Below are 115343 nucleotides of genomic sequence, written 5' to 3'. Positions count from 1 at the left end.
TGTTGTGCGCACAACCATTGTCATGCAAGACATGCGATGCATGAAGCGGCGTTTGGAGAGGAATGCCGCGTCACGCAAAGCCTGGCAGCACGGCATCAGCTAGTAGCGAGTACGCAGGAACTAAACGCAGGCAATCGGGGAGGCGCACATAAAGACTGCCACCAAAGCGGCACATAGAGACGACCACGCCGGAGAACCGAAGCAACCAGCGTGTGCCGCCCGACAAGTCGAGAGGTCGTTCAATGAAAGGCACACAATGGGCCGTGCTCGCCACGGCGAGGGTAATCGAGAGCGCACGCTTCACATGGATCGCGGTCGCTCAGCAGAATCGTCCGGTATCGGTGGGGAGTTTGCAGGGTGGCAACCCGCTCAATTTTCTGGCGCAAATTAACGCACCAGAGAAGGCGCCCGTGCCCGCCGACTAGAGTTTCTCCTCGCAAACGCGCGAAGCGCTTTCGCGTATCCTGCGCTGACCGCCGCGCGCGTTTGCCATAACGCCCCGCCACGCAACCCGGATCGAGGCGGTTTTACGCACACATACCGATAATCATCAGTGGAGGAAGACACATGTTTCAGTTCAACACCCGCGGCAATGCGTTCGCCGCTCGCGCGGCGCGTCGAATCGTGCTGGCCGGCGCGCTGCTTGGCGGCGTGATCGCCGCTCATGCACAATCGAATTCGCCCGTCGGCGTCTGGCAAACGATCGACGATCACAGCGGGCAGCCCAAGGCACTTGTGCAGATCAGCGAAGACGGTAGCGGCGGCCTAACCGGCAAGATCATCAAGGGACTGCGCGCGAACGACCAACCGGACCGCCGCTGCACGGCATGCACCGACTCACGCAAGGACCAGCTGATTCTGGGCATGACGATCATCGACGGCATGAAGCAGGCCGGCAGCGAATGGGACGGCGGACACATTCTCGACCCCGAGAACGGCAAGGTGTACCGCTGCAAGATCCACACCGAAGACGGCGGCCAGAAGTTGGTGGTGCGCGGTTATCTGGGCATTTCGCTGCTGGGCCGCTCGCAGACCTGGGTACGTCAGCAGTAATCCAAAAAGCTCACACGAGCGCTCAAAAACGCGAAGGCCGCCTTGCAACGAGGCGGCCTTCCGAGTATTTCATATGCGCATGAAACGCACAACGCGCCCTATTCGATCAGGCGCGATCAAGCCGTGTGCCGATACACCGACCGATAACTAAACGGCTGCGGCACGCCGGGCGTAGCCGGGCTGAACGGCGAATGGCGCGTGGTGGGCGGCAAACCGGGCATGCCTTCCTGAACGCGTGCAGCGGCTTTTTCGGCACGGCTCAGATGCTTGCGCATGCGCGATTCGATCGTGTCGCACAGCGCGATGCCCTCTTCGCCGAAAAGCTCGGCCATCACGCGCTTGAGAACCCCTTCGTCATGCCAGGCTTTAAAGCGGCGGTGGCAGGTTTGATAGGACGGATAGCGGCGGGGCATGGCCGACCACGTAGCGCCGCTATACATGACCCACAAAACGCCGTTGAGCACCGAACGGGTGTTGGCAAGCGGACGGCCGCGCATTTCCGAGCGCGGGCGCAGTTCTGGCAGCAGCGGCATCACGCGCTGCCATTCTTCCTCGGTAATATCGCGATGGGGGGTCATGGTCTACTCCTTTGTCAGAACCTGTCCTGACTAAAGATATCGACTTGACCTTGCGGCCCCTATCAGACGAGTCCGAATCTTGAAAAAGCGGATCCGCGCCTGTTTTTCCAATGCAGTAGCGCAATTTTCCGGGGCGACAGACCCCACTGCTTATGTAAGCGTCGTATCGACGATGCGGCGCGGCGTTTCCAGATACTCCTTCGACTGCATCTCGACGATGCGCGAAACCGTGCGCGTGAACTCGTTGGCCATCAGGCCTTCCACGTAGAGCTGCTCAGGCGGCACCGCTGCCGACATCAGCAGCTTCACCTTGTGGTCGTAGAACACGTCGATGAGCCAGGTGAAGCGGCGCGCTTCGGACTGCATGCGCGGCGTCATCTGCGGCACGTCAGAGAGAATCACGGCGTGAAAGCGGCTCGCGAGTTCCAGATAGTCGTTCTGCGAACGCGGGCCGCCGCACAGCGTGGCGAAATCGAACCACACAACACCATCCGCCTTGCGCAACGCCTTGAGTTCGCGCTTCTCAATGCGCAGCAGCGGGCTTTCGTCCGGCACGGCGGCAAGCTCCACGAACGAGTGGCGCAACGCCTTGTCCGCAGCCGCGCCGAGCGGCGTGTGGTAGACCTCGACCTGTGCAAGCGTGCGCTGGCGATAGTCGATGCCGGCATCGACATTCAGGACATCCAACTTTTCCTTGATGAGTTCGATGGCGGGCAGCATGCGGTCGCGATGCAGGCCATCGGGATAGAGCAAATCGGGATCGTAGTTGGACGTCATCACGAACTGCACGCCATTCTTGAACAGACCATCCAGAAGGCGATAAAGGATCATCGCGTCGGCGATGTCCGAGACGTGGAATTCGTCGAAGCAAATCAGGCGATAGCGCTTCGCGATGCGGCGCGCGAGTTCGTCGAGCGGATCGGCCTGGCCCTTGAGCTCTTCAAGCTCGCGGTGCACTTCGCGCATGAATTCATGAAAATGCAGGCGCGTCTTGCGTTGCAGCGGCGCGACCGCATAAAAGCTGTCCATCAAGAAACTCTTGCCGCGGCCTACGCCACCCCACATATAAACGCCGCGCGGCAGGTCCGGGTGGTTGATGAGCTTCCAGAACGCATTCGAGCGGCGTCCCTTGTAAGCGACCCACTCGTCGTAGCACCGCTGCAGCCGGTCGATGGCGGTGCGCTGGGCCACATCGGGTTTATAGCCCCGCTTCTGCAGTTCGTTTTCGTAGTATTCGGTGACGTTCATTTTTCTGGACCGCAAACAAAAAGAGGCGGGAGAGCCTGAGCCCACCCGCCTCTGTACTAATGCATGGTACTGCGAGGCAGAGTCCTGTCTCCTGGGAGAAGACCCGCTACCCTGCCCTTGCGCATTACATGTTCAGCGCGCGCTTGTCGGTGGCGAGCGCCGCTTCGCGCATGACTTCGGACAGCGACGGGTGCGGATGGCAGATGCGGCCGAGGTCTTCGGCGGCAGCCTTGAATTCCATCGCCACCACGGCTTCCGCGATCAGGTCCGATGCGTTCGCCGAGATGATGTGCACGCCAAGCAGCTCGTCGGTCTTCGCGTCGGCGATCATCTTCACAAAGCCGTCGGCCTTGTTGATGCCGAGCGCGCGGCCGTTCGCCATGAACGGGAACTGGCCCGTCTTGATGTCGCGGCCTTCGGCCTTGAGTTGCTGCTCCGTCTTGCCGACCCACGCGATTTCCGGCTCGGTGTAGATCACCCACGGAATGCAGTTGTAGTCGATGTGCGGCTTCTGGCCGTCGATGATCTCGGCCACCAGCACGCCTTCGTCTTCGGCCTTGTGCGCGAGCATCGGGCCGCGCACCACGTCGCCGATCGCGTACACGTTCGGCACGCTCGTCGCGCAGTGGTTGTCCACGTCGATGAAGCCGCGCTCGTTGGCCTTCAGGCCGATCGCTTCGAGACCGAGGTTGTCGGTGTTCGGCACGCGGCCAACCGACACGATCAGGCGGTCGGCTTCGAGCACTTGCGCGTTGCCGTCCTTGTCCGTGTAGTTGATCGTGACGTTCTTGTCGGTGGCCTTCACTTCGCCCACCTTCACGCCGACATGAATGTCGAGACCCTGCTTCTTGAAGAGCTTCGCGGCTTCCTTCGAAAGCGATTGATCGGCAGCGCCAAGGAATTCCGGCAGTGCTTCGAGGATCGTGACGTCCGCGCCGAGACGGCGCCACACCGAGCCGAGCTCCAGACCGATCACGCCTGCGCCGATCACGGCCAGCTTCTTCGGCACGGCGTCGAACGTAAGCGCGCCTTCGTTGTCGGCGATGATCTTGTTGTCGACCGGCATGCCCGGCAGATGGCGCGCCTTCGAGCCCGTCGCGATGATGACGTTCTTCGCCGTAACGACTTCGGTTTCGCCTTCGCCCGACACTTCGATCTGCACGCCGGCTTCATTCTTGCCGGTGAACTTGCCGTGGCCCTTGAGCCACGTGATCTTGTTCTTGCGGAACAGGAACTCGATGCCCTTGGTCATCTTCTCGACGATGCCGTCCTTGCGCTCGAGCATCTTCGCGACGTCGATCTTCACGTCGCCCACGCTGATGCCGTGATCGACGAGGTGATGCTGGGCGTTCTCGAACTCTTCCGACGAGGCGAGCAGCGCCTTCGACGGAATACAGCCCACGTTCAGGCAGGTCCCGCCGAGCTTCAGCGCGCCGGCCGGGTTCTTCCACTTTTCGATACACGCAACCGACTTGCCGAGCTGCGCGGCGCGGATCGCCGCGATATAGCCGCCGGGGCCGGCGCCGATCACGACGACGTCAAATTCTTTGGACATGGTCATCCTTTCGATACGTGAGCGCGGCGCGCGGACTCCGGTTTCCGAAATCCGCGCGCACGGCGCTCAGTGTGAGACTGGATGCGCGGGTGGACCTGAGCCCAGCCCCGCGCTACAACGCGTTTTACAGGTCGAGCAGCAGGCGGGCCGGATCTTCCAGCGCGTCCTTCATCGCGACCAGCGACAGCACGGCTTCGCGGCCGTCGATGATGCGGTGGTCGTACGACATCGCGAGGTAGTTCATCGGGCGGATCACGATCTGGCCGTTCTCCACCACCGCACGCTCCTTGGTGGCGTGCACGCCGAGGATCGCCGACTGCGGCGGGTTGATGATCGGGGTCGAGAGCATCGAGCCGAACACGCCGCCGTTCGAGATCGAGAACGTACCGCCCGTCATTTCCTCGATCGAGAGCTTGCCGTCCTTGGCCTTCTGGCCAAATTCAGCGATCTTCTTCTCGATGTCGGCGAGGCTCATCTGGTCTGCGTTGCGCAGGATGGGCACCACCAGACCGCGCGGCGAGCCGACAGCGATACCGATGTCGAAGTAGCCGTGGTAGACGATGTCGTTGCCGTCGATCGACGCGTTCACGAGCGGGAACTTCTTCAGCGCATGGACTGCCGCCTTCACGAAGAACGACATGAAGCCGAGCTTCACGCCGTGTTCCTTCTCGAACTTGTCCTTGTACTTGTTGCGCAGATCCATGACCGGCGCCATGTTCACTTCGTTGAACGTCGTGAGGATGGCGTTGGTTTGCTGCGACTCGAGCAGACGCTCGGCGATACGCGCACGCAGACGCGACATCGGCACGCGCTGTTCCGGGCGGTTGTTGAGCCAGTTGGCGGCCGATGCCGGCGCGTTGACTTGCGGCAGCGAGGGCTTTGCGGCAGCGGCGGGACGGGCAGCCGGCGCAGCGGCGGGAGCGGCCTTCGGCGCGCCCGCGCCGAGCACGTCCTGCTTCGTGATGCGGCCGTCACGGCCGGTGCCGGCGACATCGCCGCCCGAGAGGCCCTGCTCGGCCATCAGCTTCGACGCTGCGGGCGAGGCCACGGTGCTGCTGGCCGTCGAAGCGGCAGCGGCGGCAGCCGGTGCTGCTGCGGGAGCCGCGGCAGGTGCTGCAGCAGCGGCCGGAGCCGCAGCGGCGCCCGCCTTGGCTTCCGTGTCGATCTTCGCGATCACCAATTCGCTCGTGACGGTTGCGCCGTCACCCACCACGATCTCGGCCAGCACGCCGGCAGCCGGCGCGGGCACTTCGAGCACGACCTTATCGGTTTCGATCTCGATGAGGACTTCGTCCTGGGCAATAGCTTCGCCCGGCTTCTTCTTCCACTGCAGCATGGTGCCTTCGGAAACCGACTCCGAAAACTGGGGGACCTTGACTTCAACGATAGCCATGTGATTTTCCTGAATACTTGTCCGGGGACTTTCCCCGTATGACGAACCGGGTCGCGCACGTGAGCGCGGGAAAGCGCGTGATCCATAAATCGCGCTTTCCCGGTTCGATTCGCTCTATGTGTGCTTACTTCGCGAGCTGCGCGCCCTTCAGGCGGCCGAACGCACCTTCGATCAGCGACTTCTGCTGCTCGTAGTGCTTCGCGTAGTAGCCGACGGCCGGCGAGGCGGAAGCGGGACGGCCGCTGTACGCGAGCTTCATGCCTTCCTTCATGCCTTCCTTCAGGTGGTGCTCGATGTAGAACCACGGGCCCTGATTCTGCGGCTCGTCCTGCACCCAGACCACTTCGGTCGCGTTGTCGTACTTCTTCAGCTCGGCTTCGAACTGCTTGTGCGCGAACGGATAGAGCTGCTCGATACGGATGATCGCGACGTCGTTCGACTTCGATTCGCGGCGATGCGCGACGAGGTCGTAGTACACGCGGCCCGAGCACGCGACCACGCGCTTGACCTTCTTCGCGTCGATAGCCTCGTCCACTTCACCGATGACCGGCTGGAACGTGCCCTTCGCGAGCTCCGACAGGTCCGACACGGCTTCCTTGTGACGCAGCAGCGACTTCGGCGTGAAGATGATGAGCGGCTTGCGGAACAAGCGGATCATCTGGCGGCGCAGCACGTGGAAGATCTGTGCCGGCGTGGTCGGCTGAACGACCTGCATGTTGTGCTCGGCGCACATCTGCAGGAAACGCTCGATACGCGCCGACGAGTGCTCCGGACCCTGGCCTTCGTAGCCGTGCGGCAGCAGCATCGTGAGACCCGAGACGCGGCCCCACTTCACTTCGCCCGACGAGATGAACTGGTCGATCACGACTTGCGCTCCGTTCACGAAGTCGCCGAACTGGCCTTCCCACGCAACCAGCGTGTTCGGCTCAGCCGTCGAATAGCCGTACTCGAAGCCGAGCACCGCTTCTTCGGAGAGCACCGAGTCGATCACCGTGAAGCTTGCCTGGTTCTCGCCGATGTTCTGCAGCGGGATGTACGTGCCGTCGTTCCAGCGCTCGCGGTTCTGATCGTGCAGAACGGCGTGACGGTGGGTGAACGTGCCGCGGCCCGAGTCCTGGCCCGTGAGACGCACGGCGTAGCCCGAAGCGACCAGCGACGCGAACGCGAGGTGCTCGCCCATGCCCCAGTCGAGCTTCGCTTCGCCCTTGCCCATCGCGCGGCGGTCGTTAATGACGCGCTCGACCAGCGGGTGAACCTTGAAGTTCTCGGGGATCGTGGTGATGCGCTCGGCGAGACGCTTGAGTTCCGCGAGCGGCACGGCCGTGTCCGCTGCGTCGGTCCACTTGCGGTTCAGGAACGGCACCCAGTCCACCGCGTACTTGCTCTTGTAGTTCGAGAGCACCGGGTCGACCGTGTGGTGACCTTCGTCCATCGCGGCACGGTAGGCCTTGACGTAGTTGTCGCCGTCCTCGGCCGTGATCACGCCTTGCTGCACGAGCTTCTCGGCGTACAGCGCACGGGTGCCCGGGTGCTTCGCGATGGTCTTGTACATGAGCGGCTGCGTGACCGCCGGGGTGTCCTGCTCGTTGTGGCCGAGCTTGCGGAAGCAGATGATGTCGACCACGACATCCTTGTGGAACTGCGTGCGGAACTCGACCGCGAGCTGGATGGCCAGCACGACCGCTTCCGGATCGTCGCCGTTCACGTGCAGCACCGGCGCCTCGATCATCTTGACCACATCGGTACAGTAGAGCGTCGAACGCGCGTCGCGCGGGTCCGAGGTCGTGAAGCCGATCTGGTTGTTGATGACGATGTGCAGCGTGCCGTGCGTGCCGTAACCGCGCGTTTGCGCGAGGTTCAGCGTTTCCATCACGACGCCCTGGCCCGCGAAGGCCGCGTCGCCGTGGATCTGCACCGGCAGCACTTGCAGGCCGTCGGCGTCGCCGCGGCGATCCATACGCGCCTTGGCCGAACCTTCGACCACCGGGTTGACGATTTCGAGGTGCGACGGGTTGAACGCGAGCGACAGGTGCACCGGACCGCCTTCGGTCGCGATGTCCGACGAGAAGCCCTTGTGGTACTTCACGTCGCCGGCCGGCAGATCGTCGACGTGCTTGCCTTCGAATTCGGCGAACAGGTCCGACGGCATCTTGCCAAGCGTGTTCACGAGCACGTTCAGGCGGCCGCGGTGGGCCATGCCGATCACGATTTCTTGCACGCCCTTGGCGCCCGCGTGACGAACGACTTCATCCATCGCGGCGATGAAGGACTCGCCGCCTTCGAGCGAGAAGCGCTTCTGACCGACGTACTTGGTGTGCAGGAAGCGCTCGAGGCCTTCGGCGGCCGTGAGGCGCTGAAGGATGTGCTTCTTCTTGTCGTTGGAGAAATTGGGCGTCGAGCGAATCGACTCAAGACGCTCCTTCCACCAGCGCTTTTGCTCAGGATCGCTGATGTACATGTACTCGGCGCCGATCGTGCCGCAGTACGTGTCGCGCAACGCCTTGACGATCTCGCGCAGCGACGCACGCTCGAACCCGAAATACAGGTTCGTGGCGCTGAACGTCTCGTCCATGTCGGCTTCGGTGAAGTCGTAGAACGCGGGCTCGAGCTCGGGGATATTCGGGCGCTCGCGGCGCTTCAGCGGATCGAGGTTGGCCCATTGCGAGCCAAGGAATCGATAAGCACCGATGAGGGACTGAACGTAAACCTGCTTGCGTGCCGTGGCGAGGTCTTCGCCGCCTCCGCGCGGAATGAACGCGTTGGCCTTGGCGCGCTGGGCAAACGACTCGACGATCGGCCCATGGGCGATGTCGTTGTCCGTGGTGCCGCTCGACGACGGCACGTTTTGCAGTGCGTCGAAGTACTCGCGCCAGGTGTCCGGAACGGACGCAGGGTTGTCAAGATATGCTTCGTATAGCTCTTCGACATACGGAGCATTGCCGCCGAACAGATAGGAGTTCAGCTGAAATTGCTTCATCGTTTCCGACATTTACGCTCACCTTTCTTCGAGTTTCTCGAAAAATAGCGGGTTACTCAACCTTCCGCGCCACGGCCTGACCGTTTAGCGGATTGCGAATCAAGTCTGCTTGGAAGGACCTAAATCATGCATCCGCGGAGGATATCACATAAGTGATACTCGCCATAGATTGCAATGTGGCACGAACGCGCACGCAAACCCTTTGTAGACGGGCCTTTGCGGGATTCGCAACACACCCTTTACGCACTGCAACACAATTGTTACCAGACGCAAAAAAGCCGCCCACAAAGAGGCGGCTTTTCTGAGTTCCAGCTTGCATTGCAGTGCGCAAAATTCAATAACTGCGCTTACTCGGCACCGGCTTCGCGGCTTGCGCGGCGACGCTCGTGCTCCTTCAGATGGCGCTTGCGCAGACGAATCGACTGCGGCGTGACTTCCACGAGTTCGTCGTCGTCGATGAATTCCACTGCGTATTCGAGCGACATCTGGACCGGCGGCACGAGGCGCACGGCTTCGTCGGTACCCGAGGCGCGCACGTTGGTGAGCTGCTTGCCCTTGATCGGGTTCACGACGAGGTCGTTGTCGCGGCTATGGATGCCGATGATCATGCCTTCGTACAGCGCGTCGCCCGGCTTCACGAACATGCGGCCGCGGTCCTGCAGCTTCCACAGCGCGTAGGCAACGGCGGCGCCGTCGTCCTGCGAGATCAACACGCCGTTGCGGCGCTCGCCGAGCGTGCCTTCCTTGATCGGACCATAGGCGTCGAACACGTGGCTCATCAGGCCCGTGCCGCGCGTGAGCGTCATGAACTCGCCCTGGAAGCCAATCAGGCCACGGGCCGGAATGCGGTACTCGAGGCGCGTGCGGCCGCGGCTGTCTGAAGCCATGTCGAGCATTTCGCCCTTGCGGCGGCCCAGTTCCTCCATCACACCGCCCTGGTGGCCGTCTTCGACGTCCACAGTCAGCATTTCGTACGGTTCCTGCTTCACGCCGTCGACTTCGTGCAGCACCACGCGCGGACGCGACACGGCCAGCTCGTAGCCTTCGCGACGCATGTTTTCGATCAGGATCGTGAGGTGCAGTTCGCCACGGCCCGAGACTTCGAAGGTGGTTTCGTCGCCGGTGTCCTTCACGCGCAGCGCGACGTTGTGGTTCAGTTCCTTCGTAAGACGGTCGCGGATCTGGCGGCTCGTCACAAACTTGCCTTCCTTGCCCGCGAGCGGCGACGAGTTCACGAGGAAGTTCATCGTCAGCGTGGGCTCGTCCACCGTGATCATCGGCAGCGCTTCGGGCGTGTCAACCGCGCAGATCGTGGCGCCGATGCCGATGTCTTCAATGCCGTTGATCAGCACGATGTCGCCGGCTTCAGCCGATTCGACCTGCACGCGCTCGAGACCGCTGAACGACAGCACCTGGTTGATCTTGCGGTTCATCACGTCGCCATCCGGGCCGAAGCGCAGCGCCACCGGCTGACCCGGCTTGATACGGCCACGCTTGATGCGGCCCACGCCGATACGGCCAACGTAGGTCGAGTAGTCGAGCGAGGTGATCTGCAGCTGGAGCGGACCTTCCGGATCGGCGTCGCGCACCGGCACGTGTTCGAGAATCGCTTCGAACAGCGGGCGCATGTCGCCTTCGCGCGCATCGGCGGACAGCGATGCGTAGCCGTTCAGGCCCGAGGCGTAGACCACCGGGAAGTCGAGCTGCTCTTCGGTCGCGCCGAGCTTGTCGAACAGGTCGAAGGTCTGGTTGATCACCCAGTCGATGCGGGCGCCCGGACGGTCGATCTTGTTGACGACGACGATCGGCTTCAGGCCGAGCGCCAGCGCCTTCTTCGTGACGAAGCGCGTTTGCGGCATCGGGCCTTCCACGGCGTCGACGAGCAGCAGCACCGAGTCAACCATCGAGAGCACGCGCTCGACCTCACCGCCGAAGTCGGCGTGGCCCGGGGTGTCGACGATGTTGATGTGGGTGCCTTCGTACTCGACCGCGCAGTTCTTCGCGAGAATCGTGATCCCGCGCTCTTTTTCGATGTCGTTGGAGTCCATGACACGTTCGGCGACCTGCTGGTTGTCACGGAACGTGCCGGACTGGCGCAGCAGTTGGTCGACGAGCGTAGTCTTGCCATGGTCGACGTGGGCAATGATGGCGATGTTGCGAAGGGCGCGGGACATAGGAACCTGGGTACTCAGTTGGGTGCGGCGCATGAGCTCGAAGGCGGGCTCGCGCAACGGTTCTGCGCGCCCCCCCGACACTCGGATCGGGCATTGCGAGCAGGCGTTGTGAATGACGCACTTTTGGGAACCTGAAATTATAGCACGTGCGAATGACTTGATCATGCTCATACTCAGGACGGGTTGCGGCGCGCGGCCGGGCGCCTCGGCCGCAAACTCCCGCGAACGCACGTGTGACGGGCTTCGCCGGGCCTCCCCATGCACATCGAGACCCGATTAAAACCCTGCCCAGCAAAGGTTTCTCCGCCCTGCCACAATAAAACCTTGCCGCGTCAACTAACGACTCCTATAATCCGTGCCTGGTCAATCATTGCAGTCGCAGCAGAAACATGACGGATCCGACTCCCACGCCGCCCCCCGAAGTACGCGATTACGACTTCGGCGAAAGCGTTGGCTACCTCCTTTCGCGGGTGAAATCGACGATGTCGAACCTGATCACCCAGCGCACCGTCGCCGAGCTCGGCGTGACGAGTCAGCAAGCCAGCGTGCTGTTCATGGTGGCGAGCGGCAAGTGCGTGCTGGCGGCGGAACTCGCCCGCGAGTACGGCATCGACGCAAGCGCGGTGACGCGCCTCGTCGACCGGCTCGAAAAGCGCGGCCTCCTCAAGCGCGTGCGCAGTTCCGAAGACCGCCGCGCCGTGCGCCTTGCGCTCACGCCCGAGGGCGAAGCCATCGCGGCGCGCATGCCGGCCATCTTCACGAGCGTGACGGACATGCTCTCGCAGGGCTTTACGCCCGAGGAAGTCGGCTTCCTCAAGAGCATGTTGCGGCGGGTTCTTGCCAATAGCTGCGAAGCTATGCAGAACGCGGCACAGACCTCCCCACCCAATTCATGACAGAGCAAGTAAATTCGCGGCTGCAGCGCGGAAAAATAGCTGCAACGTCCAGCATTACTTCACTTTTTTCGACTCACGCCATGAGACGAGCAATGAAATCCGGTGTCCAGTTTGCCCAGTTTGCGCCAGCGCTCTCCTGCCGGGGCGCAATCGCCGCTGCGGTGGCGACGCTCGCGCTGGCGGGCTGTGCAAACTATTTCGGCGTCAAGAGCGACAAGACCATCGCGCAACCGCAGCAGTTCGAGAGCTCGCAGAGCATCCCGGCCGAAGGTGGCCAGTGGCCCACGCTCGACTGGGCGCAGCAGTTCGGCGACCCGCAGTTGCCCAAGCTCATCGACGAGGCGCTCGAAGGCAGCCCGACCATCGCGCAGGCACAGGCCCGCATCGCCAAGGCGTCTTCGTATATCGAGACGTCGAAGGCGGGGCTCTATCCGAAAGCCAACGCGAGCTATTCGTGGACCCGCGAGATCTTCACGGAAAACACGATCTTCCCGCCGCCCTACGGTGGCACCTGGTACAACGAGAACAACGCGCTCGCGAGCGCTTCGTGGGATCTGGACCTCTGGGGCAAGAACCGGCAGCGGCTCGCCCAGGCGGTGTCCGCCCAGCGCGCCGCCCAGGCCGACATGCAGCAGGCGCGCATCACGCTCGCTTCGTCGGTCGCCCGCACCTACAACCAGCTCGCACAGCTCTACGCGCTGCGCGACATCGCCGCGCGCGAGATCGACAACCGCAAGACCATCGGCACGATCACGAACGGCCGCGTGACGGCCGGCCTCGACACCAACGTCGAGCGACAGACCGCGAACGGCAACATCGCGACGAGCCAGGCAAACCTCACGCAAATCGACGGCCAGATCCAGAGCGTGCGCTACCAGTTGGGCGCGCTGCTCGGCAAGGGCCCTGACCGCGGCCTGCAGATCGCGCCGCCGGTGCTCAACCCGGCCGCCGACATGACCCTGCCCGGCAACTTGCCCGCCGACCTGCTGGCGCGCCGCCCGGACATCGTCGCCGCGCGCTGGCAGGTGGAAGCTGCGATGCACGACGTGAAGGAAGCCAAGGCCGAGTTCTATCCGGACGTGAACCTGAGTGCCGCGATCGGCCTCGACGCGTTCGGCTGGGGCCGCTTCCTGACTTTCTCCAGCCGCACGATGAACTTCGGCCCGGCCGTGCATCTGCCGATCTTCGACGCGGGCGCGCTGCGCGCGCAGTTGAAGGGCCGCTACGCCGATTTCGACCTCGATGTGGCGAACTACAACCAGACGCTCATCAACGCGCTCCAGCAAGTGGCCACGCAGGTTTCGTCGATCCGTTCGGCGGACCAGCAGCTCGTGGACGCGCAACGCGCGCTCGACGCCTCCACCAAGGCGTACCAGCTCGCCGTGATCCGCTACAAGGCCGGGCTCTCGGAGCAGCTCCAGGTGCTCAACGCCGACCAGAACCGCCTCGTCGCGGAGCAAACCGTCTCGAACCTCAAGATGCAGCGCCGCGATCAGCAGATGGCGCTCATCACAGCGCTCGGCGGCGGCTTCGACGCGCACGACGCGGGCCTCGTACCGCCGGTCGAGATCGGCAGTGACGCGAAGGGGCAAAGCGACGTGAACGGTGGACCGTGGAGCCGCACGTCCGTGCCAGCGCAAAGCGCCGCAGCCTCGGCAAGCGCGCCCGCCGCGAACTGAACACCCATAACTGAACGAACAGCACGCCAGAACCCGGAGATCCTTCCATGAGCACCCCCCAGCAACCGGCGGCCAATCCCCAGCCGAACGCGAACAACGGCAAGCGCAAGCGCATGATGACGCTGCTTGTGCTCGTGATCGTGATTGCAGCCATTGCCTACGGCCTCTACTACTTCCTCGTCGCGCGCTTCTCGGAGAGCACCGACGACGCCTACGTGAACGGCAACGTCGTGCAGATCACGCCGCAGGTAACGGGCACGGTGATCGCCGTGAACGCCGACGACACGCAAACGGTAAAGAGCGGCGACCCGCTCGTGCAGCTCGACCCCGCCGATTCACGCATCGCGCTGCAGCAGGCCGAGGCGAATCTCGGCCAGACGGTGCGCCAGGTGCGCGGCCTGTTCGCCGACGACAGCCAGTACCAGGCGCAAGTCGCCGTGCGTCAGGCCGACCTCTCGCGCGCCCAGGACGACCTGCACCGCCGCATGCAGGTCGCGCAGACGGGCGCCGTCTCGCAGGAAGAGATCTCGCACGCACGCGACACCGTGAAGAGCGCCCAAGCCGCGCTCGAAGCCGCGCAGCAGCAGCTCGCCGCGAACCGCGCGCTCACCGCGAACACGACCATCACCAATCATCCGAACGTGATGGCTTCCGCCGCCAAGGTACGCGACGCCTATCTCGCCAACGCGCGCAACACGCTGCCCGCACCGGTGACGGGCTACGTGGCGAAGCGCTCGGTGCAGGTGGGCCAGCGCGTCTCGCCGGGCACGCCGCTCATGTCGGTGGTGCCGCTGAACGCCGTGTGGGTGGACGCCAACTTCAAGGAAGTGCAACTCAAGCACATGCGCATCGGCCAGCCGGTCGAGATGACGGCGGACGTGTACGGTTCGTCGGTGGTCTATCACGGCAAGGTGGTGGGCTTCTCGGCGGGCACGGGCTCGGCCTTCTCGCTGCTGCCCGCGCAGAACGCCACGGGTAACTGGATCAAGGTGGTGCAGCGCCTGCCAGTGCGCGTCGCGCTCGATCCGGAAGAGCTCAAGCAGCACCCGCTGCGCATCGGCCTCTCGATGCAGGTGGACGTCAACATCAAGGACGAAACGGGCAGCCAGCTCGGCAACGCGCAGAACACGGTTTATCAGACCAGCGTGTTCGAGAAATACGGCGACGAAGCCGATGCCGAAATCGCCCGCATCATCGCGGAAAACGCAGGCCAGGGCACGGGGCAAAATGCCGGCAAGGCCCAGGTTTCGTCGACGGGGGCGGGCAATAGCGCCGCAAAGCCCGCGGCCAAGCTGATGTAAGCGCGCGGCCGCAACGACGTCAACTACAAAGCATTCAATGGCAGCACAACAACCCGTAGTCCATCCGCCGTTGCAGGGCGCGCAACTCGTGATCGGCACCATCGCGGTGTCGCTCGCGGTGTTCATGAACGTGCTGGACACGTCGATCGCGAACGTGTCGATCCCGACCATCTCGGGCGACCTTGGGGTCGCCTCCGATCAGGGCACGTGGGTCATCACCTCGTTCGCGGTCGCCAACGCGATCTCCATTCCGCTGACCGGCTGGCTCACCGACCGCATCGGCCAGGTGCGCCTGTTCATGGCGTCGATCATCCTGTTCGTGATCTCGTCGTGGATGTGCGGGCTTTCGCCCACGCTGCCCTTCCTGCTCGCCTCGCGCGTGCTACAAGGCGCCGTGGCGGGCCCGATGATCCCGCTCTCGCAAACGCTGCTGCTCGCGAGCTACCCGCGCGCGAAGGCACCCATCGCCCTTTCGATGTGGTCGATGACGACGCTGATCGCGCCCGTGGCCGGCCCGATTCTCGGCGGCTGGATCTCGGACAACATCTCGTGGCCGTGGATCTTCTATGTGAACATCCCGGTGGGCATCGTGGCCGCGCTCGCCACGTGGGCGATCTTTCGCAACCGCGATTCGGCCATCAAGAAGGCGCCCATCGACGGCGTGGGCCTTGGACTCCTGATCGTCTGGGTGGGCTCGCTGCAGATCATGCTCGACAAGGGCAAGGACCTCGACTGGTTCGCCTCCACGACCATCATCGTGCTCGCGCTCACTGCGGTCATCGCCTTCGCGTTCTTCGTGATATGGGAGCTGACCGCCGATCATCCCGTGGTCGACCTGTCGCTGTTCGCGCGGCGCAACTTCACGGGCGCGACGATCGCGCTTTCGGTGGGCTACGGCCTCTACTTCGGCAATCTCGTGCTGCTGCCGTTGTGGCTGCAAACCACGCTCGGCTACACCGCGACCGACGCGGGCCTCATCATGGCGCCCGTGGGCTTCTTCGCGATCATGCTCTCGCCGATCACGGGCCGTATCCTGCCGCGCACCGATCCGCGCTACATCGCCACGATGGCGTTCGTGGTGTTCGCGCTGTGCTTCTGGATGCGCTCGCAGTACACGACTGGCGTGGATACCTGGGCGCTCACGGTGCCCACCCTGATCCAGGGCATCGGCATGGCGGGGCTCTTCATTCCGCTCGTCTCGATCACGCTCTCGGGTTTGCCGGGCAATCGCATTCCGGCGGCCTCGGGGCTCTCGAACTTCGTGCGGATCATGTGCGGCGGCATCGGCACCTCGATCTTCGAGACCGCGTGGGACCATCGCACGACGTTCCACCACGCGCGCCTCACCGAGCAGGCCACGCCCACCAACCCGATCTTCAACCAGTCGATGCAGCAGATGCAGAACGCGTCCGGCCTCGATCCCTCGCAGGCGCACGGGCTGTTCGACCGCATGGTCTCGCAGCAGGCAGCGCAGCTCGGCGTGAACGACCTGTTCTGGATTTCCTCGATGATCTTCATCGTGCTGATCGCGCTGATCTGGGTCACACGTCCCGAGCGCACTGGCGGCGGCGATGCGGGCGCGGCGGCTTCGGCGGCGCATTGAGGGTTTCGACGCGCACGCTGATTTCAGTGCACGTGCTCTAGCCACTCCAGCGGCACCAACAAAAAACGGCACGTCCGGTTCAACCGGCGTGCCGTTTTTTCATTTCCTCACGCGCATTCTTGCGTTGCGCGCTGTGCGGCTCAACTCAAGCCGCGCCGCTCACCACCAGACGCTCCGGTGCGAGCACGCCGTTGGCCGCCTTCGCTACGCCCAGCAAGCGCCCTTCTTCCCCATACACGCGCACGCGATCGGCCGCTTCGCACGCCGCGCGGTCGAGCACGAGTTCGTTGAGCGGCAAGCGCTGGCCATGCGTGAAGCGGCGCGCCGCCTCGGCGTTCAGCGTCACGAGGGGGAACGTGGAAAGCAGCGCGTCCACGGGTTGCAGCCATGCGTCTCGCGCCGGCTCGTCAGCGGCCGTGAGCGCGTCCAGCGTCACCGCATGTTCGAGCGTGAGCGCGCCCACGCCGGTACGCCGCAACATCACGAGATGCGCGCCGCAGCCGAGCGCCTCGCCAATGTCCTCGGCGAGCGTGCGCACATACGTGCCTTTGCTGCACGTAACGCGAAAGGTCACGTCCGGCAGCGCGCAAGCGATCATCTCCAGCGAGAGAATCGTCACCTGGCGGCCTTCGCGCTCGACCGTCTGGCCGGCACGCGCGTATTCGTAGAGCGGCTTGCCGTCGCGCTTGAGCGCCGAGTACATCGGCGGCACCTGCACGATATCGCCGACGAACTTCGTCATCGCTTCACGCACGGCAGCCTCGTCGCAACGCACCTCACGCGTTTCGACGGCCTCGCCTTCGGCATCGCCCGTCGCCGTACGCACACCGAGGCGCATGGTGGCCTCATAGGTCTTGTCGGCCTCGAGCAAGTCCTGCGAGAACTTGGTCGCCTCGCCGAAGCACAGCGGCAACAAACCCGAAGCGAGCGGATCGAGCGTGCCCGTGTGACCCGCCTTCTTCACGCGATAGAGACGCTTGGCGCGAATCAGCGCGTCGTTGCTGGACAGGCCAATCGGCTTGTCCAGCAGAAGCACGCCATCGAGCAGGCGGCGCGGCACCTTGGGACGGGGCGCGCCTTGAGCATTCTTGGATGATGCAGTCATGCGTGGCAGCGTCAGTCGTCCTTCGCGCGCGTCGCGTTCGCCTCGTCGATGAGACGCGACATCTCGACACCCTTTTCGATCGACTGGTCGTAATGGAAATGCAGCGTCGGCACCGTGTGGATATGCAGGCGCTTGAACAGCTGGTTATGCAAATGACCCGCGGCGTGATTGAGCGCTTCCTGCGTGGTCTTCGGGTCGCCCGTCAGGGTCGTGAAGTAGACCTTCGCATGCGCGTAGTCGGGCGTGAGCTCCACGCTCTGGATCGTCACGAGACCCACGCGCGGATCCTTCACTTCGCGCATCAGCTCGGAGAGGTCGCGCTGGATCTGGTCGGCGATCTGCACGTTGCGATTCGGGGAAGTACGTTTTTTCGGCATGATGATTCCAAAAACAAAACGGGCGGGGCTGGCCAGCGCCTGCCCCGCCCGTTATCGGCTAGCGCCGCTGGATTACAGCGTACGCGCGACTTCGGTGATCTCGAACACTTCGAACTGATCGCCTTCGACGATGTCGTTGAAGTTCTTGATCGACATACCGCACTCGAAGCCTTGCTTGACTTCCTTGACGTCGTCCTTGAAGCGCTTGAGCGAGTCGAGTTCGCCGGTGTGGATGACCACGTTGTTGCGAATCACGCGCACCGACGACGAACGCTTGACGAAACCGTCCGTGATCATACAACCCGCGATCAGGCCGACCTTCGGCACGCGGATCACCTGACGCACCTCGGCCATACCCGTCACCGCCTCGCGCTTCTCCGGCGCGAGCATGCCGGACATCGCCGCCTTCACCTCATCCACTGCGTCATAGATGATGTTGTAGTAGCGGATGTCGATGCCGTTCGCCTCGGCCACCTTACGCGCCTGCGCATCCGCACGCGTATTGAAGCCAATGATGACTGCCTTCGAAGCCGTTGCCAGGTTGACGTCCGACTCGCTGATCGCACCGACCGCGCTGTGCACGATCTGCACGCGCACTTCGCTGGTCGACAGTTTGAGCAGCGATTGCACCAGCGCTTCCTGCGAGCCCTGCACGTCGGCCTTGACGATGAGCGGCAGGTTCTGCACTTCGCCTTCGGCCATCTGCTCGAGCATGTTCTCGAGCTTCGCGGCTTGCTGCTTCGCGAGCTTGACGTCGCGGAACTTGCCTTGACGGAACAGCGCGATTTCGCGCGCCTTGCGCTCGTCCGGCAGCACGATGACTTCTTCGCCTGCGCCCGGCACTTCCGAAAGACCCTGGATTTCGACCGGAATCGACGGACCCGCTTCCTTCGTGGGCTTGCCGGTTTCGTCGAGCATGGCGCGAACGCGACCGTAGGCGCTGCCCGCGAGCACGACGTCACCGCGATTGAGCGTACCCGACTGCACCAGAATAGTCGCAACCGGGCCCTTGCCCTTGTCGAGCTTCGCTTCGATCACGAGACCCTTGGCAGGAGCCACGACCGGCGCCGTGAGTTCCAGCACTTCGGCTTGCAGCAGCACGTTTTCGAGCAGCTCGTCGATGCCCGTGCCGGCCTTGGCCGACACCGCCACGAACGGCGAGTCGCCGCCGTACTCTTCCGGCACGACGCCTTCGGCCACGAGTTCCTGCTTCACGCGCTCGGGGTTCGCATCGGGCTTGTCGATCTTGTTGATCGCCACCACGAGCGGCACGCCGGCCGCCTTCGCGTGCGAGATCGCTTCCTTCGTTTGCGGCATCACGCCGTCGTCGGCCGCTACCACGAGAATCACGATGTCGGTTGCCTTCGCACCGCGTGCACGCATGGCCGTGAAGGCCTCGTGACCCGGCGTGTCGAGGAACGTGATCACGCCGCGCGGCGTTTCGACGTGGTAAGCGCCGATGTGCTGCGTAATGCCACCCGCTTCGCCCGCTGCGACCTTGGCGCGGCGGATGTAGTCGAGCAGCGAGGTCTTGCCGTGGTCGACGTGACCCATGACGGTGACGACCGGCGGACGCGGCAGTTGCTCGACGTCGGCGGCCTCCTGGCCTTCGACCAGCAGCGCTTCGGGATCGTCGAGCTTCGCGGCGACCGCACGGTGGCCGAGTTCCTCGACGATGATCATCGCCGTTTCCTGGTCGAGCATCTGGTTGATGGTGACCATCTGGCCCATCTTCATCATCACCTTGATGACTTCCGATGCCTTCACGGACATCTTGTGCGCGAGGTCGGCAACCGTGATGGTTTCCGGCACGTGCACTTCACGCACGATCGGCTCGGTCGGCGCCTGGAACGTCGAAGCGTTGTCCTGGTGACGGCCACGGCCCTTCGGGCCACCGCGCCAGCCGCGGTCCACGCCGCCCGACGAGTCGCCGCGCGTCTTGATCCCGCGACGCTTCGCGGCGTCGTCCTGCCAGCCGCCCTTGCCTGCGCCCGGCTTCTTGTTGCGGTCGCCCGCGCCGGCGCCCGGCGCGCTCGTGGAGGGCGCAGCCGCCGTGGCGGGCTTCTTCGCACCCGCACCACCTGCTGCCGGACGTGCCGCTGCGCCTTCCGGACGCGCAGGCTTGTGCAGCGTGCCCTTGGCCTCTGCGGGCTTGGGCGGCTCGACGGGCTTGGGCGGCTCGACCGCCTTCACCTGCGCCTTGCGCGGCGTGTTCATCATTTCGCGGATCGCGCGCGCTTCGGCTTCTGCAGCCGCGCGACGGCGAGCGATCTCGTCCTGTTCCTTCTGCGCCTTTTCGGCGGCCTCTCGTGCAGCGGCCTCGGCCTTCTGGGCCGCTTCGCGCTGCGCCGCGCGCTCGGCTGCGGCGCGCTGCTCGTCTTGCTGATCTTGTTGCTGCTTCACTTCTTTGGTCGCTTCGCTTTCTGCAGTGCGTTGCGCAGCCACGGCCTGCGCGGCCAGCTCGCGTGCGGCGGCATCGGCTGCCACCTTCTTCGACGCGGCTTCTTCCTCTGCGCGGCGGCGCTCAGCCTCGGCAGCCTCTTCGCGTGCGCGGCGCTCGGCCTCTTCGCGCGCGAGCAGCTCCTGACGCTCCTTGAGCTCCTGAGCCTGACGCTCGAGCAGCTCGGCCTCGCGGCGTGCTTCCTCTTCGCGGCGCTGCAGCTCCGCCTCTTCGGCGGCAGCGGCTGCGTCGACTGCATGATTCGATGCCTCCGCCTCACCGGCGGACTCGTCGCGGCGGACGAAAGTGCGCTTCTTGCGCACCTCGACCTGAATGGTGCGTGCCTTACCCGTCGAATCGGACTGCTTGATTTCCGACGTATGCCGTTTCGTCAGCGTGATCTTGCGCTTGTCGGCGTCGGTCGAACCGTGCGACTTGCGCAAGTGGTCGAGCAGACGCGCCTTGTCGGTTTCCGACAAGACATCGCTTTCGCTCGCTTTCTGGACGCCCGCCGCCTGCAGCTGCTCAAGCAGCACGCCTGCAGGCATTTTCAGTTCCGCGGCAAATTGGGCTACGTTGTTACTCGCCATTCATTCCTCTTAATGCAAGGACCGATTCCTTGCGGTTGACATCGTTTCATGCGGCCTTGGGCGCCTTGCATGCAAGGCCCCGCCGCGATAAGTTCAGTGGGTCATGGTCGCTTCCTGCTCGTCGCGCCCGGGTTCCATGCCTGTTGCCAGGCTTACTGGAACCAGTGCTCACGTGCCTTCATGATCAACGCCTTGGCGGCGTCCTCTTCCATTCCCGTCATTTCGACCAGCTCGTCCACGGCTAGCTCAGCGAGCTCGTCGCGGGTGTGAACCTCATGCTGCGCGAGTTTCGCGAGCAGGTCCGGGTCCATGCCGTCAAGACTCTTCAAGTCAAGCGCGGCGTTTTCCACCTTCTCCTCGTTCGCGATGGCCTGCGTAAGCAGTGCATCGCGAGCGCGGTTGCGCAGCTCGTGCACGGTGTCCTCGTCGAACGCCTCGATTTCCAGCATTTCGTTGAGCGGCACATAGGCGATCTCTTCGAGGCTCGTGAAACCCTCGTCGATCAGGATGTCGGCGACTTCCTCGTCCACATCGAGACGCGCCATGAACAGGTCGCGCAGCACCGTGCGCTCCTGGTTCTGCTTCTGCGCGGATTCGTCCGGCGTCATGATATTGATCTGCCAGCCGGTCAGCTCGCTGGCAAGACGCACGTTCTGGCCGCTACGGCCGATGGCCACTGCAAGCTCGCTCTCGTCGACCACGACGTCCATCGAATGCTTTTCTTCGTCGACGACGATCGACTGCACGGCAGCCGGCGCGAGCGCGCCGATCACGAACTGGGCGGGATCTTCCGACCATAGCACGATGTCGACGTTTTCGCCACCAAGCTCGTTGCGCACAGCCTGCACGCGCGAGCCGCGGATACCGACGCAGGTGCCGATCGGATCGATGCGCTTGTCATACGCCACCACACCGATCTTGGCGCGCACGCCAGGGTCGCGCGCCGCAGCCTTGATCTCGAGAAGGCCCTGCTCGATTTCCGGCACTTCCATCTCGAACAGCTTCATCAGAAACTCGGGCGCGGTACGCGAGAGTTCGATCTGCGGACCGCGTGCGGTGCGGTCGATCTTGCCGATCCAGGCGCGCACGCGGTCGCCCACGCGCAGGTTTTCTTTCGGAATCAGCTGGTCGCGGCGCAGAAGCGCTTCGACACGGCCCGATTCGACGATGAAATTACCCTTGTCCATGCGCTTGACCGTGCCGGTCATGATGCTTTCGCCGCGCTCGAGGAAGTCGTTCAGGATCTGCTCGCGCTCGGCGTCGCGCACCTTCTGCAGGATGACCTGCTTGGCGGCCTGCGCGCCGATGCGGCCGAACTCGACCGAAGGCACCGGCTGCTCGACGAACTCGTCGATCTGCGCTTCGGGGTTCTGCTCGCGCGCTTCGAACAGCAGGATTTCCTGGTCCGGCTCCTGCAGACCCGCTTCGTCCGGCACGACACGCCAGCGGCGATAAGTTTCGTGCTCGCCGCTTTCGCGGTCGATATGCACGCGGATATCCGCATCCTCGTCGAAGAGTTTCTTGGAGGCCGACGCAAGCGCCGCTTCAAGGGCGGCAAACACCACGTCCTTGTCGACATTCTTCTCGCGTGCCAGCGCATCCACCAGCATCAACACTTCGCGACTCATTGTTTGCGGCTCCTAAAGTCAACTTTGGGGACAAGGCGAGCTTTGTCGATGTCCGCGAGCGTAAAATCAAGCATCGCGGGACCCGCCTTCCCTTCGAATTCCAAACCAACGGTTTCGCCTTCCGGGGCATGCACGATGCCGCGGTACGTTTTCCGTCCGTCCAATGGCTTTTTCAACGTGATAACCGCCTCGCAGCCCGCGAAGCGTTCGAAGTCCGCCAGTTTCTTCAGCGGACGGTCGAGGCCGGGCGACGAGACTTCGAGGCGCTCGTAGTCGATGTTTTCGACCGTCAGAACGTGCTGCAGCTGACGCGTGACCTTCTCGCAGTCCTCGATCGCGATACCCGCGGGCTGATCGATGTAGATGGCCAGCATGCCGCGCCCGGTGCGCTCGAGGTCGACCAGCTCGTAACCGAGCCCGGTGACCGTGGTTTCAATCAGTTCCGTCAGTTGCACTATGCTGCTCCAGATGTTCGCGCAGCGAGCCGGCAACTTCCAGTGATACGGGATTCGCGGGCCGCGCGCCAGGTGAGCGCGCGCTCTTGCACCTACTTGCACACTGCCCCACGATGACGACCGCCCAAGGCTAGATCCTGCGCCGACGAAGCTTTTAGAGCATCCAGGATGCTTAAAAATACTCATTCGGAAGGACAAAAAAAAATGGGCGAAACGCCCATCTTCTCACTTAGCCAGGTGGTCGCACCTGGGGCGCAAATAAAAGCCGCACGCCCAGCGACTCCGAGATTGTAGCCCTTTTTTGGCTTTAACGCAAACTGGGCCACGCCTGTGGAGCCCTCGCGACCTTTGCATGGCGCGAGGGTTCACCACCCATCTCGATGCCCGCGTCAGTGCCCGCGTGTACGATTGCGCGGCGCGCCGCGCTGACCACCCGTGCGGTTGCCGCTGGACGCGCGATTGCCGTTCGCGTTGGCGTTACCGCCAGGTCCACGGCGATTGCCGCCGTTGCCAGCATTGCCGCTGGCATTGCCACCCGCGCGCTTGCCCGCCGCGCTGGGTGCGCGGTTGCCGTCGACCTCGCGCGTGCCAGGGCGGCCGTTGCCGCGACTACCGCCGCGATTGCCCCCTGCGCCGCCCGCGCCGCCGCCAAATCCGCCACCGAAGTTGCCCTGCGCGCTGCCGAATCCACCCTGCGCCGCGCCGCGCCGACCCTGGCCTTGACCCTGACGCGACTGGCGCGGCTGACCCATCGCGCCGTGCGAGCTCAGCACCGGCTCGCGGTTGATGAAGCCCATCGAGGTTTGCATCGGATCGGGCTGACGACGTTCCGGCTCCTTGCCGCGACCGCCCTTCTCCTCGGTCGGCGCCTTCAGGCCAACCGCCGCCATCAGGCTGCGCACCTGGTTGTCTTCGAGCTCTTCCCAGCGACCGCGCTTGAGGCCCTTGGGCAGCGCGATCGGGCCGTGACGCGTGCGAATCAGGCGGCTCACCATCAGACCAACCGCCTCGAACATACGGCGCACTTCGCGGTTGCGGCCTTCGGCCAGCGCGACGTGATACCAGTGATTCGTGCCCTCGCCGCCGCCGTCGCGGATGCGCAGGAAGTTCGCCGGACCGTCGTCGAGTTCGACGCCCTTGAGAAGCTTCTGACGATTGCCTTCGGCGAGCTCACCCACCACGCGCACCGCGTACTCGCGCTCCACGCTGTAGCGCGGATGCATGAAACGGTTCGCGAGATCGCCGGAGGTCGTCAGCATCAACAGGCCTTCAGTGTTGAAGTCGAGACGGCCCACGGCGAGCCACTTCGCCGTTTTCATCGACGGCAGACGATCGAACACCGTCGGACGGCCTTCCGGATCGGAGTGGCTCACGATTTCGCCGGTGGGCTTGTGATAGAGCAGCACGCGCGGCGGCTTGTTCGCCAGCTTGCGCCTGATCGGCTTGCCGTTGATGCGGACCTGGTCGGTCGGCAGAATGCGCTGGCCGATGTGTGCAGGCTCGCCGTTCACCGACACGCGCCCCGCGATGATCAGCTCTTCCATGTCCCGGCGCGAGCCCATGCCCGCGTCCGCCAGCACCTTGTGCAGCTTCGGCGCGTCGTCGTCCGGGCTCAGCACGCGCTTGTTGGCCTGCGGGACGCGGCCACGGCGCAGCATTGGCGCATGCACCCCGCTACCCTCGCCGTTATCGGCGTCGAAGGCCGGAGAGGTCACGTAGAGGAACAGGTCGTCCTGCGTATCCCCGGTCGCGGCGGCGGGCGTCTCGGCGCGGCCCTTGCCGCCCTTGTTGTTCTTGCCGCCCTTGCCTTCGCCGGCACCGCGCGCGCCCTGCTTGCCGGCTTGCGCGGGCTTTGCCTGTCCTGCGCCGGCGGCGTCGCGGCGGCCTTCACGCTGCCCTTCACGGTTGCCCTCGCGGCCACCCCGCTTCGCGCCGGCATCCTTGCGCGGCTTGCGCGCCTGCGCAGCGACGACGCCTTCCTGCGGCGCCTCCGTCACGACCGGCGCGGCAGCGTCCGACGTGGACTCGGCCGACGCCGCAGCGCCTTCGCCGGTCTTGGCCTTCGCGCCCGCGCGGCGGCGCGCGATCAGGCTGCGCGGGCCGCGGCGCAAACCTCGGCGGGGACGATCCTCGCCCCCGGCAACGCCCTCCGGAGCGACGTCGCCGTGGTCGGCACGCGTGTCGTCGTCGCGCGCAGAAGACGCGCGACGCGAGGATTCGGGCGCGTCGGTCGAATCGGTGTCGTGGATATCAGTCAAAACAACCTCGAAATGTCAGGTTGCGCGCCCACACGCAATAACTTGCGGGGGGCGCGTCAAAAATGTTTGTTGCGTCAGACGCCGCGTCGAGCGGCTTCGTCATCCGTCGTCGAGACGGGGTCGTCCTGTGCCGCGTCGCTGCGGCCCTGGTGTGCTTCTTCGGGCGCGCCGGCCGTGTGCCGGGCGGGCTCCGTTTCCTGCGCGTCGGCGCGGGATTCGCCATATCCGCCGTGTTCGTCGTGACGCCCGGCGTGTGCGGCATCCTGTGCGTCCGCATCGGCCATGCCCGGCGAAGGTGCGGGCGTTTCCTGCCCGGCATCCGCATCGACCGCCATCAGCGTCGGCGCTTCAGCGCTTTCCGGTGCGCCCGCGGCAACCAGTTGGGCCACTTCGCTGTCCGGGAATTCGATCGCGTGCTGAGCCAGCAATTGCTCGCCCAACTGGCTCGACGGATCGTCGAGCGGCGGCAGTTCCTCCAGCGACTTCAGCCCCAGGTCGTCCAGAAACTGACGCGTCGTGGCGTAAAGCGCCGGACGGCCCGGCACGTCCCGGTGGCCGATCACCTCGATCCAGTTGCGGTCCTCGAGCTGCTTGACGACCTGCGTGTTGACCGTCACCCCGCGAATTTCTTCGATATCGCCGCGCGTGACCGGTTGCCGGTACGCGATGATCGCGAGCGTTTCAAGCACGGCACGCGAATAGCGCGGCGGCTTCTCGGGATGCAAGCGGTCGAGGTAGGTGCGCATGGCCGGCTTGCTCTGAAAGCGCCAGCCGGACGCGAGGCCCACCAGTTCCACGCCGCGCCCGGACCATTCGCTGCGCAGGTCTTCGAGCAGATTACGGACGGTGTCGGCCGAAATGTCGTCGACAAACAGTTTGCGCAGATCGCCGATTTTCAGCGGCTCCTGCGTGCAGATCAATGCAGTCTCAAGGACGATTTTCGCCTCTTGGGTATTCATGCAGCCAGGTCAGACCCTAAGTAAGGTAAATCAGGTTCATGGAACCGGATCAGACAGACGAAAGACGATATGGAACTGGAGACGCGCTCGCCCGATTCTGATCGGTCATATTGATGGGAGCACGCACCGGGGGGCCGTTATACAACACATGCACAGGCAAAGTGCCAGACCCAGCCGGACGGAGCAGCGAAATTCCCGCAGGGAATCGCGTGACTGAGCGCCATCTTACGCAAAAACGCCGGGGGCGTAAAGACGGCGTCAGACTTGCTTTCGTCTGCTTGAATCCGCCCCGAATCCGCCCCGGCGGCGGACAATGCGCCTCGCATGACGCGTACCGCAACCCGTCGTCCCGGCGCGCCGTCCAGCACGCTCAGCGGCTCGCAAGATAGCGCGACAAGCGCTCGACGCCAGCGTCGAGCCGGGCCGGATCGCACGCGTAGCACCAGCGCACGAAGCCCTCGCCGCGGGAGCCGAATGCACTTCCCGGCGCGAGCCCGAGCCCTGCCTCGCGCACCAGCGCCTTGCATAGATCGAGGCTCTGTTGCGCACCCTCAAGCTTGAAAAACAGGTACATCGCACCGTGCGGGACTTTCACGTCGACGCCCGGCAAACCGGCGAGCGCCGCGGCGAGATGGTCGCGCGAAACGCGCAGATCGGCGACGAGCGAACGCGTGAACGCCTCGCCCTGCTCGACGGCAACCACGCCTGCCTGCTGCACAAACGACGGCGCGCACGACGTGTTGTATTCGACCAGCTTGCCGAGGTCGTCCATGAGTGCGCGCGGCGCGACCATCCAGCCCAGTCGCCAGCCCGTCATGAGCCACGCTTTCGAGAATGAATTGACACAAATCAATCGCTCGTCGCGCGACGCCAGATCGAGGAACGACGGCGCCGTGCGCTCACCTGCCGCACCGTAATAGAGCCGCTCGTAGACCTCGTCGGCGACGATCCAGATACCGTGACGGCGGCAATGCGCAAGAACGGCGCGCTGCTCGTCGCGCGTCATCACCCAGCCGGTCGGGTTGTTGGGCGAGTTGATCATGAGCAGCTTCGTGTCGGGCGTGAGCGCCTTCAACAGCCCCTCGAGATCGAGCGTCCAGCCTCGCTCGCCATAGCCGAGCGCGACTGTCTCGACGCTCGCGCCGAGAATCTTCGGAATCTCCACGAGATTGGGCCAAAGCGGCGTCACCGCGACCACGCGGTCACCCGCGCCCACCACGAGCTGCGCGGCGAGCATCAACGCATTCACGCCGGCGCTCGTCACCGCGACGCTTTCTATCGGCGTCGCGCCGTGCAGGTCGCTCACGTAGCGCGCGAGCGCTTCACGCAGCGGCGCGATGCCGAGATTGTGCGTATAGAACGTTTCTCCGCGCGCAAGCGCACCGGTGGCGGCCTCGCGGATGAACGCCGGCGTCACGCGATCGGATTCGCCGAACCAGAACGGCAGGACGTCGGCGACACCGAAACCCGCGTTCGCCACCTCGCGGATCTGCGACGAACGCAACGCCCTTACTGCGTCTCGCGCCGTGGCTTGGGCGCTGCCGCCGGTTCCGGCAACCGGCGCGGCAGGGGTATCGGGCAAGGAAATGGCAGACGAAGACAAATCGAGATCACTCATCGAAGCTTCCAGGGAGGCAGGCAGAGAATCAGGGAATTCGCGTTTGCGAACGGTCATCAGTGTAGCGCGCGCAACTGCAAGGCGAAGACGGTGCTACCCGCCCCATCAGACGCCGCGCCTCTCCTCGGGGCCGGCGTCCCGTTCGAGAATCAGCGCCCACACGGCCTCGGCGGCGGGCGAGAGCGAGCGGTCGCGCCGACGCACGAGCTCGACGGTGCGTTCGGCGCGCGGCACGAGCGAGCGAGCGATCAGCGACGAGCCCGCCGGCACCGGTAGTGCGAACTTCGGCAGCACGCTCACCCCCACCCCGGCCTCCACGAGGCCGAATGCCGTCGAGGGATGCCCCAGCTCCTGCACGACGCGCGCGCTCACGCCCTGCTCCCTGAGCACCGCATCGATCAGCGGGCGGCTGCCCGAAGCCTGGTCGAGCAACACGAGCGCTTCGCCATCGAGCGAGCGCCAGGCAACCTGCTCCTCGCGCGCAAGCGCATGGTCGCCGCGCACCACCACGCAGAAGGAATCGGTAGTCAGCAGCTCGGTTTCGAGATCCTCCGCCGCAAACGGCCCGATGACCACCCCGAAATCCACTTCGCCCGAGCGCACCTTGCGCAGCACGTCGCTCTGCGCATCGTCGCGCAGGCCGAGCGTCACATAGGGAAACTGCTGCCCGCACGCGGCGACGACCCCGGGCATCAGCCGGCACGCGACAGTCGGGCTCGCCGCCACGACAACGCGGCCACGCCGCTGCTCGCCGATCTCACGAATCTCGCGCAGCGCGTCATCCAGATCGCCGATCAGCCTTGGAATGCTCGCAATCAGATTGGCCCCGACATCGGTGAGCTGAACCTCGCGCGTGGTGCGATCGACGAGCTTCACGCCCATCTCCACTTCGAGTTCGCGCACGCAGCGACTGACCGCGGACTGCGTGAGCCCGATTTCGTCGCCCGCCCTGCTGAAGCTCTGCAAGCGCGCCACTTCGATGAACACTCGCAATTGCCGCAAGGTCACATTCATCCACCTACCTCATTAATTCTTATGTTTCATGCAATTTTATGACAGAAAGTAACCACGTTATCGCCGTAAATGTCCAGCCCTAAACGCTCAAAGTCGCTTGCGGACACTCTTACCGCAACGCAACAAGTCAGCGCAAACGCACGCCGGACGGGCCTTCCTGCACAAGATTGGTGATTGTCCCGATTTCCCGTTGATGCGTTTTCGAGTCTCATACGGCCCTGGCAAGCACCCGCGCGGGCTTGATACCACGCGGCTTCGAGACAAAAACGTGCGAGCTGGCACGCTTCTCGCTTTAAGGCACGTGCAGGATCGCAGGACGGTCCACGGCTTTTCGAGACTGGTCCGTCTAAAACGATTCCGCCTGGTACTCCGCCAGCCGGCCGGAAGTACATGAAGAGTGCGCAGCGCGGGGCAGCGCACCGAAGATAGCTTCGCTGAGGTGATACATGATGCTGTTCGACGATTTGAGAGACAACGAGTGGGCGCTGGTCGAGGTGTTGTTCTGCGCGGAACCCGCACGGAGCGAGCGGCGCGGACGGCCTCGCGTCGAAGCGCGTGCTGTGGTCAATGCAGTGCTCTGGGTGCTTTCGACGGGTGAAGGCTGGTCCAAGCTGCCGGGCCGCTACCCCTCGCCGCCCACCTGCCGACGCCGCTTCGACGAATGGCAAGCCGACGGCACGCTCGCCGAAATCGTGAAGCGTCTGGGCACGAGCGGCCGCGAAATCTCGCTGCGCGGACGCATTGGCGCGACGGCCACGAAACCGCCCGCGCCGCCGAGCCGCGACCGTCTGCGCGGCGCATTCTGGACTAACCCTGAGTCGTGGCGCGCGCCTGTCAAGATGGCTTGAGCCTGTGCGGCACAAGCACGAGATCAGCGCTTTTCTCGAACTTTCCCGCCGGGTGCTGCACAGCCCGGCATCGGACCTCCGCGGCGCACGCCGCGGCCCCCTTGTGTGACATCCCCAGCCGGCAAGCTCTGCCGGCTACCCTCGCACGCCTTTCGCGCGATGCGTCCACTGCAGTGTGCACTCGCCACCCGAGATTCGACATTGCGTCTTCGCGACCGCCTTGGCCCAGGCCGAACCTGGCCGAGCCGAACCTGGCCGTGCAACGCCGGGATCGATGTGCGCGAAACATCTAATTACTAATATTTACAGCGTGCTTTCGCAGGGAACATTAGCTTAGAGGCATGTCTATAAACGTCAACTACCCGTAACGACGGGAGGTCCCCATGAAATCCATGACTCTCCACGACCGGGGCTTCATGGTTTCGTTCTGCGCCTTGGCACTCCTTGCGCTTCTGTCACTTTCGCCCTCGCTCGCGTCCTGGCTGACACCTGACGCCACGGCCAAGCCACCGCGCACTGGCGCGCCGCATGTATCCATGGCGCGCACCGGCACGCATTCGTGGGGACTTGCCGAGAACCCTCGCGCCAATGCCTCGGCGCAAGCGGTTCCGCGCGGCAATCTGCGTGGCGACATCGCCGATAACGCGCGCCGCAGCGCAGCGCCTCGCCCGGATCGCCCGGACACGTCGCGCAACCCATAGCCGCACAGATCACGCATCCGGGCGTGATTCCCGCGTCGTCGATAACATCGTAAATATCGTCGTGAAGATGATGGAACCACCGCGCCCGAAGCCGGTCTACTCATTGCCATTAAGCACAGCGTGGCAGCAGTAATTCCGGTAAGCCCGTATCTTTCGATACGGGCTTTTTTTTGAAGTGCGTCTATCAGTCGGCCTGGCCGGCTTCGTCGGAAGACTGCACGACCGCATCGGCCACATAGTCGGCCATGCGCTGCTCGGTCCAGTTCAGGGAGCGTTCGTCACGGGAGAGACGCGCGAATTCGGCGCGGCCGCGCTCGGTCAGCACAGCGATATCGACCGGCGCGTGAAAGCCAGGGGCAGGAGCAACGGTGCGCTGCCTGACGGTGTCCATGAACCCCAGGTTGCGCAGGTATTGAAAGACTTCCGGGCGTCGCGCCCACGGGACCTGTCGATACTGAACCCGCCGCAACGCTTCGAGTACTGCTTCGTTGGAATACGTGGTCATCTCACTTCTTTCTTAAAATGCAGTCCTGCGGCCATCCCGCCTGCTGCGGCGCAATGCCGGCGAGGGCTGCAACGGCTGCACAATGCGCGGCCACGCGCCCTGCCGTACCCCAGCGCCGTGGCAAGGACTGCAGGTTATTCGGGGCCCCGAGAACATGTGGCGCCTTTGCGCTCGACACGAATCATCCCGAAAACAATACGGTACCTCATTCAACTTGATTCTATTCGGATTATTCGCGCTATTTTTTGCGCTGTTCATGCTGTGGCGTGGCGCGCGGCGGCCCATCGCGGTCATCGCCGTCATCCTTTTCTGGCTGCTCGGATCGGGGTGGCTGGCCAAACCGCTAGTCGATCTTGCCCAGCCCCCGAACTATCGCACTCCCTATGTTCCGGCAACGACACCCGCTTCCGCTTTCGGCGCACGCACGGCCATCGTCATGCTAGGCGGCGGCACAAACGAACGCGCCGACGGCACGCTCGTGCCCAAGCCCGACGTCTACGCGCGCATTGCGATGGCCGCCGCGCTGCAAGCACGCTGCCTCGCGGCCGGCGGCGTGTGCAAGGTGATCGTGAGCGGCGGCAACCCGCAGCATCACGCCGCCAGCGAAGCCGATACCTACGCCCCGTTGCTATTGCGAGCGGGTATCGCGAAAAGCGACCTCGTGCTGGAGAACCGCAGCCTCACGACCTGGGAGAACGCGCGCAACGTTGCGCCGATCGTGCACGCCCAGCGCGCGGATACGCTCTTCGTCGTAACCTCGGCTTACCACATGCCGCGCGCGATGCTGGATTTCCATCGCTTTCAAATGAATCCCGTGCCGGCGGTATCCGACGTGCGCCACGTGCGCACCGGCATGTGGCCGCGTCGAGCCAATCTGCGCGACACCGAAACGGCGTTGCACGAACTGATCGGCATTGCGCAGTTCCATGTGTACAGGATGCTCGGCTGGTTCTAGATCACACGCCCAAATGCACGGGCGATGACTAACACGCGACAAGATCCACCGGGATATGTAAAGATGTGTAACAGGCACGCGCACGCCTTATGCGATGTCATCTGGAACGAGTATTCGATCGTTAGAATGGCATGCCAATCCTGCTTGAGCAGGCACAGGCTGGGTCCATAAACCGCTCCTTCGGAGGTTAGTGATGAAAAAAGTGTCCCTCGCAGTCCTGATTTCGCTTTCCGCCCTCACGGGCGCTGCGTATGCGCAAACGGAAAATGGCGTCACCATGAGCACTGATCCGGCCAAGGCCGCCGACGTCGAGCAGCGTGCGCAAGATCTGCAGACGCGCCAGCAGGCTGCCGCGGAGGCACCGGCCCCGATGCCCGCAAAGCATCACAAGAAAGGCAGCAGCCATCACAAGGCTCCGGCCAAGGCTGCGCAGTAAAGTTTGCTCGTCTGCACTCGTGGCCGTGCAGGGCGGGCGCGGCGCGCATGCGCTCGTCACCGTTTTCACGGCCGACCTCGGTGAGCCTGCTCAACATTGCGGCGCCGTATTGCATAGCAACACCTGCACTGCGCCATGCCGAACAAGCCGATGCCAGTCCCCTGGCATCGGCTTTTTTCTTGTCCGTGCCTGACACCGAGGAGCCCGTGCACCCGCAAGTCGCCTCGCGCGGTATGCTAAAGTCGCGCACCCCGGAATCCACCACCTGTTTGTGCGCGACTCGCGCGGAGAAACATTCATGAGTAACATCCAGCTCGACATCGAATGGACTGAAGCGGCATCCCGCAAGATCGAAAAGCTGATGCCGCGCAGCAAAGACGGCGACGCCTTTCTTGCGCTGCCCCCCATCGAATGCCTGCCGATGGAAGGCGACGTCCTGTTCCTCGGCCCGCAGGGCAAGCAACAGCCGTTCATCGTCGCCGAACGCCAATATCACCACGAGGGCGATGCCGACTGGACCATCATCCTGATCCTCGATGTGCCCGGCACGGCTCACTAATTGCTCATCAGAGTAACGCATTGAGTGAGAATCGCGCGGCTCCCAAGCCGCGCAACGAGCCCGCCATCGAGCATCGGCCGCTCTCCCCCCGCAGCCCCACGACGCGGCTCGACAGCCTGGCAAGCATAATTTGCCGATACTCCGTACACTGGCGGTAAAGCGTACTGCCCAGGCACCGCTTTGCCTGGTGCAACCCGTCAGTGACTTCAATCAAGCGCCGTGAGGCGCGCTCCAGCGTCATGTCGAATACGCAGGCATCGCTCGCCACGCTGCTCAGGCACCTGGAACCGCATGACGGGCGCTTTCGGGCGCGCTGGCGCTCGACGCTGCTCGAAAGCGCTTTCCAACCTGTGCTCTCGATCACGCATCAACGCGTGGTCGGCTACGAAGCGTTGTTACGCATCGTCGGCGCCGAGCACGCCAGCACCGGACCCACCGCACTATTCGCGCGCGCGACGCCTGAAGCCGCGCGCGAACTCGACGAACTCGCGCGTTGCCTCCATCTCGCCAACTTCACCGCACAGGGTGTCGCTTCGGGCTGGCTCTTTCTGAACTCGCTGCCGCGCCCCACGCCCGGCGACTGGCCAACGCAAGCCGCCATCGACGCGCTATGCCGCCACTTCGCGTTCCCGCACGAGCGCGTGGTGATCGAAGTGCTCGAGCAGCGCGCCGGCGACGAACCGGCATCGTTTCTGGAAGCCCGCCCGCCGCCGGGCGGACGCGACTTTCTCGTGGCGCTCGACGACTTTGGCTCGGGGTTTTCGAACTTCGACCGCGTCTGGCGCTACCGTCCCGACATCGTCAAGCTCGACCGCTCGCTCGTGCAGCGCGCAGCCAACGGCGAGAGCCATGTTTCGTTCATCGCCAGTCTCGTTTCGATCCTTCATCATGCGGGCGCGATGGTGCTTGCCGAAGGTGTCGAAACCGAAAACGAACTGATGGTGTTGATGGAGGCGGACATCGATCTCGTGCAGGGCTTCTGGTTCGGTCAGCCGCATGCTGTGGTGCGTGAGGCCAGCGCCGCTGCGCCCGCGCTCGCGCAAACGATGTGGCAGCGCTTCGCCGACTATCAGCGCCACAGCCAGTTGCACGAGCAGGTCGATCTTGGCGAGGTTACGCGCGTCATGCTGCACGGAGCGCGCGTGCTGACTGCGGGAGGTACGCTCGAAGCGGCAGCGACGGCGATTTTCGAGCACGCCGGTGCGCTGCGCGTCTTCGCGGCAAATGACCAGGGCGAGCAGCATGCGCCGTCGATCGCCGCGCCGGGCCTCGGGCCGCCCGCCCGGCTCGCGCCGCTCTATCCCGACATCCACAGCAACTGGTCGCGCCGCGAATACTTCCGGCGCGCGCTTGCCGCACCCGGACGCGTGACCGTGATGGGCCCACACTACTCGCTTCATGATGGCGCGCTGTGCTACACCGCCGCCATTGCGCTCGACTACGCGGGCGAGACACACGTGTTGTGCGCCGATTTCCCGCCGGCTCTGACCCTGCGCGAACCGCCGCCGGACCCAGCACAGGCTTGAGCGCACGGCGCGGTCACATCAGCCACCTCCGTCACCTCAGTCGCTTCATTCGAGCACGCGGCGCCGCCCCGCTTTCACTTCTCCCTTGCGCATCTTGCTATCGAGGCGGCGCAGCTTCGACGCACGCGTGGGCCGGGTGGCCACGCGCGCCTTTCTCATCACGCTCACGCTGTCGATCAGCGCCTCGAGACGCTCAAGCGCGGCGGCGCGATTCTGCTCCTGCGTGCGGTATTCCTGAGACTTGATGACGACCACGCCCTCGTGCGAGATACGCCGATCGGCGAGTGCGAGCAGGCGCATCTTGAGCACCTCGGGCAGCGACGATGCGCGAATGTCGAAGCGCAGATGAATCGCACTCGACACCTTGTTGACGTTCTGCCCGCCCGCACCCTGAGCGCGAACGGCAAAAAGCTCGACTTCGTGTAGCGGAACAGGCGGACGGGCAATCATGATGGACGAAAAATGCAGGAGTAAGGCGGCCGGGTTGTGACTGGTTGGGCCAAGATTCGCAGTGTCGCATAAGGCGGCACGTGGAGATGCATGACGACGTGCGGCGCCCGACTTGCAGCAAGACCCGCGAGCGCGACCCCGGCCACCGAAGCTCGGGCACACGATATGCATACGCGCGTATCATGGGCCATCGCAGGCCGTTTGCCGATAGCCTGCCCTCGGCTCATACTTTCTTCATCCCTTTCTGGAGCGCACCTCGCATGAAGCTGCGTCCAGCATTCGTTGCCGAACTGGCCGTCAACCTGTTGCTGCCGTGGGTCGCCTACCGACTCGCCCAACCGCACTGGGGCGAGTTCGGCGGCCTCATCGCCTCGGCCATTCCGCCGCTTGCCTGGAGCATCGTCGAACTCGTGCGCTTCCGGCGCGTCGACGCGCTTTCGGCAGTCATCCTGCTCGGCATCGTGCTCTCGCTCGTCGCCATGGCGTTCGGCGGCAGCACACGCATGCTGCTGATGCGCGAAAGCTTCGCCTCGGGCGCGATCGGCGCCGCGTTTCTGTTCTCGCTGCTGGCAAAGCGCCCGCTGGTGTTCTACCTGGCGCGCGCCACGGTTGCGCGCGAAACGGGCGATGGCCCCGCGCGGCTCGAACTGCTGTGGAACGAAAACCGCGGTTTCGTGAGCGCCATGCGTCTGCTCACCGTCGTCTGGGGCGCCGGACTCATGGCCGATGCCGCCCTGCGCACGTACCTCGCCGCCACCTGGCCGATCGAGCGCGTCCTGATCGTCTTGCCGATAATCGGCTATGGCATATTCAGCGCGCTGCTCGCCTGGACCTTCTGGTATCGCACGCGCATGCGGCGCATCCGCGGCACGCGCGGGCTGCTCGGCGACGCCTCCACGCTGGGCGCGGATTGACTGACGCGCAGCCCGCCCGCACGGGCCGCCCCGCCGCAATACAGAGACGGACAGATCGCGCCCGAAATCATTTAAACTCAGCGCCACAGTCCGCGGCGCACCGTCCGCACCCGAACACCTCCGGCAGTCGATGCGCTACTCCGTAGAAATCAGGAAGTTCCTTTACAGCCAGTATTTCTACGGCGGCCTGCGCATCGCAGTCGGCATCTCGCTTCCGGCCATCCTGTGCCTGTTCGTGTTCGACAAGAGCGATCTCGGTTTCACGATCTCGACCGGCGCGCTCGGCGCCTGCGTCGTCGACATGCCGGGCCCGCTCAAATACAAGCGCAACGAGATGCTCGCGTGCAGCGCGATCGGCTTTCTCTCCGCGTATGCAACCGGACTCGCCACCTTCAGCCCGATCGCGCTGTGGGCCACCGTCGTGCCGCTCACCTTCGCGCTCTCGCTGATCGTCGTCTACGGCAACCGCTGGCCGCAGATCAGCTTCGCCACGCTGTTCATGATGGTGATGACGCTCGAAGACCATTTCACGCCGCACCAGGCGCTCGTCAACGCGTCGTGGATCCTGCTGGGCGGCCTCTGGTACACGGGCTGGTCCACACTCGTGAGCCGTCTGATGCTCGATCGCATCGAACAGCAGGCGATCGCCGAAAGCGTGTTCGCATGCGCCGACTATCTGCTTGCGCGCGCGCAGTTCTTCGACCTCGACAACGATCTCGACGAGTGCTACCGCAACCTCGTCGCCAAGCAGATTGCCGCGGTCGAACGCCAGGACGCCGCGCGCGACATCGTCCTGCGCAACCTGCCCAAGCTCAAGAGCGGCAAGATCGACGCGCGCCGCGCGATGCACTTCAACCTGTTCATCAATACGGTCGACCTGCACGAGTTGTTCGTGGGCGCGCACACCGACTACCCGCTCGTTCGCAACACCTTCGGCGGCTCCGATCTGCTGGCGTTCTACCGCGACCTGATCCGCAAGGCCGCCGCCGATCTCGAAGATATCGGCCTCGCCACGCTGCAAAACGAGGCACCGCGCGCGGCCATCAACGTGAAAGCCGAGTTGCGCGCAATCGAATATGAACTCGAGTTGCTCAAGAAGCGCGATCTGCCCGCGACGGACCCCGAGGTCTACGCGGCGGTCTCGGCCTCGTTCCGTCGCATCTGGAGCGCGACGCGCCTGATCGACCGGATGCGCCGCGACCTCGCGAACGACACGCCGCCGACCGAGACAGAGCTGCGCATCGACGAGGCGCTCGAGCGCTTCGTGACGAGCCGGCGCGTGCCCTTCCTGCAGATCTTCTCGAATCTCACGATGGCCTCGCCGAGCTTTCGCCACGCGCTGCGCGTGACGATCGCCGTGGCCGTGGGCTTCTGGCTCGGGCGCCTGTTGCCGCTCACGAACGCCTACTGGATCGTGATGACGAGCATCATCATTCTCAAGCCCGGCTATTCGCTCACGCGCCAGCGCAACGCGCAGCGTATCGTCGGCACGCTGATCGGCTGCGCGGCGAGCATCGCGCTCATCCTGCTCGTGAAGCAGCCGCTCGTGCTGCTCGTCTCGATGTTCGCGGCGATGGTGATGAGCTACAGCCTGCTGCTCTTCAACTACACGGCGAGCGTGGTGTTCACCTCGGCCTACGTGCTGCTGATGTTTCATCTGCTTGCGCCGGGGAACATGCGCATCATCGGCGAGCGCGCGATCGACACCGTCGTGGGCTGCATGATCGCCGTCGGCGCGAGCCATCTGTTCCCCTACTGGGAATACCGACTGATGGGCAAGCTCGTGAACGACATGATCGCGGCGACGCGCAGCTATCTGGAAGCGAGCTGGTGGTGGAGTGGACGCACGCGCGGCGCGCAGCCGGCGTTTGCGGGAGCGGCACCGACCGCCGAAGCGGCGCCACGCGGGCCGGCCTTCGCGGCGGTATCGAGCGGTGCGCCGATGGTGAACACTGTGACCCAGAACACGCCTCGCGACCTGGCGCAGGCCGCCGGCGAGCAAGCCGACGTTGTGGTCGAAGCCGCAACCGAAGAAGCCGCAACGAAACCGCCGCCATCGGCCTCGGCTGGCGCCGCCGTCCCCGCGCTCGCACGCGACTTCCGCTACCGGCTCGCACGCAAGAACGTGCATGTGGCGTTCGCCAATCTCGGCCAGGCATTCCAGCGCATGATGCTCGAGCCAAAGTCGGCGCAGAAGTTCGTTCCCGAACTCAACGACCTGCTCGTGCGCGGTCACGTGCTGGCCTCGCAGATCACGGCCACGGCGCCGCTGTTGCGCGACACAGCGAAGGCCGGGCCGGGCACCCAACTCGATGCGCTAGAACACGCGCTCAACTGCGTGCGCGAGAACCTGGTGGCCGCCGAAGCCGGCACGCCGATCCCCGACGATCAAATCGAAATCACGAAGCGCATGACGCGCGAACTCGACACGATGGTGGTGGAAACGGAGCGCTCGCCCGGCCTGGCGAGCGAATTCGCGCAGGACGTGAAGCTGCTCGCGCATCACTGCAAGCAGATGCTTGCGGCGTCCTGGATTCTTCGCAAGGACGCAAGCGTGATCCGGCTTCCGGAAGAATGAAAACGGCAGCGACAACTCATGTCGCTGCCGCATCGAATATCGCCGGCGCTCACCAGCGGCGCGCCGGGCAATGCATCACTGCGCCGTGCTGGCTGCCGGCGGCGCGGCGGCGCTCGCGGGAGCACTCGTCGTCTGCGCGCCAACGCTCTCCTCGTACTCGTGCTTGCCGCGCAGCGCATTGAAGAGCACGGTACCGATCACGATCACCACCACCACCACTATCATCACGCCAACGCCAAAGGTGGGATTCTTCTTGCGCGGTTCGTTCATGGATCGTGTCCTGCCTGGGAGATAAAAAAGGAAACGCGCATTCTACGCCGCCCTGCCTTGCAGAGGGCTTGCGGGAGAAATTACAGCGCGCTCAGGAAGGCATCAAGGAAGGCACTCAGACGCCGCGCACCGGCAGCGCCGTCGAATACTTGATCTGCTCCATCGCAAAGCTGGAGCTCACGTCGAAAAGCGCCACGGCGCGAATCAACTGCTTGTAGACGCGGTCGTAATCGTCGATATCGGAGACCACCACGCGCAACAGATAGTCGGTTTCGCCGCTCATGCGATACGCCTCGACGATCTCGGGAATCTCCTGCACCGCGCGCGTGAAAGCCTGTGCCCACGCCTCAGTGTGCTGGTTGGTGCGCACGGCGACGAACACCGTCGTGCCCACGCCCAGCTTCTTCGGATCGCACAGCGCCACCTGGGCGCGAATGACACCGGTTTCCTTGAGCCGCTGCACCCGCTTCCAGCACGGAGTCTGCGAAAGATTCACGCGCTGGGCCAGCTCCGCGACCGGCATGGTCGCATCCTGCTGCAATAGCTCCACCAGCTTTCTGTCGATGACATCCATTCCCCACCTCCCCGTAAGATAGAAATTTCTTCTATCTTACGCCGCAGAGACGATAAAGAATGGAAACTCTTTCTAGACGCCGGGGGCTATAACTCTTACATCGAGAACGACGACAAGAGACCCGCCATGAACGCCCCATCCGAACCCTTCCTGCTTCAAGCGATGCGCGCCTCCGGCATGGTCAACGCGGCTGGCGCGGCTGAACACGAGGCTGCCGTGGCGCGCCTGTGCGCCGCGCTCGATGCGGCTTTCGACGTTTGTCGCGCTTCGGGTGAGCCTGGCACGCCCGCCGATCCCGACCCATCGCGCAGCGGCGCGTTCGCACGCGGTGTACGCGCCGCGCTGGCCGCGGCGCTGGCCGACCCGGCGCTCGTCACGGCCGCGCAGCGCGAAGGCAGCGCCGAGAAGTATCGGCGCCATCTGATCGCGGCCGATCCGCTCGGGCGTTATGCCGTCGCCTCGCTCGTCTGGCAACCGGGACAGGCGAGCCCGATCCACGCGCATCACACGTGGTGCGGCTACGCGGTGCTCGAAGGCACCTTGACCGAAAAGCTCTATGCCTGGGACGAGGTGCGCCAAGGCGCGGACGTGGTGCGTGCGCACCCGCGCGCGGCGGGCGCCATCAGCTTTGGCGGACGCGGTCGCGCAAACATTCACCGGCTCTCGAACGAAAGCGCCAGCACGTGCGTTTCACTACACGTGTATGGCGTATCGGGAGAACAGTTCGCCACCCACGTGAACGATATCGTGCCGCTCCTGGCCGCCGAAACCCATACGCAGGACGCCACAGTTCTGGCCCACGCCGTATAGCCGGTTCACACTCACAGGCAAACCGCCTCAATCCCTGCCGTCAGTTGTGCCCCGTCCCGCCACCCGTGGTCGGAATCTGCGGCGGCGCCCCCTCGGTCCCCGCCGTGGGCGGCGGCGCCGGGCGCGGGTCATGCGAGGCATCGCGCGTCGCCCCGCTGGCCAACGTGTCCGCGTGCGTGTGCGCGGCATTCCCGAGATCCTCCGCGCGCATCGCATCGCCCCCGCTGCGCGACGACATATGCACCTGCATTTGCGGCACGGGAATCTGGATGCCAGCCTCGTCCATGTGACGCTTCAGACGCGCATTGAACGCGCGCGTCACGCTCCACTGCTGTAGCGGACGCGTCTTGATCTGCCCTTTCACGACCATCCAGTTCGGATCGAAACGGTCGAGGCCAAAGACCTCCACGGGGCCGAGAATCTCGCGCCGGTAACGGAAGTCGGCGACGAGCTCCGCACCCGTCTCGCGGATGATGCGCGTGACCGTATCGAGATCGACCGAAAACGGCACGCGCACTTCGAACACCGCGAAGGCGAAGTCGCGCGAGAGATTCTTCACGATCTTGATCTGCGAAAAAGGAATCGCGTGAATCGCGCCCTGCCCGTCGCGCAGGCGCACCGTGCGAATCGACAGATGCTCGACCGTGCCTGCATGGCCGTTGTCGAGATCGATCCAGTCGCCCACCGAGATAGTCTCTTCGATGATGATGAAGAGGCCCGTGATGAGATCGGTCACGAGCGACTGCGCGCCAAAGCCGATCGCCAGACCGATCACGCCCGCCCCCGCCAGCAGCGGTGTGACGTTGATGCCGAGATTCGCGGCAATGACGATGCCCGCAATCGAAAGAGTCATCACGAGCAGCGCGTTGCGCACGAGCGGCAACATGGTGCGCGCGCGCGTGCTGGGCGCGCGGCCCTTGGTGCGCGGCCCGCTCGGATTGAGCGCTTCGAGGATCGAAGTGTCGAGCACGATCCACACGAGCCATGCGAGAAACACCGTCACGAGAATTGCGAAGATGGCATGCGCGATGCCACGCGCGGCGACGCTCGCCTCGATGATCGCCGCAAGCGATATGTCCCAGAGACGCGCGCACGATTCGAAGTACGCGAGCCACACGAACAGCACGAGCAGCGTGCCCGCGAAGCGCAGGAGGCGGCGCAGGTACGGCGAGCGGCGCCGCACGCGAGAGAGATCGGGGCGCGTGATGCGCATGATCACAGCCGAGAGGAAGAACGCGAGCACGAGCAGCAGCGCCGTGACCACGGAGATCTGCAGCACGTTCTCGCTGCTGCTGAAGCCGCCGAGCGTCGCGACGATAGACGCGGCCGAGAGCAGCAGCATCGGCAGTTGCCAGAGCGTGGCGAGCACGTCTAAAACTTCGGTGAGCGCCTTGTGATCCTGGCGCAGCGTATAGCTGCGGTTGCGGATGAGATGCGCGACCGGACGCCGGAACGCGATCGCGAACACAGCCGTGAGCACCGCGGCCGTCATGTTGGAGATGATCGAAACGAGCGCCGCGAGACTCACGCCGAGCTGGTGCGCGACTTCGAAGTTGGTGGCGGCATCGCCGAGCGCGGCGAGCAAGCCGATCGCAAACAGCAGCCGCCGCGAATCGCGGATCAGCACGTGCACGGCCGCGCGCCGATGCCCCGCGCCGAACAGCGAAAACATGATGAGGCAGATGGCCGAGAACAACGCGCCGGCGACGATGGCATAGGCAATCACGACGCCTATCGTGCGCCCGAGCGCCTGCGGCATCGCCCGCTCGAACACAAGCGCGACAACAAACGCGCCGATCCAGGGCGCAACCTTGTGCAGCACGAAGACGATCAATTCGAGCGTAGTCGAATTGGGTCGCAAGCCCGTATGAACCGAAAAGCGCCGCATGAGCCGCCGCTCGAGCCAGCGCAGCACGGCAGCGCACACACCCCAGCCCGCCAGCATCGCGAACATGTCGAAAACGATGCGCGCCGGGCTCTCACCCTCGCCGCCCGAAGCAAGCGTATAAAACTCCGCGCCCGCCGCGCTGAAACGGCCGGCCCAGTAGTGTACGGGGGTGCGTCCGCGCCGCGCGTCGGATTCGACCGAGGCAAGACCGGAGGCAATTGCGCCAAGCAGGCCCGAGGTGGCCGCAGTGGCGCCCGAGGCCGGCACGGGCGCGGGCGCGACGCTCTGGGAAACGTTGCGCAGCTTCTTGAGTTGGGCGACGAGCGCATTGCGCTGGCGATCGTTATCGAGCGTGGCGATCACGCTGTCCAGCGACTGGGTGAACTCGGCCTGGCTAGCCGGCGATGGCGCGGAGGCGGCCTGCGCCGCCGAGGCGCCCGATGCGCTCGCGGGCGCACCGGTGATGAGACTTTGCAGGGCGGGCAGCACCGGCACGGCCGTGGCCACGGGCCCTGCCGCCAGCGCCAGCGTGGGCAAACCCGCAGCGAGGCAAAGCGCAAGCCACATGCATAGCGCACAGGCGTGACGCCAAAGCCAATGCATGCGATGCATCGCGGGGAAAGCGAGCGACGCGGACGGCAACGCGCCCGCATCGTCCCGTCCAGAACGTGAAGTCATGACGAAGGGGCAAGATCAGAACGCTCCAGTGTAGCCGCAGTCGGCAAGCGCACGCGCCATGTATGCGTAAAAACGCGCAGGAGCGCGGCGCAGCCCTGAGCCTCGCCCCGGCGCCGTTCAATACGCCACGGTTGCAATCTCGCGGATGAAGCGGCCCTGCTCCAGTTCGTCGACGAACGCGATGGCATAGTCCTCGGCGGAGATGCGGCTTTCGCCGCGCGCGTCGGCGATCAAGGCGCCGGCGCCCGTGCGAAACGTGCCGGTGCGCTCGCCCGGCGCGATCATCGCGGCAGGCGCGAAGAAGGTCCAGTCCAGATCCGTCACCGTGCGGTAATAGTCCAGCGCGACGCGGTGTGCCAGCGCGATCGGCTTATAGGCGTCGGGGAAGCCTGCGGTATCGACCAGTTGCACACCCGGTGCGACTTCGAGCGAGCCCGCGCCGCCCACCACCACGAGGCGCGTAAGACCTGCGGCACGCGTCCCTTCGACGAGCGCGCGGCTTGCCGTCTGGAGATCGTCGAGCTGGCTCATGGGCGGTGCGTAGGCGCTCGCGACCACGTCATGGCCACGCACCGCTGCCGCTACATTCGCGGCGTCGAGCAGATCGGCTTTCGCGGCGTGGACGTTCGGCCCCGCTGCGACGCGCTCGGGCTGGCGCACCAGCGCACTCACCTGATGGCCGCGCCGCGCCGCTTCCGCCGCGATGCGCGAACCGACCATGCCCGTAGCGCCGAACAGCGCGATCTTCAGTGACTTGCTCATTTCCCAACTCCTGTATGAAATATATATGTAACTATAATAGTTACAGTTAAGGACCCAAAAAACGGGGCAACGCCCCGTCAGGCCAAGCATCCGCATTTAATAACACGCGGTTTTCACGCCGCCGCTTTCTTCACTTCCCGCGTACGCGTTCGAGCTTGCGCTCGTTGCGCTCCATGTCCTCAACGACATCGGCTAGCGTGCGCCTGGCGAGCGACGCCTCCATGGCGCGCTGCGCGTCGTCGATAACGCCGCGCAGCGTGTCCTGGATGTGCCGCCCCACCATGCAAGCCGGATTGGGCTCTTCGCGATGCATGGCAAAGAGCTGGGCGTCGTCGACCGCGCGGTAGATCTCCAGCAGCGTGATCGTGCGCGGCTCGCGCGCCAGCAGCGCCCCACCGCCCGCGCCAAGCTGCGATGCGCTGAGCCCCGCATTGGCAAGCATCGTCAGGAGACGCCGGATCAGCGCGGGGTTCGTGTTCACACTGCCCGCGATGATCTCCGAGGACAGCGGCGCGCCCTCCTGTAACGCCAGAAGTGCGAGCACATGGACGGCAAACGCAAAACGGCTACTCGTATTCACAACGCGTATTCACAACAAACCGGCCGCTGAAAACACGGCGAGATAAAGTGTAACCATCATAATTACATTAATTTCGCCCGTCAACCGCGAACACCGCTCATTGGTTCGCGCCTGATGCCGCCGTGCCGGTCGCTGAAGCGCTGCTCGCAGCCCAGCGTTGCAGCGAGGTCCCCGCCATCGACAGCCCGGAGCCGGTGGCCGCGGCCGCATTGCCGAGCATCGCGTGGGCGGCGCTCGCCGCCGCCTGCCACTGCCCGCGCGCCTGCGAGGCCATCGCGTCGGCCGAGGCGCTTGCGCCCGAGGCAATCGATGCGGACGTTCCCTCGCCCTGCGACTGAAGCTGCTCGCGAGTTTGCGCCTGTGTTTGCGAAGCCACCTGACCGAGCTTGCGCTGCGCGGCGTCAAGCTGCTGGTTCACGTAGCTGGCCGCCTTATCCAGCGTCTGGGCCGCTTGCGCGCTGGCCTGGCTGGCCGCGAGTTGAGCGGCCTGCTGCGCGGCATCGGCGGATTTCTTGCTCAGATCGGCCACCGTTGGATTTTGCTTGTCGCAGCCGGCAGCGAGCGCCACGCACAGGAGCACGGGCACGATGCCCAGCCGTTTTAAAACCTTCTTCGAAGACATGGTCACCCTGAAAAAAACACCGCACGTAGCGGCTTGCAAAGATGAAAACGCGGCAATGATACGCTGCCGCGCCGCACGACCTCTTCTGCGACCAGCGAAAACCCCGCACGCTCGAACACGGGACGCGCGAGCGCGCTGGCGTCGGTGTCGAGCGTGCTCGCCCGCGCCTCGCGCGCCAGCGCCTCCATGCGCGCGATGAGCGCGGAGGCGAGGCCGCGCCGCGTCCAGCCCGGCGCGACGTAGAGCATCTCCACGTGGTCGGCGGGAAAGAGCTGGCCGAACGCGACCGGCTTGCCCACGTGTTCGGCGACGAGCGTCACGCCACGCGCGAGGCGGGCGTCGAAGGCATCGAGGTCGTCGGCTGCCGCTGCCCAAGCCGTGCGCTGGGCGGCGTCATAGTGCGGCGCGGTCAGCGTCAGGACGGCATCGCGAAAGAGCGTGGCGAGCGGCGCCGCGTCGTCGCGCGCCACGTAGCCACGCCAGACGACGGCGTCGCGTTGAGTATCGGGATCGGGATCGGCCGCGGTGGCCTTCGTAAAATCGTCAAGCATGCTGAAATAGACTGTGTGGACACCCGTTGCGTTCCACCGTGCCCCAACGCAGCGGGCCACAGCAACCGCAACCCTCATGGAGCCTGGCGATGGCAGTCAAGAAGATCCTTTTTCTCACGGGCGATTTTGCCGAAGACTATGAAACGATGGTGCCCTTCCAGGCGCTGCAAGCCGTCGGTCACAAGGTCGATGCCGTGTGCCCCGGCAAGAAGGCCGGCGAGCGCATCAAGACCGCGATTCACGACTTCGAGGGCGACCAGACCTATACCGAAAAGCCGGGCCATCAGTTCGCGCTGAACGCCAGCTTCGACGAGATCGATCCGCAGCACTACGACGCGCTCGCCATTGCGGGAGGCCGCGCGCCCGAGTATCTGCGTTTGGACCCGCAGGTGATCGCGATCGTGCAGCACTTCGCGCAAGCCAACAAGCCCGTGGCCGCCATCTGCCATGCGGCGCAACTGCTCGCCGCCGCCGAGGTCATTCGCGGCAAACGCATCTCGGCCTATCCGGCCTGCGCGCCCGAAGTGCGTCTCGCGGGCGGCGAATATGCCGATATCGCCATCGACAGCGCCGTGACCGATGCTCCGTTCGTCACCGCGCCGGCCTGGCCCGCGCATCCCGAATGGCTGCGTCAATTTCTCGCGTTGCTCGGTACGCGTATCGAGCCCTGAAGCGTGAGTCCCGCGCCGCCGTGCGTGGACGGCGCGGTTTCACCGTCTTGAGCACCCTTAGGCACTCAAATCGCAGCCCCCCGGTCCGCGGTCCGAATATCTGACAATCTTTAACGCAAACGCGTGAAGATTAAGACGGATCCGATGCCAGCCTCGCCCCGCCTTTCCGACAATATCGCTTTGATTGCAGGAATGTACGGCGATGGATCTGACGGATTGGGTGGTTCTACTGGCGATTGCCTTGATCGCAATCTCGTTCTTTTGCACGCGCGCGGGCCAGCGCAGAACCTCGGCCGAACGCGCGCGCCACGCACGCGGCACGCGCATGCTGATTCAGGCGGCCATCGCGCTATGGGGTGCGCTGTTCATGCTCGAACGCACGCTGGTCTCTCCAGGCAGCCTGCCTGTCGCGCACCTGAATCCTCACACCGCGCTGGCCGTTGTGCTTGCGCTGGCCGGCGCGGGCTGCCTCTGGTCGATTCGCGGTCGCAGCCTCCTCAAGCCGCGGCGCATTTTCGCCTGCTGATCCGGGCTCCCCTCATGCCCTACACACCCGCCAGCGGCCCATCCACGGCAGGGACGCTGGCCACGGCCGCGCTGCCCGCTACGCCCGTGTCGCAAGTGGAAACCGGCGCTGACACGGACCCCGAGGGCGCCGCGCTATCGGCCGCGCCTTCGCCGTACCGCCCGCGCGTGCGCTCATGCGCGGCCACGAGCGCCGCGGCGACGCCCGGCGCCGGCGGCACGACCGCAAGCGCGTCGGGCAGCGAAAGATAGAACGTCGTCCCCTCGCCTTCGACCGATTCCACCCAGATGCGCCCGCCGTGCCGCTCGACCATGCGGCGCACGAGCGCGAGCCCGATGCCCTCGCCGGGCGCGACGTTGCCGTGCATGCGCTGGAAGGCCTGAAACAAGCGCGGTCGCGCCACTTCGGGAATGCCCATGCCGTTGTCGCGCACATAGAAAATCTGCAGCGACTCCACCCCCGGCGGCGCGTCCGCCGTGCCGACCTCGACGCGCCCCTCACGGGCAGGATCGAGATAATTGAGCGCATTGCCGATCAGATTCGCGAACACCTGCTCGAGCGCGGTCGGGTCCCCCCATACCGGAGGCAGTCCACGCACGCTCACCTGGGCGTTACGCGCGCGCACCGAGGCATGCATCGCGTCGACCACGCGCTGCACCAGTTCCTGCACATTGACGCGCTGACGCCGATACTCCACGCGCCCCACGCGCGCTAGCCGCAAGAGCGCGTCGATGATATGCGAGGCGCGCAACACCGCCGTCTGCAGATAGCGCAGCGCTTCGCCGATGTCCTCGTTGATGATCCGCTCGATGCGCGCCCGCGCTTCAGGCCCAAGCGAGGAGCGCGCCACGCGCTCGCGCAAGTCTTCACACGCGTGAGTGAGCTCGCGCGAAAAACCTTGCAGGTTCACGAGCGGCGCGCGCAAGTCATGCGACACGCTGTGAATGAACATCTCGTTTTCCTGAGTCTGCTGGCGCAGATCCTCGTTGATGCGCGCGAGTTGCTCGGCGCGGCGCGCAAGGTCGGCCTGGAAGCCGAGCCGCAGCCGTTCCGCCTCCACGAGCTGCTGGCTGATCTGATGCAGTGTGAGATCGAGCTCCGCGATTTCGTCGTTGCCGGTCGCCAGCGGCGCGAGCGGCTCATTGCCCGCGAGCCGGCTCGCGTTGTCGGACAGCGCATCGAGCCGCCCGCGCACGCCGCGCGTGAAGACCCAGACAGCCACCGCCACGAGCATGATCGAGCCAATCACCGCGGTCATCACGAGCGACTGCTGCTGCGCGCGCGCCTGCTCGGCGTCGGTGATGCGCATCACGTCGAGGCGGCGCTCCTCGGTCTGAAACGCGGTGACCTGGGTGCGCACGCGGTCAAGCGCATCGGAGTCCGCGTCGGTGCGAAAGCGTTCGACCAGGTCGGCGCGGCGTCCCGAATGCAGTAGATCCTGAATGCGGTCCGACCACTGGCGATAGTTCTGCACCGTCTGGCGGATCCGCTGGGCGCGCTCGACCTGGGACGGATTGTCGGCGACAAGTTCCGCGAGCCGGTCGATGCGGCGATCGATGTCCATCCACAACGCCACCGGGGTCGAGAAGCGCGCGTCGCCCGCGGCCACCGCGCCACGCAGCCGCACCGATTCAATCAGCACCGGCTCCAGCACCCGACCCGCCTGCGCGAGCACGGCCTGGCTGTGCTGGCCCGAAAGCTCGGCGATTTCCGCATCGGCCTCGGCTTTCACGATGGCCGACAGCAGCGTCAACTCGAAGACGGCCGGGATCGCGATCAGCAACAGCCCTTTAGTGGTGAGGCGCATGGGGTGGCGGTTCGGGAAGTCCGGACGGCTAAGGGTTTGGTTCGATCATTATTATGTCGGCGTTTGCCCGCCGATGTGCGCTCAACGTGCGCGCAATGTGCGGTCCACCGAATATTTTCGAATCACCAACGATTCGCTTTATAAAGAAAGGCAAATCGAATAATTCGCCCCGAACTGGAGCGCCGCCTCACCAGTTTGGCGCGCAGGCACTGCGATTGTGCCGATTCGTGCTCCACCACCCCGCACCCACAGCGTGCGCACGCTTTTCGTGCGCGCGATCACGGAGCATGGAAGGCCGCTCCGGTGCACGCGCGCACCGTTAAATGGCTTGCCGCCTCACGGCGCTCACCAGTTTGGCGCAAAGCTGGCCCGCATCTTGCTGTTTGTGCCTCTATTTATGCGCCCACTCAGGGCAAGGGCAGAACTTCACGATGGACAATCTCAAGACCGGCACCGACACGCTGTTTCTGCTGCTGGGCGCCGCCATGGTGCTCGCCATGCATGCGGGTTTCGCGTTTCTCGAACTCGGCACCGTGCGCAAGAAGAACCAGGTCAACGCACTCGTGAAGATCCTCGTCGATTTTTCAGTCTCGACGATCGCGTACTTCTTCATCGGCTACACCATCGCCTACGGCGTGCAGTTCTTCTCGCACGCCGACGTGCTCGCCGAGCACAACGGCTATCAACTCGTGCGCTTTTTCTTCCTGCTCACCTTTGCGGCGGCGATTCCGGCCATCGTCTCGGGGGGCATCGCCGAGCGCTCGAAGTTCAATCCGCAACTGTTCGCGACCTTCGTGATCGTCGGCTTTATTTACCCGTGCTTCGAAGGCATGGTGTGGAACAACCGCCTGCACTTCGAGGATGCGATCACGCATGTGTTCGGCGTGCCGTTCCATGACTTTGCCGGCTCGGTGGTCGTGCACGCGTTCGGCGGCTGGGTCGCGCTGCCCGCCGTGCTGCTGCTCGGACCGCGCCACGGCCGCTATTCGCGCGACGGCCGTATTGCCGCGCATCCGCCCTCGAACATTCCGTTTCTCGCGCTCGGCGCGTGGGTGCTCGCGGTGGGCTGGTTCGGCTTCAACGTGATGAGCGCGCAGACCATCGACAAGATCAGCGGCCTCGTGGCCGTGAACTCGCTGATGGCGATGGTGGGTGGCACGCTTGCCGCGTGGCTCGCGGGCCGCAACGACCCGGGCTTCACCTATAACGGGCCGCTCGCGGGCCTCGTGGCCGTGTGCGCGGGCTCGGACCTGATGCATCCGCTCGGCGCGCTCGCGACGGGCGCCGTCGCCGGCGTGCTGTTCGTCTACATGTTCACCTGCGTGCAGAACCGCTGGCGCATCGACGACGTGCTCGGCGTGTGGCCGCTGCACGGCCTGTGCGGCGCGTGGGGCGGCATTGCGGCGGGCATCTTCGGCACACGCGCACTGGGCGGGATCGGCGGCGTTTCGCTGGGTGCGCAGATCGTCGGGACGATTGCCGGCATTGTGATCGCTTCGCTCGGTGGTGTGGTGGTCTACGGTGCGCTGCGTGCAACCGTGGGCCTGCGCGTCGATCAGGAGGGCGAATACAACGGCGCCGATCTGTCGATCCACAAGATCAGCGCGACGCCGGAGCGCGAAACGGTGTTCTAACGCGGCGGTGCGCTTGTGCCAGATAGAATCCGGCACAAGCGCACCGCACCCGAAGATCACCGCATGAAGCTCACTGTCGTCACCTATGGAACCGAAGGCGATACCCGTCCGCTCGCCGCGCTCTGCCGCTCGCTCATGGACGCCGGCCACGACACGCACCTGCTCGCCGACCGCGCGACGCTAGGCTCGGCTGAAGCGCTCGGCGTTCCGGCGTCGGCGCTCTCGGGCGACATCCGCGCGGCGCTCATGCCGGGCGCGACACTGGGCTCGGTGGTAAGCGGCCGTACGAGCTTCGACGCCACGGCCAAAGCGCTCGCCTCGATCGCGAACGCCAGCACGCGCGCGTGGATGCAAGAAGTCGCCGACGCTTCGGCCCGAAGCGATGCCATCATCGTCTCGGGGCTGGCCGCGTTCGTCGGGCTCTCGGTAGCCGAATACCGGCGCGTGCCGGTGCTGGGCGCCAGTCTCATTCCGCTCACGCCCACGCGGGACTTCGCCTCGCCGTTCCTGCCGCCGTCCAAAGTGCCGCGCTGGCTCAACCGCATCAGCCAACGGCTCGTGAACAGCCTGCTGTGGCGCGCGTTCCGGCGCGCAACCAACGCGGCGCGCGCCGAAGTCTGCGGGCTCGCGCCGCGCGGCGGCGTATGGACCGACCACCCGATGCTCTATGGCGTCTCGCCGAATCTGCTGCCGCGCCCGCGCGACTGGCCCGCGAACGCCACAGTCTGCGGTCAATGGCGTCAGGCTTCGGGCGACTGGACCCCGCCCGCTGCGCTCACGCGCTTTCTGGATGCGGGCGAAGCGCCGCTGTACATCGGCTTTGGCAGCATGGCCGGCTTCGACCGCGATCAGTTCGTGACAACGCTAATTGAAGCCGCGGAAGGACGCCGCGTGCTGTTCTACCCTGGCTGGAGCGGCGTGGACACCACGCGGTTGCCGGAGAATTTTTGCGTGATCGGCGAGACGCCGCATGACTGGCTCTTCGCCCGCACAAGCGCGGTCGTCCATCACGGCGGCTCGGGCACGACGCATTCGGCTTGCCGGGCCGGCGTGCCGTCGGTGGTGGTGCCGTTCGCGGGCGATCAGGCCTTCTGGGCGCACCGGCTCGCCGCGCTGGGCGTGGCGCCGGCCGCCGTCAATGGAAGACGCTTGCGCGCGAGTGCCTTGAAACAAGCCATCGCGTTCGCGCAACGCAACGAGGTCAAGGCGCGCGCTGCCGAGCTCGGCAGGCGCATGGCGCAAGAGGATGGCCTGGGCGTCGCGGTAAGCGAGGTGGAGCGGTTGCTCACGCGCTAGTTCGAAAACAAGTGCACCGCAACGCTGCGCAAGAACCCGTCAAGGCGTCCCGTGCCCCTTCGCCGCCAGATCCTCGATCATGTCGATATTGTGCTGGACCTGCGCCGCGGTTTGCGGATTCGCCACAGCCTTCAAACGCGTCCAATAGACAACCGCCTGGCCGTAGTCGCGCCGATCGAGCGCGGCGGACCCTGCGAGCGCCAGCGCTTTTGGGTTGGCCGGGTCCGCTGCGAGCGCAGCCTGAATGCTTTGCATCGCCTCGCCGTTCAAATCTCCGCCGCGAAGCGTCGCGAGTTCGTCTGCGTAGTCCGCGAGCAGCCCCGGATCGGCAGGCGTCAAGGCCAGCGCGCGGCGATACGCAGCGACGGCATCCGACGTGCGATCCAGCGCGGCGTATGAGCGCGCCAGCATGGCCCAGCCCTTGGCATCGTCCGGTTGTTCGCTCAACCGCACCGCGAGCCGGCTCACGACATATTCGAGCGAACCTTGCGTGCCCATATGGCTATCGGCTTGCTTGCCGCTGGTGCCTTCGATCGCCGCTGCAACGGGATTGCCGATGCGCATGTACAGCACGAGCGCCCCTGCCGGCAGCAGCGCCACGAGCAGCGCCGCGACCGCGGCGCGCGTGACGTTGCTCATCGGCCGTTCACCGGCCGATGGCGCAATCCGGTCGCTGGCGTCATCGACGAGTTGCCGCTCCAGCTCGCGCTTCGCCTGCGCCTGATGCTCCGCGGGAACGAGGCCCGCCGCGCATTCGTGCTTGAGCTCGGCCATTCCCGAGCGGTAGATCGCCACGGCCATCGTCTCGGTGCTCGACCGCGAATCCGCGCCACGCCAAAGCGGCACGAGCACGCACGCGAGCGCGATCGCCATCATCGCCGCGAGGATCAGCCAGAAAGGAATCATGACGCCGCGCCCTCCTCCTCATGCCCGCGCAGGGACGCGACGCGCGCGCGTTCGCCGGCGTCGAGCGCTGCGGCACTCAGGCCGCGCCGATGCACGATACTGCGCCACATCGCCCATGCCCCCGCCGCCAGCACGATGAACGGTCCGAGCCAGAGCGCCCAGGTGACGGGCTTCAGCGGCGGCCGGTACAGGACGAAGTCTCCGTAGCGGCGCACCATATAGGCCTTGATCTGCTCGTCGGTCGCACCGCTGCGAACCTGGTCGCGAATCTGTGTGCGCAGGTCGGCTGCGAGTTCGGCATTCGAGTCGGCGAGGCTCTGGTTCTGGCACACGACACAGCGAAAACTCTCGTCGAGCCGCCGCAAGCGCGCGTCGGCGTCGACTTCGCCCGCCGCTATTGCGATGGTGCTCGCATGCGCCACCATCAGCGCAATTCCGAGCCGGGCGGCCCAGGCGCGCATAGGTCGATTCATGGCGCGCCCTCGCTCTGCAACTTGCGCACGAGCGGCAAGATCTCGCCATCGATCCGCGCGCGCGTGAGCGGACCGGCCTCGCGATAGCGCACGACTCCGGCGCGGTCGACCACAAAGGTCTCCGGCACGCCATACACGCCAAAGTCGATCGCGGTTTGCCCGGTGCGGTCGACGATCGACGAGGTATAGGGATCGCCCGCATCCGCGAGCCATTGCAGCGCGTTCTGGCGGTCGTCCTTGTAGTTCAGCCCCAACACCGGCGCGATGTGCTGGCGCGCCAGATCGACCAGCAGTGGATGTTCGTCGCGGCACGATTCGCACCACGACGCCCACACGTTCATGATCCAGACCTGCCCGCGCAAGTGCTGGGTCGACAGGCGTTGTGCGGGCTCGTGGAGTCTCGGCAAATCGAATTCCGGCGCGGGCTTGCCGATCAACGCCGAAGGCAGCCGGCGCGGATCGTGCCGCAACCCGGCCGTCAGCAGCGCCAGCAACGCCGCGAGCACGATCAGCGGGATCAGGAAGCGCTTCATCGGCCCGCCTCGCCCGCCGGTCCCGCGCGCTTCGCGACCGCCGGCACATCGTGCATCGCCATGCCGGCGGGCCGCTCCGCCCGCTGCGTACGGCGATGGGCAACCAGGCGGTAGCGCCGGTCGGTTGCGGCGAGCAGTCCACCGAGCGCCATCAGCAGACAGCCGCCCCAGATCCAGCGCACGAACGGCTTGATCTGGATGCGAACCGACCACGCATTCGCACCAACCGGCTGATCGAGCGCGACGTAAAGATCGCGCAGCACACCGTGATCGATGGCCGCCTCGGTGATCGGCGTGTTCTGGACCGCGAACACCCGCTTCTCGGGAAAGAGCGTCGCAACCGGTTGACCATCCTTGCTAGCCAGCAGCGTCGCACGCGTGGCCTGATAGTTAGGACCCGAAACCGTCTGCACGCCATCGTAGCGGAAGTCATAGCCGTTCACCGAAACGCTCTCGCCGGGGCGCAGCAGCACGTCGCGCTCGGTCTCATAGCCCTTGACCAACGTGACGCCGACGATGAAAACGCCCACGCCCGCATGCGCGAGCCACATGCCCCAAGTCGCGCGCGGCACACTGCGCAAGCGGGCGACGAGCGATCCTTGCAGGCCGCGCAGGCGCTCGCGCACGCTCACGGCCACACTCGTCAGGGTCCAGGCGGCCAGCAGCACGCCGAGGCTCACGAGCGGACGCCAGCTTCCCAGCAACAACGGCAACACGATGGCTGTGAGCACGCTCACGAGCGCGGCCCAGCGCAGCCGCACGGCAAGCTCCGGCACGCGCGCGGACTTCCAGCGCGCGAGCGGTCCAAGGCCCATCAGGAAAATGGCGGGCGTCATGATCGGCACGAACACGCTGTCGAAATACGGCGCGCCCACCGAGAGCTTGTCCGCCCCCAGCGCGTCGAGCAGCATCGGATAGAGCGTGCCCAGCAGCACCGATCCCGCCGCCACCATCAAGAGCAGATTGTTCGATAGCAGCAAGGCCTCGCGCGAGACCGGCTCGAAACCCGCGCCCAGCCCGATTTGCGGCGCGCGCCACGCGAACAGCATGAGCGCCCCGCCGGTCGTCAACGCCAGCAACGCGAGGACGAAGATGCCGCGCGCGGGATCCGAGGCGAACGCATGCACGGACGTGACCACGCCCGAACGCACGAGGAAAGTACCGAGCAGGCTCAGCGAAAACGCGCAGATCGCCAGCAACGCGGTCCAGCTGCGAAAGCTCCCGCGCTTTTCGGTGACCACCAGCGAATGCATCAGCGCGGTGCCGGCGAGCCACGGCATGAACGATGCGTTCTCGACCGGGTCCCAGGCCCACCATCCGCCCCAGCCGAGCACGTAGTAGGACCAGCCGCTGCCGAGCGCGATGCCGAGCGTGAGGAACATCCATGCGGCTGTCGTCCATGGCCTCGACCAGCGCGCCCATGCCGAGTCGAGCCGCCCCGCCAGCAACGCCGCAATCGAAAACGCGAACGCAACGGAAAAGCCGACGTAGCCCATATAGAGAATCGGCGGATGCATGACCATGCCGGGATCCTGCAGCAGCGCGTTGAGATCGCGGCCGTCCATGGCGGGCGGCATCAGGCGCGCGAACGGATTCGAGGTGAGCAGCAGGAACGACAGAAAGCCTACGGCGATCCAGCTCATGACGCCGAGCACGCGCGCCACCTGCTCCATCGGCAGTTGACGGCTGAAACAGCTCACCGCGACCATCCAGAGCGTCAGCAGCAGCACCCAGAGCAGCAGCGAGCCCTCGTGGCCGCCCCAGACCGCCGCCAGCCGATACATGGCGGGCAGCGTCGAATTGGAATTCTCCACGACATAGACGACCGAAAAATCGTTGCTCCAGAACGACCACATGAGCGTGCCGAAAGCGAGCGCGACGAAGGCGAATTGCGCGCGCGCGGCGGGCCACGCGATGCGCATCCAGCCGGCAATGCCCAACTGCGCGCCAAGCAAAGGCAGCACGCCCGTGATCAACGCGAGCATCAGCGCGAGAATCAATGCGAAGTGACCGATCTCGGGAATCATCGCTGGACTCCCCCATCGGACACGCCTGCCGCGACCCGCACGGCGGCAGGTTTCGTCGCGGGTTGTGCGCCGGGTTGTGCGCTGGGTTGTGCACTGCCAGCAGCCTGCCGCAGCGCGCTGCTCACCTCGGGCGGCATGTACTTCTCGTCGTGCTTCGCGAGCACTTCGTCGGCGTGGAACTGGCCATCGTCGCCGAGTCGGCCCTGCGCGACGACGCCGCTGCCCTCGCGAAAGAGATCGGGCAGCGCGCCGCGATAAACCACCCGTACCGACGACGCCGTGTCGCTCACGGTGAAGTGCACGGTCAGCCCGTCGGCATCGCGCCTGAGCGAATGGCGCTCGACCAACCCGCCGAGCCTGAAGCGATGCGCGAGCGGCGCCTCGTGCGAGGCAACCTGGCTTGGCGTCACGAAGAACATCATGTTGCTGCGCAGCGCGTTGAGCACGAGTGCGCACGCAAGCCCGGCGCTGACGACTCCGGCGGCAAGCAATCCGAAACGACGATACCGTGCTTTCACCGGCCCTCCGCAGAGCGGTCGCCGTGCGAGCGCGCCTGGCCGCGTACGATCCACGCCTCGACGCCCAGCAGTCCGAAGGTCACGACGAGCACCGCCACGAGATACGGCGTATGCGCGAGCATCGACATCACGCTGATCAGAGCATTCATGCCGGACGCTCCTCGATATGGATCTGCCATGACGACACGCGCTCGCGCGTACGCATGATGACGCGCACGCGCGCGAGCACAACGGCGATCGTGTAGCACCAGAAGCCCGCGGTCATCACGAGCAGGCCCCAAACCATCGACGCGCTCATCGCGACGCCGCTGCCGAAGCCGAGCGACGGCCCCTGATGCAGCGTGTACCACCACTGCACCGAAAAGAAGATCACCGGGATATTCACCACGCCGATCAACGCGAGCACGGCACACGCCCGGTCGGCGCGGCGTGTGTCGTCGATGGCCGCGTGCAGCGTCATGAAGCCCGCATAGAGGAAGAGCAGGATCAGCTCGGAGGTGAGCCGCGCATCCCAGACCCACCACGTGCCCCACGCGGGCTTGCCCCAGAACGCGCCCGAGACGAGCGCAATGAACGTGAACAGCGCGCCGGTGGGTGCGAGCGCCTGCGCCATCATGGCCGAGAGCCGCGCGTTCAGGATCAGATCGAGCGCACAGTACGCGGCCATCACGAGATAGATGAACATCGACATCCACGCTGCGGGAACGTGCACGAACATGATGCGGTAGACATTGCCCTGGAGGGCATCGGCGGGGGCGATCGCTAGCCCGATCACGAGCCCCACGCACACCAGCAGCACGGCGGCCACGCCGAACCCCGGCACGAGCCGCTTCGCGAGACCATCGAAAGCCGATGGCGAGGCGTACCGGAACCAGTTCACACGCTTCATCTGCATCACTCCATGGCAATGCGCAATGCCGCCGCGCTCGCCCACGGGCAAAGCCACGCGCCCACGCACAACGCAGCGCCGAGCAACGAAAAGCTCGCTTGCATGCGCCCCGGCACCCCGGCCAGATCCGCCGCGCTCACGCCGAAAATCAGCACGGGGACGTAAAGCGGCAACACCAGCAGGGCCAGCACCACGCCGCCGCCGCGCACCCCCAACGTCAGCGCCGCCCCCATCGAACCGATCAAGCTCAGGAGCGGCGTTCCGAGCAGCAAGGTGCCCATCAGGTAAAGCGTCGCGCGCCAGTCCAGTGCGTACTGAAGCGCGACGACCGGCACCAGCAGTACGAGCGCCAGCCCACTCGTCAACCAGTGCGCGACGATCTTGCCGAACACGATAGCGGGCAACGGCAGCGGCGACAGCAGCATCTGCTCGAGCGCGCCGCTCGCGTAATCGCTGCCGAACAATTGCCCCGCCGACAACATCGCCGCGAATAGGGCCGTCACCCACAGCACGCCGGGCGCGATCATCTGCAGCGTTTTCGCTTCGGTGCCGATGGCGAGTGGAAAGAGGCTCGATGCAACGATGAAAAACATCAGCGCGCCCAGTGTGACGCTGCGTCTGCGCCAGCTCAGCATCAACTCGCGGCGGATGATGCCGGGCATCACTTCAAGCATCCGCTGCTCCGCTCGAGATAGAGATGACGCGTACGGCCGGCACCGCTTTCCAGCGGCCGGTGCGTCGTCAACGCGACGATGCCGCCCGCGCGCAGGTGCGTATCGATGCAGGTAGCGAACCAGTCGGTTGCGGACGCATCGAGAGCGTCGCCGGGTTCATCGAGCAGCCACAGCGGCTTGCGGCCGAGCATCAGGCGCATCAGCGCGACGCGGCGGCGCTGGCCCTGCGAAAGGCGACTCAGGCGCGTATGCCGCAGCGCGTACAGCCCGGCCTGCTCGAGCACTTCGTTCTCGCGCGAGACCGAATCACTCGCGCTGCTGGCGTCACCATCGGACACATCGGCCGTGCCGAGCAACGCCGCGAAGCGGATGTTCTCCAGCACGGTGAGGTCGTCGCTGACGCCATTGGCATGCCCGACATACGCAAGCTCGCTGCGGAACCGGCGCGGCGCGCGGCGCACATCGTCGCCGCGCCAGCAAACCCGGCCCTTCGCAAGCGGCAACAAACCCGCGAGCGCCCCGAGCAGCGTCGTCTTCCCGCTGCCGTTCGCGCCGTGGATCTGCAGCGCCCACCCAGGCTCGATGCTGAGGTCGATGCCGCTTACGATCGTCCGGCCGCCGCGCTCGACGGCAAGCTGTTCAATGGAATACATGGCTAGAAGTCGTAGTCGTTCGGGTTCAACCGGGTCCTCCATTTCCGGGTGCGTCGGGAGGAAGGCTCACTGCTTTTTCTCACTGCCTCCCAGTGCGCCGTCCTGCGCCGCCTCGGCCATGTTCGGCAGGTGGTGCGCAATACCCTTGTGACAGTCGATGCAGGTCTTTTCTCCCGTTTCCAGGAAGCGCGTGTGGGCCTCCTGAGCGCGCGGACTCTGGCGCGTGAGATCCATGTATTCGAACGAGTGGCAGTTGCGACATTCGAGCGAATTATTCGCCTTGAAGCGCGCCCATTCGTGCTCGGCAAGTTCGAGCCGCTTGGCCTCGAACTTCTCGCGCGTGTCCACCACACCGAAAATCTTCGCCCACACTTCCTTGGAGGCCTGCATCTTGCGCGCGATCTTGTCGGTCCAGTCGTGCGGCACGTGGCAGTCGGAGCACTTCGCGTGCACGCCCGTGCGGTTGCTGTAGTGAATCGTCGTTTTCAACTCGGCGTAGGTGTTGTCGCGCATCTCATGACAGCCGACACAAAACGCTTCCGTGTTGGTCAACTCCATCGCCGTATTGAAAGCTCCCCAGAAGACGACGCCCGCAATGAAACCGCCCAGCGTCAGAAAGCCCAGGCTGAAAAACGCACTCGGCCGCGTGATCGCCCTCCAGTAGCGTCGGAACAAGTCGCGCATGTGAGCCCCCTATTTCTTCGCTTTCTGCGGTGCGCCCTGCGTCTTGACGTCTTCGAGACCAGCAAATGTGTTCGCGACCAGCGGCTTGGCGTCCACCTGTGGGACATGGCATTGCGTGCAGAAATACCGGCGCGGAGCGAGATGTCCGAGCGTTTCGCCGTCACGGTTCGTATAGTGCGAGATGCCGACCGGCACCGCACCGCTCTCGGCCGCGCGACTGCCGGCGTGGCAGGCCAGACATTTGTTCGCATTCCTGTCGAGCTGATAGCCGTCGATCTTGTGCGGAATCGTCGGCGGCTGCTGCGCGTAAGCACGCCCGCGAATGACGTCCTTGTTTTCCGTCTGCAACATCGCGGGCGGAGTCGCCTCCTCGTTCAGGGGCGTCGTGCCGCGCAGCGCGTCATAAAAAGGCTGGCCGGGAACGGTAGGTTGCTGCGCCACGGCCGCCAGTGCCACGACCGAGGCAATGATGAGCGCAATCCAGTTTCGCATGGCGGGCTCCGTTTAGACCCTGACGATCTTGACCGCGCACTTCTTGAAGTCGGTCTGCAAAGAAATCGGATCGGTCGCATCGAGCGTGACCTTGTTGATCAACTGGCTCGAGTCGAACCACGGGACGAACACGAGTCCGCGCGGCGGCCGGTCGCGCCCGCGTGTTTCGATACGCGTGAGAATGTAACCCCGTCTCGACATCACCTTGACCTCGGTGCCACGGCGCACGCCCATTGCCTTCGCGTCGTCCGGATGCATGAAGCACACCGCATTGGGAAACGCGCGATACAGCTCCGGCACCCGCCGCGTCATCGATCCTGAATGCCAGTGCTCGAGCACGCGCCCGGTGACCAGCCAGAACGGAAACTCCTTGTCCGGCGCCTCGGCGGCCGGTTCGTACGGCAGCGCGAAAATCACGGCGCGGCCATCGGGGTTGCCGTAGAACTGCCATCCGGTTCCCGCCTTGACATAGGGATCCGTACCTTCCTTATAGCGCCAGCGCGTTTCCTTGCCGTTGACCACCGGCCAGCGCAGACCGCGCGCCTTGTGGTAGTCGTCGAACGGCGCGAGATCGTGGCCGTGACCACGGCCAAAGCTCGCGTACTCCTCGAACAAGCCCTTCTGGATGTAGAAACCGAACGCCTTGGCCTCGTCATTTCGGTAACCGGCGTCGGCATCCTTGAGCGGGAACTTGTCGACCTGCCCATTGCGATAGAGGACGTCGTAGAGCGTCTTGCCTTTATATTCGGGTTTCTTCGCGAGCAGGTCCGCGGGCCAGACCTCTTCGACTTTGAAGCGCTTCGAAAACTCCACCAGTTGCCACAAGTCCGAGCGCGCCTCGCCGGGCGCCGCCACCAGTTGATGCCAGAACTGCGTGCGCCGCTCAGCGTTGCCGTACGCCCCCTCCTTCTCTACCCACATGGCCGTCGGCAGTATCAGGTCCGCGGCAACGGCCGTGACGGTGGGATACGCGTCGGAGACCACGATGAAGTTCGCGGGGTTGCGATAGCCCGGCAGCCCCTCCTCGTTCAGGTTCGCGGCGGCCTGCATGTTGTTGTTGACCTGCACCCAGTACACGTTGAGCTTGCCATCGCGCAGCATGCGGTTCTGTAGCACCGCGTGGTAGCCGGGTTTCTCGGGAATCGTGCCGGCGGGCAACTCCCAGATGCGCTCCGCCGTTTCCCGATGCTTCGGGTTGGTCACGACCATGTCGGCCGGCAAACGATGCGAGAACGTGCCCACCTCGCGCGCGGTGCCGCACGCGGACGGCTGCCCCGTGAGCGAAAACGGACTGTTGCCGGGCGTCGAGATCTTGCCGGTCAGCAGATGCAGGTTGTAGACCATGTTGTTGGCCCACACCCCGCGCGTATGCTGGTTGAAACCCATGGTCCAGAACGACACGACCTTGATGTTGGGATCGGCGTAAAGCTGCGCGAGCTGGTCGAGCTTCGCTTTCGACACGCCCGAAATCTTGGTCACGTATGCAGCGTCGTACTTCGAGACGAACTTCGCGAATTCGTCGTAGGTGATGGGCTTCGACCCGCCTGGATCCTTGGCATTCTGCGCCGCTTTCTGCAACGGATGATCGGGGCGCAGCCCGTAGCCGATGTCGGCGTTGCCCTGCTTGAACACCGTGTGTTTGTCGACGAAGGCGCGATTGACCTTGCCGTTCTTGATGATGTAGTTCGCGATGTAGTTGAGCACCGCGAGGTCGCCCTGCGGCGTGAACACGATCGTTTCGTCAGCCAGCTCGCACGAGCGGTGCTCGAAGGTCGAGAGCACCACGACCTTGGTCTTCGGCGCGCTGAGGCGGCGCGACGTCACCCGGGTCCACAGCACCGGGTGCATCTCGGCCATGTTCGACCCCCACAGGACGAACGCGTCGGTCTGCTCGATATCGTCGTAGCAGCCCATCGGCTCGTCCATCCCGAACGTACGCATGAAGCCCTGAACCGCGGAAGCCATGCAGTGCCGCGCATTCGGATCGAGGTTGTTGCTGCGAAAGCCGGCCTTCATCAGCTTGACCGCCGCATACCCTTCCCAGACGGTCCACTGGCCGGAGCCGAACATGCCCACCGCCGTCGGCCCCTTGTCCTTGAGCACGCGCTTCCACTGCGCAGCCATCTCGTCGAAGGCGCGATCCCAGGAGACCGGCGCGAACTCGCCATTCTTGTCGTACTTGCCATCTTTCATGCGCAGCAGCGGCGTCGTCAGGCGGTCCTGCCCGTACATGATCTTCGAGAGGAAATAGCCCTTCACGCAGTTCAGTCCGCGGTTGACCTCCGCCTGCGGATCGGCGAGCGTGGCGACCACCTTGTCATTCTTTACGCCGACCTGCACGCCACAACCGGTGCCGCAGAAACGGCAAGGCGCCTTGGACCACTTGAGGTCGTCGTCCGCCGCCAGCACAGCACCGCCTGGCAAGGTGACGCCTGCAGCCGCGGCGGCCGCTGAAGCCGCGGTTTGTTTGATGAATTCGCGACGGGTCAGCTTCATCGACAAACTCCCCTATTCCGGCGATTCGATGTTCTCGTGATGCTGATAGACGAGCGCGGAGGCATGGACCCCCGGCAAGGCATTGATTGCGCTGAGCTGCTCTTCGATCGCCAGCGAGTGCGCGCCCTCAAGCGTGACGACCATGCGGCCGTCCGGCGTCGCGACGTGAACCTGTGCGCCGGGAAGCATGCCGAGGCTTTGGGAGATGCTCTCGCATCGATCGCTTTGCGCGTATATAACGACCCCTGCTACATGAAACTCGTTGGATGTGACCTTTTCGCAGGTTGCACTTCGAGTTTCGACGGACATGGCAGTGCCGCCCTCAGGGTAATATTCGTTTTGGATAACTAATAGTCAGTGTGGCGGCCCGCCGATCAGCATCTGGTAAAACCACACCGCGAATCCGTATGCAGCGATGATCGCTACCGTGAGCACAGGGACCATGACGACAGTCAGGAACAGGAAGCTGCGCAGCTCCTCTGATTTTCGCACCGGGTCTATATCGCTCATTCGGAATGACCTCTTGGAGTCGTACGCGAGCTATTCAAATGGTGCACGGACAATGTATATATTTTTGATAAATAATTACAAGATAGTCAAGAATAAATTTGGCTTCCTGATTAGTTTGCTAACGACCTTCGCAGCGTTCGTGAACAACGAACCGGGCGAAAAAAAAAAGCGCCACGTGCGAACGTGACGCTTTGAAAAGTTCTAGCCATTCCGAGGGCCGTGCTAGAACCTGAGAGACGGTATTCGAACGCTGACCGGGCTGCCGCATTTATGCAAAATGCATACTCCGAGATACTTAAAAACCCCGCAAGACTTGCGGGGTTCTCGGCGTGCTTCGAGGCCTTCGAGGTCATGTCGAAAGTGCGCTCGATTTTTTATCCAGATGCTGACCAAGTCAAGCAAAATCTCGCCAGTATACGTGACCAGTCAAATATTTCTCTTCAATTCCCACTCAATTGATATAACCCCAATTTTTGCATACCATTTCGGCAATGGCTTCCCACCACGCCCGGGGCGAGCTGTAACCGCCGTAATGTATCGAAAGATACGGTGCTGGACTGTAACTGAGCCAGCAACGTAGCATCATGCTTTTTGGCTGCATCGGTCAGCCATCAAGGCGCCGTGGGCGGAGAACGGCCCATCGGCTTGCCTCCCGACAAGCACCTGACATCGAGCTTGCGCGCGTCTCGCGTAGCATCGCGTCATGCGTGCCCCATGCGCGATTCATGCACGACTACCGCGCGCGCCCGGCCAATCCGCTCAACCGACAAGCACGTCACCGATTTTGTTACCGACCTGACCGATGGATAAAGAAGAACAGCGCCCGGATTCCCCTCGTCGAAACACTCCGTCCTCCCCTGCCCCATCGGGCGGCCCGGCGCCGCGCACGCGCCGCGGCAAGCTGATCGCGCTCGCTATCGTGCTGGTTGTCGCCGCCATCGGGCTACTGCGCTGGCAGCCGTGGAACAAGAATCCGAACGGCGCCGCCAGCCCCGCCGCCGCGAGCGGCGCTCGCATGCGCCATGGCGGTCCGGGTGCAATGGCGAACCAGCCGCAGCCGGTCAGCGTCGCAACCGCGAAATCCGGCGACATGCCCATCGTCATTACGGCGCTCGGCACGGTCACGCCGCTCGCCTCCGTCACGGTGCGCACGCAACTTTCCGGCACGCTGCAAAGCGTGAACTTCGAGGAAGGCCAGATGGTGAAGAAGGGCGACGTGCTCGCGCAGATCGACCCGCGCCCCTACCAGATCTCGCTCGACAATGCCGAAGGCCAACTCGCGCGCGATCAGGCGCTGCTCGCCACCGCCCGCCTCGACCTCAAGCGCTACCAGACCCTGCTCGCCCAGGACTCGATCGCAAGCCAGCAGGTGGACACGCAGAGCTCGCTCGTGAAGCAGTACGAGGGCACCGTCAAGTCGGATCAGGCCAACATCGACACCTACAAGCTCGACCTCACCTACGCGCGCATCACCGCGCCGGTTTCCGGGCGCGTGGGCCTGCGCCAGGTCGACCCGGGCAACTACGTGACGCCCGGCGACACCAACGGCATCGTCGTGCTCACGCAGTTGCAGCCGATCAGCGTGATCTTCACGACCTCGGAGGACAATCTGCCGTCCATCCTGAAGCAGATGCGCGCGGGCACCAAAATGTCCGTCTCGGCCTATGACCGCAGCAACACCACGCTGCTCGAAAGCGGCTTCCTGCAAACCCTCGACAACCAGATCGACACCACGACCGGTACCGTGAAGCTGCGCGCGAGCTTCGCCAACGGCGACGGCTCGCTGTTCCCGAATCAGTTCGTCAATGCGCGGCTGCTCGTCGACACGATCCATAACGCGGTGATCGTGCCCACCTCCGCGGTGCTCAACGGCTCGCAGGGTACGTATGTCTATGTGGTGAAGCCCGACAGCACCGTCACGGTGCGGCTCGTGAAGGTCGGCCCGGTGGACGCCGAGCGCACCAGCATCGCCTCGGGCCTCGCCGTGGGCGAGCGCATCGTGACCGACGGCTCGGACCGCCTGCGCGAAGGCTCGAAGATCACCGTCCCGGCCGCACGGCCGAAGGATGCTTCGGGCGCTGCGGGTGCCTCAGGTGCAAGGAGCGGCGGTGCATCGTGGGCCGGCGCGGCATCCGGCGCATCAGGTGCATCGGGCGCACACCGCGGCCATCGCCCCAAGACTCCTGACGCTTCGGGCCAGTAAGCCGCATGAATCCATCCCGCGCCTTTATTCTGCGTCCGGTCGGCACGGCGCTGCTGATGGCGGCGATCATGCTGGTCGGCCTCGTCGCGCTGCGTTTTCTGCCGCTTTCCGCCCTGCCCACGGTCGATTACCCGACCATCCAGGTGCAGACCTTCTATCCGGGCGCGAGCCCGGAAGTGATGACCTCCTCGGTCACCGCGCCGCTCGAGCGCCAGTTCGGCCAGATGCCGTCGCTCAACCAGATGTCGTCGCGAAGCTCGGCGGGCTCCTCGGTCATCACGCTGCAGTTCAGCCTCGACCTGCCGCTCGACGTCGCCGAGCAGGAGGTGCAGGCGGCTATCAACGCGGCGGGCAACCTGCTGCCGTCGGACCTGCCCGCGCCGCCGATCTACGCCAAGGTCAACCCCGCCGACGCGCCGATCCTCACGCTCGCGATTACCTCGAAGACGCTGCCGCTCACGCAGGTCCAGGACCTCGCCGACACGCGCCTCGCGCAAAAGATCTCGCAGGTTGCGGGCGTGGGCCTCGTGAGCGTCACGGGCGGCCAGCGCCCGGCCGTGCGCATCCAGGCGAATCCGCGCGCGCTAGCGGCCTACGGCCTGAATCTCGACGACCTGCGCACGACCATCTCGAACCTGAACGTCAACACGCCCAAGGGCAGCTTCGACGGCCCCACGCGCGCGTACACGATCGACGCGAACGACCAGTTGACCGACGCCGAAGCGTATAAAGACGCCGTGATCGCCTACCGCAACGGCCGCCCGGTGATGCTCACCGATGTCGCGACCATCGTGCAGGGCGCGGAGAACACCAAGCTCGGCGCGTGGGTGGACAGCACGCCCGCGATCATCCTGAACGTGCAGCGCCAGCCGGGCGCCAACGTGATCGAGGTGGTGGACAGCGTCAAGAAGATCCTGCCGCAGTTGCAGGAGGCGTTGCCCGCCTCGCTCGACGTGCAGATCGTCACCGACCGCACCACCACGATCCGCGCCTCGGTGCGCGACGTGCAGTTCGAGCTGCTGATGTCGGTGGTGCTGGTGGTGCTGGTGATGTACCTGTTCCTCGCCAACATCTACGCGACCATCATCCCGAGCCTTTCGGTGCCGCTCTCGCTGATCGGCACGCTCGCGGTCATGTACCTGTGCGGCTTCTCGCTCGACAACCTTTCGCTGATGGCGCTCACCATCGCGACCGGCTTCGTGGTGGACGACGCCATCGTCATGATCGAGAACATCGCGCGCTACGTGGAGGACGGCGAATCGCCGCTCGAAGCGGCGCTCAAGGGTTCGAAGCAGATCGGCTTCACCATCATCTCGCTCACGGTTTCGCTGATCGCAGTGCTGATTCCGCTGCTCTTCATGGGCGACGTCGTGGGCCGGCTCTTTCACGAGTTCGCGATCACGCTCGCCGTGACCATCGTAATCTCGGCCGTGGTCTCGCTCACGCTCGTGCCGATGATGTGCGCGAAGATGCTGCGCCACACGCCGCCGCCCGAAAGCCACCGCTTCGAAGCGCGCATGCACGCGTTCTTCGAGTACGTGATCGCGCGCTATGGCGTCGCGCTCGAATGGGTGCTCGCGCGCCAGCGGCTCACCATGATCGTGTTCTTCGCCACGCTGGTGCTCACCGGCATCCTCTACGTGGTGGTGCCCAAGGGCTTCTTCCCCGTGCAGGACACCGGCGTGATCCAGGCGATCACGCAGGCGCCGCAGGCGGTCTCGTACGCGTCGATGGCCGAGCGCCAGCAAGCGCTCGCCGCCGAGATCCTCAAGAACGAGAACGTGGAGAGCCTCACCTCGTTCATCGGCGTGGACGGCACCAACATCACGCTCAATAACGGGCGCATGCTCATCAACCTGAAACCGCGCGACGACCGCAGCGAAACGGCGAGCGAGATCATCCGCGACCTCCAGCAGTCGGTGTCGCACATCACGGGCGCGTCGCTTTACATGCAGCCGGTGCAGGACCTCACGATCGACTCCACGGTGAGCCCGACGCAATACCAGTTCATGCTCACGACGCCCAACATCCAGGACTTCACCACCTGGGTGCCCAAGCTCGTGCACCGGCTGGAGCAGTTGCCCCAACTCGCCGATGTCGCGACCGACCTGCAGGACCAGGGCCAATCGGTGTTCATCGAGATCGACCGCGCCAGCGCCGCGCGCTACGGCATCACGCCGGCAACCGTCGACAACGCGCTCTACGACGCCTACGGCCAGCGCATCATCTCGACGATCTTCACGCAGTCGAACCAGTACCGCGTGATTCTCGAAGCCGATCCCGTGATGCAGCACTACACGGATTCGCTGAACTCGATCTACCTGCCCTCCTCGACCTCGACCTCGGGCCAGGTGCCGCTCTCGGCCATCGCGAAGTTCCACGAGCGGCCCGCGCCGCTGCTGGTCTCGCACCTCTCGCAGTTCCCGGCCACCACCATCTCGTTCAACCTCGCGCCCGGCGCGTCGCTGGGCGCGGCGGTCAAGGCGATCCAGCAGGCCGAGCAGGAAATCGGCCTGCCGGGCTCGTTCCAGACGCGCTTCCAGGGCGCGGCGCTCGCGTTCCAGGCCTCGCTCTCGAACGAGCTGTTCCTGATCCTCGCGGCCATCGTGACGATGTATATCGTGCTGGGCGTGCTCTACGAGAGCTTCGTGCATCCGATCACGATTCTGTCGACGCTGCCTTCGGCCGGCATTGGCGCGCTGCTCGCGCTGATCATGACCGGGCACGACCTCGACATCATCGGCATCATCGGCATCGTGCTGTTGATCGGCATCGTGAAGAAGAACGCGATCATGATGATCGACTTCGCGCTCGACGCCGAGCGCAACGAAGGCAAGCCGCCGCGCGAAGCGATCTATCAGGCCTGTCTGCTGCGCTTCCGCCCGATCATGATGACCACGCTTGCAGCGCTGCTGGGCGCGCTGCCGCTGATGCTCGGCACGGGCGCGGGCTCGGAACTGCGCCGGCCGCTCGGCATCGCCATCGCGGGCGGGCTGATCGTGAGCCAGGCGCTCACGCTCTTTACCACGCCCGTGATCTACCTGGCGTTCGACCGGCTCGCGACGCGCATGCACCGGCGCTTCGGCGGCGGCTCGCGCCCGGCGTCACCCAAGCCACCCAAGCCACCCACGCCGCCCGCGCCTTCGTCACCGCCGGAGCACTGACGCGATGAATCTCTCGCGCCCGTTCATCAACCGCCCCGTCGCCACCACGCTGCTCGCGCTCGGCATCGCGCTCGCTGGGCTCTTCGCATTCGCGAAGCTGCCCGTCGCGCCCCTGCCGCAAGTGGACTTTCCCACCATCTCTGTGCAGGCGACGCTGCCGGGCGCAAGCCCGGAAACCGTGGCCACCAGCGTGGCGAGCCCGCTGGAGCGGCACCTGGGCTCGATCGCCGACGTCTCCGAGATGACCTCGCAGAGCTCGGTGGGCAGCACGCGCATCACGCTGCAATTCGGCCTGAACCGCGACATCGACGGCGCCGCGCGCGACGTGCAGGCCGCCATCAACGCCGCGCGCGCCGACCTGCCCTCGAGCCTCCGGCAGAACCCGACCTATCACAAGGTCAACCCCGCCGACGCGCCCATCCTGATCCTCGCGCTCACCTCGCCCACGCTCAGCGCGGGCCAGCTCTACGACTCGGCGGCCACGGTGCTGCAGCAATCGCTCTCGCAGGTGGACGGCGTGGGCGAAGTCGACGTGAGCGGCTCGGCCAACCCGGCCGTGCGCGTGGAGCTGGAGCCGCACGCCCTGTTTCACTACGGCATCGGCCTCGAAGACGTGCGCGCGGCGTTGGCCTCGGCCAACGCGAACAGCCCGAAGGGCGACATCGAGTTCGGCCCCAAGCGCTACCAGCTCTACACCAACGACCAGGCGAGCAAGGCGAGCCAATACAAGGACCTCGTGATCGCCTACCGCAACGGCGCGGGCGTGAAGCTCTCCGACGTGGGCGAAGTGGTCGATTCGGTCGAGGACCTGCGCAACCTCGGCCTCGCCAACGGCAAGCGCTCGGTGCTCGTGATCCTCTACCGCCAGCCCGGCGCGAACATCATCGAAACCGTGGACCGCGTGATCGCGATGCTGCCGCAACTGAAGGCATCGTTGCCCGCCGACGTCGAGGTGATCCCCGCCTCGGACCGCTCGGTCACGATCCGCGCCTCGCTCAAGGACACCGAGCACACGCTCATGATCGCGGTGGCGCTCGTCGTGATGGTGGTGTTCCTGTTCCTGCGCAACTGGCGCGCGACGCTGATCCCGAGCGTGGCGGTGCCCATCTCGATCATCGGCACCTTCGCGGCCATGTACCTGATGGGCTTCTCGCTCGACAACCTCTCGCTGATGGCGCTCACCATCGCGACCGGCTTCGTGGTGGACGACGCCATCGTGGTGCTGGAGAACATCTCGCGCCACATCGAGAACGGCGTGCCACGCAGACGGGCAGCCCTGCTCGGCGCGCGCGAGGTGGGCTTCACGGTGCTCTCGATCAGCGTCTCGCTGGTGGCCGTGTTCCTGCCCATCCTGCTGATGGGCGGCATCGTCGGGCGCCTGTTCCGCGAGTTCGCGCTCACGCTCTCGCTCGCGATCGGCGTGTCGCTCGTGGTGTCGCTCACGCTCACGCCGATGATGTGCTCGCGACTGCTCGAACAGCCGCACGAGAAGAAAGAGGAAGGCCGCTTCGGCCAATGGCTGGAGCGCGGCTTCACGCGCCTGCACCGCGGCTACGAGCACACGCTCGGCTGGGCGCTCGCACATCCGCGCCTGATTCTCATGACGCTCGTGGCCACCATCGCGCTGAATGTCGTGCTCTACGTGTATATCGCCAAGGGCTTCTTCCCGCAGCAGGACACGGGACGCCTCGTGGGCGGCATCCAGGCCGACCAGTCCACCTCGTTCCAGGCGATGAAGGTGAAGTTCGCCGAGATGATGAAGATCGTCGGCGAGAATCCCGCTGTCGACCAGGTGGTGGGCTTCACGGGCGGGCGCGCGACCAACTCGGGCTTCATGTTCGTCTCGCTCAAGCCCAAAAGCGAGCGCAAGCTTTCCGCGGATCAAGTCATCGCGCAGTTGCGCGAGCCGCTCTCGCACGTGGCGGGCGCGCGCACCTTCCTGCAGAGCGTGCAGGACATCCGCGTGGGCGGGCGACAGTCGAACGCGCAGTATCAGTTCACGCTGCTCGCCGACAACACCGCCGACCTCTACAAGTGGGCGCCGAAGCTCACCGAGGCGCTGCAAGCGCGCCCCGAACTCGCCGACGTGAACTCGGACCAGCAGCAAGGCGGCCTCGAATCGATGATCACCATCGACCGCGCGACCGCCGCGCGTCTGAACATCAAGCCCGCGCAGATCGACAACACGCTCTACGACGCCTTCGGCCAGCGCCAGGTCTCGACCATCTACAACCCGCTCAACCAGTATCACGTGGTGATGGAGGTCGCGCCCAAGTACTGGCAAAGTCCCGACATGCTCAACGAGATCTGGGTGAGCACCTCGGGCGGCAGCGCGAGCGGCGCGCAGAGCACCAATGCGACGGCGGGCACGGTCACCGGATCGACTACGTCAAGCACATCGAGTGCATCGACGGGCGGCACGGGCGCGACTTCGGCTTCGAGCGCCGCAGCCATCGCCGCCGACTCCGCGCGCAATCTCGCGATCAACTCGATCGCGGCGAGCGGCAAGTCGAGCGCGTCCTCGGGCGCGGCCGTCTCCACGGCGAAGGAAACGATGATCCCGCTCTCGGCGATCGCCTCGTTCGGGCCGGGCACGACGCCGCTCTCGGTCAATCACCAGAGCCAGTTCGTGGCCTCGACGATCTCGTTCAACCTGCCGCCGGGCAAGTCGCTCTCGGACGCCACCCGGGTCGTCTACGACACGATGGCCGAGATCGGCATGCCGCCGACCATCCACGGCAGCTTCCAGGGCACCGCGCAGGCGTTCCAGCAGTCGCTGGACAACCAGCCGCTGCTGATTCTGGCGGCGCTCGCGGCGGTGTATATCGTGCTGGGCATTCTCTACGAGAGCTACATCCACCCGCTCACGATTCTCTCGACGCTGCCTTCGGCGGGCGTGGGCGCGCTGCTCGCGCTGCTGCTGTTCAAGACCGAGTTCAGCATCATTGCGCTGATCGGCGTGATTTTGCTGATCGGCATCGTGAAGAAGAACGCGATCATGATGGTGGACTTCGCGATCGATGCGTCGCGCCAGGGTCTGAGTTCGCGCGACGCGATCTATCAGGCCTGCCTGCTGCGCTTCAGGCCGATCATGATGACGACCTGCGCGGCGCTGCTGGGCGCGCTGCCGCTCGCGTTCGGGCGCGGCGAAGGCGCGGAGCTGCGCGCGCCGCTCGGCATCTCGATCGTGGGCGGGCTGATCGTGAGCCAGGCGCTCACGCTCTATACGACGCCGGTGGTGTATCTGTACATGGACCGCTTGCGCGTGTGGTGGGATGCGAAGCGCGGGCGCGTGGAGCCGCCGCCGCGGGTGCTGGAGTGATGAGCTAGAAGCTGGATGGGTGGGGCCGCTGGTGGGACTTTGGCGGCCCCGTTCCTGGGCTTCAGCCGCCGGCACACCGCTTCAATGCTGCTCATGCCCAGGTGCATCCGAGCGCGAAGTACGGACCACGAGCCCATCGGGCGAAAAATGGGCATTGAACATGCCATCTCCAGCCACGCCGCCTTCGGCCCAGTGCCAGCTCCACACTTCCTCGTGGCTTAGCGCGTACTTCGCAATCGTGGCGGGTTTGCCGAGCAGGCGGCGCACCTCGTCTTGCGTCATGCCGGGCACGACCTGCGCGATATTGCCCGCCGTGAGCGCCTGGGTCATCGCGACCAGCTTGCCGTCAGCGTCGAAGTCGAGCATCCACGTGGTCAGGCCGTTCGGGCCTCGCGGGTATTCGAGGCGCTGCGCGCCGTCGTCGTCCTCCCACACCATCTCCGGCTTGCCCGCCTGACTACGCACGTCCTCAACCGTCGAGACGCCGATTTTCAGCCCGCCGAACGCCATCGAGTCCGGTTTGACGGCGTTCACGGCATCGGCGACTTTCTGCTGGTCGCAGGCGGTCAAGAATGCGGCGCTCGTGGCCGCGAACGCGAGTGCTGCACAAAAGCTGCGAAAAAAGCTGTGACGCATGAGCATTTCCGGTGTGTTCAGACGAGCAGCGTTCGACCCCGCACTGCGCTTCAAAGTTTCTGCGCAATCGCCAGCGAAAAAATGCGCGCCCAGCGCTTCGCCTCGCGCTCGCTCGGCATCGGCAGGGACCAGAGCGGCCGGCCCGCGTCGGCCACGCGAAGCTCGACCTGCCAGCCGCTCGCGTCGCGCGCGGGCTGCGCGCCTTGCAGGTCCGCGAAGATGTACGCGCCGCGCGCCTCGCCGAGCTTGACTTCGCACAACCGCTTGCCGGCCGCGAGCCGTGCCTCTCCCCATGCGCCCGCGACGCGATGGGTCCAGTCGCCCTCGCCGCGCAGGTTCGGCGCCACTTCGCGGCGGCGCCGCAGCCAGTTTGCCAGCAACGTGGCGAGCGCAGCCACAACCACCACCGACACACCGATCGCGACGTCGGCGCCCATACGCGCGGCCACGGCCTGGAACGACCACACCGCGCCATAGACAAGCGCCGCAACTGCGAAAAGGAGAACAAGAATAGGCATGCGAAGACGGGATCCGCAGGCGCACATGGGCTGCGGGTGCCATGCGGGCGCCAATCCGGAAAAAAGAAAAGCTGCACGATACCAGCGTGCGACAAGCACGGCCCCGGCGCGATGGCCGGGGTTTGCCGCATCGCAAGCGCGATGTTCGAACGGCAGCACGCGGCACAGGACGTGCTACGCGCCGCCGGCGTTGTGATTATTGTTGCGGATGCTGCGCGGCCCACTCCTTCACGGCGCGCAACGTATTCTCCACGTGCTTGTCGGGCGACAGGCTCGTGTATTCGTAGATGATCTTGCCGTCCGGCGCGATCACGTAGGAAACCCGGTTGGCCATGGCGGCGTGCATCGGCATCGATGCGTCGTAGGACTTGATGATCTTCGAATCCTCGTCGGCAGCAACAGGGAACTTGCTGCGGCACTCGCTCACCGAGAACTTCTTGAGCGTGTCGATGTTGTCGTGCGAAACGCCAATCACGGTCGCGCCGTACTGCTTGTAGTGGTCGACGGCTTCGGCGAAATCATGGGCCTCGATCGTGCAGCCCTTGGTAAACGCCGCCGGATAGAAGTACAGCACCACCGGCCCTTTCTTGAGTTCGGCGGCAAGCGAGTAGGCATAGGTCTTGCCGCCCAGTGACGCCTGCGTTGTGAAATCGGGCGCGGAGTCGCCCGGCTTGAGCGTCGCCTGCGCGCTCAGGGTAAAGAACGCGAGTCCGGCGCACACGAGCGCCGCGGCCCCCGCCGCGAAATACCTCGGTTTCATGTCGGATGTCCTCGTATGGCTTCGATTGCGTCGCCGGTTGCCGGGCCAGCGCGGCAACCCGAACACGGGCGGCGAGGCATGGCGAAATGGTCTGCGGCGCGCCTGCCTGGGTCGGCCGCGTCCGGCGACGGCCCTATTGGAACATACTCCGCCCGCGCGCGCAGGGTGCGGCGCGCGCCGGCGGCGCCTCTCGCGGCGATGTCGGCGCGCGGCCGTTTTCCCCCGGCGGCTAAAGATTTCGCCATGGGAGTCGATATCTCGGTCTGATGGGCACGTCAAGCGGCGCGCCCGGCTCGACCCGCCACTCGTATACAGGTTGCCAGCTACACACATGGAAGCGAACAGGATTACCGCGCCCCTCCCGGGGTGGCTGCGCACGGTCGTGGACCGCCTGCGGCCACGCACCGGGCGCACAGGCGAGCAGGACGAGGCCCGTTGCCGCGCCCTGCTCGCCTGTGCGGATGGCGTGGAGGGTGCGGAGGGTGCGGATGGTTCGCCTAGCCACCCGGCCGCCGCGGCGGCCACCGACGGCACGGCCCTTGCGCGCGCCACACAACACGACGACGCCAGGTCCGACGCCTTCTCGCGCGCGTTCGAGCAGACCGCCGCGACCGTGGATTTCCTCGTGCACGTTGACCGCAACCTGCGCTTTCTCTACGTTTCCGACGCAAGCCTGCGTTTTGCCGGCTATCACCGCGAGTTCCTGCTGGGCGCGTCGCTGCACGACCTCGTCGCGCCCGGCGATCTCGCGCGGCTCGACACGCTCTTCGCCCGCGCACTGGCGAGCGGCGCGGTCGAAAAAGACACGATCGATCTCGTGAAGGCGCTCACCTACCCGCTCGCCGTCGAGCTGCGCGTGCAGCGCGCCGCCTATGCGGGCGTGGACGGTTATTCTGTGGCGGGCTTCGACGTCTCGGACTGGCAGCGCGTGCAGATGCGTCTCACCCACGCGCTCCACCACGATCCGCTCACCGGCCTGCCGAACCAGGCGGCGCTCGAGCCCGAGCTAGAACGCGCGCTGGCCGAGGCCGACCGTCACGGCACGCCGATCGCCCTGCTGCTGCTCGATCTCGACGACTATCAGCGCGTGAACCGCGCGCTAGGCTACGACGCCGGCGACGAGTTGCTGCGCGAAACCGCGCGCCGCCTCGTACATCTGACCCAGCAAGGCGAGTTCATCGCGCGCACGGGCAGCGACGAATTCGCCATTCTGATCACGCCGCCCGCCGACATCCGCCACGCCGCCGAAACCCTCGCGCGCCGCCTGCTCACGTCGATCCTGCAACCGTACTCGTTTCGCGACCAGCCGGTGCATCTCGCGGCGAGCATCGGCATTGCGTTTTATCCCGAGCAGCACGCCGATTGCGGCGGGAGCAACGAAAGCGATATGCAGCCGGACAGCCCCTCGCTGATCCGCCGCGCCGACCAGGCGCTGCAACAGGCCAAGGGCGCGGGCGGCAACACGCTGATGCTGCACGTGGCCGACCACGACCCGACCGATACGCAGCGGCTCAAGCTCGAATCGGATCTCCACGACGGCGTGCGCAACGGCGAGTTCTCGCTGGCGTTCCAGCCCATCACGAGCAGCGTCACGCGCGGCGTGGTCGGGGTCGAGGCGTTGATGCGCTGGCAACATCCCTTGCACGGCCATGTCGCGCCATCGACGTTTATCCCGCTTGCGGAGTCGGTCGGCCTGATTAATTATCTTGGCAACTGGGTTTTGAAAGCGGCCTGCATGCAACTGACGCAATGGGACGAGCAAGGCTTTGCCTTGCAGTACGTCGCGGTCAACGTGTCGCCGCAGCAGTTCCGCAATCCGCGCTTCAAGGAAAGCGTCGAAGAGGCGCTGCGGCTCACGGGCATCGATCCGCGCCGGCTCGTCTTCGAGATCACCGAAAGCGTGCTGATGCACGACCCGCAGCACGCGGTCGCGCTGCTCGAGGAGCTCACGGCGCTCGGCATCCGCTTCGCGGTGGACGACTTCGGCACGGGCTATTCGAGTCTCGCGTATTTGCAGCGCTTCCCGCTTTCAAAGCTGAAGATCGACCGCAGCTTCGTCGTGAACCTGCTCACCTCGCGCAACGATCAGGCGATCGTCAATGCCGTGGTGGGCCTCGCGCGCACGCTCGAGCTCGAGCTCGTGGCCGAAGGCGTCGAGACCGAGGCGCAGCGCGAGCTGCTCACGAAGATGGGCTGCGACCATATCCAGGGATGGCTCGTCTGCAAGGCATTGCCTTCGGAAGAGCTCTCGCAGCGGTTCGAGTCACGCACCTTGCACCTCCACGACGTGCATTGAGCATGGCACCGATACACGCAGGGCATCAGCGAAATTGACATGGTTCAGATGGTAAAGGCAGTCCTGCTCGACCGACTCTGGGCTCGTATGAACGAGCGCGGCGACTTCCCCATACTGTCGCAATCGCTGCGCTCGACCGTGGCCGCCATGACCAACGACGACTACGACTTCACCGAGCTCGTGAAAGTCGTGCTCTCGGACTTCGCGCTCACGCAGAAGGTGCTACGTCTGGCCAACTCCGCCATGTACATGGCGTTCGGCGGCAACATCACGACCGTCACGCGCGCGCTGATGGTGCTTGGCATGGACGCGGTCGGCCATCTCGTGGTGGGCCTGAAGATCGTCGATCACTTCCATCACAGCGCGCCGCGCCGCATCGACGCCAAGCTCGAACTGAACCGCACGATGCTCTCGGGGTGCGTCGCGCGCAAGCTCACCGAGCGCGGCGACCTGCGCGCCGGCGAAGAAGCCGTGGTCTGCACGCTGATGCGCCAGGTGGGCAAGCTCCTCGTGGTGTTCTATCTCGAACCCGAGTGGGACCAGATCCGCCGCGAATGCGACCAGGGCACGGCCGAGGACGATGCCTGCATCGACGTGCTGGGCGTGACCTTCGCCGAGATCGGCCAGGACGTGGCCACGCGCTGGCGCCTGCCCGAAGCGATCCGCGAAGGCATGGGCGAATACGATCCGGCCGGCAACGAGCCGCGCCAGGTGCAATGGCTGCGCGCCATCACGAACTATTCAACCGAAGTCGCACGCGTGCTGACCATCGCGGGCCTCACCGACGAAGCACGCGAGGAACACATCGCCGAACTCGCGCAGCACTATGGCCGCGCGCTCAACACCGACCCGGAAACGCTCGTGCAGATGAGCCTCGCGCTCGCCCGCGAGGAAGCCGACGACGGCGTGATGCGCGAGATCGTCGAGTTGCGCGCGAACGCCGACGCCATTGCGCGCGAGGCGCTCGATCCCGAGGCGCGCATCTCCGCAGGCGTGGAAGATCTACGTGCGCTGCCGCCTGGGAGCCCGCTCCAGACGGCGCTCACGCTCGCCACCGAAACCGTGCTGGCCGGTCTCGGCTTCGCGCGCACGATCGTGTTCGTGCGGCGCGGCGCGAACATGTTCGAGGCCCAGCGCGGCTTCGGTCCGCAGGTCGAAGGGCATCTGGACACACTCTCGTTCAGCGCGGCGTTCCAGCCCGACGTGTTCCATCTCGCGATTGCGAACTCGGTGGGCATCTTCATCGAAAATGCGCGCGATCCGAAGATGCTCTCGCGTCTGCCCGCGTGGTACCGCGCGCGCCTCGACGACGCGCGCGCATTCGTGCTGCTGCCGGTGGCCCACCCCGGCGAACCGCCGGTGGCCCTGCTCTATGGCGACTGGCTGCTGAGCCAGGAGCCGCGGCGGATTTTGCCGAAGGAAATGAGCGCGTTGAACGAACTCGCGCACGAGCTTGCGCGGTTTTTCTCGGCTAGTCCGGCGAAAGCGCGGGTGTAGGCGCAGGTGTAGATGCAGTTGTAGATGCAGGCGGGCTCGCCTGCACCTCAATCCTCAATCCTCGATGCGCTCCAGCCCCTTGGCCTCGGCGTTGTGCTCGGCCGTGCCGGCCCACGCCGCCGCCTCGAACGCAAGCGCCGCCAGCGCGCCCGCGTCGAGCGGCGCGAGCGTAGCGCACAACGCATCGACAGCTACCCAGTCGGCGCGCTCCAGCGCCTCGCTCACGTCGAGCAACCGACCCAGCACGCCCTCGCGGCGCGCGATGGCCGCGCGGATCGGCCGGGCGAGCCTGAGCACTTCGAGCGTCTGATCGAGTGGGCCGCCGAACACGGCGTCGACGAACGAAAACACCCCGACCAGAAACGCCGCGTCTTCCTCGGCGGGCCCGGCTTCGGGCAGCCTCGCGGCGGCCAGTTCCATGAAGCGCGCGCGCGCGGCGGCCAGTTGCAAAAGCGGGTCGTCTTCCAGCGCGATCTTGCGGCCGTCCGCGTACAGCAACAATTGCGTCCAGCGCGTGATGCGATTGGTGCCCGTTGCGTTGATCGCCTCGCGCAACGTGCTCACCTTGCGCCCGAGACTGAAGCTGCCCGAATTCGCGAGCCGCATCAGATGCATCACCAGCACGGGATTGAGCTTCAGTTCCGCTTCGAGCTGCGTCACGGTGGGCTCCGAGGCCAACAGTTGCAGCAGGCCCAGCAACGCCTGGCGGGGCGCGCTCGCCCGCCGCGCCCCGCCGCCCTGCGGCTTCGCGAAGTAATAGCCCTGGAAGCGGTCGAAACCCAGCGCGTGAGCGCGCTCGGCTTCGGCGGGCGTATCGATGGCGAGCGCCACGAGGATCTTGCCCGCTGCCTTGAGCACGCTCGCGAACTTCGGCAGCAGTGCAGGCGCGATGCCGCGCGGATCGAGCTTGACCGCGTCCGCAAGGGGCAGCAGCTTCGCGAACGACTCGTCGGCCTGCGTGACGTGGTCGAGCGCGAAGCGATAGCGTTTGCCGTGCAGCTTGGCGAGCCGCGCGAGCAGTTCGGGATCGGCGCCGATGCCGGACGGCAATTCCAGCATCACGCGATCGGCGGGCAGGCGCAGCAGCACGTCGTCGAACAGTAGCTCGCGCGTTACGTCGAGCCACGCCGGATGGCCGGTCAGCGCCGCGCGCAAAGTGGGCGTGCTGAATGCGTCGATTAACGCCTTGTTTTGCGCTGCGTGGCCATCGGGCGACGGCGCTTGCGCGAAGTCATCGTGCGCCACCACGCGCGACACCATCTCGAACGCGCAAAGCACACCATCACGATCGAGCACAGGCTTGCGCGCGAAATAGGCGTGACAGGAATGGGTCGATGAATCTGCCGGTGTATCTGTCGTTCGATGGCTATCTTCGACGCCCGACATGCGCAGCCGGTCTGAGGCACTGAAGCTCATGGGTCCCCCGCGAAACGCCGCACTGTGCACGGCACCTGGTCGTATGGTCTCTTGCGATTTGTTCTTGCTTGTTCTTGCGACCCGCTCACGCGCGGCCAGCGAGGCCACGGCGGCGTTTTCTTTCTTGAGGGATTTTATCCTGGCCCCATACAACGCGCATATGAAGCCCGAAGCCGGATGAAATAAAAATGGTTCATCGAGAACGGCCGGGCGACCGATCAGATGATGGCCTGCAAGCCCTTGTCGGCAATAGCGTTGAGCAGCTTGAGCGCCGGCCCGGTAGGGTGGGTTTGGCCTTGCTCCCATTTGCGCACGGTAGAAGCCGTCGTGTGCAAGTGGAGCGCGAATACTGGCTGACTGAATTTCAGGTCTTCACGCAGGCGTCTGATGTCGGCGGCACTGAATTCACGCACCGGGGGTGGGCAGATCGCGTCGAACTCGCGCATCGTGACTTTGTCGATCGCGCCCGCTTCATACAGCGCGGCCAGGTCGTCGCGCAGAGATTCAATTATCTTGCTCACAGTGCACCTCCAATACGTCAAGCGTATGAAGCGCGAATCCGGGAAAAATTGAAAAATTACCACCTCGTCAACTGCCAGTAAGTCGCGACGATGCGGTCATGCAGGGAAGGCGGCAAAGCTACCATGTCTCCATCATCACCACCGCCCGAGAACATCAGGTAATTTGCGACCCAAAGTATCTCGGGGTCCGGGGCGTGAAGCGTTCGCCGCGCGAGCATTTTCCCCGTGGCGGCGTCGTATAGCCGGCCCACATATTTCGGGTTGTCACCGTGGTCCCAATCCAGCGTACATTCTTCAGCGACGTAACGTTCATCAGGGGACTTACTGCGCGCACAGTCATAGGCCATGGAGTCTGAGCGGTGCGTTACCCAGTAGTAGACGAGTGCGAGAGCAACGATCGCAATTGCCGATTTTTTCATAACTTGATCCGTATCGGTACACGAAGTTGGCAGCGTTTTCGATCAGAAAAGACCATGAAATCGCCTCCTCTTTGATGCTTGATCGCCCAAGCCCGGAAATCTTTGTTATGCACAGGGTAATAAATATTGCCCTTGACCCTCACGTTGCCACGTGCGACTGGATACGGCACGTAAAGGGACCAAATATTGAGCTGCTGGATAAGACCGTGGTACGGCACCACAATCACCCCTTTGGTGCTCCAATGTCCAAGATACTGTGACACACTGCCCGCCTCGTCCGTAAAGTCATAGCTATCCTTGACGTACACATAGACACTCGATATGACGGCTTCTCGTGTGACGTAGTCAATTTTGACGTCTGCCGGTGCGGCGTAGAGGTTAAAGGAGCCTAGTGCACCCGTAAGATCGTCTGGTATGCCATTTCTGTGAAACTGAGACTCCATGAATTCGTCAATTTTCTGTGCAAGCGAGCTTCCAACATTCACACGTTGAAAGTGAAAATATCGATGGAGAATCGGCATGTTGTTTTTGCAGATATCCCATATTTTCATGGGCACGATGAAATCCCTATATGGAACCAACCTTTCCCTAAGTACGCTGATAGCAGCCTGATTATAAATTCTATTTTTTATCAGTTCGTTATATTGTTCTTTCGCACGCTCGAACTTTAGAATCCAACTCATTTTAACCGTCGTAATGTCGTACATAGTCGACGGATAAGGTTCGCCATCCTGATTTCTCTCCGCCTTGAGGTCCTCACCAGTCGGCGCATAATTCAGCTCGCCCGCAAACCAACGCGTCATGAGCTGCGCAGCAACGGGCATGGCCTCGCGTCTCATTGCGTCCGGTATCTCCTGAATATCGAACGGCGGAACTTTAATGACTTCCTTCTGTGGTGAGGATTGCGCTTTGGCGGGCTTGGGCGCAGGTGGTGGCGCCTTGTCCATTGAAATGCCCGGGACAGAAATACGCTGAACGTCCACCGGTTTGCAACCGTCACACTTGCTCCACTTCGAACCCCAAATCGATGTTTTGTAGTATGGGATTTCGCCATCAATGAGATACATGACTGTCTTCTCTCGTGTTCAGATCCTCACGATGCTATACACAGGATGGCGCAACTCATCTCATTAATTTCACAGGCCAAGGAAGACAAAAAAAAGCCGGCGAGGCAAAGCCTCGCCGGCATTCACATAAAACCCGCTAACGCAGCGCGTTTTACTTGAGCACGACCTTCACGTCGAAATACTTCGCAGCGATGCGGTCAATCGTGCCGTCGGCCTTGAGCTCCTTGAGCGCGCCATTGAGCGCGGCCTTCAGCGCTGCGTCGTTCTTGCGCACGCCGTAGCCCACGCCCTCACCCAGCAGCTTCGCGTCGTCGACCTTCGGTCCCGCGAATGCGAAGCCCGCGCCCTGCGGCTTGTTCAAGAAGCCCTTCGACGCAGCTTCGGCGTCCTGGAACGCGGCGTCCAGACGGCCCGAGGCGAGATCGGCATAGATCTGGTCCTGGGTCTGATACGGCACGACGTCGACGCCGGCGGGCGACCACTTGGCCTTCGCGTAGGTTTCCTGGATCGTGCCCTGGAGCACGCCCACGTGCTTGCCCTTGAGCGACTCCGGCGTGGGCAGCAGCGGGCTGCCCTTCTTCGCGATCATCTGGTTGGGAATCGCATAGATCGGATCGGTGAAATCGATCGCCTGGCGGCGCTGATCCGTGATCGTCATGTCCGAGTTGATGGCGTTGAACTTGCGCGCCTGCAGCGCCGGAATCAGGCCGTCGAACGAGTTCTCCACCCACACGCACTTGACCTTGAGCTTCGCGCAAACGGCGTTGCCCACGTCGATGTCGAAGCCCTGCAGTTCGCCGCTCGGCGACTTCGATTCGAACGGCGCATACGACGCCTCGACGCCGAAGCGGATTTCCTTGAGGTCGGCGGCATGGGCTGCGCCCGCGGCCATCGTGAAGGCCGCGCACAGCGTGAAGGTGGCCAGCTTGTTCCAGTTCCAATTCATGTTCATCGGTGTCTCTTTCCAGTCGAAATGCAGCGCGCTTCAAAGGTCATGGGGCGCGCTTCGGCGCAGGATCGCCGCGCCAACAAAGCGGTTCAAACCGACGCGTCGTCTATGACGCGTCGCAGCAACCGCGAGGCCGGGATTGTACCGCGCCCGGCGCAGCCGGTCGGAAAACCCCGCCTGGCGGGGGTTTCGCGCGATTCATGTGAGCGAAGCGAGGGTTTCGGCAGTCGTGTCCACCACGAGCAGGCCCGCGCGCAAGCCGGGCTTCACGGTGGGATTCGGAAACACGATGCGCTCTTCGTCGCGCGCGACGACGTAGCGATACGCGCCGTCCTCCGCGAGCACTGTGCCGCGCGCGAACGGCGTGAAGTTCGCCACGTCGGCGGCCACGTGCAGCGCGAACGCGTCGCTCTGCTTCGTGATCTGGCCGATCACCGTGAACACGCGCGGCATCGGCGCATCCTCGGCCGCCTGCGCGCCCGAAACGAGTCTGCGCACGGCCGCGTCGGCCTGCGCGAAGCGCGTGAGATCGTTCTGCCCGAACGGCCGCACCTTGCCGAGTTCGAGCGTGCACGCGACGGCGCCGCAAGCATCGGCGGTAAACGCCGAGTACGTCACGCCCTTCTCCGTGTGGATCAGAACCGCGGCAATGTTCGCGTCGGCGAGCCAGTCGAACATCGCGCGCGTGGGCGCATCGCCGGTATAAGGTAGCAGTGCGAACTGCTCAAACGCCGAGGCACGGATCGCCGTGTGAAGGTCGAGATGCCAGCGCACGCCGGGAACCTCGGACGCTTCGGCGAAAAAGCGCTGCGCCGCCGTTTCTAGTGCAACGGCGCGCGGCGCCTCGCGGCTTTGCGGCACGCGTGCATGGCGGCCGCTGAAGAGGCGGTTGAGGTCGTCGTCTTCGTAGCGCGTGCCGGCGCGCATCGCGGCCACGTTGCCGAGCACGACCAGCAGACGGCACGCGAGCGCGAGATGCCCCGCCGCCAGATCAGTCACCATCCGCGAAAGCAGCTCGATGGGCGCGGTTTCGTCGCCATGCACGCCTGCGGAGAGCAGCACGCTCTTGAGCGGCTCACCGCGCACGCCGCCGGTGTGCACCGGCTCGAGTTGCAGCACGCCTTCGTCGAGCCATTGCCAGCGCACCGCGCCATACGCGCAGGTGCCCTGTGCCTCGGACTCGCTTGCAGGCCGAACGCCTGCCAGCGTCGCGGCGAGAAAATCGCCGAGGCAGTCGGGCGTGGCCGCGCCCGCCGGGTGCGGCCGGACCGGCTCAGCGCTGGAAGTCATAGAGCGACCCCAGGCCGAGAATCTGCGTGAGTTCGTCGAGCGCGGTGCGCGACTCCACCAGCAGCGCCGGATCGGTGAGATCCTGGGGCGCGAGGCGGTCGCGATAGTGCTTCTCGATCCACGCGTCGAGCCGGCCGAACAGCGCATCGTTCATCCACACGCCAGGCGCCACCGCAGCGCGCTCGGCCTCGCTCAGCACCACGCGCAGGCGCAGGCACGCGGGGCCGCCGCCGTTCTTCATGCTCTCGCGCAGGTCGAACACGAGCACCTCGTCGATGGGGCCGCTGTTCGCGGCCAGCTCGTCGAGATAGATCGCCACGCGCGGATTCTCGCGGCATTCCTGCGGCACGACGAGAATCTGCTTGCCGTCCGCGCGGCTCAAAAGCTGGCTGTTGAACAGATACGACGAGACCGCGTCGGCCACGCTCACTTGCGCGTCGGGCACTTCGATCACGTCGAACGGCGCGCCGTGCGCCCCGAGCTTGCGGCGCAGTTCGTCGTAGACGTTCTTCTGGTCGACGAATGCCAGCTCGTGGCAAAACAGCGTGCTGCGGTTGCCCACGGCAATCACGTCGTTATGGAACACACCGGCGTCGATCACCTCGGGGCGCTGCTGCGCGAACACCGTGGTCTCGTCGGTGAGGCCATGGCGCTGCGCGATCGCGCGGCTCGCCTCGAAGGTCTGGCGCGCCGGGAAACGCTTGGGCTCCGGCCCGCGCCGGTACTCGCTGCGGCCATAAACGAAGAACTCCACGCCGCGCTCGCCGTACTGCGCGCAAAAGCGCGTGTGGTTCGCCGCGCCTTCGTCGCCGAGCGCGGGCGTGCCCGGCAGCGCGTCGTGCACCACGAAGTGCGATGGGTCCGCGAAGATCGTGCCGAGCGTGCGGCGCGTGGATTCGTGCTCGATCGCGCGATGCAGCTTGCTGCACAGGTTCGCGGGCGTGAAATGCACGCGCCGCTCGGGCGTGTCCGCCGAAGGGCTCACGGTGGCCGCGTTCGCGGTCCACATGGCCGAAGCCGAACTCGCTGCCGCGAGCAGTTCGGGCGCGTCCTTCGCGGCGCGCGCGATGGCGTCGGCGTCCTTGCCCGTGAAGCCCAGCTCGCGCAACAGGCGCATCGAGGGGCGCTCCTGCGGCGGCAGCACGCCCTGCGCGAAGCCGAGGTCGGCGAGGCGCTTCATCTTGCGCAGGCCCTGCTGCGCGGCGGCGCGCGGGTTCGCCACCGACTTCTCGTTGTTCTGCGAGGCGACGTTGCCGAACGACAGCCCGGCGTAGTTGTGCGTGGGACCGACGAGTCCGTCGAAGTTGGCCTCCAGGGTCCCCGTGAGTGCCGTATTGAGTTGGGTCATCGTCGATCCTCAGAATTGAAGGCCCGGCGAGACGCTCGCGGGCATGGTCAGCTGTGCGCTCTCGACCGAGGCCATCGGCCAGGCGCAGTAGTCGGCGGCGTAGAACGCGCTAGGCCGGTGGTTGCCCGAGCGGCCCGGGCCGCCGAAGGGCGCGCCGCTCGACGCGCCGTTGGTGGGCCGGTTCCAGTTCACGATGCCCGCGCGGATCTCGCGCGAGAAGCGCTGCCAGAGCGCGGCATCGTCGGCGAGCAGGCCCGCCGAGAGGCCATAGGCCGTGTTGTTGGCTTGCGCGATGGCGTCGTCGAAACCGGCGTAGCGGATGATTTGCGCGAGCGGCCCGAAGTGTTCTTCGTCGGGCAGATCGGCCACATTCGTCACGTCGAGAATGCCGGGCGTGACGAAGCCGAGCGCCGGATCGCGCTGCTCCATGCGCAGCAGCGCCTTCGCGCCGCGTTCGAGCAGTTGGGTTTGCGCGTCGATCAGCTTGGCCGCCGCGCGCGCCGAGATCACAGCGCCCATGAACGGCTGCGGCTCGGCGTTGTATTCGCCCACCGCGATGCGCGAAGACACTTCCACAAAGCGCTCGATGAAGCGATCGCCGAACGCGCCGGTCGGCACGAGGATGCGGCGCGCGCAGGTGCAGCGCTGCCCCGCCGAGAGAAACGCCGACTGGATCGCGTGATGCACGGCGGCATCGATGTCTTCCACGGGCGCGACGACGAGCGGATTGTTGCCGCCCATCTCCAGCGCGAGCACGATCTCGGGGCGGCCGCCGAACTGGCGGTGCAGCAGCGTGCCGGTATCCGAACTGCCCGTGAAGAACAGCCCGTCGATCTGGCGATGGTTCGCCAGCGCGATGCCGGTGTCGCGCTCGCCCTGCACGAGATTGATCACGCCGGCGGGCAGTCCGGCTTCATGCCAGATCTCGACCGTTGCGCGCGCAACGTCAGGCGCGAGCTCAGAAGGCTTGAACACGACCGCGTTGCCCGCGATCAGCGCCGGCACGATATGCCCGTTGGGCAGATGGCCGGGGAAGTTGTACGGACCGAATACGGCCACCACGCCATGCGGACGATGGCGCAGCACGGCCACGCCGTCGGCCATGTCGCTGCGCTTTTCGCCGGTGCGCTCGCCGTAGGCCGTGATCGAGATCGCGACCTTGGCGGCCATCGAAGCGGCCTCGGTGCGCGCTTCCCACAGCGGCTTGCCGGTCTCGCGGCCGATGGCCTGCGCGAGTTGTTCCTTGCGCTCGGTGACGAGCGCCGCGAAACGCTTGACGATCTCGCAGCGCGTCTCGAACGGCGTCTGCGACCACTCGACGAATGCGCGGCGCGCGGCGCTCACGGCGCGGTCCACGTCCTCGGCGCTCGCGGCGTTGCCGCGCCAGACGGTCTCGCCCGTGCCCGGATTACGCGAAACGAATGCGGGGCCGCTAGCCGCGCACCACTGTCCATCGATGAAAAGCTCGTTCATGGTCATCCTTAACTTTCTAGCGTGGCTTTAACAGGCCCCGCTCTTAACCTTGTTTCGCCTTGTGCGCCGCGCCCAGCACGCGCACTGGATCGCCCTCTGCTACGTTCAGCGCCGCCGCTTCCTGCGCGCTCAGCGTGAACGCGCCGTCGTGCACGACACCCGGGGCAAAGCCCACGCGGAAGTCGGTCAACGAGGTGTTCGACACGAGCGAGCGCACGCCCTCTTCCGCTACCTGCGCGGTGCCGATGCGTACCGGCACCACCACGCTCTCGCGCACCGTGCGCAAGTCGGCTGTATGGCATTCGAGCACGGGGCCCGCGTCGAAGATGTCGACGTGATTCTCGTAGCGCAGCCCTTCGGCTTCGAGCATGCGGCGCGCCGGCACCGTGTCCGCGTGCGTGAGGCCCACGCAGGCCTGCGCCTCCTCGGGCAGCAGTTCGACGTACACCGGAAAGCGCGGCATCAGCTCGGCGAGAAACGCCTTGCGGCCGTGCGAACTCAGATAATCGGCGGCGTTGAAGTCGATTTGATAGAAGTGCGAACCGACCGCGCGCCAGAACGGCGAGGTGCCTTCCGCGTCGAAGTGGCCGCGCAACTCGGCGCACAGACGCTCAGGAAAGCGCTCGCGGAACTGCGCGATGAACATGAAGCGCGAACGCGACAGCAGGCCGCCCATGCCGCCCGTGCGATAGCGCGGCGAGAGGAACAGCGAGCACACTTCGGCATAGCCCGTGAGGTCGTGTGAGATGTTGAGCGCGCGCATGCGCGTCCAGATGCCGAGGTCCTGGCTCGCGTGCACGACCGTGCTCACGCGATAGTTATAAAACGGCTGCTGCAGGCCCACTGCGGTTTCGATCCCGCACACGCCGGCCACGTCGCCGGTCGCGGTGTCTTCCATCACGAAGAAGTAGCCCGCCTCGCTCTGTGCCGCCTCGCCCGCCAGCGTGCGGCGCGTGCGCTCGATGCGCGCCGCGAGCGCTTCGCGGTCGGGCTTGAAGGTGGTGAGGCCGGGGCCGGTTTCCTGGGCAAGCGCGACGAGCGCGTCCACATCGCCCGTCTGCACGACGCGTACCACGATCATTGCGCTTCTCCAGTCGATTGTTCCATCGAGTCGTCTTCGTTGTGGCGGTACAGCGGTGCGCAGCGCACCGCCTCGCCATCCTGCACGTTGAGCGCCGCGCGCGTGGCCGCGTCGAGCGGCGCGGCAGCCGGCGCATGCACGCCATGACCCGCGCGCCCCGGCGCTTGCGCCGCTTCTGGCAAGGTCGCCAGCGCGCAGCGAAACTCGCCGCCATGCTGGCTCGCGACCAGATACTTCGCGCCCGGTGCCGCGCCGGCGCTCTCGCGCACCGTGCGCGACTCATTGCCCTCGACCGACGACGTGCGGTCCATCTGCGCGGTCATCACCGGACCCGCGTCGAAGATATCGACATAGCGGTCCGTCTCGAAGCCCTCTTCCAGATGGATCTCGTAAGCGAGCAAGGCGCTCGGGTCCGGCTCGCCCAGCACGCGCTGCGCGGCCTCGGGCAACAGCGGCACGTAAAGCGGATACGCGGGCATCACTTCGGCGATGAAGGTGCGGCTGCGGCCGCCCGAAACCATTTCGATGTCCTTGAAATCGCGCCCGAAGAACTTGCGCCCCACCGCCTCCCAGAACGGCGAGACACCTGCGTCGTCGGTCACGCCGAGCAGCAGTGAAAACACCTCGGGCGTGAAGCGGCGCCGGTTCATCGCGATGTACATCATGCGTGCACGCGACATCAGATGCGCGGCCGCATCGCCACGCAGTGCGGGCTCGATATAAAAGCCCGCGAGCCGGCTCTTGCCCGTGAGTTCGTGCGACATGGTGAGCGCGTGAATCTTGCGGTTCACGTGCAGCTCGCGCGAGGCGTGAATCAGCGCGTCGTTGCGAAATGCGTAGAACGGCTCCGAATAGCCCGCCGCCGCGACGATGCTGGAGGTGCCGACGAGCCTGCCCGTGGCCGAATCCTCGAGCACGAAGAGATAGAACTCCTCGCCGGGGAAGTCCACCTGGGCGCGAAACGAGTCCTCGGACAGCGCGATGCGCGCTTCCAGCGCCGCGCGGTCGTGCGGCAGCGAGTGCAGCACGGGCTGCGCGGTGCGGGCCATGTGGGCGATCGCATCGAGATCGGAGAGCCTTGCGGGGCGAACGAATAGCATCGTCGGTCCTGTGGTCAATGAGGCGCGGCCCGCGTTCAGCGCGCGCCGATCACGTCTTCAAAGGCCTTCTCGAGGCGCGCGAAGCCCTCGTTCAGGTCCGCCTCGGGAATGATGAGCGACGGCGCGAAGCGCAGCACATCGGGGCCGGCGATCAGCATCATCACGCCACGGTTCGCAGCCGCGGCGTTGAAATCCTTTGCACGGCCAGTGAAGCGCGCGTTCAGCTCAGCGCCGATCAGGAGACCCTTGCCGCGCACTTCCTTGAACATGTCGAAGCGTTCGTTCAGTTGCGCGAGCTTCGCGCGAATCGCTTCGCCGCGTGCGCGCACGCCGGCGAGCAGCGCCGGATCGCTCACGAGCTCGACCACCTTGTCGGCAATCGCCGCACCGAGCGGGTTGCCGCCGTACGTCGTGCCGTGCACGCCCACCTTGAAGTGCGCCGCGATGGCTTCGGTCGTGAGCATCGCGCCAATCGGGAAGCCGTTGCCGAGCGCCTTGGCCGTGGTGAGGATATCCGGCGTCACGCCCGTGTCCTGGTACGCGTAGAAGGTGCCAGTGCGGCCCACGCCCGTTTGCACTTCGTCGAAAATCAGCAGCGCGTTGTGCGCATCGCACGCCTCGCGCAGCGCTTTCAGGAAGGCCGGATCGGCGGGAATCACGCCGCCCTCGCCCTGCACCGGCTCGACGATCACAGCGCAGGTTTGCGCACCGATCGCGCGCTTCGCGGCTTCGATATCGTTGTACGGCAGATGCACGATGCCCTGGGGCACGGGGCCGAAGCCTTCCGAATACTTGGGCTGGCCGCCCACGCTCACCGTGAAGAAAGTGCGGCCATGGAACGACTGCGTGAACGAGATGATCTCGGCCTTCTGCTCGCCATGACGGTCGAACGCCACGCGGCGCGCGAGCTTGAGCGCGGCCTCGTTGGCTTCGGCGCCCGAGTTGGCGAAGAACGCGCGATCAGCGAACGTGAGCGCTTCGAGCTTCTTCGCGAGGCGCAGCACCGGCTCGTTGGTGTAACCGTTGCCGATGTGCCAGAGCTTGCTGCCCTGCTCCTGCAGCACGCGCAGCAGGTCGGGGTTGGCGTGGCCCAGCGAGGTCACGGCGATGCCGCATGCGAAATCGATATAGTCGCGGCCTTCGGTGTCCCACACGCGCGAGCCTTCGCCACGGTCGGGAACGAACGGCGCGGGCGAAAAGCACGGCACCATCACTTCGTCGAAGGTCTTGCGGCTCACGGTCTGGTCGTTCATGGCGAATCCTCTTGGGCTCAAATTGGGTTTCAGGCTGGGGGCGGCGTGCGTGTGTTGCGGCGCAACGCCCTTTGCCTCAGTAGCTCTGCCTGGGATGGGACTAAGTGCTCTGCACCAAGTCCCATCGACACAAAAGCAGTGTAGGCAACTACGCCGCAATCGTCTTGCGTAACCGCGACGTGTTTTTTCGTCGTCGCCCGAATGCGGGCTCGATCAGGTGTAATCAGGTGCGATCGTTCGAAATCAGTCGCGCTCCGGCGGCTCCACGAGCGCGCCCGCGCGCGGCTCCTGCGCCGCCGCCCCGGCCGCGCCGCCGTGCTGGCGCTCGATCCAGTTGCGGCGATCCTCGCGCGGCGTCACGCCGAAGCGCTCGCGATAGGCATTGGAAAAATGCGCCGCCGACGAAAACCCGCATGCCAGGCTGATCTGCACCACCGACTTGCTGGTGCGCTGCAACTGCGAGCGCGCCTTCGCGAGACGCAGGCCCAGGTAGTACTTCGACGGCATCGCATTGAGGTACTGCCGGAACAGGCGCTCCAGCTGACGGCGCGAGACGCCCACGTGGCCGGCGATCTCGTCGGTCGTGAGCGGATCCTCGATGTTCGCCTCCATCAGCATGAGCGCATCGTTCAGGCGCGGATGGCGCTCGCCAGGCGCGGTCACGAACGGAATGCGCTGGCGCTCGTCGCCGCTCCTCAGGGTGCTGGCGCCGAGCGCATCGGCGATGCGGTCCACGAGTTCGGGGCCGTGCTCGCGGCCGATCATCGCGAGCATGAAATCGAGCGTCGCCTGGCCGCCCGAGCAGGTCGCGCGGTCGCGGTCGATTTCGTAAATGTGCTGCGTGACGATAGTGCGCTCGAACTGCTCGGAGAACTGCTGATAGGTCTCCCAGTTCACCGCAACGCGATAGTTCTGCAACTGCCCCGCCATCGCGAGCCACCAGATGCCGTGGTGGATGCCGGTCACGAGCGGCGTGCGCTGCCCCACGCGCGCGAGGCTCGCGAGAAACAGGCGATAGTCGGCGAACTGCTGAAAGCGCTCGGTCACGACGATGAGCCAGTCGCACGCCACGGCGTCGCCGAACGCGCAATCGGCGGGCCATTGCGCGCCGCCCGCGAGCGGCACGGGCCGGCCGTTCCACGAGCACATTTGCCAGCGGTAGAGCGCGCGGCCGTCGATTTCATTGGCGAGGTTCAGCGCGTCGACGACAGGGCCGACGCTCGACATCGAGACCGGCGGCAAAGCGACGATCGCGACCTGGGTAGTGCGGGACGCCGCTTGTGACACGTCCTGGCGCCCCGCTTACTTGAGGCTGCCCGAGAGGAACTGGCGCAGCCGCTCGCTCCTCGGATTGCCGAGCACATCGGCGGGCGCGCCCTCTTCCTCGGTGCGGCCCTGGTGCAGAAACATCACATGATTGGAGACGTTGCGCGCGAACCCCATCTCGTGCGTGACGACGATCATCGTGCGGCCTTCCTCGGCGAGCTTCTGCATCACCTTGAGCACTTCGCCCACCAGCTCGGGGTCGAGCGCGGAGGTAGGCTCGTCGAACAGCATCACGTCGGGGTTCATCGCGAGCGCGCGTGCAATCGCGACGCGCTGCTGCTGGCCGCCCGAGAGATGCGAGGGATATTGCTTTTCCACGCGCGGCGCGAGGCCGACCTTCTCCAGATACGCACGCGCACGCTCCTCGGCTTCCTTGCGCGGCACGCCGAGCACGTGCATGGGCGCCTCGATCACATTCTCGATCACGTTCATGTGCGACCAGAGATTGAAGTGCTGGAACACCATCGCGAGCTTGGTGCGGATGCGCTGGAGCTGCTTGTGATCGGCCACCTCGAGGTCGCCGTTGCGGCCCGCTTTGGTGCGCACGGTTTCGCCGTCCACCACGATCTCGCCCGCGTTCGGCTTCTCGAGGAAATTAATGCAGCGCAGGAACGTGCTCTTGCCCGAGCCGCTCGCGCCGATGATGCTGATCACGTCGCCTTTCTTCGCGTCGAGCGAGACGCCCTTGAGCACCTCGTTGTCGCCGTAGCGCTTGTGGATGTCGCGCGCAATCAGCTTGCTATCCGATGAAGATTGCGCTGAAGTTTTCGTTTGGGTTTGCGGCGTGCGCGAAGTCGTTTGCATCGTCTGAACCAAGGTGGTCTCCCAAAAATTATCGCGTACGCACGGCAAGGTAGCCGAGCCAGCGCTTCTCTGCACGGCGGAACGCAGCCACCAGCATGAACGATACCGCACAGTAGATCAGCGCCGCGAGCCCGAACGACTCGAACGAACGGTAAGTGGCCGAGTTGGCGTCGCGCGCGACCTTGAGGATGTCGGGCACCGTTGCCGTGAACGCCACCGTCGTTGCGTGCAGCATCAGGATCACTTCGTTACTGTACAGCGGCAGCGCGCGGCGCAGCGCCGAAGGCAGCACGACGCGCCAGTACATTGTGAACGGGCTCATGCCGTAGGCGCGCGCCGCCTCCACTTCGCCGTGCGAGGTCGCGCGAATCGCACCCGCGAAAATCTCGGTCGTGTAGGCGCAGGTGTTGAGCGCGAACGCGAGAATCGCGCAATTCAGGCCGCTGCGGAAAAACGCGTCGAAGAGCGGCTCGGCGCGCACGAAGGCGAGGCTGTACACGCCCGTGTAGATCAGCAGCAGCTGCACATAGAGCGGCGTGCCGCGAAACACGTAGGTGTAGAAACGCACCGGCAGCGAGACCCAGCGCCGGCTCGACACGCGAGCGACCGCGAGCGGCACCGCGCAGACAAAACCGAACGCCACCGAGATCACGAGCAGCCATGCCGTCATGGCGAGACCCGACACGTGCTCGCCGTCCCAGTAGAGGAATGCGCGGCCAAATTGTTGAATGATTTCGTTCATCGCTCGAGGCTCCCTGGGCTCACAGTTGCGCGTGACGCACGCCGACCGAGTAGCGGCGTTCGAGCCAGATCAGCGCGAAGTTCGAAATGGTGGTGATCGCGAGGTAGATGAACGCCGCAATCACGAGGAAGAAGAACAGGTTGAAGGTGCTGCGGCCCGCGTCCTGCGCGGCCTTCACGACATCGGCAAGACCGATGATCGAGACCAGCGCGGTCGCCTTCACGAGCACCTGCCAGTTGTTGCCGATGCCGGGCAGCGCGAAGCGCATCATCTGCGGAAACAGGATGCGCGCGAACACGCGCACGCCGCTCATGCCATAGGCATGGCCCGCTTCGAGCTGGCCGCGCGGCACAGCGAGAAACGCGCCGCGAAAGGTCTCGGTGAAGTACGCGCCGTAAATGAAGCCGAGCGTGAGCACGCCGGCCACGAACGGATCGATGTCGATCTGCGCCATGCCGAGCGCGTCGGTGAGCTCGTTCACGCCGATCTGGATACTGTAGAAAAGCAGCAGCATCAGCACGAGATCGGGCACCGAGCGAATCAGCGTGGTGTAGGCCGTTGCGCAGGCCGCGAGCGGCCGGTTGAACGACAGCTTCGCCGCCGCGCCCACGAGACCGAGCAGCACGGCCACGCCAAGCGAGAGCAGCGAAAGTTCGATCGTCTTGATCGTACCGGCGAGCAGCACCGGGCCAAAGCCATAGAGCATCACGCGCGTCTCCGTGAAAGTCGTTATCGGCGCCTCGCGCTTTTGTCGCGGGCGTCGTTTTGAAGATGTGCGCGGATAGTCGCAGCGCCAAATGGAATGCTCAAACGCGCGCGCCGGGAATGCTGCGCCGCAACATACGGCGCTTCGCACGTCTGGCCGGCGTTTTGGCCCGCGCCGTCTAGGGCGCGATGATTTTGTAAGCCGAAAAAAACACGCCCCGGCAAGCGGAGCGTTTTCACAAGTTTCGGGTCGCTTTTTCGATAGATGCGACGAGGGGCGCGCGGCCTACTCCATCCCCAACTGCGCTTTGATGGCGGGCAGCATGTACTGCACGGCCGCGCGGCCTTCCGCGATCGCCGGCGCGGCGCGATGAAAGTCGAAGATCCCCATGCCGCCCAGGCGCGGCTGGATCAGCACGTCGGCGGGCTCGCCCGCGAGCCGGCTGCGCGTGATGCGCACCTGCATGATGTCGATGCTCTGGGCCACCGAGCTCAGCATCGAAGGCACGCGCGCACTGGGTGGCGGCGCGACGCGCACGTCCGGGCCGCCCAGCGTGCCCGGCCCCGAAGGCTGTAGCCACTGCGGAAACGGCTTGCCATTGCGGCGCAGCAGTACCGGGGGCTCGGCGGGTTGCTCATCGGTGGACTCGTCAGCGGCCACCTCGGAGCGCGCCTCCGGCAGCGAACCGTCGACCGCATCGGCCGGCGTTTCGCGCGGCATGGTATCGATCGTGCCGCCCAGATCGCGGCCGTTGAGGATGTCGTGATTGAGGTCGACCGCGATCACGGTGTCGGCGCGCATCGCGCGCGCCGCCGAAACCGGCACCGGGTTGCTAAGGCCGCCGTCCACGAGCCACACGCCGTCGTGCCAGATCGGCGTGAAGAGGCCCGGAATCGCGATCGAGGCGCGCACCGCGTCCACCACGCTGCCATCGCGCAGCCAGACCTCGCGGCCCGTGTCGAGTTCGGTGGCCACCGCCGTGAACGGCATCGCGAGATCGTCGATCGCGCACCCGTTGAACTGCTTCGCGAAGATATCGATCACCTTGCGCCCGCCCAGCAGCCCGCCGGACAAACGCAAGTCGAGCAGCCTCACCACGGTCTGCCACGTGAGCTTGCCGACCCACTCCTCGAGCCAGTCGAGATCGCCGTTCGCATAGACTGCGCCCACCAGCGCGCCGATCGAGGTGCCGCACACCACGTCGGGCTTGATGCCCGCCTCTTCGAGCGCGCGTATCGCGCCAATATGGGCCCAGCCGCGCGCTGCCCCGCCGCCCAGCACGAGCCCCACGCGCTGCGCACGCCTGCGATTCATCATCATGCGCGCCTCCCGCGTCCAATCGTGTTCTTCGTCGCCTTCAATCGCTTGCCGTGTCGTTCCAATGTCTTATGTCCATCAGTGGCCCATCAGTGGCCCTTCAGCGCCCGCGAATCACATCGGAGCGCGAGGTCGTCGAGACCAGTCCGTCGGGCCCGAAGTGCACGTTGAAATACGCTTCCTGCGTGACGCCCCCTTCAAGCCACTTCCAGCTCCACACCGTCTCCTTCTTGAGCCGGTACGCAGCCACCTGCCCCGGCTTACCGAGCAAGCGCCGCACCTCGTCCTGGCTCATGCCGAGACGCACCTTCGCGAAATTCTCGGCGGTGAGCACCTGGGTGATCGCCACGAGCCGTCCGTTCGGGCCGATGTCGACCATATAAGTGTTGAGCCCCGCCGGGCCGCGCGGATATTCGAGCCGCCGCGAGCCGTCGTCGAACACGCGCTCGGTCTCGGGCTTGCCCATCTGCTCGCGCACCTGCTCGAGCGTCGAGACGCCAGGCGTCATGCCCTTGAGCAGCAGCACGTCGGGCTTCACCGAGTCGAAGAAGGTCTTGAACGTCTGCCGGAGGGCGTCGAACATGGTGTCGATCTGGCGGTCGTCGCAGCCCGTGAGCGTGAGCGCCGCCAGAGTGGCGCACGCCACGGCGAGCGAGCGTGTGGGTGAAAAAGTGGGCGACATGTCGTGGCTGGGCATCACGGAAGCAGTGCTTGCCGCGCACGCCTGGCCTAACCTGATCGGGCCGCGCTATCGGCTCAGCGTGCGCTTACATCCCACAATGTACCGTCAATGCGGCTGGTCGTGGTGCACCGTGGACTTCGGCTCATGCAACTCGTGCGCCGCTCTCGCGCGAACGCAGGCCGCGGCGGGCAGCGCCTCGCTCGCGCCGTCGGCACGCTTGCCCTCGCGCAGCGAACGGCGCGTGCGCACGATCTCGGCGGCCTGCCACGACAGCAGCGCGAACACGCCGAACACCACCTCGCGCATGCGCTTGACGAGCGCAAGCGAGAACGCCACCTCCTGGCTCACGCCAAACAACTGCGCGAGCAGCACCACGGCGACTTCCTGCACGCCGAGGCCCGCCGGCACCATGAAAGCCGCGTGGCGCACGGCCTGGGTGATGGCCTCGATGGCGAGCGCCTCGCCCACCGTGACCGGATGGCCAAGCAGCGTAAGCGCCCACCACGTCTCGAACGCGCCGAGCATGTAGCCGCCGAGTTGCCAGAAGAACGCGCGGAACATGAGGCCGGTGCGCGACATGAGCTGGTCGAGGTCGGCGTCGAGCTGCTTGCCGTCGATGCCCATCATGAGTGGATTATTTGCGCCCAAGAGGCGCGCGGCCCAGCGCTCGATCGCATGGAACACCCCGCCGCGACGGAGCAAGAAGACCGCGAGCACGGGTAACGGCGCAGTGAGCAGCAGCGCGAGCGCGATCGTGACGATGGTGCGCAGCGACCCGCCGTCGCCCGTCGCCGCCACGATCAGCACGACGCCGAGCGCCGAGAACGCGTATTGCACGGCAATCGTCACGAACACCTCGACGATCACCGAGGCCGTGACCCGGCTCATGTCGCGGCCGTCGTCGCCAGCGCCACCATCGCCTTCGCCATCGGCACGCAGCTTCCAGCGCGCAAGGCGCACGCCGACGATCTCGCCGCCCACGCCCACCACGGGCAGAAGGCGGTTGACGGCCTCGCGCACGGTCGCGACCCACCATAGGAAACTGAGCGGCGCGCGCTTGTCGAGCAGGAGGCGCCACGCGTGCGCATCGAGCAACAGCGGCAGCGCGTGAAACGGCACGAGCCAGAGGAGCACCGGACCCGCCGCGCCGATCACGCGCACAACGTCGCCAGCGCCATCGTGCACGGTCAACCCGATCAGGATCGCGATCCCGACTGGCAGGCCCAGCCATTGAAGCCACTTCATGACGATGCCTGTGTCTCCTGGGTCTTGCTTGCCAGCGCGCGTGCGCCGCCCGATGCAGAGGGCTTCGCCCCCGCTCGATCGAAAAACACGTCGGTGAAGCCACCGTGGCGCACGCCCGCGCGCTTCAGTGCTTCGGCCACACGCGGCGAGATCAGCGCGTCGAGTTCGTCGGCGTGCCGATACGTACTCATCGACTGCGTGATCGGCCCTTCGCCCGCAGCGGGCGCCTCGGCCGGATGGCAATAGATCTCGCCCACGCCCTGCGGCGGCAGGTGCGCGAGCGCATCGAGCAGCACCGCCTCGTCCATCGCGCCCGTGTTCGCCATGCCCACGACGTAATCGTTATGCGCCACGCCCGCACGCGCAAGACGCGCGCGCACGAGCGCGAGCCAGGGCTTGAGGGCAAACGGCGCACCGGCCTCCAGCGGCAAGCGCATCGCGCGCAAGCCGTACTCGCGGCCGATCGAGAGGATCAGCGAGAGCACCGTGGGATGCAGATGGAAGTGCTTGTGGGTGTTCACGTGATCGAGCGCGAGCCCGGTCGCCGCAAACGCCTCGAATTGCGCGCGAATTTCCAGGGCGAGCTGCGCGCGCACGTGAGGCAAGAAAAAGAAGCGAAAGCCGTCCAGCACCATGTTGTCGCCGAAACGGCCTTGCGCGTCGACCAGCGCGGGAATCCGCGAGCGCGGCAGCATGGCCGCGCCGTCGGCGAGCACGAGGTGCAGACCCACGCGCAGGTTCGGCAGTTGCCGCGCGCGCGCCACCGCATCGGCGGCGGCGGGCGCGGCGACCATCAGGCTCGCGGCATTGAGCACGCCGTCGCGATGCGCGCGCTCGACCGCCGCGTTGACCCGCTCGTGCAGGCCAAAGTCGTCGGCGGTGAAGATCAGCGCGCCGCGGGTGCCGGGTTGGCCACTGCCGGCTTGGCCAGCCGGCGTCGCGCCCGCGCGCGCAGGTGCATCCATCATGCCTCGTGGGCGCGCAGGAAGCGGAAGAACTCCACGCCTTCGCGCAGACGGCGCTTCATCATGTCCCAGCTCGTGAGCATCTCGCGCACGATTTCCCAGATCTTCGACGGGCGGAAATAGAACTGGCGATAGAACTGCTCGAGATGGTGATAGATCTCGTCGCGCGACAGGTGCGGATAGCCGATCGCCGCAAGCTGCACGCCTTCCTTGCTCACGAGATTGATGGTCTTGTTCTCTTCCATCCAGCCGTTCTCGACGGCCTGCTTGTAGAGCGTCGTGCCCGGATAAGGCGCCGCGAGCGAGACCTGGATCGTGTGCGGATTGATTTCCTTCGCGTACTCGATGGTCTTCTTGATGGTCTCCGGCGTCTCGCCCGGCAGGCCGAGAATGAAGGTGCCGTGGATCTTGATGCCAAGCTTCTTGCAGTCCGCGCTGAAGCGGCGCGCGAAGTCGGTGCGCACGCCCTTCTTGATGTTCACGAGGATCTGGTCGTCGCCCGACTCGAAGCCCACGAGCAGCAGACGCAGGCCGTTTTCCTTCATGACCTTGAGCGTCTTGTACGGCACGTTCGCCTTCGCGTTGCACGACCACGTCATGCCGAGCTTGCCCAGACCGAGCGCGATGGCTTCGGCGCGCGGCAGGTCGTCGGTGAAGGTGTCGTCGTCGAACATGAGCTCCTTCACTTCCGGCATGTTGTCGCGAATCCACTTCGCTTCCGCGATCACGTTCTCGACCGAGCGCGTGCGGTAGCGGTGGCCGCTCACCGTCTGCGGCCACAGGCAGAACGTGCAGCGCGACTTGCAGCCGCGACCCGTGTAGATCGACACGTACGGGTAGTTCAGGTAGCCGATGAAGTAGTTGTCGATCTTCAGATCGCGCTTGTAGACGGGCGCCACGAAGGGCAGCTCGTCCATGTTCTCGAGAATCGGACGCGCTTCGTTATGCTCGATCGAGCCGTCCTTCGCGCGCCAGCTCAAGCCCTTGATCTCGGCGAACGGCTTGCCTTCGGCGATTTCCTTGCAGGTGAAGTCGAATTCCTCGCGGCAGACGAAATCGATCGCCTCGGTGGCCGTGAGCGAGTTGTGCGGATCGACCATCACCTTCGCGCCCACCATGCCGACCAGCAGCGACGGCTTGCGCTTTTTCAGGTCCTCGGCGAACAGCGCGTCGGTCGGGAACGACGGCGTGCTCGTGTGGATGATCACGAGTTCATAGTCCATCGCGATCTTCAGCGTTTCTTCGACGCCGATGCCATCGGCGGGCGCGTCGAGCACGCGGCTGTCCGGCACGAGGGCTGCGGGCTGGGCGAGCCAGGTCGGATACCAGAACGAGCGGATCTCGCGCTTCGCCTGATAGCGCGAGCCTGCGCCACCGTCGAAGCCGTCATAGGACGGGGCCTGCAAAAACAGCGTTTTCATGAGATGAGTGCTCCGCCAACCCTTTTATTAATGGGCATGAATGAACGACAAACGCGCGCGCTGACTTAAAGCCGGCGCGGCACGCCACAATTTTTGGTGTGCTCCCGAGGTTCACACCTCCAGAGCGCTTCGGTCCGGCACACTGGACCTGACTTATTCGGGCCTGACCTATTCGGGTCTGACTGCGTTGGACCCAGGCACGGCCTCAGCGGCCATCCGACACCTCGACGGCCGCCCGGCGCGGCGCGGACCTCACGCGCGCTTCGCCAGCGCCCGGCATGGCGGCCATGTCGGCGGCCACCACGACGTCGGGGTTGGCGACCGGCACGCGCACGCCGCGCCAGATGACGTGCGAGCCGAATACGGCAGCCAGCCACTGCAGCAGCAACAGCGCATCGCGCAACGGCACCAGCGGCAAATCGCGCCAGAACGCCCGCAGGCTCGCACTGCCGCGCGCATGCACCGCCAACCGCGCGATGATACCGCCAACCGTGCTCGCCCCGAGCACGGCCGACGCGACGCTCGCCCCGCCAGCCCCTGCCGCCGCGGCGCCGGCCGCGAGCTGCCAGTATGCGAACGCGCCCAGCACGAGCCACGGCGAGGTAAAGGTAATGAACAGCGACGCAAAACCCGCCGGATTGACCGAGCGAATCGTGCGCAGCCAGCGCGTTTCGCGCAGCCACAGCGTGCGGAACGTCGGCTCGATCACGTCGGTGGCGACCAACACCGGCGCGAGCACCGTGGCAAGCCCGTGATCGCGTGCGAAGCGCGCGAGCTGATAGTCGTCGGCGAGGCAATCCTTGAGCGACTCGAAACCGCCGATGCGCTCGAGCGTGCCGCGCGAAAGCGCGAGCGTCGCGCCGAAACCGAACGCGCGCGAGCCCGTGGAATGCGCGACCCGCACCGAAGGCGCGAACCACTCGTTGATGAAGAGCGCACCCACGCGCGGCCAGAAGCCGCCAACACTGCGCGCGCTGTAGAGACAGGTGACCACCCCGACTTGCGAGTCGGCGAGCGGCGCCGTGACGATCTCGAGATAGTCGGGCTCCACGGCGATGTCGCTATCGGCGACGATCAGCACGTCATGGCGCGCATGCGCCGCCATGTTGATGAGATTGCTCACCTTCAGGTTGCTGCCATGCACGCGCGAATCGATCACGAGCGCGATGTCATGAGCCGGATACGCGGCCTGCAGCCGCCGCACGACCGCGATTGCCGGATCCCTCGACGAAGACACCCCGAAGATCAATTGATAACGCGGATGGTGCTGCTCGCAGAAAGTGGCGAGATTTTCATAGAGACGGGGTTCCGCCCCACACAGCGGCTTGAGCACGCTCACCGGCAACGGCGCGCGAGCGCGTGCGCGCCGGATCGCCGTGCGCACCTGCGCGGCGGAACCGAGGCGTGGCATGGTGATCGCGGCACAGATGGCGTAAAAGGTAGCCGCGCCGCACAGCGCAACCACGAGCCACCACGCCGATGGGGACAAAGAACCCAGCACGGCCGTCATGCCTCGATGCCTCGCCCGCAGGACCAAGCCTTCGCGGCGCAATCGCGCGGCGCGCCGGCCAGCGCGAGCGTCTCGCTTGCTACCATTTGCCCTACCCCGGATATCACGAAAATTGACACGCGAATCGTATCCGCGCCGCATATTCGCCGCCACTTGCGTAACAGACGGCTACACTTTTTTAATGCCACACGAATCAGCTGATGAATTGATTAAGCAATGACCGAAAAAAGGTCCGCACGGTGTTTCCCGCACCTTTGCTTGCACCCTGATTCGAAGGGAAAAATTGTAGCAGCAACGCCCGCGCGCCGCTTCCGCGTCCCCCGCAAAAATGCCTCTCATGCTTGCAACGGCGCCAACTATTTCAGACGGTCCACAACGAGCTTCCAGCACCTCTCCATCCGGAAATAATCGGTAAGCATATTGAAATACATTTTTAACAAGATTGAATCCAGTCTTTGTCAAGCTCGTGTGAATATCGATATAAACAAGAATTATTCTGGTTCAATTATGAAAATGGTTTGAGGCGAGTCTGCGCCGCTCGCCTTGGGCGGCCCGACTGAAAATAGGAAACCACGCGGGGCGCATGGATTCCCCGAGGCCGTCAGCAGGATCCGGAGCGCTTTGGCACAATGCCCCGACCTTGCGTCTGCCTTGCAGCCGCCCCGGCGCGCACACCAGGCGTCCCAGGGGCAGGCTCGCGCGGCACGCTCCACGAACATTGGAACGCCACCCGCCCATGATTCCCTTCTCCGTCCTCGACCTCTCGCCGGTACCTGCCGGCTCGAACGCCAGCGTCGCGCTGCGCAACACGCTCGATCTCGCCCAGCACGCCGAGCGCTGGGGCTACCACCGCTACTGGCTCGCCGAGCACCACAACATGACCGGCATCGCCAGCGCCGCCACCTCGGTCGTGATCGGCCATGTGGCGGGCGGCACGCGCACGATCCGCGTCGGATCGGGCGGCATCATGCTACCCAATCACGCGCCGCTCCTGATCGCCGAGCAGTTCGGCACGCTCGAGGCACTCTATCCGGGGCGCATCGATCTGGGACTCGGGCGCGCGCCCGGCACCGACCAGACCACGGCGCGCGCGCTGCGCCGCGACCTGCACGCTAGCGCCGAGGCCTTCCCCGACGACGTCGCCGAATTGCAGCGGCTCTTCGCCGATCCGGTGGAAGGCCAGCGCGTGCGCGCCGTGCCGGGCGCGGGACTGCACGTGCCGATCTATATCCTCGGCTCGAGCCTGTTCGGCGCGCAGCTCGCGGCGGCGATGGGCCTGCCCTTCGCGTTCGCCTCGCACTTCGCGCCCGACCAGTTGCTCGCCGCGCTGCGCGTCTATCGCTCGCAGTTCCGCCCATCGGCCACGCTCGCGAAGCCGCACGCGATGGTGGGCGTGAACGTGTTCGCCGCCGAAACCGACGATGAAGCCCGCCTGCTGTTCACCTCGCTACAGCAGCAATTCGTGAATCTGCGGCGCGGCACGCCGGGGCAGCTCCCGCCTCCGGCGGCGCAAATCGCGGCAAACGAATTCGAGCTTTCGAGCGTCGCGCATTCGCTCGCGTGCGCGGTGGTGGGCGACCGCGCGAGCGTGCGTGCAGGCCTCGCTTCAGTGATCGAGCAGACTCAAGCGGATGAGCTGATCGTCACCGCGCAGATCTACGATCACGCCAAGCGCCTGCGTTCGTTCGAGATCACTGCACAGGTACGCGCGGAGATGGCCGAGGCCCGGTGACCTCAGCCCGGCCAGGCGCGAACTACAGCCTATCGCGCCTGGCTCGGCAGCGCCGCCAGCCCTTCTAGCAACGCGGCATGGAACGCCTCGGGGTCCTGCATCTGCGGCGCATGGCCGAGTTCGGGGAACTCCACGAGCTTCGCGTTCGGGATGGACTTCTGCGCCGCCTTCGCCAGCGCCGGATAGTGCCCAAGCTGAGCGCGCACCTCGGGCGGCGCGAGATCCTTGCCGATGGCGGTCGTGTCCTTGTCGCCAATCAGCAGCAGCGTCTGCACTTTCAACTGGCCGAATTCGTAGATCACGGGCTGCGTGTAAATCATGTCGTAAAGCAGCGCCGAATCCCACGCGACCTGCTGCTTGCCCGGCCCCCGGTACATGCCGGCCAGCATCTGCACCCACGGCTCGTAGCGCGCGCTCCAATGCCCCGCGTAATAAGTCGACCGCTCATAGTTGCGGATGCCGTCGGCGCTCGTTTTCAGTTCGCGCGCATACCAGTCGTCCACCGAGAGCGAAGGCACGCCTTTCGCCTTCCAGTCCTCGAGCCCGATCGGGTTCGCGAGCACCAGTTGCTCCGTCTCGCGCGGATACATCAACCCATAGCGCACCGCGAGCATGCCGCCCGTCGAATGGCCGATGATCGTCGCGCGCTGCACGCCCAGCGATTCGAGTAACGCATGCGTATTGCGTGCAAGCTGCTGGAAGCTGAATTGATAAGCCGCCGGTTTACTCGATTTACAGAACCCGATCTGATCTGGCGCGATCACGCGATAGCCGGCCTCGGTTAGCCGCGTGATCGTGTCGCCCCATGTGGCGGCGCAGAAGTTCTTGCCGTGCAGCAGAACCACCGTGCGGCCGTTGGGCCTGGACGGCTGCACGTCCATGTAGGCCATGTGCAGCGTCTGCCCTTGCGACGTAAAGCTGAACTCGCGCACCGGATGCGGATAGTCGAAGCCCTGAAGCTCGGGACCATAAGCAGGACCATCGGCCGTGCCGTCGGTCGACGCGGCCACCGTTGACGCAGCAGCGGACGGCGCATTCGCGCCACCCCCGGTTGCGCATGCGGCAAGACCGGTAACGGCGGCGCTACAGGCGGCGATGGCGTAAAGCTTGCGTATCGAAAACATGGGCAATGACGGAGGGTTCGAAATATCGCCGATTCTAGCCGTCATGCGTTGCCGCCCTGTGCAATGAATTCGCGCAAGATGGCTTTCGGTGCTAGAACAGTCAATGCGCGGTCACAAACACGAACGACGCCGGCGATGGGAAGACCCAAAATGCATCCGGCGCGCGAGCCGGGGCACGAGAACCAGGCCACACCCCGGGGGCACAACAAGGAGACGATCATGGAAACTCCGGCAAGCCTCAACGATCTACAGCGCACCACGCTCGCAATCGTGCTCGCGGGCGGGCGCGGCACCCGTCTCGGCCCGCTCACCAACAAGCGCGTGAAGCCGGCGGTCTACTTCGGCGGCAAATACCGCATCATCGATTTCGCGCTCTCCAACTGCCTGAATTCGGGCATCCGCCGCATCGCCGTGGTCACGCAGTACAAGGCGCATTCGCTGCTGCGCCACATGCAACGCGGCTGGGGCTTCCTGCGCGGCGAGTTCAACGAGTTCGTCGACCTGTGGCCCGCGCAGCAGCGCGTGGAAGGCGCGCACTGGTATCGCGGCACCGCCGACGCGGTCTACCAGAATCTCGACATCATCCGTTCGATCTCGCCGAAGCACGTGATCGTGCTGGCCGGCGACCACATCTACAAGATGGACTACACGCGCATGGTGGCCGACCACGCCGCGAGCGGCGCCGACTGCACGGTGGGCTGCATCGAGGTGCCGCGCCTCGACGCGCGCGCGTTCGGCGTGATGGCCGTGGACGAGTCGCGCCGCGTCACGGGCTTCGTCGAGAAGCCCGACGACCCGCCCGCGATGCCGGGCCACCCCGATATCGCGCTCGCGAGCATGGGCATCTACGTGTTCGAAACCGCCTATCTGTTCAAGCTGCTCGAAGAGAACATCGCGCGCACGGCCACCGACCACGACTTCGGCAAGGACATCATTCCGCGCGTGGTCACCGACGGCCATGCGATCGCCCATCCGTTCAGCCTCTCGTGCGTCTCGTCCGATCCGAACGCCGAGCCCTACTGGCGCGACGTGGGCACCATCGACGCCTACTGGTCCGCCAATCTCGATCTGGCCTCGACAATTCCCGCGCTTGATCTCTACGACCGCAACTGGCCCATCTGGACCTATCAGGAGCAGTTGCCGCCCGCCAAGTTCGTGCGCGACCTGAACGGGCTGCAGGGCTCCGGCACCAACCTGATCGTGTGCGGCGGCAGCGTGATCTCGGGTTCGCAGATCTCGCGCTCGGTGATTTCGTCGAATGTGGTTGTGAAGTCGTTCTGCAACATTGCCGAGGCAGTCTTGTTGCCCGAGGTGACGGTGGGCGCGAGCTGCCGGCTGCGCAAGGTGGTGGTGGACCGCGGCTGCGCGATTCCCGACGGCACCGTGATTGGCGAAGACCCCAAGCTCGACGGCGAGCGCTTCTACCGCACCGAGAATGGCATCGTGCTGGTCACGGAAGAAGCGCTGGCCAAGCTCAGGCGCGGCGGCTGAGCGACATAAGCGCCCCATCAACGATAGCCGGTCTCTCGCCCGCAAAGGCCCCATTCCGATGACGATCCGCGTACTGCACGTAGCCAGCGAACTCTATCCGCTGCTGAAAACCGGCGGTCTCGCCGATGTCACGGCCGCCCTGCCCGTCGCGCTGATCGAGCAAGGCGCCGATGCTCGCGTGCTGCTGCCGGGCTTCGCGAGCGTCGCCGCGGGCCTCGCCGATCTGCGCCCTGTTGCCCCCCCGGCGCGCCTCGCGCGCACGTTCGGAGCGCCCGAAGCGTCGCTCGAACTCGGCCATCTGCCGGGCAACGGCCTGCCCGTCTACATGATTCGCGCCGATGCGCTCTACGCCCGCCCAGGCAGCCCGTACCTGGACGCCGCCCAGGTGCCCTATGGCGACAACGCCCAGCGCTTCGCACTGCTCGGCTGGGCCGCCGCGCAGCTCGCCCAGCACGCCGATCCGGACTGGGCGCCCGCCATCGTGCACGCGCACGACTGGCACGCGGGGCTCGCCCCCGCTTACCTGCGCGCGGCGGCACGCGAACGCCGGCACGCCGGCACGCGCACCGTCTTCACGATCCACAATCTCGCCTATCAGGGCATTTTTCCCGCGCAACAGTTCGACATACTGGGCTTGCCCGCCGACTTCTTCGACATGCACGGCGTGGAGTTCTACGGCCAGCTTTCATTCCTGAAAGCCGGTCTCTATTTCGCCGACAAGATCACCACGGTGAGCCCGACCTACGCGCGCGAGATCCAGACCGTCGCCCAGGGCTGCGGCCTCGAAGCGCTGCTCAAGGGCCGCGCGCACGATCTCGTGGGCATCCTGAACGGCGTCGATTACTCGATCTGGCATCCGGCCCATGACGACGCTATCGCCGCGCATTATTCGGCCGCGCACATGAGCGGCAAGCCGCGCTGCAAGACGGCGCTGCAAGCGCGCCTGAAGCTCGCGCAGCGGCAAGACGCGCCAGTGTTCGCCGTGGTGAGCCGCCTCACCGAGCAAAAGGGCCTCGACCTGCTGCTCGGCGCGCTGCCCGAGATTGTCGCGCGCGGCGGGCAAATCGCCGTGCTCGGCACCGGCGACGCGAGCCTCGAACAGGGCTTCGTGCGCGCGGCGCGCCAGCATCCCGAGGCCGTGGCGGTGGAGCTCGGCTTCGACGAAACACTCGCGCACGCGATCGTCGCGGGCGCCGACGTCATGGTCGTGCCTTCGCGCTTCGAGCCGTGCGGGCTCACGCAGCTCTACGCGCTAGCTTACGGCGCGCTGCCGCTCGTGCACCGCGTGGGCGGTCTCGCAGACACCGTGGCCGACGCCTCGCTGGAAAATCTAGCCGACGGTATCGCCACCGGCTTCGTGTTCGAGCGCTTCGAGCCCGACGCGCTCGCCGCCGCGATCCGCCGCGCCTTCGCACTCTACGCGCGCAGCCATGACTGGCGCGCGACGCGCGAACGCGGCATGCACCAGGACTTCGGCTGGGCCGCGTCGGCACAACGTTACATGGCGCTCTATCGCGAATTGGCCTGAAAATTGGCCTAAAGCGGCGCACGGTTTGCACAGCAGATTGCACAACACTTCGCACACCGGAACGCAACCCGCGAGACGGATGCGCGCAACACTGCGCACACGCGGCCATCGACTGGGCGCGGCGAATTCGGTTATCGTTGCCGCACCGCGCGAAATTTCGCGCCTCGCCCCACAGAACGCCCATGAAAAACGTTTTGAGCATCCAGTCACACGTCGTATTCGGCCATGCGGGCAACAGTGCCGCTGTGTTCCCGATGCGCCGCCTCGGCGTGAACGTATGGCCGCTCAATACCGTGCAGTTCTCGAACCACACGCAATACGGCCACTGGACTGGCGGCGCAATCGATGCCGAGCAGATGGTGGATCTTGTCGATGGCATCGGCGCGATCGGCATGCTGCCGCGTTGCGACGCGGTGCTCTCGGGCTACCTCGGCGCGCCCGAGCAGGCCCAGGCCGTGATCGACGTCGTGCGTGCCGTGAAGGCCACCAACCCTCACGCGCGCTACTTTTGCGACCCGGTGATGGGCACGGTCAACGGCGACGGCAATGGCTGCAAGGTCGAGCCCGGCATTCAGGAGTTTCTCGTCAAGCACATGCCCGAAGTGGCCGATGCGCTGATGCCGAACCACAGCGAACTGCAACGGCTCGTCGGGCGCGAGATCGAGACCGCCGAGGAGGCTGTCGACGCCTGCCGCGAACTGCTGGAGCGTGGCCCGAAGCTCGTGCTCGTCAAGCATCTGTTCGACCGCAACAGCCCCGCGGACACCTTCAACATGCTCGTCGTGAGCGAGCAAGAGGCGTGGCTCGGCCAGCGCCCGCTCTATCACTTCGCGCGCCAGCCCGTGGGCGTGGGCGACATCACGAGCGCCATCTTCGTCGCGCGCCTGATGAACGGCGACGCGCTGCGGCCCGCCTTCGAGCACACGCTCGCCGCCGTGAACGCGGTCGTGAAGACCACCTACGACGCGGGACGCTACGAACTGGAAATCGTCGCGGCGCAGGACCAGATCGCACGCCCGCGCGAATGGTTCGACGCCTGGGCCATCGAGATGGATTGAGGGCGGGCCGCGCGGCCTATAATGCGAGCCGCGCGCCATGCGCTGTTCCAGCGCCAGGCGCCGCGCCCTCCGTTAGTCTAGAGATCGATCGATGTCCCACCCCATCCGTAGCGAACAAGAAGAGTATTTCGAGCAACTGTGCCTTGCCGTCGACGCCGGCGAGACGCACGAGCAGGAAGCCATCGAATACTTCGAAGAGCAAAGCCATGAAGCCGATTTCGACGCAGCCGTCTGGCTCGACATCGCGCTTTATCACGCACCCGAAGTGGCGCGCGGCATCATCGACTTCGTCGACGAGGACGACCGCCAGCGCAGCGACATCGCACAGACCATCGCCGACAATCTCGACATCGCCTATGGCGACGAAGACTGCGAGCGCTTCGAGGCGATCGTGCGCTTCGCGCTGGCCAATGGCGTGCCCCTCGATCTGGACGTGGTGCTCGACGGCTGCAACCGCGCGCTCGACGACCTCGAAGGCTGGGCCAACGAAGACACCATGGCGCCGCTCGTGCGCCTGCGCGAAACGCTGCTGGCAATGCAAGCGGAGCGTTGAGCGCGCAGCACCGCAACATACAAGCAACACACAAGCAGCACACACGCGGCACGGCCCATCCACGATATGGAAAAAACACCGCTGCGAGCTTTGCACGGGACCAGAGTAAGCGCTCGGCGTGAGACCGGGGTAAGCGCTAAAGCACTAACTCCACCCGACAGCTAAAGCGCCAACTCTGATCGACACAGGAGCCACGATGAGATCGCGCCACACGCCACGCCGCCCATCCGGTGCGCCGCCCCGTCCGTCGCGGCGCGCCGCGCTGCTCGCGGCCACCCTCGGCGCGCTCTCGTGCATGCTCGCCACGGCGCCCGGCGCCGCCTACGCAGCCGGGCCGCTCACGGCGCTCACCGTACGTATTGGCTTCGCCGCGCCACTGAGCGGCGACTACGCCGATTATGGCCGCGACCTGCAAAAAGGCGCACAGCTCGCTATCGACGACGCCAATGCGCAAGGCGTGAAAATCGGCGATCAAACCGCGCACTTCGAACTCGTCAGCGTCGACGACCGCGCCGACCCGCGCGGCGGCGTACACGCCGCTGCGCGGCTCGCCAATGAGAACGTCGTGGCCGTGGTCGGCCACTTCAACTCGGGCGCGGCAATCGCGGCTTCGCGCATCTACGAAAGCGCCGGCATCCCCATGATCGCGCCCACCGCGACCAACCCCACGCTCACCTCGCAAGGCTTCGCGAACACCTTCACGGTGATCGCGAACGACGCGCGAACCGCTGGTATGGCGGGCGCATGGGCCGTCGACGAGATCAAGGCGCGGCGCATCGCCATCCTGGACGACCGCAGCGCGTTCGGCCAGGGCGAAGCCGACGTATTCGAGCGCACCGTGAAGGCGCGCGGCGGCACCGTGGTCGCACGCGAGTTCGCGATGAGCGAATCGGGCGATATCGTCGACTTCGGTCCGCAGCTTGCACGCATCCAGGCCGCCAACGCCGACCTGCTCTATTTTGGCGGCCTCGCGCACGAAGCGGCGATGCTCGTGAGGCAAATGAAGGCGCGCAACATGAGCGTGCAGTTCGTGGGCGGCGGCGGCGTGGCGATTCCCGACTTCGTGCGCCTGGCGGGCGTGGCGGGCGAAGGTGCGCTCGCGTGGGAGTACGGCCGCCCGCTCGCGCAACTGCCCGACGGCCCGCATTTCGCGCAACGCTTCAAGAGCCGTTTCGGCGTTGATGTGCTCGCCTACGCGCCGTTCGGCTACGACGCCACATGGGCGGCCATTCACGCGATGACGGCCGCCAGATCGGCGAATCACGAGGTCTGGCGCGGCGCGCTCAAGGCACTGTCCTTCGACGGTGTGACGGGCCACATTGCCTTCGACGATCAAGGCGCGCTCAAGAACGGCGCGGCGACGCTCTATCGATTGAAGCAGGGCACGTGGGTGCCGGTGACGACGCGCGGCGGCTAACGCTTGGCCCTCATCGGGTCCTGGCACGCACGACGATCTGCGCCCGCGTATCGCGCTGCATGCGCACGAGCGCGTCGCGCATCTGCGCGAACTGATCCGGCGAGCACATCTGCCGCCCGAAATGCGCGGCAAGCCGGCGCGAAATCTGTACCGTGCGCGACGCCGGATCGAACACATAGTGCGACGCGTAATCGAGCTGTATGCCGTCTGCGTCCGCGCTTGTTGGCACGCTTGCGGAAATGTCACGCGGCATGTCGGTCACGCGCGCGAACGCAGGCAGCACGATTTGCGCGTGCTCCTCGAAATCTCCGCCCACGCAGGCCCATGGCTGCGTGCGGCGCGGCACTGCGAGCCACGCGTCGAGTTGCGAGGCGATGCCGCCCGGAAAACTGCTCAAGGCCGGCAGCGCCGTCGTGCCGTCGGGCCAGACGACATGTTCGAGCGTGCCGGCGACCGTAACCGCGAACGGCCCCTCGGTGGCATCGAGCGCGCTCGTCGAAACCTGCGCGGTGCCGGCGAGGCCCGCCTGGCGCAGCCGCTGCAACGCGATCTCCCGCGCCTGGCGACGCGTCGCGCGGCGCAGCGTGTTGCGCTCGGGTTCCGCGCCCGCGCCGGTGTCCTCCACGCGAAAGCGGTACGCCGCGCCGCCGTCGGCGGCCACGTCGATTTCTAGCCGCGCCATACGATTACGCGCTTGCGTGGCGGGCGTGCGCACGAGCACACCGTCGTCGACGAGCAGCGCCGGACGATCCAGCACGCCCGCCGGCAGATAGCCGAACGCCACGCCGCCCGACGAGGTATCGGCGAAAACGCCCAGCTCGGGCAGCCATGCAATCACATGATCGATCGCCTCCACGCCGTAACCCGGCACCGAGGGCAACTCATAGACCGGACCGAGGTTCAGCAGGGCCGCTTCGGCACGAATGCCCACCGCCGCGAGCAGCGCAGTGAACAGCGCGACGTGGTCCTTGCAGTCGCCGTAGCGCGCGCGCAGGATGTCGACAGCGCGATGTGGGGCCGCTGCGGTCTCGCCCAGAAAAAGCGCTACATAGCGGATATTCAGGCGCATCCAGTCGTAGATGCGCGCGGCCTTCTCGTGCGGATCCGTCACTCCCGCCGTGAGCGTTTGCGCGAGGGCCGCGATGGACGGATCGGTTGCGGTGGGATCGGCGGCGTCGTCGCGGTAGCGCGCAGCAAAGGCCGCATAGTCGGGCACGGTGCTCACCATGAGGCGTGCGCCCCAGTTCACGCGTGCCACGGCACCCGGCTCCAGCGGCACGTAAGGACCATGGCGATACTCGAAGACGTAGCGCGTGCGGCCATTCGCGCTCACGGGCGCGAGCGCCTCATACCCGCGTGCATCGACATGAAGCGGCAGATCGGCCGGCAGATCGAAGACGAGACGCTGAAGCTCGACCGGCTCGCCCGGCGGCTCGGCGAAGTACGAGAACGTGCGGGCATGCAGCGCCTTCGCTCTGCGTTTCGTCCAGACTAGGCGCATGCGCGAACCTGGCTGCACGCCCGGAAAGATCACTGTGCGCAGCACGCCGTCCTGGAAGGTCGGCGCGCCCGCCGAGCGCGGCTCCTGAACGTCGCGGATCGCGCTTGCGCCCACTTCGTGCACCGTGCCGTCGGGGTCGATGGTCTGCGCCGAGAGCGCCGCGATCATTTCGCCATCCTTATTGAACCAGACGTAGCGCTGCGCGACGGCATCGACGCCCGCGGTGGTGTTGGCGCGCATTGTCGAGTCGTCGTGTTCCTCGATCGAGCCATCGTTCTGTACAACGAACTCATGGACGTCGCGCTCGAGCGTGGCGGGCGGCAGGTCGGCAAGATCCGGGGCATCCTCGGGCACCTGCGCTTGCACCTGGACTCCGGAAGGCGGCTGAGCCTGCGCACACGGATAGGCGAACGCCAACGCCAATGCAAGCGCGAACGCATCGGCTCTTGCGCGCGCGGCGCGCACAGTGCTCATGGCAGCCGCATCGCCGCCGCGTTCGTGGTGGCCATCGCGCTGGGTGCAGTCGTCGCGCTCGCCGCGCGCGGCCAGGACGTCGCCGCAAGTTCGCGGGCGCGCATCGCGTCGCGCCACGCTCGCGGGCTCGCGCCGAACTCCGCGCGAAACGCCGCGTTGAAGTTGGACAGATCGTTGAAGCCCGTATCCAGTGCAATGTCGACGATCTTCTCGCCGCCCTCCCCGGCGAGCAGCCGCAGCGCGGCCACGCGCAAGCGCGAGCGCAACAGGTATTGATGAGGCGTCACGCCCGCAACCGCCGAAAAGGTCCGCAGGAAGTAGAACTCGCTCACGCCCGCCGCCGCCGCGAGGCTCGCGAGCGTGTGCGGCGAGTCGGGCGTCTCTTCGATCAGACGCAGCGTAGCCGCCACGCGCGCAGCCGCGGCCGCCGATGGCCCCGATCCAGCCGTCAACGTTGCCCTTCCTTGACCGCGCACGTCCTTGGCGCCCGCGCTCACGTGCAAGGTCGCCACCGCTAGCGCAATCGCCAACTCGTCCCACGCAGCGGGAGTTCCTGCACCACGCTCCAGCGCCTCGACGTTCGCGCAGGCCCGCGCGACAAGTGGCGCGAGCGCACGCAGCGGCGGCACGCGCAGCGCGCTCCAGCGCCGCGCGCGAGGCACGAGACCCGCAGCGGCGGCCTGCTCGTCGAGCCAGTCCGGATCGAAGTGAAACGAGATGCAGCGGTCGCCCGCGCTGTGGCGGTGGCCGCATTCGAAGCACGCGCCCGGCTCGCCCAGCATGAGCGCGCCCGGGGTCATCAATTCCGGGCCACGCCCACGGCCGGCCTTGCCCGCACCACAGCGGTAGCCGAACGACCCGGCCGCGACGATCGCGAGGCACGCGCTCGCGTGGCGCTCCTCATAGGGCCGGTCGGCTGGGCCGAATGTGCAGACAACGTCATCGGCCTGCCAGCCGGGGCCGCTCGCGAGCATGCACGCGAGCGGTGGCCGCGCCGCGCCCTCGCGCGTGCGCTGCGCGAGGGCGCGTTGCAGACTGGCGGCAAGAGCGGACATGTCGGCCTCAGCTGGACGATGGAACTCGCTTTTCGTTGTAGCACATCGTTCTGCTGCATGCCGTGCCGCGAGCGGGCGCGGCAGCGCTGCGCTCAGAGCGCCGCCACCTCGCGCTCTTCAAGCGCCCGCAGCAGCGACACCGCAATCCCCTGAGCCGCCAGCCGCACCTCCTCCAGCGACGGAAACGAAGGCGCGATGCGCAGATGGCGGTCCTCGGGATCGACGCCATAGGGGAACGCCGCGCCCGCGGGCGTCAGCACGAGCCCGGCCTCGGCGGCCAGCTCGACGGTGCGCCGCGCACAACCCGGCGGCGCGTAAAGACTAATGAAGTAGCCGCCGCGCGGCACGTTCCAGCGCACCTCGGACACGTGGGCGAGACGCACGCGAAACACTTCGTCCACGGCGGCGAACTTCGGCGCGAGCAGCGCGCGATGGCGCGCCATCAGCGCCTCGAGCCCCGCGCGATCGCGGATAAAGCGCACATGGCGCAACTGATTGAGCTTGTCCGGGCCGATCGTGCGCGCCGCCGCGCAGCGCTGCCACCAGGCCACATTGCCTGGCGCCGCGGCCAGCCACGCGAGCGCACCGCCCGCAAAGGTCGCCTTCGAAAGCGAGGCGAACACGAGCACGCGCTGCGCATGCCCGGCCGCCTCGCACGCCTCGATCACACTGGGCGTCGCATGCCGCTCGCCGGTGAGGTGGTGAAAGCGGTAGGCGTCGTCCCAGAAGAGGCGGAAGTCGGGCGCGGCGGCGGGCATGGCGGCAAGCCTTTGCACCACCTCATCCGCGTAGATCGCGCCCGTGGGATTGCTGTAGAGCGGCATGCACCACATACCCTTGATCGTGGCGTCGTTGCGTACGAGCGCTTCCACAGCATCCATGTCGGGGCCGTCATCGCGCATGGGCACGGCGATCATGCGCACGCCCAGCGCCTCGCAGATCGCGAAGTGCCGGTCGTAGCCCGGCGCCGGGCACAGAAATGCAATCTCGCCCTGCGCGCGCCACGGCGCGCTGCGGCCCTCGCCTTCCCCAACCGGCACGCCGTACAGCAGCGCGAATGCGAGCGCGTCATGCATGAGTTCGAGGCTCGAATTGCCGCCCGCGATCACCTGCGCCGCGGGCACGCCCAGCAGTTCGGCGCCCAGTTCACGCGCCTCGGGCAAGCCTGACGCAAGGCCGTAGTTGCGACAATCGAAGCCATCGCTCGCGCGATAGTCTGCAACGAGCGCCGGATCGAAAAGCCCCTGCGACAGATCGAGCTGCTCGGGCGCAGGCTTGCCTCGCGACATGTCGAGGCGCATTCGCAGCTGCCGGAATTGTTCGTAGTTCAAATCAATAGACGGGTTGGTCGACATGGGTTTTTCCGGCATGAGCATGAAGGCGTGAGAGAGGCGCAAGACAGCGCTGGAACACGAATCGTCCGGACCAGCATACGAGCGTCGCCACGTTCAGGCAAACGCGTTATATTGAACGTTTCAATCAGTTTTCCTGATGCAGCGTTTCCCCATGACGCGCATCCCGTACCCATGAAGACCCTCGATTTCGACGTCCTCGCGATGGTGGTGGCCGTGGCCGACGCCGGCAGCTTCGTGCGCGGCGCGGCGCTCGTGCACCGCTCGCAGGCGGCGCTCTCCATGCAGATCCGCGCGCTGGAGGACACGCTTGGCAAGCCGCTCTTCATTCGCGCGCCGCGCAACGTCACGCCCACCCCCGACGGCCACACGCTGATCGCCTACGCAAGACGCATGCTCGCCCTGCGCGACGAAGCGTGGGCCTCGCTCGCGCACCCGGAGGTCACGGGCCGCGTGTCGATCGGCATGCCCGACGACTATGCGTCGTCGCTGTTGCCGCCGGTGCTGCGCAAGTTCTCGGCGAACTGGCCGAAAGTGGAGATTCAGGTGGTCGGGTTGCCGAGCAGCGCGCTCGCGCCGCTCGTGAAGGACAACAAGATCGATCTGGCCTGTGTGACGGGCACGCGCGAACTCGCTGGCGAATTCATCCGCTTCGAGCCGATGGTTTGGGCCGGCCCGCCCGCCCAGGCGAGTGCGGCCATCGGCCGGGAGGTCTGGCGCGAGCGGCCCTTGCCCATCGCGCTCTTCAGCGCGGGCAGCGTCGCGCGCTCGAACGCGATTGCCGCGCTCGAACGCGAAAACATCGCCTATCGCACGTCGTATGAAAGCCCGAGCCTGATGGGGCTGTGCAGCATGGTTGCGGCGGGTCTCGCGGTCGCGCCGCTCGCACGCTGCGCGGTGCCCGAGACCTTCGTCACGCTGGGCCGGCAGCACGGGCTGCCAGCCTTGCCCGAACTCGAAGTGGTGCTCGCGCGCAGCGCCCGTTCGAACCGGCCGACCTGTGACTTTCTCGCCGAGCAGATTCTCGCGGAACTGCGGGCCTGAGAAGTTGCACGGCCATGCGCCTCCAAGTCGTAACCGGGACCGCGGTCGCCGGAATCAGTCGTCGATCGATCGTGTAAGCAGCGCATAAAGGCGCGTGATGTGGCGTAAAAGCAACTCGCGGTGCTTCTCGATCTGATCGAGCCGGCCTTCGAGATCGGCGCGCACGCGCTCGTCATGCTCCGCCTGGGCAATCACGTCTTCGATACGCGCGCGCAATGCCTCCGGCTCCACCGGCAGCATGCTCAGATGCCGTTCGAGCTTGCGCACGTCCTGCGCGGCCAATTCACGAATCTTGCGCGTGCCTGCAAGGCGCCGTTGCGCATCCTGGGTGGCCGCGTCCTGCGCGCGCCGGGCATCCGCGCCATGGCCGAAGATCGGCTCCGTGCGCAGCACGGGCGCCTTGCGCACCGGATGCGCGGTGCCGCGAAAGCGCGCGCGCGGGGTTTCGTCGGCGATCGCGTCGCGTGCCTCCTGGGGCACGTCGCCGGGTCCGTGCGGCTCGTCCATCCAGCCTTCGGGCAAGCCGGTGACGGCTTCGATGCCTCGCACGAACTCCGCGCTGAAATCGCGCTGCCCCGTAGCAATCAGCTTCATGTGGCTTGCCGAAAACGTCATCATCCTCGCGAGCCGCGTGACCGCGCCCACTTCGCGCGTGAGAAGCGCGAGGTTCGCGCGCCACGTGGGCATGAGCGTTGCGCTGGAATCTTCCATTGCGGAGGTCCTCCCTCGTGGGCCGGGCAAGCCTGGCCGATGCCTGAAGGTTAGCCGCATCGCAAGGCATGACGCAACCCGCGCGCGACATCGTCTCAATGGAAATGAAAGAAAACAGAAAGACGGCGGGAGGCGGGCCGCCTAGAAGTGCCCCGTGAAGCGATACCGGCTGCCCGGGTGCCACAGGTTCGCCACCGATGCCACGCGCCCGCTCGAACGGGTGCGGCGGTGCAGGACGAGGCACGGCTCGACCTCTTTCATCTTGAGCCGCGCGCGCGTGTCGCCCTGCGGGGCGAGCGCCTCGATGCGGTACTCCACGCCCTGGAGCGGCGCGACGCGCATGAGGTAATGGTTCGGGGTGGTGGACGTGAAGTCCTGCTCCACGTAATCGGGTGCGACGTCGGGATTGACCCAGCGTTCCTCGAGCTGCACAGGCTCGTCGTTCTCGAAGTGCAGCATGCGCGAGTAGAACACCCGATCGTTCGTGCGCAGCCCCATTTCGATCGCGAGCGCTTCGTCGGCGGGCAACTCGCCGATCTCCAGCACCTCGGCGCGATAGCCATGACCGCGTGCGAGAATTTCGTCGGAGATGCTGCGGATCGCCACCAGCGTGGACTCGTACTTGGGACGCGCGACGAAAGTACCCGCGCCCTGCACGCGCGTGAGCACCTGCTCGGCGGTCAGCTCGCGCAGCGCGCGATTCACCGTCATGCGCGCGACCTTGAACTCGCGCGCAAGCTCGTTCTCCGAGGGCACCTGGTCGCCCTCGCTCCACTCGCCCGCGTGGATGCGCGCAAGAATGAAGTCCTTGATGCCCTGGTATGCGGGTGCGTTCATTGCTTGGTCGGCGTGGTCCAATAGGCCGATGGATACGTTTGCGCGCCACCGGCCCTCTTTTCGCCGTTGCCGTTGGTGCGCTTCTTAGTGCGCTTCCGACTCGAACGCAAACGGGCTGTGCGCGGCGATGGCGCCGTTCTGCACGAGCTCCGTCATGGCCGCGATATCGGGTGCGAAGTAGCGGTCAAGGTCGTAATGCGGCACTTCATTGCGCACCGATGCCATCACCTTCTGCAGCGCCGGGCTGGTCGCGTGCGGCGCGCGCAGGTCCACGCCCTGGGCGGCGGCCAGCAGTTCGATCCCGAGGATGTAGGCCGTGTTGCTGGCGATGTCGGCGAGCTTGCGCGCGGCGAAGGTCGCCATCGACACGTGGTCTTCCTGGTTCGCCGAGGTCGGCAGCGAATCCACCGAAGCCGGATGCGCGAGTGTCTTGTTCTCCGAGGCCAAGGCCGCGGCCGTCACGTGCGCGATCATGAAGCCCGAGTTCACGCCGCCGTCCTTCACGAGGAAAGGCGGCAGGCCCGACAGCGTCGCGTCG

The 115343-nt window shown here is 65.4% G+C and carries 100 protein-coding genes and 1 pseudogene; 31 read left to right on the top strand and 70 right to left on the bottom strand.

Annotation, left to right across the window (positions count from 1 at the left end):
* Positions 1-242: 242 nt before the first annotated feature.
* Positions 243-425: a hypothetical protein gene (locus HV773_RS03535; RefSeq protein ID WP_129562221.1), complete on the top strand. Its 183-nt coding sequence runs from the start codon at positions 243-245 to the stop codon at positions 423-425.
* Between the two features lie 142 nt (positions 426-567).
* Positions 568-1053 carry a DUF2147 domain-containing protein gene (locus HV773_RS03530; protein WP_129562222.1) on the top strand — a complete coding sequence of 162 codons (486 nt, stop codon included), beginning with the start codon at positions 568-570 and terminating at the stop codon, positions 1051-1053.
* Positions 1054-1169: 116 nt separating this feature from the next.
* Here HV773_RS03530 and HV773_RS03525 read toward each other — a convergent pair whose 3' ends face one another.
* From HV773_RS03525 to typA, 6 genes are all read right to left on the bottom strand, one after another.
* Positions 1170-1631 carry a transposase gene (locus tag HV773_RS03525; protein ID WP_129562223.1) on the bottom strand — a complete coding sequence of 154 codons (462 nt, stop codon included), beginning with the start codon at positions 1629-1631 and terminating at the stop codon, positions 1170-1172.
* A gap of 150 nt (positions 1632-1781) precedes the next feature.
* Positions 1782-2879, bottom strand: a complete 1098-nt coding sequence (gene zapE, locus HV773_RS03520; RefSeq protein ID WP_175194205.1) for a cell division protein ZapE — start codon at positions 2877-2879, stop codon at positions 1782-1784.
* Between the two features lie 124 nt (positions 2880-3003).
* Positions 3004-4434: a dihydrolipoyl dehydrogenase gene (gene lpdA / locus HV773_RS03515; protein ID WP_129562225.1), complete on the bottom strand. Its 1431-nt coding sequence runs from the start codon at positions 4432-4434 to the stop codon at positions 3004-3006.
* A 124-nt stretch (positions 4435-4558) separates the two neighbouring features.
* Complete coding sequence (gene odhB / locus HV773_RS03510) at positions 4559-5827, bottom strand: 2-oxoglutarate dehydrogenase complex dihydrolipoyllysine-residue succinyltransferase (RefSeq protein WP_129562226.1); 1269 nt, start codon at positions 5825-5827, stop codon at positions 4559-4561.
* A gap of 124 nt (positions 5828-5951) precedes the next feature.
* Positions 5952-8816, bottom strand: a complete 2865-nt coding sequence (locus HV773_RS03505) for a 2-oxoglutarate dehydrogenase E1 component (protein ID WP_129562227.1) — start codon at positions 8814-8816, stop codon at positions 5952-5954.
* 335 nt (positions 8817-9151) lie between these two features.
* Positions 9152-10978: a translational GTPase TypA gene (gene typA, locus HV773_RS03500; RefSeq protein WP_129562228.1), complete on the bottom strand. Its 1827-nt coding sequence runs from the start codon at positions 10976-10978 to the stop codon at positions 9152-9154.
* 389 nt (positions 10979-11367) lie between these two features.
* On the opposite strand from typA, the gene HV773_RS03495 reads away from it, so the two are divergent.
* From HV773_RS03495 to HV773_RS03480, 4 genes are all read left to right on the top strand, one after another.
* The gene (locus HV773_RS03495) at positions 11368-11874 is read left to right on the top strand and encodes a MarR family winged helix-turn-helix transcriptional regulator (protein WP_129562229.1); all 507 of its coding nucleotides are present in this window, start codon (positions 11368-11370) and stop codon (positions 11872-11874) included.
* Positions 11875-11966: 92 nt separating this feature from the next.
* Positions 11967-13553, top strand: coding sequence for an efflux transporter outer membrane subunit (locus tag HV773_RS03490; RefSeq protein ID WP_129562230.1), 1587 nt, complete (start codon positions 11967-11969; stop codon positions 13551-13553).
* Between the two features lie 47 nt (positions 13554-13600).
* Positions 13601-14854 (top strand): EmrA/EmrK family multidrug efflux transporter periplasmic adaptor subunit, encoded by a 1254-nt coding sequence (locus tag HV773_RS03485; protein ID WP_129562231.1) that lies wholly within the window; start codon positions 13601-13603, stop codon positions 14852-14854.
* Between the two features lie 37 nt (positions 14855-14891).
* Complete coding sequence (locus HV773_RS03480; protein WP_129562232.1) at positions 14892-16457, top strand: DHA2 family efflux MFS transporter permease subunit; 1566 nt, start codon at positions 14892-14894, stop codon at positions 16455-16457.
* 145 nt (positions 16458-16602) lie between these two features.
* On the opposite strand, the gene truB is transcribed toward HV773_RS03480, so the two are convergent.
* From truB to HV773_RS03435, 9 genes are all read right to left on the bottom strand, one after another.
* Positions 16603-17562, bottom strand: a complete 960-nt coding sequence (truB, locus tag HV773_RS03475; RefSeq protein ID WP_129562233.1) for a tRNA pseudouridine(55) synthase TruB — start codon at positions 17560-17562, stop codon at positions 16603-16605.
* Positions 17563-17573: 11 nt separating this feature from the next.
* Positions 17574-17939 carry a 30S ribosome-binding factor RbfA gene (gene rbfA, locus HV773_RS03470; RefSeq protein ID WP_035525933.1) on the bottom strand — a complete coding sequence of 122 codons (366 nt, stop codon included), beginning with the start codon at positions 17937-17939 and terminating at the stop codon, positions 17574-17576.
* A 72-nt stretch (positions 17940-18011) separates the two neighbouring features.
* The gene (gene infB, locus HV773_RS03465) at positions 18012-20969 is read right to left on the bottom strand and encodes a translation initiation factor IF-2 (RefSeq protein WP_129562234.1); all 2958 of its coding nucleotides are present in this window, start codon (positions 20967-20969) and stop codon (positions 18012-18014) included.
* A gap of 152 nt (positions 20970-21121) precedes the next feature.
* On the bottom strand, positions 21122-22597 hold the full coding sequence (gene nusA / locus HV773_RS03460; RefSeq protein WP_129562235.1) for a transcription termination factor NusA: 1476 nt from the start codon (positions 22595-22597) through the stop codon (positions 21122-21124).
* Positions 22594-23052 carry a ribosome maturation factor RimP gene (gene rimP / locus HV773_RS03455; protein WP_129562236.1) on the bottom strand — a complete coding sequence of 153 codons (459 nt, stop codon included), beginning with the start codon at positions 23050-23052 and terminating at the stop codon, positions 22594-22596. The genes nusA and rimP overlap by 4 nt, the downstream gene beginning before the upstream one ends.
* 389 nt (positions 23053-23441) lie before the next feature.
* On the bottom strand, positions 23442-25310 hold the full coding sequence (rluB, locus tag HV773_RS03450; RefSeq protein ID WP_129562237.1) for a 23S rRNA pseudouridine(2605) synthase RluB: 1869 nt from the start codon (positions 25308-25310) through the stop codon (positions 23442-23444).
* A gap of 74 nt (positions 25311-25384) precedes the next feature.
* The gene (gene scpB, locus HV773_RS03445; RefSeq protein WP_129562238.1) at positions 25385-26269 is read right to left on the bottom strand and encodes an SMC-Scp complex subunit ScpB; all 885 of its coding nucleotides are present in this window, start codon (positions 26267-26269) and stop codon (positions 25385-25387) included.
* 370 nt (positions 26270-26639) lie between these two features.
* Complete coding sequence (locus HV773_RS03440) at positions 26640-27887, bottom strand: pyridoxal phosphate-dependent aminotransferase (protein WP_129562239.1); 1248 nt, start codon at positions 27885-27887, stop codon at positions 26640-26642.
* 105 nt (positions 27888-27992) lie between these two features.
* Positions 27993-28901, bottom strand: a complete 909-nt coding sequence (locus tag HV773_RS03435) for a LysR family transcriptional regulator (RefSeq protein WP_129562240.1) — start codon at positions 28899-28901, stop codon at positions 27993-27995.
* A gap of 449 nt (positions 28902-29350) precedes the next feature.
* On the opposite strand from HV773_RS03435, the pseudogene HV773_RS03430 reads away from it, so the two are divergent.
* Positions 29351-29746, top strand: a pseudogene (locus tag HV773_RS03430) (transposase); the annotation flags it as partial.
* Between the two features lie 386 nt (positions 29747-30132).
* Entirely contained in the window at positions 30133-30450 is a 318-nt protein-coding gene (locus HV773_RS03425; protein WP_129562242.1) for a hypothetical protein, read from the top strand.
* A gap of 184 nt (positions 30451-30634) precedes the next feature.
* On the opposite strand, the gene HV773_RS03420 is transcribed toward HV773_RS03425, so the two are convergent.
* Complete coding sequence (locus HV773_RS03420; RefSeq protein WP_129562243.1) at positions 30635-30955, bottom strand: hypothetical protein; 321 nt, start codon at positions 30953-30955, stop codon at positions 30635-30637.
* 256 nt (positions 30956-31211) lie between these two features.
* Between HV773_RS03420 and HV773_RS03415 the strand changes: the two genes are divergently transcribed.
* The 4 genes from HV773_RS03415 to HV773_RS03400 all read left to right on the top strand — a co-directional run bounded on the left by HV773_RS03415 (position 31212) and on the right by HV773_RS03400 (position 34431).
* Complete coding sequence (locus HV773_RS03415; RefSeq protein ID WP_129562244.1) at positions 31212-31910, top strand: YdcF family protein; 699 nt, start codon at positions 31212-31214, stop codon at positions 31908-31910.
* Positions 31911-32103: 193 nt separating this feature from the next.
* Positions 32104-32346: a hypothetical protein gene (locus HV773_RS03410; RefSeq protein WP_129562245.1), complete on the top strand. Its 243-nt coding sequence runs from the start codon at positions 32104-32106 to the stop codon at positions 32344-32346.
* Between the two features lie 298 nt (positions 32347-32644).
* Positions 32645-32905 (top strand): hypothetical protein, encoded by a 261-nt coding sequence (locus tag HV773_RS03405; protein ID WP_035525906.1) that lies wholly within the window; start codon positions 32645-32647, stop codon positions 32903-32905.
* 239 nt (positions 32906-33144) lie between these two features.
* The gene (locus HV773_RS03400) at positions 33145-34431 is read left to right on the top strand and encodes an EAL domain-containing protein (protein WP_129562246.1); all 1287 of its coding nucleotides are present in this window, start codon (positions 33145-33147) and stop codon (positions 34429-34431) included.
* A 45-nt stretch (positions 34432-34476) separates the two neighbouring features.
* On the opposite strand, the gene arfB is transcribed toward HV773_RS03400, so the two are convergent.
* Entirely contained in the window at positions 34477-34881 is a 405-nt protein-coding gene (gene arfB, locus HV773_RS03395; RefSeq protein ID WP_129562247.1) for an alternative ribosome rescue aminoacyl-tRNA hydrolase ArfB, read from the bottom strand.
* 260 nt (positions 34882-35141) lie between these two features.
* On the opposite strand from arfB, the gene HV773_RS03390 reads away from it, so the two are divergent.
* Together HV773_RS03390 and HV773_RS03385 are read left to right on the top strand one after the other, a co-directional pair.
* Positions 35142-35795: a VC0807 family protein gene (locus HV773_RS03390; RefSeq protein ID WP_129562248.1), complete on the top strand. Its 654-nt coding sequence runs from the start codon at positions 35142-35144 to the stop codon at positions 35793-35795.
* A 130-nt stretch (positions 35796-35925) separates the two neighbouring features.
* Positions 35926-38373, top strand: a complete 2448-nt coding sequence (locus HV773_RS03385) for an FUSC family protein (RefSeq protein WP_129562249.1) — start codon at positions 35926-35928, stop codon at positions 38371-38373.
* A 75-nt stretch (positions 38374-38448) separates the two neighbouring features.
* Here HV773_RS03385 and HV773_RS03380 read toward each other — a convergent pair whose 3' ends face one another.
* Both HV773_RS03380 and HV773_RS03375 read right to left on the bottom strand, forming a co-directional pair.
* Positions 38449-38643 (bottom strand): hypothetical protein, encoded by a 195-nt coding sequence (locus HV773_RS03380; protein WP_129562250.1) that lies wholly within the window; start codon positions 38641-38643, stop codon positions 38449-38451.
* Positions 38644-38758: 115 nt separating this feature from the next.
* Positions 38759-39217 (bottom strand): Lrp/AsnC family transcriptional regulator, encoded by a 459-nt coding sequence (locus tag HV773_RS03375; protein ID WP_129562251.1) that lies wholly within the window; start codon positions 39215-39217, stop codon positions 38759-38761.
* Between the two features lie 162 nt (positions 39218-39379).
* On the opposite strand from HV773_RS03375, the gene HV773_RS03370 reads away from it, so the two are divergent.
* Positions 39380-40027 carry a cysteine dioxygenase family protein gene (locus HV773_RS03370; RefSeq protein ID WP_129563345.1) on the top strand — a complete coding sequence of 216 codons (648 nt, stop codon included), beginning with the start codon at positions 39380-39382 and terminating at the stop codon, positions 40025-40027.
* A gap of 40 nt (positions 40028-40067) precedes the next feature.
* On the opposite strand, the gene HV773_RS03365 is transcribed toward HV773_RS03370, so the two are convergent.
* The 5 genes from HV773_RS03365 to HV773_RS03345 all read right to left on the bottom strand — a co-directional run bounded on the left by HV773_RS03365 (position 40068) and on the right by HV773_RS03345 (position 45108).
* Positions 40068-42593: a mechanosensitive ion channel family protein gene (locus tag HV773_RS03365; RefSeq protein ID WP_129562252.1), complete on the bottom strand. Its 2526-nt coding sequence runs from the start codon at positions 42591-42593 to the stop codon at positions 40068-40070.
* 117 nt (positions 42594-42710) lie between these two features.
* On the bottom strand, positions 42711-43355 hold the full coding sequence (locus tag HV773_RS03360; protein ID WP_129562253.1) for an NAD(P)-dependent oxidoreductase: 645 nt from the start codon (positions 43353-43355) through the stop codon (positions 42711-42713).
* Positions 43356-43485: 130 nt separating this feature from the next.
* The gene (locus HV773_RS03355; protein ID WP_129562254.1) at positions 43486-43935 is read right to left on the bottom strand and encodes an Rrf2 family transcriptional regulator; all 450 of its coding nucleotides are present in this window, start codon (positions 43933-43935) and stop codon (positions 43486-43488) included.
* Between the two features lie 97 nt (positions 43936-44032).
* Entirely contained in the window at positions 44033-44557 is a 525-nt protein-coding gene (locus HV773_RS03350) for a hypothetical protein (protein WP_129562255.1), read from the bottom strand.
* Positions 44558-44559: 2 nt separating this feature from the next.
* A complete protein-coding gene (locus tag HV773_RS03345) occupies positions 44560-45108 on the bottom strand; it encodes a GNAT family N-acetyltransferase (protein ID WP_129562256.1) in 549 nt (182 codons plus the stop codon).
* An 89-nt stretch (positions 45109-45197) separates the two neighbouring features.
* Here HV773_RS03345 and HV773_RS03340 point away from each other — a divergent pair, with 89 nt between their 5' ends.
* Together HV773_RS03340 and HV773_RS03335 are read left to right on the top strand one after the other, a co-directional pair.
* The gene (locus tag HV773_RS03340; protein ID WP_129562257.1) at positions 45198-45779 is read left to right on the top strand and encodes a DJ-1/PfpI family protein; all 582 of its coding nucleotides are present in this window, start codon (positions 45198-45200) and stop codon (positions 45777-45779) included.
* Between the two features lie 202 nt (positions 45780-45981).
* Complete coding sequence (locus HV773_RS03335; RefSeq protein WP_129562258.1) at positions 45982-46305, top strand: hypothetical protein; 324 nt, start codon at positions 45982-45984, stop codon at positions 46303-46305.
* Between the two features lie 19 nt (positions 46306-46324).
* Here the strand turns inward: HV773_RS03335 and HV773_RS03330 are convergent, their stop codons facing one another.
* Positions 46325-48112: a sensor histidine kinase gene (locus tag HV773_RS03330; protein WP_129562259.1), complete on the bottom strand. Its 1788-nt coding sequence runs from the start codon at positions 48110-48112 to the stop codon at positions 46325-46327.
* Between the two features lie 431 nt (positions 48113-48543).
* Between HV773_RS03330 and HV773_RS03325 the strand changes: the two genes are divergently transcribed.
* Both HV773_RS03325 and HV773_RS03320 read left to right on the top strand, forming a co-directional pair.
* Complete coding sequence (locus HV773_RS03325; protein ID WP_129562260.1) at positions 48544-49746, top strand: ammonium transporter; 1203 nt, start codon at positions 48544-48546, stop codon at positions 49744-49746.
* Between the two features lie 63 nt (positions 49747-49809).
* Positions 49810-51042 carry a glycosyltransferase gene (locus HV773_RS03320; RefSeq protein WP_129562261.1) on the top strand — a complete coding sequence of 411 codons (1233 nt, stop codon included), beginning with the start codon at positions 49810-49812 and terminating at the stop codon, positions 51040-51042.
* Between the two features lie 39 nt (positions 51043-51081).
* Here the strand turns inward: HV773_RS03320 and ccmI are convergent, their stop codons facing one another.
* The 14 genes from ccmI to napE form a co-directional block, all read right to left on the bottom strand.
* Positions 51082-51948 (bottom strand): c-type cytochrome biogenesis protein CcmI, encoded by an 867-nt coding sequence (ccmI, locus tag HV773_RS03315; protein WP_129562262.1) that lies wholly within the window; start codon positions 51946-51948, stop codon positions 51082-51084.
* Positions 51945-52421: a cytochrome c-type biogenesis protein gene (locus HV773_RS03310; protein WP_129562263.1), complete on the bottom strand. Its 477-nt coding sequence runs from the start codon at positions 52419-52421 to the stop codon at positions 51945-51947. The genes ccmI and HV773_RS03310 overlap by 4 nt, the downstream gene beginning before the upstream one ends.
* On the bottom strand, positions 52418-52954 hold the full coding sequence (locus HV773_RS03305) for a DsbE family thiol:disulfide interchange protein (protein ID WP_129562264.1): 537 nt from the start codon (positions 52952-52954) through the stop codon (positions 52418-52420). Before HV773_RS03305 ends, HV773_RS03310 begins: the two co-directional genes overlap by 4 nt.
* A complete protein-coding gene (locus tag HV773_RS03300) occupies positions 52951-54981 on the bottom strand; it encodes a heme lyase CcmF/NrfE family subunit (protein ID WP_129562265.1) in 2031 nt (676 codons plus the stop codon). The genes HV773_RS03305 and HV773_RS03300 overlap by 4 nt, the downstream gene beginning before the upstream one ends.
* Positions 54978-55499, bottom strand: coding sequence for a cytochrome c maturation protein CcmE (ccmE, locus tag HV773_RS03295; protein WP_129562266.1), 522 nt, complete (start codon positions 55497-55499; stop codon positions 54978-54980). Before ccmE ends, HV773_RS03300 begins: the two co-directional genes overlap by 4 nt.
* Positions 55496-55648 carry a hypothetical protein gene (locus HV773_RS03290; protein ID WP_174220055.1) on the bottom strand — a complete coding sequence of 51 codons (153 nt, stop codon included), beginning with the start codon at positions 55646-55648 and terminating at the stop codon, positions 55496-55498. Before HV773_RS03290 ends, ccmE begins: the two co-directional genes overlap by 4 nt.
* Entirely contained in the window at positions 55645-56388 is a 744-nt protein-coding gene (ccmC, locus tag HV773_RS03285; RefSeq protein WP_129562267.1) for a heme ABC transporter permease CcmC, read from the bottom strand. The genes HV773_RS03290 and ccmC overlap by 4 nt, the downstream gene beginning before the upstream one ends.
* Positions 56389-56393: 5 nt before the next feature.
* Positions 56394-57062 carry a heme exporter protein CcmB gene (ccmB, locus tag HV773_RS03280; protein WP_129562268.1) on the bottom strand — a complete coding sequence of 223 codons (669 nt, stop codon included), beginning with the start codon at positions 57060-57062 and terminating at the stop codon, positions 56394-56396.
* A complete protein-coding gene (ccmA, locus tag HV773_RS03275; protein WP_129562269.1) occupies positions 57050-57715 on the bottom strand; it encodes a heme ABC exporter ATP-binding protein CcmA in 666 nt (221 codons plus the stop codon). Before ccmA ends, ccmB begins: the two co-directional genes overlap by 13 nt.
* A 66-nt stretch (positions 57716-57781) precedes the next feature.
* Positions 57782-58399, bottom strand: coding sequence for a NapC/NirT family cytochrome c (locus HV773_RS03270; protein WP_129562270.1), 618 nt, complete (start codon positions 58397-58399; stop codon positions 57782-57784).
* A 9-nt stretch (positions 58400-58408) separates the two neighbouring features.
* Positions 58409-58891 (bottom strand): nitrate reductase cytochrome c-type subunit, encoded by a 483-nt coding sequence (locus HV773_RS03265; protein ID WP_129562271.1) that lies wholly within the window; start codon positions 58889-58891, stop codon positions 58409-58411.
* A gap of 12 nt (positions 58892-58903) precedes the next feature.
* Entirely contained in the window at positions 58904-61387 is a 2484-nt protein-coding gene (gene napA / locus HV773_RS03260; RefSeq protein ID WP_129562272.1) for a periplasmic nitrate reductase subunit alpha, read from the bottom strand.
* 12 nt (positions 61388-61399) lie between these two features.
* Positions 61400-61696, bottom strand: a complete 297-nt coding sequence (locus tag HV773_RS03255) for a chaperone NapD (RefSeq protein WP_227875297.1) — start codon at positions 61694-61696, stop codon at positions 61400-61402.
* Positions 61697-61741: 45 nt separating this feature from the next.
* On the bottom strand, positions 61742-61897 hold the full coding sequence (napE, locus tag HV773_RS03250) for a periplasmic nitrate reductase, NapE protein (protein ID WP_129562273.1): 156 nt from the start codon (positions 61895-61897) through the stop codon (positions 61742-61744).
* A gap of 802 nt (positions 61898-62699) precedes the next feature.
* On the opposite strand from napE, the gene HV773_RS03245 reads away from it, so the two are divergent.
* From HV773_RS03245 to HV773_RS03235, 3 genes are read left to right on the top strand one after another with little or no spacing between them, the layout of a single operon-like run.
* A complete protein-coding gene (locus HV773_RS03245) occupies positions 62700-64100 on the top strand; it encodes an MdtA/MuxA family multidrug efflux RND transporter periplasmic adaptor subunit (RefSeq protein ID WP_129562274.1) in 1401 nt (466 codons plus the stop codon).
* Positions 64101-64105: 5 nt separating this feature from the next.
* On the top strand, positions 64106-67264 hold the full coding sequence (locus tag HV773_RS03240) for an MdtB/MuxB family multidrug efflux RND transporter permease subunit (RefSeq protein ID WP_129562275.1): 3159 nt from the start codon (positions 64106-64108) through the stop codon (positions 67262-67264).
* A 4-nt stretch (positions 67265-67268) separates the two neighbouring features.
* On the top strand, positions 67269-70586 hold the full coding sequence (locus HV773_RS03235; RefSeq protein ID WP_129562276.1) for an efflux RND transporter permease subunit: 3318 nt from the start codon (positions 67269-67271) through the stop codon (positions 70584-70586).
* Between the two features lie 81 nt (positions 70587-70667).
* On the opposite strand, the gene bamE is transcribed toward HV773_RS03235, so the two are convergent.
* From bamE to HV773_RS03220, 3 genes are all read right to left on the bottom strand, one after another.
* Entirely contained in the window at positions 70668-71222 is a 555-nt protein-coding gene (gene bamE / locus HV773_RS03230) for an outer membrane protein assembly factor BamE domain-containing protein (RefSeq protein ID WP_129562277.1), read from the bottom strand.
* 50 nt (positions 71223-71272) lie between these two features.
* Positions 71273-71740: a hypothetical protein gene (locus tag HV773_RS03225; RefSeq protein WP_129562278.1), complete on the bottom strand. Its 468-nt coding sequence runs from the start codon at positions 71738-71740 to the stop codon at positions 71273-71275.
* 196 nt (positions 71741-71936) lie between these two features.
* Positions 71937-72500 carry a peroxiredoxin gene (locus HV773_RS03220; RefSeq protein ID WP_129562279.1) on the bottom strand — a complete coding sequence of 188 codons (564 nt, stop codon included), beginning with the start codon at positions 72498-72500 and terminating at the stop codon, positions 71937-71939.
* A 331-nt stretch (positions 72501-72831) separates the two neighbouring features.
* Here HV773_RS03220 and HV773_RS03215 point away from each other — a divergent pair, with 331 nt between their 5' ends.
* Positions 72832-74796, top strand: a complete 1965-nt coding sequence (locus tag HV773_RS03215; RefSeq protein ID WP_129562280.1) for a putative bifunctional diguanylate cyclase/phosphodiesterase — start codon at positions 72832-72834, stop codon at positions 74794-74796.
* Positions 74797-74844: 48 nt separating this feature from the next.
* Positions 74845-76293, top strand: coding sequence for an HDOD domain-containing protein (locus tag HV773_RS03210; RefSeq protein WP_129563346.1), 1449 nt, complete (start codon positions 74845-74847; stop codon positions 76291-76293).
* 54 nt (positions 76294-76347) lie between these two features.
* Here HV773_RS03210 and HV773_RS03205 read toward each other — a convergent pair whose 3' ends face one another.
* The 21 genes from HV773_RS03205 to hpnI form a co-directional block, all read right to left on the bottom strand.
* On the bottom strand, positions 76348-77709 hold the full coding sequence (locus HV773_RS03205) for an EAL and HDOD domain-containing protein (RefSeq protein ID WP_377729994.1): 1362 nt from the start codon (positions 77707-77709) through the stop codon (positions 76348-76350).
* 218 nt (positions 77710-77927) lie between these two features.
* A complete protein-coding gene (locus HV773_RS03200) occupies positions 77928-78230 on the bottom strand; it encodes a helix-turn-helix domain-containing protein (RefSeq protein WP_129562281.1) in 303 nt (100 codons plus the stop codon).
* A gap of 56 nt (positions 78231-78286) precedes the next feature.
* Entirely contained in the window at positions 78287-78649 is a 363-nt protein-coding gene (locus HV773_RS03195; protein WP_129562282.1) for a hypothetical protein, read from the bottom strand.
* On the bottom strand, positions 78646-79716 hold the full coding sequence (locus HV773_RS03190; RefSeq protein ID WP_129562283.1) for a DUF6402 family protein: 1071 nt from the start codon (positions 79714-79716) through the stop codon (positions 78646-78648). The genes HV773_RS03195 and HV773_RS03190 overlap by 4 nt, the downstream gene beginning before the upstream one ends.
* Positions 79717-79867: 151 nt before the next feature.
* A complete protein-coding gene (locus HV773_RS03185; protein WP_129563348.1) occupies positions 79868-80662 on the bottom strand; it encodes an ABC transporter substrate-binding protein in 795 nt (264 codons plus the stop codon).
* A 201-nt stretch (positions 80663-80863) separates the two neighbouring features.
* Entirely contained in the window at positions 80864-81955 is a 1092-nt protein-coding gene (gene astE, locus HV773_RS03180; protein WP_129562284.1) for a succinylglutamate desuccinylase, read from the bottom strand.
* On the bottom strand, positions 81939-83303 hold the full coding sequence (gene astB, locus HV773_RS03175; RefSeq protein ID WP_129562285.1) for an N-succinylarginine dihydrolase: 1365 nt from the start codon (positions 83301-83303) through the stop codon (positions 81939-81941). Before astB ends, astE begins: the two co-directional genes overlap by 17 nt.
* A gap of 9 nt (positions 83304-83312) precedes the next feature.
* Positions 83313-84776, bottom strand: a complete 1464-nt coding sequence (astD, locus tag HV773_RS03170; RefSeq protein ID WP_129562286.1) for a succinylglutamate-semialdehyde dehydrogenase — start codon at positions 84774-84776, stop codon at positions 83313-83315.
* A 43-nt stretch (positions 84777-84819) separates the two neighbouring features.
* Positions 84820-85857: an arginine N-succinyltransferase gene (gene astA / locus HV773_RS03165; RefSeq protein WP_129562287.1), complete on the bottom strand. Its 1038-nt coding sequence runs from the start codon at positions 85855-85857 to the stop codon at positions 84820-84822.
* Entirely contained in the window at positions 85854-86957 is a 1104-nt protein-coding gene (gene aruF / locus HV773_RS03160; RefSeq protein WP_129562288.1) for an arginine/ornithine succinyltransferase subunit alpha, read from the bottom strand. Before aruF ends, astA begins: the two co-directional genes overlap by 4 nt.
* A 35-nt stretch (positions 86958-86992) precedes the next feature.
* A complete protein-coding gene (locus tag HV773_RS03155) occupies positions 86993-88210 on the bottom strand; it encodes an aspartate aminotransferase family protein (protein ID WP_129562289.1) in 1218 nt (405 codons plus the stop codon).
* A gap of 243 nt (positions 88211-88453) precedes the next feature.
* The gene (locus HV773_RS03150; RefSeq protein WP_129563349.1) at positions 88454-89437 is read right to left on the bottom strand and encodes a GlxA family transcriptional regulator; all 984 of its coding nucleotides are present in this window, start codon (positions 89435-89437) and stop codon (positions 88454-88456) included.
* Between the two features lie 75 nt (positions 89438-89512).
* Positions 89513-90340 (bottom strand): ABC transporter ATP-binding protein, encoded by an 828-nt coding sequence (locus tag HV773_RS03145; protein WP_129562290.1) that lies wholly within the window; start codon positions 90338-90340, stop codon positions 89513-89515.
* A 28-nt stretch (positions 90341-90368) separates the two neighbouring features.
* Positions 90369-91082, bottom strand: coding sequence for an ABC transporter permease (locus HV773_RS03140; protein ID WP_129562291.1), 714 nt, complete (start codon positions 91080-91082; stop codon positions 90369-90371).
* A 19-nt stretch (positions 91083-91101) separates the two neighbouring features.
* Positions 91102-91791: an ABC transporter permease gene (locus tag HV773_RS03135; RefSeq protein WP_175194203.1), complete on the bottom strand. Its 690-nt coding sequence runs from the start codon at positions 91789-91791 to the stop codon at positions 91102-91104.
* Between the two features lie 282 nt (positions 91792-92073).
* The gene (locus tag HV773_RS03130; RefSeq protein ID WP_129563351.1) at positions 92074-93105 is read right to left on the bottom strand and encodes a patatin-like phospholipase family protein; all 1032 of its coding nucleotides are present in this window, start codon (positions 93103-93105) and stop codon (positions 92074-92076) included.
* Positions 93106-93205: 100 nt separating this feature from the next.
* Positions 93206-93787, bottom strand: a complete 582-nt coding sequence (locus tag HV773_RS03125) for a hypothetical protein (protein WP_129562292.1) — start codon at positions 93785-93787, stop codon at positions 93206-93208.
* Positions 93788-93892: 105 nt separating this feature from the next.
* Positions 93893-95032 (bottom strand): lysylphosphatidylglycerol synthase domain-containing protein, encoded by a 1140-nt coding sequence (locus HV773_RS03120; RefSeq protein WP_129562293.1) that lies wholly within the window; start codon positions 95030-95032, stop codon positions 93893-93895.
* A complete protein-coding gene (hpnK, locus tag HV773_RS03115; protein ID WP_227875298.1) occupies positions 95029-96000 on the bottom strand; it encodes a hopanoid biosynthesis-associated protein HpnK in 972 nt (323 codons plus the stop codon). The genes HV773_RS03120 and hpnK overlap by 4 nt, the downstream gene beginning before the upstream one ends.
* Complete coding sequence (gene hpnJ / locus HV773_RS03110; RefSeq protein ID WP_129562294.1) at positions 95997-97418, bottom strand: hopanoid biosynthesis associated radical SAM protein HpnJ; 1422 nt, start codon at positions 97416-97418, stop codon at positions 95997-95999. The genes hpnK and hpnJ overlap by 4 nt, the downstream gene beginning before the upstream one ends.
* Before the next feature lie 205 nt (positions 97419-97623).
* Entirely contained in the window at positions 97624-98928 is a 1305-nt protein-coding gene (hpnI, locus tag HV773_RS03105) for a bacteriohopanetetrol glucosamine biosynthesis glycosyltransferase HpnI (protein WP_129562295.1), read from the bottom strand.
* Positions 98929-99664: 736 nt separating this feature from the next.
* Between hpnI and HV773_RS03100 the strand changes: the two genes are divergently transcribed.
* On the top strand, positions 99665-100660 hold the full coding sequence (locus HV773_RS03100; RefSeq protein ID WP_129562296.1) for an LLM class flavin-dependent oxidoreductase: 996 nt from the start codon (positions 99665-99667) through the stop codon (positions 100658-100660).
* A 29-nt stretch (positions 100661-100689) separates the two neighbouring features.
* Here HV773_RS03100 and HV773_RS03095 read toward each other — a convergent pair whose 3' ends face one another.
* Positions 100690-101784, bottom strand: coding sequence for an alpha/beta fold hydrolase (locus HV773_RS03095; RefSeq protein ID WP_129563353.1), 1095 nt, complete (start codon positions 101782-101784; stop codon positions 100690-100692).
* 219 nt (positions 101785-102003) lie between these two features.
* On the opposite strand from HV773_RS03095, the gene glgC reads away from it, so the two are divergent.
* From glgC to HV773_RS03070, 5 genes are all read left to right on the top strand, one after another.
* Positions 102004-103275 carry a glucose-1-phosphate adenylyltransferase gene (glgC, locus tag HV773_RS03090; protein WP_129562297.1) on the top strand — a complete coding sequence of 424 codons (1272 nt, stop codon included), beginning with the start codon at positions 102004-102006 and terminating at the stop codon, positions 103273-103275.
* Between the two features lie 58 nt (positions 103276-103333).
* Entirely contained in the window at positions 103334-104803 is a 1470-nt protein-coding gene (gene glgA, locus HV773_RS03085; protein WP_129562298.1) for a glycogen synthase GlgA, read from the top strand.
* A gap of 182 nt (positions 104804-104985) precedes the next feature.
* Complete coding sequence (gene pdxY, locus HV773_RS03080; protein WP_129562299.1) at positions 104986-105861, top strand: pyridoxal kinase PdxY; 876 nt, start codon at positions 104986-104988, stop codon at positions 105859-105861.
* Between the two features lie 91 nt (positions 105862-105952).
* Complete coding sequence (locus HV773_RS03075) at positions 105953-106414, top strand: hypothetical protein (protein WP_129562300.1); 462 nt, start codon at positions 105953-105955, stop codon at positions 106412-106414.
* A 295-nt stretch (positions 106415-106709) separates the two neighbouring features.
* Positions 106710-107831, top strand: coding sequence for a branched-chain amino acid ABC transporter substrate-binding protein (locus HV773_RS03070; protein ID WP_129563354.1), 1122 nt, complete (start codon positions 106710-106712; stop codon positions 107829-107831).
* Positions 107832-107841: 10 nt separating this feature from the next.
* Here the strand turns inward: HV773_RS03070 and HV773_RS03065 are convergent, their stop codons facing one another.
* The 3 genes from HV773_RS03065 to HV773_RS03055 form a co-directional block, all read right to left on the bottom strand.
* Complete coding sequence (locus HV773_RS03065) at positions 107842-109806, bottom strand: DUF3857 domain-containing transglutaminase family protein (RefSeq protein WP_129562301.1); 1965 nt, start codon at positions 109804-109806, stop codon at positions 107842-107844.
* On the bottom strand, positions 109803-110861 hold the full coding sequence (locus HV773_RS03060) for a helix-turn-helix transcriptional regulator (RefSeq protein ID WP_129562302.1): 1059 nt from the start codon (positions 110859-110861) through the stop codon (positions 109803-109805). The genes HV773_RS03065 and HV773_RS03060 overlap by 4 nt, the downstream gene beginning before the upstream one ends.
* 92 nt (positions 110862-110953) lie before the next feature.
* Positions 110954-112216 (bottom strand): aspartate aminotransferase type Ic, encoded by a 1263-nt coding sequence (locus HV773_RS03055; protein ID WP_129562303.1) that lies wholly within the window; start codon positions 112214-112216, stop codon positions 110954-110956.
* 171 nt (positions 112217-112387) lie between these two features.
* On the opposite strand from HV773_RS03055, the gene HV773_RS03050 reads away from it, so the two are divergent.
* Positions 112388-113257 carry a LysR substrate-binding domain-containing protein gene (locus HV773_RS03050; protein ID WP_129562304.1) on the top strand — a complete coding sequence of 290 codons (870 nt, stop codon included), beginning with the start codon at positions 112388-112390 and terminating at the stop codon, positions 113255-113257.
* A gap of 54 nt (positions 113258-113311) precedes the next feature.
* On the opposite strand, the gene HV773_RS03045 is transcribed toward HV773_RS03050, so the two are convergent.
* From HV773_RS03045 to HV773_RS03035, 3 genes are all read right to left on the bottom strand, one after another.
* Entirely contained in the window at positions 113312-113968 is a 657-nt protein-coding gene (locus HV773_RS03045) for a hypothetical protein (RefSeq protein ID WP_129562305.1), read from the bottom strand.
* A gap of 141 nt (positions 113969-114109) precedes the next feature.
* Positions 114110-114805, bottom strand: a complete 696-nt coding sequence (gene hutC / locus HV773_RS03040) for a histidine utilization transcriptional repressor HutC (RefSeq protein ID WP_129562306.1) — start codon at positions 114803-114805, stop codon at positions 114110-114112.
* A gap of 84 nt (positions 114806-114889) precedes the next feature.
* A partial coding sequence (locus HV773_RS03035; protein ID WP_175194201.1) for an aromatic amino acid lyase occupies positions 114890-115343 on the bottom strand: 454 nt, incomplete at its 5' end.

Source organism: Paraburkholderia caffeinitolerans, from assembly GCF_902859945.1.
Classification (GTDB): Bacteria; Pseudomonadota; Gammaproteobacteria; order Burkholderiales; family Burkholderiaceae; genus Paraburkholderia; species Paraburkholderia caffeinitolerans.
The sequence above is the reverse complement of the archived record's forward strand: the minus strand, read 5'-3'. Positions and strand labels throughout refer to the sequence as shown.

What these genes read in the sequence shown, in the direction of transcription:
- HV773_RS03535 (WP_129562221.1), top strand. Translation starts at nt 243, where the DNA reads ATGAAAGGCACACAATGGGCCGTGCTCGCCACGGCGAGGGTAATCGAG.
- HV773_RS03530 (WP_129562222.1), top strand. Translation starts at nt 568, where the DNA reads ATGTTTCAGTTCAACACCCGCGGCAATGCGTTCGCCGCTCGCGCGGCG.
- HV773_RS03525 (WP_129562223.1), bottom strand. Translation starts at nt 1,631, where the DNA reads ATGACCCCCCATCGCGATATTACCGAGGAAGAATGGCAGCGCGTGATG.
- zapE (WP_175194205.1), bottom strand. Translation starts at nt 2,879, where the DNA reads ATGAACGTCACCGAATACTACGAAAACGAACTGCAGAAGCGGGGCTAT.
- lpdA (WP_129562225.1), bottom strand. Translation starts at nt 4,434, where the DNA reads ATGTCCAAAGAATTTGACGTCGTCGTGATCGGCGCCGGCCCCGGCGGC.
- odhB (WP_129562226.1), bottom strand. Translation starts at nt 5,827, where the DNA reads ATGGCTATCGTTGAAGTCAAGGTCCCCCAGTTTTCGGAGTCGGTTTCC.
- HV773_RS03505 (WP_129562227.1), bottom strand. Translation starts at nt 8,816, where the DNA reads ATGTCGGAAACGATGAAGCAATTTCAGCTGAACTCCTATCTGTTCGGC.
- typA (WP_129562228.1), bottom strand. Translation starts at nt 10,978, where the DNA reads ATGTCCCGCGCCCTTCGCAACATCGCCATCATTGCCCACGTCGACCAT.
- HV773_RS03495 (WP_129562229.1), top strand. Translation starts at nt 11,368, where the DNA reads ATGACGGATCCGACTCCCACGCCGCCCCCCGAAGTACGCGATTACGAC.
- HV773_RS03490 (WP_129562230.1), top strand. Translation starts at nt 11,967, where the DNA reads ATGAAATCCGGTGTCCAGTTTGCCCAGTTTGCGCCAGCGCTCTCCTGC.
- HV773_RS03485 (WP_129562231.1), top strand. Translation starts at nt 13,601, where the DNA reads ATGAGCACCCCCCAGCAACCGGCGGCCAATCCCCAGCCGAACGCGAAC.
- HV773_RS03480 (WP_129562232.1), top strand. Translation starts at nt 14,892, where the DNA reads ATGGCAGCACAACAACCCGTAGTCCATCCGCCGTTGCAGGGCGCGCAA.
- truB (WP_129562233.1), bottom strand. Translation starts at nt 17,562, where the DNA reads ATGACTGCATCATCCAAGAATGCTCAAGGCGCGCCCCGTCCCAAGGTG.
- rbfA (WP_035525933.1), bottom strand. Translation starts at nt 17,939, where the DNA reads ATGCCGAAAAAACGTACTTCCCCGAATCGCAACGTGCAGATCGCCGAC.
- infB (WP_129562234.1), bottom strand. Translation starts at nt 20,969, where the DNA reads ATGGCGAGTAACAACGTAGCCCAATTTGCCGCGGAACTGAAAATGCCT.
- nusA (WP_129562235.1), bottom strand. Translation starts at nt 22,597, where the DNA reads ATGAGTCGCGAAGTGTTGATGCTGGTGGATGCGCTGGCACGCGAGAAG.
- scpB (WP_129562238.1), bottom strand. Translation starts at nt 26,269, where the DNA reads ATGAATACCCAAGAGGCGAAAATCGTCCTTGAGACTGCATTGATCTGC.
- HV773_RS03440 (WP_129562239.1), bottom strand. Translation starts at nt 27,887, where the DNA reads ATGAGTGATCTCGATTTGTCTTCGTCTGCCATTTCCTTGCCCGATACC.
- HV773_RS03435 (WP_129562240.1), bottom strand. Translation starts at nt 28,901, where the DNA reads ATGAATGTGACCTTGCGGCAATTGCGAGTGTTCATCGAAGTGGCGCGC.
- HV773_RS03425 (WP_129562242.1), top strand. Translation starts at nt 30,133, where the DNA reads ATGAAATCCATGACTCTCCACGACCGGGGCTTCATGGTTTCGTTCTGC.
- HV773_RS03420 (WP_129562243.1), bottom strand. Translation starts at nt 30,955, where the DNA reads ATGACCACGTATTCCAACGAAGCAGTACTCGAAGCGTTGCGGCGGGTT.
- HV773_RS03415 (WP_129562244.1), top strand. Translation starts at nt 31,212, where the DNA reads ATGCTGTGGCGTGGCGCGCGGCGGCCCATCGCGGTCATCGCCGTCATC.
- HV773_RS03410 (WP_129562245.1), top strand. Translation starts at nt 32,104, where the DNA reads ATGAAAAAAGTGTCCCTCGCAGTCCTGATTTCGCTTTCCGCCCTCACG.
- HV773_RS03405 (WP_035525906.1), top strand. Translation starts at nt 32,645, where the DNA reads ATGAGTAACATCCAGCTCGACATCGAATGGACTGAAGCGGCATCCCGC.
- HV773_RS03400 (WP_129562246.1), top strand. Translation starts at nt 33,145, where the DNA reads ATGTCGAATACGCAGGCATCGCTCGCCACGCTGCTCAGGCACCTGGAA.
- arfB (WP_129562247.1), bottom strand. Translation starts at nt 34,881, where the DNA reads ATGATTGCCCGTCCGCCTGTTCCGCTACACGAAGTCGAGCTTTTTGCC.
- HV773_RS03390 (WP_129562248.1), top strand. Translation starts at nt 35,142, where the DNA reads ATGAAGCTGCGTCCAGCATTCGTTGCCGAACTGGCCGTCAACCTGTTG.
- HV773_RS03385 (WP_129562249.1), top strand. Translation starts at nt 35,926, where the DNA reads ATGCGCTACTCCGTAGAAATCAGGAAGTTCCTTTACAGCCAGTATTTC.
- HV773_RS03380 (WP_129562250.1), bottom strand. Translation starts at nt 38,643, where the DNA reads ATGAACGAACCGCGCAAGAAGAATCCCACCTTTGGCGTTGGCGTGATG.
- HV773_RS03375 (WP_129562251.1), bottom strand. Translation starts at nt 39,217, where the DNA reads ATGGATGTCATCGACAGAAAGCTGGTGGAGCTATTGCAGCAGGATGCG.
- HV773_RS03370 (WP_129563345.1), top strand. Translation starts at nt 39,380, where the DNA reads ATGCGCGCCTCCGGCATGGTCAACGCGGCTGGCGCGGCTGAACACGAG.
- HV773_RS03365 (WP_129562252.1), bottom strand. Translation starts at nt 42,593, where the DNA reads ATGACTTCACGTTCTGGACGGGACGATGCGGGCGCGTTGCCGTCCGCG.
- HV773_RS03360 (WP_129562253.1), bottom strand. Translation starts at nt 43,355, where the DNA reads ATGAGCAAGTCACTGAAGATCGCGCTGTTCGGCGCTACGGGCATGGTC.
- HV773_RS03350 (WP_129562255.1), bottom strand. Translation starts at nt 44,557, where the DNA reads ATGTCTTCGAAGAAGGTTTTAAAACGGCTGGGCATCGTGCCCGTGCTC.
- HV773_RS03345 (WP_129562256.1), bottom strand. Translation starts at nt 45,108, where the DNA reads ATGCTTGACGATTTTACGAAGGCCACCGCGGCCGATCCCGATCCCGAT.
- HV773_RS03340 (WP_129562257.1), top strand. Translation starts at nt 45,198, where the DNA reads ATGGCAGTCAAGAAGATCCTTTTTCTCACGGGCGATTTTGCCGAAGAC.
- HV773_RS03335 (WP_129562258.1), top strand. Translation starts at nt 45,982, where the DNA reads ATGGATCTGACGGATTGGGTGGTTCTACTGGCGATTGCCTTGATCGCA.
- HV773_RS03330 (WP_129562259.1), bottom strand. Translation starts at nt 48,112, where the DNA reads ATGCGCCTCACCACTAAAGGGCTGTTGCTGATCGCGATCCCGGCCGTC.
- HV773_RS03325 (WP_129562260.1), top strand. Translation starts at nt 48,544, where the DNA reads ATGGACAATCTCAAGACCGGCACCGACACGCTGTTTCTGCTGCTGGGC.
- HV773_RS03320 (WP_129562261.1), top strand. Translation starts at nt 49,810, where the DNA reads ATGAAGCTCACTGTCGTCACCTATGGAACCGAAGGCGATACCCGTCCG.
- ccmI (WP_129562262.1), bottom strand. Translation starts at nt 51,948, where the DNA reads ATGATTCCTTTCTGGCTGATCCTCGCGGCGATGATGGCGATCGCGCTC.
- HV773_RS03310 (WP_129562263.1), bottom strand. Translation starts at nt 52,421, where the DNA reads ATGAATCGACCTATGCGCGCCTGGGCCGCCCGGCTCGGAATTGCGCTG.
- HV773_RS03305 (WP_129562264.1), bottom strand. Translation starts at nt 52,954, where the DNA reads ATGAAGCGCTTCCTGATCCCGCTGATCGTGCTCGCGGCGTTGCTGGCG.
- HV773_RS03300 (WP_129562265.1), bottom strand. Translation starts at nt 54,981, where the DNA reads ATGATTCCCGAGATCGGTCACTTCGCATTGATTCTCGCGCTGATGCTC.
- HV773_RS03290 (WP_174220055.1), bottom strand. Translation starts at nt 55,648, where the DNA reads ATGAATGCTCTGATCAGCGTGATGTCGATGCTCGCGCATACGCCGTAT.
- ccmC (WP_129562267.1), bottom strand. Translation starts at nt 56,388, where the DNA reads ATGAAGCGTGTGAACTGGTTCCGGTACGCCTCGCCATCGGCTTTCGAT.
- ccmB (WP_129562268.1), bottom strand. Translation starts at nt 57,062, where the DNA reads ATGCTTGAAGTGATGCCCGGCATCATCCGCCGCGAGTTGATGCTGAGC.
- ccmA (WP_129562269.1), bottom strand. Translation starts at nt 57,715, where the DNA reads ATGTATTCCATTGAACAGCTTGCCGTCGAGCGCGGCGGCCGGACGATC.
- HV773_RS03270 (WP_129562270.1), bottom strand. Translation starts at nt 58,399, where the DNA reads ATGCGCGACTTGTTCCGACGCTACTGGAGGGCGATCACGCGGCCGAGT.
- HV773_RS03265 (WP_129562271.1), bottom strand. Translation starts at nt 58,891, where the DNA reads ATGCGAAACTGGATTGCGCTCATCATTGCCTCGGTCGTGGCACTGGCG.
- napA (WP_129562272.1), bottom strand. Translation starts at nt 61,387, where the DNA reads ATGAAGCTGACCCGTCGCGAATTCATCAAACAAACCGCGGCTTCAGCG.
- HV773_RS03255 (WP_227875297.1), bottom strand. Translation starts at nt 61,696, where the DNA reads ATGTCCGTCGAAACTCGAAGTGCAACCTGCGAAAAGGTCACATCCAAC.
- napE (WP_129562273.1), bottom strand. Translation starts at nt 61,897, where the DNA reads ATGAGCGATATAGACCCGGTGCGAAAATCAGAGGAGCTGCGCAGCTTC.
- HV773_RS03245 (WP_129562274.1), top strand. Translation starts at nt 62,700, where the DNA reads ATGGATAAAGAAGAACAGCGCCCGGATTCCCCTCGTCGAAACACTCCG.
- HV773_RS03240 (WP_129562275.1), top strand. Translation starts at nt 64,106, where the DNA reads ATGAATCCATCCCGCGCCTTTATTCTGCGTCCGGTCGGCACGGCGCTG.
- HV773_RS03235 (WP_129562276.1), top strand. Translation starts at nt 67,269, where the DNA reads ATGAATCTCTCGCGCCCGTTCATCAACCGCCCCGTCGCCACCACGCTG.
- bamE (WP_129562277.1), bottom strand. Translation starts at nt 71,222, where the DNA reads ATGCGTCACAGCTTTTTTCGCAGCTTTTGTGCAGCACTCGCGTTCGCG.
- HV773_RS03225 (WP_129562278.1), bottom strand. Translation starts at nt 71,740, where the DNA reads ATGCCTATTCTTGTTCTCCTTTTCGCAGTTGCGGCGCTTGTCTATGGC.
- HV773_RS03220 (WP_129562279.1), bottom strand. Translation starts at nt 72,500, where the DNA reads ATGAAACCGAGGTATTTCGCGGCGGGGGCCGCGGCGCTCGTGTGCGCC.
- HV773_RS03215 (WP_129562280.1), top strand. Translation starts at nt 72,832, where the DNA reads ATGGAAGCGAACAGGATTACCGCGCCCCTCCCGGGGTGGCTGCGCACG.
- HV773_RS03210 (WP_129563346.1), top strand. Translation starts at nt 74,845, where the DNA reads ATGGTAAAGGCAGTCCTGCTCGACCGACTCTGGGCTCGTATGAACGAG.
- HV773_RS03205 (WP_377729994.1), bottom strand. Translation starts at nt 77,709, where the DNA reads ATGAGCTTCAGTGCCTCAGACCGGCTGCGCATGTCGGGCGTCGAAGAT.
- HV773_RS03195 (WP_129562282.1), bottom strand. Translation starts at nt 78,649, where the DNA reads ATGAAAAAATCGGCAATTGCGATCGTTGCTCTCGCACTCGTCTACTAC.
- HV773_RS03190 (WP_129562283.1), bottom strand. Translation starts at nt 79,716, where the DNA reads ATGTATCTCATTGATGGCGAAATCCCATACTACAAAACATCGATTTGG.
- HV773_RS03185 (WP_129563348.1), bottom strand. Translation starts at nt 80,662, where the DNA reads ATGAATTGGAACTGGAACAAGCTGGCCACCTTCACGCTGTGCGCGGCC.
- astE (WP_129562284.1), bottom strand. Translation starts at nt 81,955, where the DNA reads ATGACTTCCAGCGCTGAGCCGGTCCGGCCGCACCCGGCGGGCGCGGCC.
- astB (WP_129562285.1), bottom strand. Translation starts at nt 83,303, where the DNA reads ATGACCCAACTCAATACGGCACTCACGGGGACCCTGGAGGCCAACTTC.
- astD (WP_129562286.1), bottom strand. Translation starts at nt 84,776, where the DNA reads ATGAACGAGCTTTTCATCGATGGACAGTGGTGCGCGGCTAGCGGCCCC.
- astA (WP_129562287.1), bottom strand. Translation starts at nt 85,857, where the DNA reads ATGATCGTGGTACGCGTCGTGCAGACGGGCGATGTGGACGCGCTCGTC.
- aruF (WP_129562288.1), bottom strand. Translation starts at nt 86,957, where the DNA reads ATGCTATTCGTTCGCCCCGCAAGGCTCTCCGATCTCGATGCGATCGCC.
- HV773_RS03155 (WP_129562289.1), bottom strand. Translation starts at nt 88,210, where the DNA reads ATGAACGACCAGACCGTGAGCCGCAAGACCTTCGACGAAGTGATGGTG.
- HV773_RS03150 (WP_129563349.1), bottom strand. Translation starts at nt 89,437, where the DNA reads ATGTCGAGCGTCGGCCCTGTCGTCGACGCGCTGAACCTCGCCAATGAA.
- HV773_RS03145 (WP_129562290.1), bottom strand. Translation starts at nt 90,340, where the DNA reads ATGCAAACGACTTCGCGCACGCCGCAAACCCAAACGAAAACTTCAGCG.
- HV773_RS03140 (WP_129562291.1), bottom strand. Translation starts at nt 91,082, where the DNA reads ATGAACGAAATCATTCAACAATTTGGCCGCGCATTCCTCTACTGGGAC.
- HV773_RS03130 (WP_129563351.1), bottom strand. Translation starts at nt 93,105, where the DNA reads ATGATGAATCGCAGGCGTGCGCAGCGCGTGGGGCTCGTGCTGGGCGGC.
- HV773_RS03125 (WP_129562292.1), bottom strand. Translation starts at nt 93,787, where the DNA reads ATGTCGCCCACTTTTTCACCCACACGCTCGCTCGCCGTGGCGTGCGCC.
- HV773_RS03120 (WP_129562293.1), bottom strand. Translation starts at nt 95,032, where the DNA reads ATGAAGTGGCTTCAATGGCTGGGCCTGCCAGTCGGGATCGCGATCCTG.
- hpnK (WP_227875298.1), bottom strand. Translation starts at nt 96,000, where the DNA reads ATGATGGATGCACCTGCGCGCGCGGGCGCGACGCCGGCTGGCCAAGCC.
- hpnJ (WP_129562294.1), bottom strand. Translation starts at nt 97,418, where the DNA reads ATGAAAACGCTGTTTTTGCAGGCCCCGTCCTATGACGGCTTCGACGGT.
- hpnI (WP_129562295.1), bottom strand. Translation starts at nt 98,928, where the DNA reads ATGACGGCCGTGCTGGGTTCTTTGTCCCCATCGGCGTGGTGGCTCGTG.
- HV773_RS03100 (WP_129562296.1), top strand. Translation starts at nt 99,665, where the DNA reads ATGATTCCCTTCTCCGTCCTCGACCTCTCGCCGGTACCTGCCGGCTCG.
- HV773_RS03095 (WP_129563353.1), bottom strand. Translation starts at nt 101,784, where the DNA reads ATGTTTTCGATACGCAAGCTTTACGCCATCGCCGCCTGTAGCGCCGCC.
- glgC (WP_129562297.1), top strand. Translation starts at nt 102,004, where the DNA reads ATGGAAACTCCGGCAAGCCTCAACGATCTACAGCGCACCACGCTCGCA.
- glgA (WP_129562298.1), top strand. Translation starts at nt 103,334, where the DNA reads ATGACGATCCGCGTACTGCACGTAGCCAGCGAACTCTATCCGCTGCTG.
- pdxY (WP_129562299.1), top strand. Translation starts at nt 104,986, where the DNA reads ATGAAAAACGTTTTGAGCATCCAGTCACACGTCGTATTCGGCCATGCG.
- HV773_RS03075 (WP_129562300.1), top strand. Translation starts at nt 105,953, where the DNA reads ATGTCCCACCCCATCCGTAGCGAACAAGAAGAGTATTTCGAGCAACTG.
- HV773_RS03070 (WP_129563354.1), top strand. Translation starts at nt 106,710, where the DNA reads ATGCTCGCCACGGCGCCCGGCGCCGCCTACGCAGCCGGGCCGCTCACG.
- HV773_RS03065 (WP_129562301.1), bottom strand. Translation starts at nt 109,806, where the DNA reads ATGAGCACTGTGCGCGCCGCGCGCGCAAGAGCCGATGCGTTCGCGCTT.
- HV773_RS03060 (WP_129562302.1), bottom strand. Translation starts at nt 110,861, where the DNA reads ATGTCCGCTCTTGCCGCCAGTCTGCAACGCGCCCTCGCGCAGCGCACG.
- HV773_RS03055 (WP_129562303.1), bottom strand. Translation starts at nt 112,216, where the DNA reads ATGTCGACCAACCCGTCTATTGATTTGAACTACGAACAATTCCGGCAG.
- HV773_RS03050 (WP_129562304.1), top strand. Translation starts at nt 112,388, where the DNA reads ATGAAGACCCTCGATTTCGACGTCCTCGCGATGGTGGTGGCCGTGGCC.
- HV773_RS03045 (WP_129562305.1), bottom strand. Translation starts at nt 113,968, where the DNA reads ATGGAAGATTCCAGCGCAACGCTCATGCCCACGTGGCGCGCGAACCTC.
- hutC (WP_129562306.1), bottom strand. Translation starts at nt 114,805, where the DNA reads ATGAACGCACCCGCATACCAGGGCATCAAGGACTTCATTCTTGCGCGC.